The organism is Streptomyces niger (genome assembly GCF_000718305.1).
Lineage (GTDB): Bacteria > Actinomycetota > Actinomycetes > Streptomycetales > Streptomycetaceae > Streptomyces > Streptomyces niger.
Genome location: NZ_JOFQ01000011.1, coordinates 115,344 through 230,686, shown reverse-complemented (window position 1 = coordinate 230,686; position 115,343 = coordinate 115,344). Strand labels below are relative to the sequence as shown.

General features: G+C 72.3%; 91 protein-coding genes, 1 tRNA gene and 2 pseudogenes (2 of these 94 cut by a window edge). 50 read left to right on the top strand and 44 right to left on the bottom strand.

The window, feature by feature from the left end:
- Both recD2 and IF20_RS21970 read left to right on the top strand, forming a co-directional pair.
- Nucleotides 1–2,043: the 3' portion of an SF1B family DNA helicase RecD2 gene (gene recD2, locus IF20_RS21975; RefSeq protein WP_052866974.1), read on the top strand. 201 nt of this gene lie to the left of the window's left edge; the window shows 2,043 of its 2,244 coding nt (coding positions 202–2,244); its start codon lies beyond the left edge, outside the window; its stop codon occupies nt 2,041–2,043.
- A 177-nt stretch (nt 2,044–2,220) separates the two neighbouring features.
- Entirely contained in the window at nt 2,221–3,510 is a 1,290-nt protein-coding gene (locus IF20_RS21970; RefSeq protein ID WP_052866973.1) for a citrate synthase, read from the top strand.
- A gap of 881 nt (nt 3,511–4,391) precedes the next feature.
- On the opposite strand, the gene IF20_RS21965 is transcribed toward IF20_RS21970, so the two are convergent.
- Both IF20_RS21965 and IF20_RS21960 read right to left on the bottom strand, forming a co-directional pair.
- Nucleotides 4,392–6,833: a heavy metal translocating P-type ATPase gene (locus tag IF20_RS21965; RefSeq protein ID WP_052866972.1), complete on the bottom strand. Its 2,442-nt coding sequence runs from the start codon at nt 6,831–6,833 to the stop codon at nt 4,392–4,394.
- A 4-nt stretch (nt 6,834–6,837) separates the two neighbouring features.
- Nucleotides 6,838–7,071: a heavy-metal-associated domain-containing protein gene (locus tag IF20_RS21960; protein ID WP_052866971.1), complete on the bottom strand. Its 234-nt coding sequence runs from the start codon at nt 7,069–7,071 to the stop codon at nt 6,838–6,840.
- Nucleotides 7,072–7,479: 408 nt separating this feature from the next.
- On the opposite strand from IF20_RS21960, the gene IF20_RS40920 reads away from it, so the two are divergent.
- Nucleotides 7,480–8,175, top strand: a complete 696-nt coding sequence (locus IF20_RS40920) for a DedA family protein (RefSeq protein WP_407702535.1) — start codon at nt 7,480–7,482, stop codon at nt 8,173–8,175.
- Here IF20_RS40920 and IF20_RS21950 read toward each other — a convergent pair.
- A pseudogene (locus IF20_RS21950) lies at nt 8,104–8,484 on the bottom strand (TSUP family transporter); the annotation flags it as partial. The gene IF20_RS40920 and the pseudogene IF20_RS21950 sit on opposite strands and share 72 nt — an antisense overlap.
- 167 nt (nt 8,485–8,651) lie before the next feature.
- Complete coding sequence (locus IF20_RS21945; protein ID WP_052866969.1) at nt 8,652–9,653, bottom strand: Gfo/Idh/MocA family protein; 1,002 nt, start codon at nt 9,651–9,653, stop codon at nt 8,652–8,654.
- A 343-nt stretch (nt 9,654–9,996) separates the two neighbouring features.
- On the opposite strand from IF20_RS21945, the gene IF20_RS21940 reads away from it, so the two are divergent.
- Entirely contained in the window at nt 9,997–11,100 is a 1,104-nt protein-coding gene (locus tag IF20_RS21940; RefSeq protein WP_110944416.1) for a LacI family DNA-binding transcriptional regulator, read from the top strand.
- A gap of 118 nt (nt 11,101–11,218) precedes the next feature.
- On the opposite strand, the gene IF20_RS21935 is transcribed toward IF20_RS21940, so the two are convergent.
- From IF20_RS21935 to IF20_RS21915, 5 genes are all read right to left on the bottom strand, one after another.
- Complete coding sequence (locus IF20_RS21935) at nt 11,219–11,422, bottom strand: helix-turn-helix transcriptional regulator (protein WP_052866968.1); 204 nt, start codon at nt 11,420–11,422, stop codon at nt 11,219–11,221.
- A 411-nt stretch (nt 11,423–11,833) separates the two neighbouring features.
- Entirely contained in the window at nt 11,834–13,252 is a 1,419-nt protein-coding gene (locus IF20_RS21930; protein ID WP_110944415.1) for a sugar porter family MFS transporter, read from the bottom strand.
- A 4-nt stretch (nt 13,253–13,256) separates the two neighbouring features.
- Nucleotides 13,257–14,117, bottom strand: a complete 861-nt coding sequence (locus IF20_RS21925) for a sugar phosphate isomerase/epimerase family protein (protein ID WP_052866967.1) — start codon at nt 14,115–14,117, stop codon at nt 13,257–13,259.
- Between the two features lie 288 nt (nt 14,118–14,405).
- Nucleotides 14,406–15,425: a Gfo/Idh/MocA family protein gene (locus IF20_RS21920; RefSeq protein WP_052866966.1), complete on the bottom strand. Its 1,020-nt coding sequence runs from the start codon at nt 15,423–15,425 to the stop codon at nt 14,406–14,408.
- A gap of 532 nt (nt 15,426–15,957) precedes the next feature.
- Nucleotides 15,958–16,878, bottom strand: coding sequence for a sugar phosphate isomerase/epimerase family protein (locus tag IF20_RS21915; RefSeq protein WP_052866965.1), 921 nt, complete (start codon nt 16,876–16,878; stop codon nt 15,958–15,960).
- Nucleotides 16,879–17,277: 399 nt separating this feature from the next.
- Between IF20_RS21915 and iolC the strand changes: the two genes are divergently transcribed.
- From iolC to IF20_RS21890, 5 genes are read left to right on the top strand one after another with little or no spacing between them, the layout of a single operon-like run.
- Complete coding sequence (iolC, locus tag IF20_RS21910; RefSeq protein WP_052866964.1) at nt 17,278–18,285, top strand: 5-dehydro-2-deoxygluconokinase; 1,008 nt, start codon at nt 17,278–17,280, stop codon at nt 18,283–18,285.
- A gap of 59 nt (nt 18,286–18,344) precedes the next feature.
- Nucleotides 18,345–19,226: a Cgl0159 family (beta/alpha)8-fold protein gene (locus IF20_RS21905; RefSeq protein WP_052866963.1), complete on the top strand. Its 882-nt coding sequence runs from the start codon at nt 18,345–18,347 to the stop codon at nt 19,224–19,226.
- Nucleotides 19,227–19,282: 56 nt separating this feature from the next.
- A complete protein-coding gene (gene iolB, locus IF20_RS21900; protein WP_052866962.1) occupies nt 19,283–20,221 on the top strand; it encodes a 5-deoxy-glucuronate isomerase in 939 nt (312 codons plus the stop codon).
- Nucleotides 20,218–22,137, top strand: a complete 1,920-nt coding sequence (gene iolD / locus IF20_RS21895; protein WP_052866961.1) for a 3D-(3,5/4)-trihydroxycyclohexane-1,2-dione acylhydrolase (decyclizing) — start codon at nt 20,218–20,220, stop codon at nt 22,135–22,137. The genes iolB and iolD overlap by 4 nt, the downstream gene beginning before the upstream one ends.
- A gap of 38 nt (nt 22,138–22,175) precedes the next feature.
- Nucleotides 22,176–23,669, top strand: a complete 1,494-nt coding sequence (locus IF20_RS21890) for a CoA-acylating methylmalonate-semialdehyde dehydrogenase (protein ID WP_052866960.1) — start codon at nt 22,176–22,178, stop codon at nt 23,667–23,669.
- Nucleotides 23,670–23,919: 250 nt separating this feature from the next.
- Here the strand turns inward: IF20_RS21890 and IF20_RS21885 are convergent, their stop codons facing one another.
- Nucleotides 23,920–25,152, bottom strand: coding sequence for a styrene monooxygenase/indole monooxygenase family protein (locus IF20_RS21885; protein WP_052866959.1), 1,233 nt, complete (start codon nt 25,150–25,152; stop codon nt 23,920–23,922).
- A 187-nt stretch (nt 25,153–25,339) separates the two neighbouring features.
- On the opposite strand from IF20_RS21885, the gene IF20_RS21880 reads away from it, so the two are divergent.
- The 3 genes from IF20_RS21880 (at nt 25,340) to IF20_RS21870 (ending at nt 30,303) form a co-directional block, all read left to right on the top strand.
- Nucleotides 25,340–26,647, top strand: a complete 1,308-nt coding sequence (locus IF20_RS21880) for a hypothetical protein (RefSeq protein WP_052866958.1) — start codon at nt 25,340–25,342, stop codon at nt 26,645–26,647.
- 78 nt (nt 26,648–26,725) lie between these two features.
- Complete coding sequence (locus IF20_RS21875) at nt 26,726–29,431, top strand: CocE/NonD family hydrolase (RefSeq protein WP_110944450.1); 2,706 nt, start codon at nt 26,726–26,728, stop codon at nt 29,429–29,431.
- A complete protein-coding gene (locus IF20_RS21870; protein ID WP_052866957.1) occupies nt 29,428–30,303 on the top strand; it encodes an ABC transporter permease in 876 nt (291 codons plus the stop codon). Before IF20_RS21875 ends, IF20_RS21870 begins: the two co-directional genes overlap by 4 nt.
- A gap of 178 nt (nt 30,304–30,481) precedes the next feature.
- On the opposite strand, the gene IF20_RS21865 is transcribed toward IF20_RS21870, so the two are convergent.
- Both IF20_RS21865 and IF20_RS21860 read right to left on the bottom strand, forming a co-directional pair.
- Nucleotides 30,482–31,213, bottom strand: a complete 732-nt coding sequence (locus tag IF20_RS21865) for a YqeB family protein (protein ID WP_199896702.1) — start codon at nt 31,211–31,213, stop codon at nt 30,482–30,484.
- On the bottom strand, nt 31,213–31,833 hold the full coding sequence (locus tag IF20_RS21860) for a TetR/AcrR family transcriptional regulator (RefSeq protein WP_052866956.1): 621 nt from the start codon (nt 31,831–31,833) through the stop codon (nt 31,213–31,215). The genes IF20_RS21865 and IF20_RS21860 overlap by 1 nt, the downstream gene beginning before the upstream one ends.
- Nucleotides 31,834–32,078: 245 nt before the next feature.
- Between IF20_RS21860 and IF20_RS21855 the strand changes: the two genes are divergently transcribed.
- From IF20_RS21855 to IF20_RS21820, 8 genes are all read left to right on the top strand, one after another.
- Nucleotides 32,079–32,540, top strand: a complete 462-nt coding sequence (locus IF20_RS21855) for a hypothetical protein (protein WP_052866955.1) — start codon at nt 32,079–32,081, stop codon at nt 32,538–32,540.
- 148 nt (nt 32,541–32,688) lie between these two features.
- Nucleotides 32,689–34,758 (top strand): FUSC family protein, encoded by a 2,070-nt coding sequence (locus IF20_RS21850; RefSeq protein WP_052866954.1) that lies wholly within the window; start codon nt 32,689–32,691, stop codon nt 34,756–34,758.
- Nucleotides 34,759–34,951: 193 nt separating this feature from the next.
- Entirely contained in the window at nt 34,952–36,136 is a 1,185-nt protein-coding gene (gene mreB / locus IF20_RS21845) for a rod shape-determining protein (protein WP_052866953.1), read from the top strand.
- Nucleotides 36,137–36,452: 316 nt separating this feature from the next.
- Complete coding sequence (locus IF20_RS21840) at nt 36,453–38,036, top strand: sensor histidine kinase (protein WP_052867153.1); 1,584 nt, start codon at nt 36,453–36,455, stop codon at nt 38,034–38,036.
- Nucleotides 38,033–38,440, top strand: coding sequence for a roadblock/LC7 domain-containing protein (locus IF20_RS21835; protein ID WP_052866952.1), 408 nt, complete (start codon nt 38,033–38,035; stop codon nt 38,438–38,440). Before IF20_RS21840 ends, IF20_RS21835 begins: the two co-directional genes overlap by 4 nt.
- Nucleotides 38,437–38,796, top strand: a complete 360-nt coding sequence (locus IF20_RS21830; protein ID WP_052866951.1) for a DUF742 domain-containing protein — start codon at nt 38,437–38,439, stop codon at nt 38,794–38,796. Before IF20_RS21835 ends, IF20_RS21830 begins: the two co-directional genes overlap by 4 nt.
- Entirely contained in the window at nt 38,777–39,451 is a 675-nt protein-coding gene (locus tag IF20_RS21825; protein WP_234426763.1) for a GTP-binding protein, read from the top strand. The genes IF20_RS21830 and IF20_RS21825 overlap by 20 nt, the downstream gene beginning before the upstream one ends.
- 341 nt (nt 39,452–39,792) lie before the next feature.
- Nucleotides 39,793–40,317 carry a hypothetical protein gene (locus tag IF20_RS21820; protein ID WP_234426762.1) on the top strand — a complete coding sequence of 175 codons (525 nt, stop codon included), beginning with the start codon at nt 39,793–39,795 and terminating at the stop codon, nt 40,315–40,317.
- Nucleotides 40,318–40,661: 344 nt separating this feature from the next.
- On the opposite strand, the pseudogene IF20_RS21815 reads toward IF20_RS21820, so the two are convergent.
- From IF20_RS21815 to IF20_RS21795, 5 genes and pseudogenes are all read right to left on the bottom strand, one after another.
- Nucleotides 40,662–41,438 (bottom strand): annotated as a pseudogene (locus tag IF20_RS21815) (ribonuclease BN); the annotation flags it as partial.
- 357 nt (nt 41,439–41,795) lie between these two features.
- Nucleotides 41,796–42,848, bottom strand: coding sequence for a glucose 1-dehydrogenase (locus IF20_RS21810; RefSeq protein WP_052866950.1), 1,053 nt, complete (start codon nt 42,846–42,848; stop codon nt 41,796–41,798).
- A 530-nt stretch (nt 42,849–43,378) separates the two neighbouring features.
- Nucleotides 43,379–44,260 (bottom strand): fructosamine kinase family protein, encoded by an 882-nt coding sequence (locus IF20_RS21805; protein ID WP_052866949.1) that lies wholly within the window; start codon nt 44,258–44,260, stop codon nt 43,379–43,381.
- Nucleotides 44,257–44,751, bottom strand: a complete 495-nt coding sequence (locus IF20_RS21800) for a low molecular weight protein-tyrosine-phosphatase (RefSeq protein ID WP_052866948.1) — start codon at nt 44,749–44,751, stop codon at nt 44,257–44,259. The genes IF20_RS21805 and IF20_RS21800 overlap by 4 nt, the downstream gene beginning before the upstream one ends.
- A 793-nt stretch (nt 44,752–45,544) precedes the next feature.
- Nucleotides 45,545–45,617: transfer RNA gene (locus IF20_RS21795), tRNA-Arg, on the bottom strand.
- Between the two features lie 311 nt (nt 45,618–45,928).
- Between IF20_RS21795 and IF20_RS21790 the strand changes: the two genes are divergently transcribed.
- The 7 genes from IF20_RS21790 to IF20_RS21765 all read left to right on the top strand — a co-directional run bounded on the left by IF20_RS21790 (nt 45,929) and on the right by IF20_RS21765 (nt 56,726).
- Nucleotides 45,929–47,803, top strand: a complete 1,875-nt coding sequence (locus IF20_RS21790) for a GTPase domain-containing protein (RefSeq protein WP_052867150.1) — start codon at nt 45,929–45,931, stop codon at nt 47,801–47,803.
- 601 nt (nt 47,804–48,404) lie between these two features.
- On the top strand, nt 48,405–50,375 hold the full coding sequence (locus IF20_RS21785; RefSeq protein ID WP_052866947.1) for a GTPase: 1,971 nt from the start codon (nt 48,405–48,407) through the stop codon (nt 50,373–50,375).
- Between the two features lie 455 nt (nt 50,376–50,830).
- Nucleotides 50,831–51,625, top strand: a complete 795-nt coding sequence (locus IF20_RS40915; protein ID WP_110944413.1) for a single-stranded DNA-binding protein — start codon at nt 50,831–50,833, stop codon at nt 51,623–51,625.
- Between the two features lie 255 nt (nt 51,626–51,880).
- Nucleotides 51,881–53,290, top strand: coding sequence for an LAETG motif-containing sortase-dependent surface protein (locus tag IF20_RS21780; RefSeq protein ID WP_052866946.1), 1,410 nt, complete (start codon nt 51,881–51,883; stop codon nt 53,288–53,290).
- Between the two features lie 583 nt (nt 53,291–53,873).
- Entirely contained in the window at nt 53,874–55,538 is a 1,665-nt protein-coding gene (ettA, locus tag IF20_RS21775) for an energy-dependent translational throttle protein EttA (RefSeq protein WP_052866945.1), read from the top strand.
- A 10-nt stretch (nt 55,539–55,548) separates the two neighbouring features.
- Nucleotides 55,549–56,019 carry an acyl-CoA thioesterase gene (locus IF20_RS21770; RefSeq protein ID WP_110944412.1) on the top strand — a complete coding sequence of 157 codons (471 nt, stop codon included), beginning with the start codon at nt 55,549–55,551 and terminating at the stop codon, nt 56,017–56,019.
- Nucleotides 56,016–56,726: a hypothetical protein gene (locus IF20_RS21765; RefSeq protein ID WP_052866944.1), complete on the top strand. Its 711-nt coding sequence runs from the start codon at nt 56,016–56,018 to the stop codon at nt 56,724–56,726. Before IF20_RS21770 ends, IF20_RS21765 begins: the two co-directional genes overlap by 4 nt.
- Before the next feature lie 109 nt (nt 56,727–56,835).
- Here IF20_RS21765 and IF20_RS21760 read toward each other — a convergent pair whose 3' ends face one another.
- Complete coding sequence (locus IF20_RS21760) at nt 56,836–57,240, bottom strand: globin (RefSeq protein WP_052866943.1); 405 nt, start codon at nt 57,238–57,240, stop codon at nt 56,836–56,838.
- A gap of 97 nt (nt 57,241–57,337) precedes the next feature.
- Between IF20_RS21760 and IF20_RS21755 the strand changes: the two genes are divergently transcribed.
- On the top strand, nt 57,338–58,375 hold the full coding sequence (locus tag IF20_RS21755) for a methyltransferase domain-containing protein (protein ID WP_052866942.1): 1,038 nt from the start codon (nt 57,338–57,340) through the stop codon (nt 58,373–58,375).
- 152 nt (nt 58,376–58,527) lie between these two features.
- Here IF20_RS21755 and IF20_RS21750 read toward each other — a convergent pair whose 3' ends face one another.
- The 7 genes from IF20_RS21750 to IF20_RS21720 form a co-directional block, all read right to left on the bottom strand.
- Complete coding sequence (locus IF20_RS21750; RefSeq protein ID WP_052866941.1) at nt 58,528–60,024, bottom strand: FHA domain-containing protein; 1,497 nt, start codon at nt 60,022–60,024, stop codon at nt 58,528–58,530.
- 62 nt (nt 60,025–60,086) lie between these two features.
- Nucleotides 60,087–61,439: a vWA domain-containing protein gene (locus IF20_RS21745; RefSeq protein WP_052866940.1), complete on the bottom strand. Its 1,353-nt coding sequence runs from the start codon at nt 61,437–61,439 to the stop codon at nt 60,087–60,089.
- Between the two features lie 169 nt (nt 61,440–61,608).
- Nucleotides 61,609–62,844, bottom strand: a complete 1,236-nt coding sequence (locus IF20_RS21740) for a PP2C family serine/threonine-protein phosphatase (protein WP_052866939.1) — start codon at nt 62,842–62,844, stop codon at nt 61,609–61,611.
- A gap of 1 nt (nt 62,845) precedes the next feature.
- Nucleotides 62,846–65,509 carry a serine/threonine-protein kinase gene (locus IF20_RS21735; protein ID WP_052866938.1) on the bottom strand — a complete coding sequence of 888 codons (2,664 nt, stop codon included), beginning with the start codon at nt 65,507–65,509 and terminating at the stop codon, nt 62,846–62,848.
- On the bottom strand, nt 65,506–66,762 hold the full coding sequence (locus IF20_RS21730; RefSeq protein ID WP_052866937.1) for a hypothetical protein: 1,257 nt from the start codon (nt 66,760–66,762) through the stop codon (nt 65,506–65,508). The genes IF20_RS21735 and IF20_RS21730 overlap by 4 nt, the downstream gene beginning before the upstream one ends.
- A 97-nt stretch (nt 66,763–66,859) precedes the next feature.
- Complete coding sequence (locus IF20_RS21725) at nt 66,860–67,849, bottom strand: glutamate ABC transporter substrate-binding protein (RefSeq protein ID WP_234426761.1); 990 nt, start codon at nt 67,847–67,849, stop codon at nt 66,860–66,862.
- Nucleotides 67,850–67,866: 17 nt separating this feature from the next.
- On the bottom strand, nt 67,867–69,312 hold the full coding sequence (locus IF20_RS21720; protein ID WP_052866936.1) for a hypothetical protein: 1,446 nt from the start codon (nt 69,310–69,312) through the stop codon (nt 67,867–67,869).
- Nucleotides 69,313–69,646: 334 nt separating this feature from the next.
- On the opposite strand from IF20_RS21720, the gene IF20_RS21715 reads away from it, so the two are divergent.
- Nucleotides 69,647–70,333 carry a FadR/GntR family transcriptional regulator gene (locus IF20_RS21715; protein WP_052866935.1) on the top strand — a complete coding sequence of 229 codons (687 nt, stop codon included), beginning with the start codon at nt 69,647–69,649 and terminating at the stop codon, nt 70,331–70,333.
- A gap of 21 nt (nt 70,334–70,354) precedes the next feature.
- On the opposite strand, the gene IF20_RS21710 is transcribed toward IF20_RS21715, so the two are convergent.
- The 7 genes from IF20_RS21710 to IF20_RS21680 all read right to left on the bottom strand — a co-directional run bounded on the left by IF20_RS21710 (nt 70,355) and on the right by IF20_RS21680 (nt 77,724).
- On the bottom strand, nt 70,355–71,362 hold the full coding sequence (locus IF20_RS21710) for an N-acetylglucosamine kinase (protein WP_052866934.1): 1,008 nt from the start codon (nt 71,360–71,362) through the stop codon (nt 70,355–70,357).
- Nucleotides 71,353–72,606 (bottom strand): 6-phospho-beta-glucosidase, encoded by a 1,254-nt coding sequence (locus IF20_RS21705; protein WP_052867147.1) that lies wholly within the window; start codon nt 72,604–72,606, stop codon nt 71,353–71,355. Before IF20_RS21705 ends, IF20_RS21710 begins: the two co-directional genes overlap by 10 nt.
- A 16-nt stretch (nt 72,607–72,622) precedes the next feature.
- Nucleotides 72,623–73,525, bottom strand: coding sequence for a carbohydrate ABC transporter permease (locus tag IF20_RS21700; protein ID WP_052866933.1), 903 nt, complete (start codon nt 73,523–73,525; stop codon nt 72,623–72,625).
- A 3-nt stretch (nt 73,526–73,528) separates the two neighbouring features.
- Nucleotides 73,529–74,482, bottom strand: a complete 954-nt coding sequence (locus IF20_RS21695) for a carbohydrate ABC transporter permease (RefSeq protein WP_052866932.1) — start codon at nt 74,480–74,482, stop codon at nt 73,529–73,531.
- Nucleotides 74,483–74,493: 11 nt separating this feature from the next.
- Entirely contained in the window at nt 74,494–75,831 is a 1,338-nt protein-coding gene (locus IF20_RS21690; RefSeq protein ID WP_052866931.1) for an ABC transporter substrate-binding protein, read from the bottom strand.
- An 80-nt stretch (nt 75,832–75,911) separates the two neighbouring features.
- Nucleotides 75,912–77,192 carry an ROK family transcriptional regulator gene (locus IF20_RS21685; protein WP_052866930.1) on the bottom strand — a complete coding sequence of 427 codons (1,281 nt, stop codon included), beginning with the start codon at nt 77,190–77,192 and terminating at the stop codon, nt 75,912–75,914.
- A 100-nt stretch (nt 77,193–77,292) separates the two neighbouring features.
- Nucleotides 77,293–77,724: an ATP-binding protein gene (locus IF20_RS21680; RefSeq protein ID WP_052866929.1), complete on the bottom strand. Its 432-nt coding sequence runs from the start codon at nt 77,722–77,724 to the stop codon at nt 77,293–77,295.
- Nucleotides 77,725–78,040: 316 nt separating this feature from the next.
- Between IF20_RS21680 and IF20_RS21675 the strand changes: the two genes are divergently transcribed.
- The 3 genes from IF20_RS21675 to IF20_RS21670 are packed head-to-tail and all read left to right on the top strand — an operon-like array spanning nt 78,041 to nt 79,419.
- Nucleotides 78,041–78,958, top strand: coding sequence for a helix-turn-helix domain-containing protein (locus tag IF20_RS21675; protein WP_052866928.1), 918 nt, complete (start codon nt 78,041–78,043; stop codon nt 78,956–78,958).
- Nucleotides 78,864–79,079 carry a DUF397 domain-containing protein gene (locus IF20_RS38035; RefSeq protein ID WP_110944410.1) on the top strand — a complete coding sequence of 72 codons (216 nt, stop codon included), beginning with the start codon at nt 78,864–78,866 and terminating at the stop codon, nt 79,077–79,079. The genes IF20_RS21675 and IF20_RS38035 overlap by 95 nt, the downstream gene beginning before the upstream one ends.
- Complete coding sequence (locus tag IF20_RS21670; RefSeq protein WP_052867146.1) at nt 79,072–79,419, top strand: DUF397 domain-containing protein; 348 nt, start codon at nt 79,072–79,074, stop codon at nt 79,417–79,419. The genes IF20_RS38035 and IF20_RS21670 overlap by 8 nt, the downstream gene beginning before the upstream one ends.
- A 72-nt stretch (nt 79,420–79,491) precedes the next feature.
- Here the strand turns inward: IF20_RS21670 and IF20_RS21665 are convergent, their stop codons facing one another.
- Entirely contained in the window at nt 79,492–80,556 is a 1,065-nt protein-coding gene (locus IF20_RS21665; RefSeq protein ID WP_052866927.1) for a mechanosensitive ion channel family protein, read from the bottom strand.
- 266 nt (nt 80,557–80,822) lie between these two features.
- Between IF20_RS21665 and IF20_RS21660 the strand changes: the two genes are divergently transcribed.
- Complete coding sequence (locus tag IF20_RS21660; protein ID WP_052866926.1) at nt 80,823–81,359, top strand: HNH endonuclease; 537 nt, start codon at nt 80,823–80,825, stop codon at nt 81,357–81,359.
- A gap of 131 nt (nt 81,360–81,490) precedes the next feature.
- Here IF20_RS21660 and IF20_RS21655 read toward each other — a convergent pair whose 3' ends face one another.
- Complete coding sequence (locus IF20_RS21655; protein ID WP_110944445.1) at nt 81,491–84,724, bottom strand: beta-N-acetylglucosaminidase domain-containing protein; 3,234 nt, start codon at nt 84,722–84,724, stop codon at nt 81,491–81,493.
- A 434-nt stretch (nt 84,725–85,158) separates the two neighbouring features.
- Here IF20_RS21655 and IF20_RS21650 point away from each other — a divergent pair, with 434 nt between their 5' ends.
- From IF20_RS21650 to alc, 7 genes are all read left to right on the top strand, one after another.
- The gene (locus IF20_RS21650; protein WP_052866925.1) at nt 85,159–85,413 is read left to right on the top strand and encodes a hypothetical protein; all 255 of its coding nucleotides are present in this window, start codon (nt 85,159–85,161) and stop codon (nt 85,411–85,413) included.
- Nucleotides 85,413–87,509: a 4-alpha-glucanotransferase gene (gene malQ, locus IF20_RS21645; RefSeq protein ID WP_052866924.1), complete on the top strand. Its 2,097-nt coding sequence runs from the start codon at nt 85,413–85,415 to the stop codon at nt 87,507–87,509. The genes IF20_RS21650 and malQ overlap by 1 nt, the downstream gene beginning before the upstream one ends.
- 48 nt (nt 87,510–87,557) lie before the next feature.
- Nucleotides 87,558–87,800, top strand: coding sequence for a hypothetical protein (locus tag IF20_RS21640; protein ID WP_052866923.1), 243 nt, complete (start codon nt 87,558–87,560; stop codon nt 87,798–87,800).
- A 212-nt stretch (nt 87,801–88,012) separates the two neighbouring features.
- Nucleotides 88,013–88,990, top strand: a complete 978-nt coding sequence (locus IF20_RS21635; RefSeq protein WP_052866922.1) for an acyl-ACP desaturase — start codon at nt 88,013–88,015, stop codon at nt 88,988–88,990.
- A gap of 102 nt (nt 88,991–89,092) precedes the next feature.
- Complete coding sequence (locus tag IF20_RS21630; RefSeq protein ID WP_234426760.1) at nt 89,093–90,082, top strand: DMT family transporter; 990 nt, start codon at nt 89,093–89,095, stop codon at nt 90,080–90,082.
- Between the two features lie 17 nt (nt 90,083–90,099).
- Complete coding sequence (locus tag IF20_RS21625; RefSeq protein ID WP_052866921.1) at nt 90,100–91,017, top strand: LysR family transcriptional regulator; 918 nt, start codon at nt 90,100–90,102, stop codon at nt 91,015–91,017.
- 164 nt (nt 91,018–91,181) lie between these two features.
- Entirely contained in the window at nt 91,182–92,327 is a 1,146-nt protein-coding gene (alc, locus tag IF20_RS21620; RefSeq protein WP_052866920.1) for an allantoicase, read from the top strand.
- Nucleotides 92,328–92,571: 244 nt separating this feature from the next.
- Here alc and pepN (IF20_RS21615) read toward each other — a convergent pair whose 3' ends face one another.
- On the bottom strand, nt 92,572–95,142 hold the full coding sequence (gene pepN / locus IF20_RS21615; protein WP_052866919.1) for an aminopeptidase N: 2,571 nt from the start codon (nt 95,140–95,142) through the stop codon (nt 92,572–92,574).
- Nucleotides 95,143–95,255: 113 nt separating this feature from the next.
- Between pepN (IF20_RS21615) and IF20_RS21610 the strand changes: the two genes are divergently transcribed.
- Both IF20_RS21610 and IF20_RS21605 read left to right on the top strand, forming a co-directional pair.
- The gene (locus IF20_RS21610) at nt 95,256–95,486 is read left to right on the top strand and encodes a ribbon-helix-helix domain-containing protein (RefSeq protein ID WP_030614895.1); all 231 of its coding nucleotides are present in this window, start codon (nt 95,256–95,258) and stop codon (nt 95,484–95,486) included.
- Nucleotides 95,473–95,820, top strand: a complete 348-nt coding sequence (locus IF20_RS21605; RefSeq protein ID WP_052866918.1) for a type II toxin-antitoxin system PemK/MazF family toxin — start codon at nt 95,473–95,475, stop codon at nt 95,818–95,820. Before IF20_RS21610 ends, IF20_RS21605 begins: the two co-directional genes overlap by 14 nt.
- A 75-nt stretch (nt 95,821–95,895) precedes the next feature.
- Here the strand turns inward: IF20_RS21605 and IF20_RS21600 are convergent, their stop codons facing one another.
- Nucleotides 95,896–96,927, bottom strand: coding sequence for an aspartate-semialdehyde dehydrogenase (locus IF20_RS21600; protein ID WP_052866917.1), 1,032 nt, complete (start codon nt 96,925–96,927; stop codon nt 95,896–95,898).
- Nucleotides 96,928–97,206: 279 nt separating this feature from the next.
- Between IF20_RS21600 and IF20_RS21595 the strand changes: the two genes are divergently transcribed.
- The 3 genes from IF20_RS21595 (at nt 97,207) to IF20_RS21585 (ending at nt 101,053) form a co-directional block, all read left to right on the top strand.
- Nucleotides 97,207–97,767: an HPP family protein gene (locus IF20_RS21595; protein WP_052866916.1), complete on the top strand. Its 561-nt coding sequence runs from the start codon at nt 97,207–97,209 to the stop codon at nt 97,765–97,767.
- 284 nt (nt 97,768–98,051) lie between these two features.
- Nucleotides 98,052–99,785, top strand: coding sequence for a TIGR03767 family metallophosphoesterase (locus IF20_RS21590; RefSeq protein ID WP_052866915.1), 1,734 nt, complete (start codon nt 98,052–98,054; stop codon nt 99,783–99,785).
- A gap of 113 nt (nt 99,786–99,898) precedes the next feature.
- Nucleotides 99,899–101,053, top strand: coding sequence for a serine hydrolase domain-containing protein (locus IF20_RS21585; RefSeq protein ID WP_052866914.1), 1,155 nt, complete (start codon nt 99,899–99,901; stop codon nt 101,051–101,053).
- 83 nt (nt 101,054–101,136) lie between these two features.
- Here the strand turns inward: IF20_RS21585 and IF20_RS21580 are convergent, their stop codons facing one another.
- Together IF20_RS21580 and pepN (IF20_RS21575) are read right to left on the bottom strand one after the other, a co-directional pair.
- Complete coding sequence (locus tag IF20_RS21580; RefSeq protein ID WP_052866913.1) at nt 101,137–102,252, bottom strand: hypothetical protein; 1,116 nt, start codon at nt 102,250–102,252, stop codon at nt 101,137–101,139.
- Nucleotides 102,253–102,377: 125 nt separating this feature from the next.
- Nucleotides 102,378–104,984 carry an aminopeptidase N gene (gene pepN / locus IF20_RS21575; protein ID WP_052866912.1) on the bottom strand — a complete coding sequence of 869 codons (2,607 nt, stop codon included), beginning with the start codon at nt 104,982–104,984 and terminating at the stop codon, nt 102,378–102,380.
- Between the two features lie 103 nt (nt 104,985–105,087).
- Here pepN (IF20_RS21575) and IF20_RS21570 point away from each other — a divergent pair, with 103 nt between their 5' ends.
- Nucleotides 105,088–105,726: a mycothiol-dependent nitroreductase Rv2466c family protein gene (locus tag IF20_RS21570; protein WP_052866911.1), complete on the top strand. Its 639-nt coding sequence runs from the start codon at nt 105,088–105,090 to the stop codon at nt 105,724–105,726.
- 36 nt (nt 105,727–105,762) lie between these two features.
- Here IF20_RS21570 and IF20_RS21565 read toward each other — a convergent pair whose 3' ends face one another.
- The 4 genes from IF20_RS21565 to IF20_RS21550 form a co-directional block, all read right to left on the bottom strand.
- On the bottom strand, nt 105,763–105,960 hold the full coding sequence (locus IF20_RS21565) for a hypothetical protein (RefSeq protein WP_052866910.1): 198 nt from the start codon (nt 105,958–105,960) through the stop codon (nt 105,763–105,765).
- Nucleotides 105,961–106,127: 167 nt separating this feature from the next.
- Nucleotides 106,128–106,724 (bottom strand): superoxide dismutase, encoded by a 597-nt coding sequence (locus IF20_RS21560; protein WP_052866909.1) that lies wholly within the window; start codon nt 106,722–106,724, stop codon nt 106,128–106,130.
- A gap of 82 nt (nt 106,725–106,806) precedes the next feature.
- The gene (locus IF20_RS21555) at nt 106,807–108,231 is read right to left on the bottom strand and encodes an amino acid permease (protein WP_052866908.1); all 1,425 of its coding nucleotides are present in this window, start codon (nt 108,229–108,231) and stop codon (nt 106,807–106,809) included.
- 179 nt (nt 108,232–108,410) lie between these two features.
- A complete protein-coding gene (locus IF20_RS21550) occupies nt 108,411–109,832 on the bottom strand; it encodes an amino acid permease (protein ID WP_052866907.1) in 1,422 nt (473 codons plus the stop codon).
- Nucleotides 109,833–110,109: 277 nt separating this feature from the next.
- Between IF20_RS21550 and IF20_RS21545 the strand changes: the two genes are divergently transcribed.
- A complete protein-coding gene (locus IF20_RS21545) occupies nt 110,110–110,709 on the top strand; it encodes a biotin transporter BioY (protein WP_052866906.1) in 600 nt (199 codons plus the stop codon).
- A gap of 159 nt (nt 110,710–110,868) precedes the next feature.
- Here IF20_RS21545 and IF20_RS21540 read toward each other — a convergent pair whose 3' ends face one another.
- A complete protein-coding gene (locus IF20_RS21540) occupies nt 110,869–112,377 on the bottom strand; it encodes an amino acid permease (protein ID WP_110944406.1) in 1,509 nt (502 codons plus the stop codon).
- Between the two features lie 215 nt (nt 112,378–112,592).
- Here IF20_RS21540 and IF20_RS21535 point away from each other — a divergent pair, with 215 nt between their 5' ends.
- Both IF20_RS21535 and IF20_RS21530 read left to right on the top strand, forming a co-directional pair.
- Nucleotides 112,593–113,081 (top strand): ribose-5-phosphate isomerase, encoded by a 489-nt coding sequence (locus IF20_RS21535; protein WP_052866905.1) that lies wholly within the window; start codon nt 112,593–112,595, stop codon nt 113,079–113,081.
- A 35-nt stretch (nt 113,082–113,116) separates the two neighbouring features.
- A complete protein-coding gene (locus tag IF20_RS21530) occupies nt 113,117–113,926 on the top strand; it encodes an Fpg/Nei family DNA glycosylase (RefSeq protein WP_052866904.1) in 810 nt (269 codons plus the stop codon).
- A gap of 34 nt (nt 113,927–113,960) precedes the next feature.
- On the opposite strand, the gene IF20_RS21525 is transcribed toward IF20_RS21530, so the two are convergent.
- Nucleotides 113,961–115,190 (bottom strand): GNAT family N-acetyltransferase, encoded by a 1,230-nt coding sequence (locus tag IF20_RS21525; protein WP_052866903.1) that lies wholly within the window; start codon nt 115,188–115,190, stop codon nt 113,961–113,963.
- A 127-nt stretch (nt 115,191–115,317) separates the two neighbouring features.
- On the opposite strand from IF20_RS21525, the gene IF20_RS21520 reads away from it, so the two are divergent.
- Nucleotides 115,318–115,343: the beginning of a PP2C family protein-serine/threonine phosphatase gene (locus IF20_RS21520; RefSeq protein ID WP_052866902.1), read on the top strand. The gene runs 1,117 nt beyond the window's last position; only the first 26 of its 1,143 coding nucleotides appear in the window; it begins with the start codon at nt 115,318–115,320; its stop codon lies beyond the right edge, outside the window.

The window sequence follows — 115,343 nt, the reverse complement described above, 5'->3', positions numbered from 1 at the left end:
GGCCGCTGGGGCTCCCACCCCCAGTACGGCCGCCAATTCACCGTCGAGAACTACCGCACGGTCCTGCCCGCCACCGTCCAGGGCATCCGCCGCTACCTCGGCTCCGGCCTGATCAAGGGCATCGGCCCGCGCATCGCCGACCGCATCACCGAGCACTTCGGCACGGACACCCTCGACGTCATCGAGCAGGACCCGAAGCGCCTCATCGAGGTGCCCGGGCTCGGCCCGAAGCGGACCAAGATGATCGGCGCGGCCTGGGAGGAGCAGAAGGCCATCAAGGAGGTCATGGTCTTCCTCCAGGGCGTCGGGGTGTCCACCTCCATCGCGGTGCGCATCTACAAGAAGTACGGCGACGCCTCCATCTCCGTCGTCCGCAACCAGCCGTACCGCCTCGCCGCCGACGTCTGGGGCATCGGCTTCCTGACCGCCGACCGCATCGCCCAGTCGGTCGGCATCCCGCACGACAGCCCGGACCGGGTGAAGGCCGGCCTGCAGTACGCGCTGTCCCAGTCCACCGACCAGGGGCACTGCTTCCTGCCCGAGGAGCAGCTGATCGCCGACTCCGTGAAGCTGCTCCAGGTCGACACCGGGCTGGTGATCGAGTGCCTGGCGGAGCTGGCGGCGGATCCGGAGGGCGTCGTACGGGAGACGGTGCCGGCGCCGGACGGCGGGGACCCCGTGACGGCCGTCTTCCTGGTGCCCTTCCACCGCGCGGAGCTGTCCCTGGCAGGGCGGCTGCGGCGACTGCTGCGTGCCGAGGAGGACCGGATGCCGGCCTTCCGCGACGTGGCCTGGGACAAGGCCCTGGCGTGGCTCGCGGACCGTACGGGAGCCCAGCTCGCGCCCGAGCAGGAGGCGGCCGTGAGGCTGGCGCTGACCGAGAAGGTCGCGGTGCTCACCGGCGGCCCCGGCTGCGGCAAGTCCTTCACGGTCCGGTCGGTGGTGGAGCTGGCCCGCGCCAAGAAGGCGAAGGTGGTGCTGGCGGCGCCGACCGGGCGGGCCGCCAAGCGGCTGTCCGAGCTGACCGGCGCGGAGGCCGCCACGGTGCACCGGCTGCTGGAGCTGAAGCCCGGCGGGGACGCCGCGTACGACCAGGACCGCCCGCTGGATGCCGACCTGGTGGTGGTCGACGAGGCGTCGATGCTGGACCTCCTGCTCGCGAACAAGCTGGTCAAGGCCGTGCCGCCGGGCGCCCATCTGCTCCTTGTGGGCGATGTGGACCAGCTCCCGTCCGTGGGCGCCGGCGAGGTCCTGCGGGACCTGCTCGCGGACGGCGGCCCGGTACCGGCCGTACGGCTGACCCGGATCTTCCGGCAGGCGCAGCATTCGGGTGTGGTGACCAACGCGCACCGCATCAACGCCGGGAAGCCGCCGGTCACCACCGGGCTGACGGACTTCTTCCTGTTCCCCGAGGAGGACACCGAGGAGGCCGGGCGGCTGACGGTCGACGTGGCGGCCCGGCGGATCCCGGCGAAGTTCGGCCTGGACCCCCGGCGGGACGTGCAGGTGCTGGCCCCGATGCACCGCGGCCCGGCCGGCGCCGGGGCGCTGAACGGCCTCCTGCAGCAGGCGGTGACCCCCGCCCGCCCCGATCTTCCCGAGCGTCGTTTCGGTGGCCGGGTTTTCCGCGTGGGCGACAAGGTCACCCAGATACGGAACAACTACGAGAAGGGCCGCAACGGCGTCTTCAACGGCACGGTGGGAGTGGTCACGTCCCTGAGCGTCGAGGAGCAGCGGCTGACGGTCCGCACCGACGAGGACGAGGAGGTGCCGTACGACTTCGACGAGCTGGACGAATTGGCCCACGCGTATGCGGTGACGATCCACCGTTCGCAGGGAAGTGAGTATCCGGCAGTGGTGATTCCCGTCACGACAGGGGCGTGGATGATGCTGCAGCGCAATCTTCTCTATACGGCCGTTACCCGGGCAAAGCGATTGGTGGTGCTGGTGGGGTCCCGCAAGGCCCTGGGCCAAGCGGTGCGGACGATATCGGCGGGTCGCAGGCACACCGCGCTGGATCACCGGCTTGGCGGCACGATGTGAGGTGGCACCCCTTTCCCCTTTGGGGCGAAGGGGAGCAAGATGGGGCAGCTGGGCGGCACTGAGTGCCGCGATAAGGCCCTATGGCCGACCCCGAGTGCACAGGCAAGGTCCAAATGGGGGAAGGTATAGGCAGTCAGGGCACCTCGAAGAAGAGGCACAACGTCGGTGAGGGATGACGTGAGCGACAACTCTGTAGTACTGCGTTACGGGGACGGCGAATACAGCTACCCGGTCGTCGACAGCAGCGTCGGCGACAAGGGCTTCGACATCTCGAAGCTGCGCGCACAGACCGGTCTGGTGACCCTGGATTCCGGTTACGGCAACACTGCTGCGTATAAATCCGCGATCACCTATCTCGATGGTGAAGCGGGCATTCTCCGGTACCGCGGTTACCCGATCGAGCAGCTCGCAGAGCGCAGCACGTTCATCGAGACCGCCTACCTGCTCATCAACGGCGAGCTGCCGACCGTCGATGAGCTGACCTCGTTCAAGCAGGACATCACGTACCACACCCTGCTCCACGAGGACGTCAAGCGCTTCTACGACGGCTTCCCGCGGGACGCCCACCCGATGGCCATGCTGTCCTCGGTCGTCAGCGCGCTGTCCACCTTCTACCAGGACAGCCACAACCCGTTCGACGAGCAGCAGCGCTACCTGTCCAGCATCCGCCTGCTGGCCAAGCTGCCGACGATCGCGGCGTACGCGTACAAGAAGTCGGTCGGCCACCCGGTCACCTACCCGCGCAACGACCTCGGCTACGTCGAGAACTTCCTGCGCATGACCTTCTCGGTGCCCGCCGCCGAGTACGACCTGGACCCGGTCGTCACCAGCGCCCTGGACAAGCTGCTGATCCTGCACGCCGACCACGAGCAGAACTGCTCGACGTCGACCGTGCGCCTGGTCGGCTCCTCGCAGGCGAACCTCTTCGCCTCGATCTCGGCCGGCATCAACGCGCTGTGGGGCCCGCTGCACGGCGGCGCCAACCAGTCCGTGCTGGAGATGCTGGAGGGCATCCAGCGCGACGGCGGCGACGTCGACACCTTCATCCGCAAGGTGAAGAACAAGGAAGACGGCGTGAAGCTCATGGGCTTCGGGCACCGCGTCTACAAGAACTTCGACCCCCGGGCGAAGATCATCAAGGCGGCGGCGCACGACGTCCTCTCCGCGCTCGGCAAGTCCGACGAGCTGCTGGACATCGCGCTGAAGCTGGAAGAGCACGCGCTGGCCGACGACTACTTCGTCGAGCGCAAGCTCTACCCGAACGTGGACTTCTACACCGGTCTGATCTACCGGGCCATGGGCTTCCCGACCGAGATGTTCACCGTGCTCTTCGCGCTCGGCCGGCTCCCCGGCTGGATCGCCCAGTGGCACGAGATGATCAAGGAGCCGGGCTCCCGCATCGGCCGTCCGCGCCAGATCTACACCGGCGTGGTCGAGCGCGACTTCGTCCCGGTCGAGCAGCGCTGACACCGGACGGGTCGCTGACACCGGACGGCCGCTGACACCGGGCCCTCGTAGGCCGGCTCGCTCCAGCGGGCCGGTCCTTGCGTGCGGCGGCCGCGGAGTGGCTGTCGGGGTGTGGTGGCCGGGGGCCGGTCGTGGTCCATGATGGCCACGCACCGGCCGTGGGCTGCGATGATCGCGGATCGGTCGAAGTCTGTGGTGGCCGTGGGCCGGTCGAGGCTCGTGAGGATCAGGACCCGGCCGCTGGCCGTCGGCCCTGCGCCACGGTGAAGGTGTCCGCGTCATGGCGAAGAGCCCCGCGTCACGGCGAAGGGCCCCGCGTCACGGGATTCGCGCCGCGATGAAGGGTCGCGACACGGTGAAGGCTCCGCGGCACAAAAGCGGAAAGCGCCCCTCGCTCCAGATCCCCCCACGGGTCCGGAGCGGGGGGCGCTTCCCTTTCCCGGTTCGGATTCCCCCCACGGGATCCGTCCGGGCGTCCATTGAGGGCACCCTGCTCTACTGCCTTACGCGATCTGCCGGGACGCGCACGTACGGGAGGGCCGCTCAAAGCTCCCCGGGCACGTCGCCCCGGCTACGCGTAACCGGACGAAGTCCCCCAAGACCGGTCCGGTTGTCGAGTACAAGCCCCGCCGGGGTGCTTGTACTGCACGGTTAGACTCACGACCCCCTCGAATGGTTACGTCCGAACCTCTGTGATCTGGGTCTCTTGCCATATCGGGCGAATACGGTCAAGGGCCCCGGTCAGGAGATCGGGGCCCCAGTGTATGGGTACGGTGCGGGTTGTGAGAACTGTGTGAAGGTCCCCAATCAGTGAAGAACCCCACCCCATTTCCGGGCGGGAAAGGGGAACTTCGCACCCCCGTGGGGCGTACCCCCGGGCGCTACCGGAAGGACCGCAGCCGCAGGCTGTTCGTCACCACGAAGACCGAGGAGAACGCCATCGCCGCCCCCGCGATCATCGGGTCCAGCAGCCCGGCCACCGCGAGCGGGATCGCCGCGATGTTGTAGCCGAACGCCCAGAACAGATTGCCCTTGATGGTGCCGAGCGTACGCCGCGCGAGCCGGATGGCGTCGGCAGCGACGCGCAGATCCCCGCGGACGAGCGTGAGGTCGCCGGCCTCGATGGCCGCGTCCGTACCGGTGCCGATGGCCAGCCCCAGGTCGGCCTGGGCGAGCGCGGCGGCGTCGTTCACGCCGTCCCCGACCATGGCCACCGTCCGGCCCTCCTCCTGGAGCCGCCGGACGACCGCCACCTTCTCCTCCGGCATGACCTCGGCGAACACCTGATCCGTTGCGATGCCCACCTCGCGAGCGACGCTCGACGCGACGGCCTCGTTGTCGCCCGTGAGCAGCACCGGCGTCAGGCCGAGCGCCCGCAGCCGCGCGATCGCCTCCGCACTGCCGTCCTTCACGGTGTCGGCGACGGACAGTACGCCGCGCGCTCGCCCGTCCCAGGCGACGAGTACGGCCGTACGCCCCGCGGCCTCGGCGCGGTCCCGGGCGGCGACGAGCTCGGCCGGGAGGCCGGTGCCTTCGGGGTCCTCGGCGGGGAGGGCGGTGCCTTCGGGGCCCCCGCCGCGGAGGTCGGCGCTTTCGAGGCCCTTGGCGGGGAGATCGGTGCCGGTGCCTTCGGGGCCCTCGGCGGGGAGGCCCGTGGCGGCCTTCTCCAGGCTCTCGGTGAACAGCCGTGCGCGCCCCACCACGACCTCGTGGCCGTCCACCGCGCCGCGCACGCCCAGGCCCGGTACGTTCTCGAAGCGCTCGACCGCGGGAAGCTCTCCCACGCGCTTCTGTGCGCCCTCCGCGATGGCGCGGGCCACCGGATGCTCGGAGGCGTGCTCCAGGGCGCCTGCGAGCCGCAGCAGCGTCTCCTCGTCCGCGTCCGCCGCCGGGACCGCCTCGTACAGGCTCATCCGCCCGGTGGTGACCGTGCCGGTCTTGTCCAGGACGACCGTGTCGACCCGCCGGGTGGACTCCAGCACCTCGGGCCCCTTGATCAGGATGCCCAGCTGCGCACCCCGGCCCGTTCCCACCATCAGCGCGGTCGGCGTGGCCAGCCCCAGCGCGCACGGACAGGCGATGATCAGGACCGCCACCGCCGCCGTGAACGAGGCGGTGGCATCGCCCGTCACCAGCAGCCGCACGACGAGCGTCGCCAGGGCGATCACCAGTACCACCGGCACGAAGACGGCGGAGATCCGGTCCGCGAGCCGCTGCGCCTCGGCCTTGCCGCTCTGCGCGTCCTCCACCAGCTGCGCCATCCGCGCGAGCCGGGTGTCGGAGCCGATGCGGGTGGCCTCGACGACGAGCCGGCCGGCGGTGTTCACCGTCGCGCCGGTCACCGCGTCACCCGGGCCCACGTCGACCGGTACGGACTCGCCGGTAAGCATCGAGGCGTCCACGGCCGACGCGCCCTGCAGCACCGTGCCGTCGGTGGCGATCTTCTCCCCGGGGCGTACGACGAACCGGTCGCCGACCGCCAGCCGGTCCACCGGCTCCCGTACCTCCCGGCCGTCCCTGAGTACCGTCACGTCCTTGGCGCCCAGATCCATCAGGGCACGCAGCGCCGCGCCCGCCTTTCGCTTGGAACGGGCCTCCAGATAGCGCCCGAGCAGCAGGAACGCCGTGACGCCGGCCGCCGCCTCCAGGTAGATCGCCGAGGAGCCGTCCCCGCCGCGGGCCGTCAGGTCGAAGCCGTGCCGCATTCCCGGCATCCCGGCGTGCCCGAAGAACAGGGCCCACAGGGACCAGCCGAACGCGGCCAGCGTCCCGAGGGAGACCAGGGTGTCCATCGTGGCGGCGCCGTGCCGCAAGTTCGTCCAGGCCGCCCGGTGGAACGGGTACGCGCCCCAGACGACGACCGGCGCGGCCAGCGTCAGGCAGAGCCACTGCCAGTTGTCGAACTGCAGCACCGGGATCATCGAGAGCGCGACGACGGGCGCGGCCAGTACCGCCGAGACGACCAGCCGCTGCCGCAGCGCCGCGAGCGCCTGGTCCGGGCCGCTCTGAGGGACGGCCGGGGGCTCGTCGTGTGCGCCCGAAGCGGGAGCGGGAGCGGGAGTGGAAGCGGGAGTGAGGGCGGGCGCGGGTGGCTCGGGCTCCGGCTCGCGCGCCGTGTAACCGGTCCGCTCCACGGTGGCGATGAGATCGGCGATCTCCACACCCGGGTCGTAGGCGACCTTCGCCTTCTCCGTCGCGTAGTTGACGGTGGCGGTCACGCCCTCCATCCGGTTGAGCTTCTTCTCCACGCGCGCGGCGCACGAGGCGCAGGTCATGCCGCCGATGGCCAGCTCGACCTGCGCCTGCGACGTGGTGTCCGACATGGGATCAGGCCTGGCCCACGAGCTCGTAGCCGGCCTCGTCGACGGCGGCGCGGACCGCTTCCTCGTCGAGCGGGGCCTGCGAGACAACGGTAACGAGGCCGGTCGCGGCGGCGGCCTCGACCGAGCTGACGCCGGCGATCTCGGAAATCTCCTCCTTCACCGCGCCCTCGCAGTGACCGCAGGTCATGCCGGTGACCTTGTAGGTGGTGGTGACGGGCTGGTCGGCCGGTGCAGTCATGGAACTCTCCTTGTGCCGGGTGACTGTGGATGTCGGGTGACTTCGGATGGTGACTATGGATCCGGGTGACTCTCTGGATCCGGGTGACTCCGGATGTTCCGTGGTTCCGATGCCCACTGTATACCCCTAGGGGGTATTAAGCGCAAAACCCTTACGCCGCGCCGCGAACATTCGGAAACATTGCCGTCCGGCAGCCCCGGTACGAGCCTGGAAGGACAGGAAAGAGCCGGGAGGTACAGAAAGGAGCCGGGAAGGTCAGGAAGGGGCCGAGAAGGTCAGGAAGGAGCTGGAAAGGGAGAGAAACGGCGAGAAAGGACCGGGTAGGACAGGAAAAGATCGGGAGGTAGGGAACCGGACGGGACCGGAAGCCACGGGGGAGGGACGCCAGATCAAGGAGGCGGGGCCACCGTGAACACGCTTGCCGTCTACGGACTGCTGGCGCTGACCACCGCGCCACCCCTCGTACCCAACGCCGCCCTGCTCGCCTGGGCCGGCGTCCTCGCCGCCGACGGCGACCTCCACCTGGCCCTCGTCCTCCCCGTCGTCGCCGGCAGCGCGCTCCTGGGCGACCTCCTGCTCCACCTGGCCGCGCGCCGGTTCGGCCGCCCTGCACGCGCCTGGATGGGCCGCCGCGCCCGACGCCGCGCATTCCTGGAGCGGACATCCCTGCTGGTCGACCGGTACGGCGTGCCCTTCGTGGCGGGCGTCCGCTTCCTCCCGGCAGGGCGGGTCGCCGCGGCCCTCGTCACCGGCGTCGTCCGGTACCCCGTGCGCCGCTACCTCCTCGGCTGCGCGATCGCCGAGACGCTCTGGGCGTCGTACTCGGTCGGCGTCGGCTACCTCGGCACCACGGCCACCCACTCCTTCGTCCCCGCCCTGGCACTGAGCATCGGCCTCTCCGCGCTCGTCTGCGGCGCGACGGCTCTCGTGCAGCACGTGGCGCTGCGACACCTGGCGGTCCGGTCAGCGCAGCAGGTTGAGGCTGGAGAGGGTGGTGAGGACAAGGGAGAGACAGGTGAAGAGGGGGCGGTCGAGGCGGTGGATGCAGCGGCGGCCGAGGTAGGCGCCCAGCAGGACGGCGGGCAGGAGAACGGCGTCCAGTAGGAGGACGTCCGGAGTGAGCAGGTCCAAGCCGATACTGAAGGGCAGCTTGAAGGCGTTCACCAGGAAGAAGAACCACGCCGCCGTACCGAGGAAGCCGAGCATGCCGAGACCTGAGGCGAGCAGGTACAGCGACATCGCCGGGCCGCCCGCATTGGCGACCATCGTGGCGAAGCCGGCGGTGAGGCCGTAGAGGACGGTACGGAGCCAGCTGCTGCGCGCCTCGTGGGGGGGAGGAGGGGCAGAGGGAGGCGGGGCAGCAGGGCGCCGGTGGACTCCTTGGCGGGGGGGTACGGCGGCGAACAGGGCCACGCCTACGGCGGCCACGCCGCTGAGGGCGGTCTTGGAGAAGCCCGCCAGCAGCGCGGCCACCACCAGGGTGAGCAGCGGGAGAAGCCCCAGGTCGAGCCGGTCGAATGGGCCGAACGGGCCGAACGGGTCGAACAGGTTGAGCCGGTCGAGCACGGTGACGGCGTCGCTCAGGCGCGGACGTCGGCGATCGCGACCGGCGCGCCGGTACGGCGCGAGCGCTCGCACGCCTCAGCGATGTAAAGCGCTTCGAGGGCGTCGGAGACCGGGCAGGGGTTCGCCGCGCGGCCCGCCACCACCTCCGTGAAGGCCGTCAGTTCGGTGACGTACGCGTCGTGGAAGCGCTCCATGAACGTCGCGTACGGGGTGGACTGCTGCCAGGACAGCCGGGCCTCGGCGGTGGGCATCGGGGCGCGGTCGTCCAGACCGACGAAACGGGCACCCTTGGAGCCACAGGCCTCCAGACGCACGTCGTGGCCCGCGCCGTTGTAACGGGTCGCGGTGACGGTGGCCAGGGTGTCGTCGTCGAAGCGGAGCAGTGCGGCGCAGGTGTCGACGTCGTCGCCGTCGGCGAAGAACGGCTCGCCCCTGTTGGCCCCCTGGGCGAAGACGGAGACGACCTCACGTCCGGTCAGCCAGCGCAGGATGTCGAAGTCGTGGATGGAGCAGTCGCGGAAGAGGCCACCGGAGGTGGGGATGTACGCGGCGGGCGGTGGCGTCTGGTCCGAGGTACAGGCGCGCAGGGTGTGCAGCCAGCCCAGTTCGCCGGCGCGGAGCGCGTCGCGGGTGGCGTTGTAACCCGCGTCGAAACGGCGCTGGAAGCCAATCTGTACGGGGGCGGGGCTGTGGGCCGCGCGCTCGACGACGCTGAGGGTGCCGGGGACGTCCAGCGCCACCGGCTTCTCGCAGAAGATCGGGACGCCGTGGTCCAGGGCCTGGTGGATGAGGGTGGCGTGGGCGCTGGTGGCAGCGGTGATCACCACGCCGTCCACGCCGTCCGCGTACAGGTCCTCGATACCGGCCGCCGCCGTGACGCCGAGCTTGTCCGCCAACTGCCGGGCGCGCGCGGTGTCCGCGTCCGCAACGACGATCCCTTGCACGCCGGGCACGGTCTTCAGGGTCTCGGCGTGGAACGCACCGATGCGACCGGTGCCGATGAGGCCGAGCTTCATAGCTGCCACTCCCTCGTGATGGGGCACGGCGGCCGCGTCGGGCGGCCGCTTTGGAACGGTCCACTCAACGCTCTGGAGCGGTCCAACTGTCTACCCGTGAACCCTGCATGTCCTTACATAGTCGTGTCAACCCCGGGAGGGACCCTTGCAGTCGCCAATGGTCAGACGTCATCCACCGGTCGCCCGTTGCCCACCGCCTGTTGTTCCTTGCCCGTTGTTCCTTGCCCGTTGCCCGTTGCCCGTCGCCGATCACCCGTCACCCGTCACTCCTCACCCGTTGTCCGTCGTCCGTTGTTCGCCTTTCGTTGACGGGGTGCGCGGACAAATGGAAGGATCCCGGCCCATGGAACGGTCCAAAAAGTCCGCCGAGAAGCCGGTCGGACGGGCACGACAGGCGGGGCAGGAGAGGGAGGCGGGGCGGCCGGCCGACGGTGCCGCCAACCGGCCGCCGACGATCCGCAGTGTCGCCGAACGCGCGGGGGTCTCCAAGTCGCTGGTCTCCCTCGTGCTGCGGGACTCACCGCAGGTGAGCGACGCCAAGCGGGCCGCCGTCCTGGACGCGATCCGGGAGCTGGACTACCGACCCAACGCCGCCGCGCGCAGCCTCGTGGCACGCCGTACGCACACCGTGGGCGTACTGCTCAACGACATGCGCAACCCCTGGTTCGTGGATCTGCTGGACGGCCTGAACTCCGTGCTGCACGAACACGGCCTGCGCATGCTCATGGCCGACGGGCGGCTCAGCCGGCGGACGGGCGAGGACTTCACCCGCGCCTTCGCCGAGCTGCGGGTGGACGGTCTGGTCGCGGTGGGCACGCTGCCCGACACCGGCGCCCTTGAGGAGGTCGCCGGACGGCTGCCGACCGTCGTCGCCGGTACCCACGACCCGAAGTTGCCCCGGGTCGACACCGTCGCCAACGACGACGAGCAGGGCGCACGGTTGGCCACCGAGCACCTCATCTCCCTCGGGCATCGCCGGATCGCGCACATCATGGGCCAGGGCAGCGTCGGTGTGCTGCGGCGCCGCGGCTACGAAGCGGCGATGCGCGAGCACGGCCTCGAAGGCGGCATCGTGATGGCGCCCAGTGACGCGACGGAGGAAGGCGGCTACCGTGCCGCCGTACGACTGCTCGGCGGCACGGGCAGCGGCGAACGGCCCACCGCCGTCTTCGCGTACAACGACATCGCGGCCGTCGGGGTCCTCTCCGCCGCGCAGGAGTTGGGACTCGACGTACCTCGCGACCTCTCCCTCGTCGGCTGCGACAACACCTACCTCGCCCGGATCCGGCATTTGTGGCTGACGACGGTGGACAACGCCAGCCACGAAGTGGGGCGGCGGGCGGCGCGGTGCCTCCTGGAGCGGATGGCCCACCCGTCCCGCCCCGCCGAACGCCAACTGGTCGAACCCGCCCTCGAAATCAGAGGCACGGCCACGTCCCCACACTGAGGCGCAGCAGTCCAGCCAGCACGCTGAACGGTCCCGCGCCTTGAAGTGCGTTGAACGGCCCGTACGCTGAACGGCCCCGCACCGGGCGATGCGGGGCCTGTGGGCGGATGCCGGGCGCTCAGTTCTGGGCGCGCCTGCCGCGGTGGCCCGGCCGGCGGGCCACCCACTCCCGTACGGTGTCGGCGAACCAGTACGGCCTTCCGCCCTCCACGAGGTCCGGTGGTGGCAGCAGCCCGTGCTTCCGGTAGGAGCGCACCGTGTCCGGCTGGACCCGGATGTGTGCGGCGATCTCCTTGTACGACCAGAGCCTCCGGTCGGTCATGTTCTGCGCACCTCCCTCGGCCGTACGCAGGGCGGCCCGAAAGAGCCCGCGGGGGAACTGCGCACAGCTTGGCGATCACTCAGCCTGTGCCTGGTGCAACGAGGTCCTTGAGCGACGGGGACAGCCTGTCGAAGGCCTGTGACGGAAGACCCGCGTAATGGTGACGACCGTGACGCACCCCGGACGGCCGTTGCCGTACGGAGAAAACCGCACCACCACCCGGGGAGGACGCTTACGTACGACGAAGGCGACGGGCTGTGTACGGCAAAGGGGCCGGTCACGTGTACGGAGAAGGGGCCGGGTAACTGCCGCGCCCGGCCCGTCGCCACTCCCTCGCCGCTCCCTTCTCGCCCTCGTCTCGCCCCCTTCCCGCCCCTCGCGCCCTCTTCTCTCACCCTTCGGTATGCCCGGTCACGCGTGCGCCGCCGCCTTGCGCAGCTCGTGCTCTAGGTCCTCCAGGGCCATGCCCTTGGTCTCGGGCGCGTACCGCTTGCAGAAGACCAGCGACAGTACGCACGCCGCTCCGAAGAGCCAGAACGTGACCGCGGCGCCGGCCGCGTCCAGCAGAACCGGGAAGAGCAGCGCGACCGCGAAGTTGACCAGCCACATCACGAACACCGCGGCGCCCATGGCCAGCCCCCGAACCTTCAGCGGGAACATCTCGGCGAGCAGCAGCCACACACCGGTGTTCAACGTGGCCTGCATGAAGGCCATGTAGAGCACCATCAGGCCCAGCACGAGGAAGCTGACCCCGACGGACTGCGGGAGGTGGAACGAGGCGCCCAGCAGGGCCAGGGAGACGGTCATCCCTGACAGACCCCAGATCAGCATGGGACGGCGGCCCACCTTGTCGATCAGCGACATACCGATCGCGGTGGCGACGACCGAGATCGCGCCGACCGCGATGGTGGCGGTGATCGCGGCGTTGGTGCCCAGGCCGGTGGTCAGCAGGATCTTCGGCGCGAAGTAGATGACCGCGTTGACGCCGGTGATCTGCTGGACGATCGACAGGCCGATGCCGACCAGCAGGAGCCGCCGCACCCAGGGTGTTCGCAGCTCCTGCCAGGCGCCGCGCTGGGCGTTCGTCTCCAGGGCCCGGGCCTGCTCGATGCGGGCCAGTTCGTCGTCCACTTCAGCGGCCGGCAGAGTGCGCCGCAGGACGGCGCTCGCCTCCCCCGTACGCCCCTTGCTCATGTACCAGCGCGGGGTGTCCGGCAGGAAGAACAGGCCGATGAAGAGGGCGACGGCGGGCAGCGCGGCCAGGCCGAGCATCCAGCGCCACGCCTCCCAGTGCGCGAGCACCGCGTTGATGAGGTACGCCAGCAACTGGCCACTGACGATCATCAGCGAGTTGAAGGAGACGAGCCGGCCCCGAATGTGCGGCGGGGCGATCTCCGAGAGGTACAGCGGGGTGATGACGGACGCGCTGCCCACGGCGAGGCCGAGGGCGAAGCGCGCCGCCACCATGAAGGGGACCGAGGGCGCGAGCGCGACGGCGATCGCGCCCGCGATGAACACCGCACCCGACCAGAGCAGGGAATTGCGGCGGCCCAGCCGGTCGGACATCCGGCCGCCCGCGAGGGAGCCGAACGCCGCGCCGATCAACAGGGCGCTGGTGATGACGCCTTCCCCGAGGGAGGTGAGGCCGAAGTGCTCCTCCATGAAGGGGAGAGCCCCGGAGACGACTCCGGTGTCGTAGCCGAACAGGGCACCGCCGATGGCGGCGATGGCAGCGATGCCGACGATGAAGCGTTTGGCGCGGCCGGCCGTCACGACGGGGGCCTGGCCCCCGTGGACGGGCGCGTCCGATGCGGTCGGTGCGGCGACCATGGGCTCAGCTCCAGTGGCGGGTGACGTACTCGTCGATCTTGGCCCGCATGAAACGTGAGGACTCCTTCGCACGCTCCTCCCAGGCGAAGACCGAGGAGACCAGCGTGCCGTCGAAGCCGTTGGCGACCAGCTCCCGGAACAGCTCGTCGAAGTCCACCTCGCCCTGACCGATGTCCAGGTGCTGGTGTATGCGGACGGTCGAGCCGGGCGGGTTGACGATGTAGCGCAGCCCGGAGGAACCGGTGTGGTCGAAGGAGTCCGCCAGGTGGACGGCGGTGGTCAGGCCACCCGCGTGCTTCAGGATGCCCGGCGCGTCGTTGCCCTGGTGGAAGGTGTGCGGCGCGCAGTACAGGAAGGACACCAGCGGGTTGTTGATACCGCGGATCATGTCGACGGCGGCGTGGCCGTCCTCGATGAAGTCGTCCGGGTGCGGCTCCAGGGCGAGCGTGATGCCCTCCCGCTCGAAGATCGGCAGCAGCTCCTCCAGGGAGCGCCAGAACTGCCCCTCACTCGTGTCGGCCTTCTCCGGACGGCCGTTGAACTCCGAGTTCATCGCGGAGACACCGAGGTCGGCGGTGATCTGGATGGCCCGCTTCCAGTAGCGGACGGCGGCCTGCCGCTCGTCCTCGTCCGGGGAGGACCACTTGTACAGGGGCAGGACGGAGGAGATGCCCACGCCCGCCGCGCTCAGCTCCTTGCGGAACTTCTGCACGGTGCCGTCGTCCACGCGCGGGTGGAGGAAGAAGGGGTTGAAGTCCTCGCGCGGCGACATCTCGATCCACTCGAAGCCCAGCTCGGCGACGAGGCCGGGAAGTTCGAGCAGCGGGACGTTCCGGAACATGTACGGGTCAAGGGCGATCTTCACGGAAGGGCAGCCTTTCGGAGTGATCAGACTGATCAAAACGATCAGGGAGATCCAAGCGATCAGGTAGATCCAAGCGATCAGAGCGATCAGAGCGACCAGGGTGGTCAGGGCGGTCAGAGCGATCGGAGTAAGGAGCTGAGCGCGGCAAGCGCGGGAGGGGGCCGGGGCCGGACCCGGCGGGCCCGGCCGCGACGAGCCGGGCACCGACGCCCGCCGAAACAAGGGCATGACGGCCGCCCCCACGAGGGGGCTTCATAGCCATCGCCGCGCCACGACGGTGCCCGACAATCACCGGTAAAGGGCCGGGCGTTCGATCAGCTCGACGGTGATGCGCTCGCCGGTCTCCTGAGCGCGGACGCCGGCCTCGCAGACCGCGGCGGCGGCGTAGCCGTCCCAGCAGCTCGGACCCTCGACCTCGCCGCGGCGGGTGGCGTCCACCCAGCGCTGTACCTGACGGTCGTAGGCGTCGACGAAGCGGTCCTCGAAGCCGGGATCGATGGCGCCGCCCCAGCCGTTGGCAGTATTGGAGAACACCCCGCGGTCGTCGCCGACGCGGGCGGTGCCGTCGGTGCAGACCGCCTCGCACTGCACCTGGTAACCGAAGCCGCAGTCGACGAACAGCTCGGTGTCGACGACCTGGCCGGCGGCGGTCTCGAAGAGGATGAGCTGCGGGTCGTTCAGACCCTCGGGTGCCTTGTCGGTGGGCTTCGGGAAGAGTACGCGGACGGCGGTGATCTCCTCATCCAGCAGCCAGCGGGTCACGTCGATCTCGTGCACCGCCGAGTCATTGATCATCATCGCGTTGGTGAAACCGGGCGGGGCCGCGGGGTTGCGGTGCTTGTTGTGCAGCATCAGCGGCCGACCGTAAGCGCCCTGTGCCAGCTGCGCCTTGAGCTTCATGTAGTCGGCGTCGTAGCGGCGCATGAAGCCGACCTGGACGCGGCGGTGGCCCAGCTTCTGCTCGGCCTCCAGCACGCGCAGCGCGGAGGCGGCATCCGGCGTGAGCGGCTTCTCGCAGAGCACCGGCAGATCCTGCTCGAAGGCGGCGAGCAGCGTGGCCTCGTGCGCCGGGCCGGGGGAGGCGATCAGTACGGCGTCGACCGCCGGGTCGTCCATCGCGGCGGCCGGGTCCGTGTAGGGCGTACAGCCCTCGATGCCGTCGGCGATGGTCTTCACGCGGTCGGCGTCGATGTCCACCACGGCGGCCACCCGCGCGCCGCTGATGACGTCGTTGATGCGGCGTACGTGGTCCGAGCCCATCCGGCCGGTACCGATGACCGCCACCCCGAGCGTTCCGTACGAAGTCATGTCGTCCCTCATCCTTACGAGTGGTAGATACGGACTGTGATGACTCCCGGGAGTAGAATCACTTTATGTAATCGTTGCCGGGAGTAAGAGGAGGCAGCGCGGCGGACAAGGGAACCGCTCACACGCGCCGCTGAATCGGGCCTGCGCACCGAGGTGGAGGGCTGTACGCCCTCCCTGCAGGGCCTGTCTGTGGGGCGGAGGGTTGCGCGCTCTGCTGGTGGGTGCGGCCGTCGCGGTTGCGACTAGGCGTATCCGGTCCGAAGGGCGTATTCGGTGCGGGGCGCAATCATGGCTTCGGCTCGTATCGGTAGTGTCGATCGTGTCGGCTCATGTCGCTCGGGTTCAGAACTCGTCGCTCGGGTTCAAGAATCGGGCTCGGGGGCGAAGTGTCGGGGACGAAGTGAACGCGGCCTTCGGCGCTCCGGATGCCCCAAGCGCTCCAGGCACCTCAGGCACCTCAGGCACCTCAGGCACCTCAGGAGCGTGGGAAGCGGCGTGTTCAGCCCCTGCAGGAGCGCGGGAAGCGGCGTGTTCAGGCCCCGCAGGAGCGTAGGAAGCGGCGTGTGCGCTCGGCGATCGGGAAGGGCTGGGTGGGCGGGCAGGGGTACATGTCCTGCTCGACGATGGCGAAGAGGTCCACGTCCAGCGCCTGTGCGGCTTCCAGGACGGGCGGCAGGGCCGGTACGCCGAGCGGCGGCTCGCACATGACGCCCTGCTTCACGGCGGGGCCGAAGGGGGTGCCGTTGGCCTGGACATCGGCCAGGATGTCGGGGTCGACCTGCTTGAGGTGGAGGTAGCCGATCCGCTCGCCGTACGTCTTGATCAGCTTGACGTTGTCGCCGCCGCAGTAGGCGTAGTGGCCGGTGTCCAGGCAGAGGTTGACCAGGTCGGAGTCGGTGCCGTCGAGGAAGCGCTCGACGTGCTCCTCGGTGTCGATGTGGGTGTCGGCGTGCGGGTGCACGACGATGTCCAGGCCGAACTCGTCGCGTACCTGCTTCGCCAGGCGCTCCATGCCGCCGGTGAGGTGCTTCCACTGCTCGGTGGTCAGCTCGCTCGGCTCGATGAGCTCGGCGGTCTTGTCGTCGCGCCAGAACGACGGGATCACGACAAGGTGCTTCGCGTCCATCGCCTTGGTCAGCGTGGCCACCTCGCTGACGTGCTGCCAGGTCGCGTCCCAGGCGTCGGGGCCGCGGTGCATCGAGGTGAAGATCGTGCCGGCCGACACCTTCAGGTCACGCTTGGCGATCTCGGTGTGGAGTACGGCAGGGTCGGTCGGCAGGTACCCGTAGGGGCCCAGCTCGATCCACTCGTATCCGGCTTCGCTGACCTCGTCCAGGAAGCGTTCCCAGGGGACCTGCTGGTCGTCCTCGGGGAACCAGACGCCCCAGGAGTCGGGTGCCGAGCCGACGCGGAGCCGGTCCAGACGGGGCGCGGCTGCGCTGGGTACGGGCATGGTGCGGCTCTCCTCTCACCGGTCGGCGGTGACCGGGGAAGGGACGGGATGGGGTTGTGGTGGGCTCAGCCTTCATCGGTGCGCGGAGCCTGTCAAGACTTCGTCCTGACATAAGGACTTAAGGACTTTGCGGTCCCAGGCGGTTCCGCCATCTTCTGGCCCAGGCGGATCCGCCGCCTTCTCACCCGGGCGGTTCCGCCGTCTTCTGGCCCAGGCGGTTTCGCCATCTTCCGTCGCGAGCTCCGGCCCTCTTTCGTTATCTCCGTCATCATTGCATCGCCGACGTCAGAATGTAAGGACAAACTGTTGACAGGGGTTGAGTCGTCCCGTTAGACCTGTGGTCGGAGCCGACCTGGCCGGGAGTCGACAGCCCGTGCCGGCCTACTCGAAGGGGCGCACATGACCGAGCCGACCGACACCGGCCGCTTTGACCTGATCACCATGGGCCGCATCGGGGTGGACATTTACCCGCTGCAGACCGGCGTCTCGCTGGCCGAGGTGGAGACGTTCGGAAAGTTCCTGGGCGGCTCGGCCACCAACGTCGCGGTCGCCGCGGCCCGTCAGGGCCGTCGGACCGCCGTGATCAGCCGTACCGGTGACGACCCGTTCGGCCGCTACATCCACCAGGCGCTGCGGGACTTCGACGTGGACGACCGCTGGGTGACCCCGGTCGCGCAGTACCCGACACCGGTCACCTTCTGCGAGATCTTCCCGCCGGACGACTTCCCGCTGTACTTCTACCGTCGGCCCAAGGCTCCCGACCTGGTCATCCGCCCCGAGGAGCTGGACCGGGACGCCATTCGGGCCGCCCGGGTCTTCTGGATCACCGGTACCGGCCTGTGCGAGGAGCCCAGCCGTTCCGCGACGCTCGCCGCCCTGGAAGCCCGCGCCGCATCCGGGACGACCGTCTTCGACCTGGACTGGCGGCCGATGTTCTGGGGCGGCCAAGGCGGTGCCTCCGGGGACGGCGGCGAGACCGGCCCCCAGGCCATGGCGAACGCGCGACCGTACTACGAAGCGGCGCTGGCGCACGCCACCGTCGCGGTCGGCAACGTCGACGAGGCCGAGGTCGCCACCGGCCTGCGCGACCCGAAGGCCTGCGCCCAGGCGCTCCTGGACATGGGCGTCGAGCTGGCCGTCATCAAGCAGGGCCCCAAGGGTGTGCTCGCCGTGCACCGCGACGGCCGCAGCGCCGAGGTGCCGCCCACCCCCGTCGAGGTCGTCAACGGCCTCGGCGCGGGCGACTCGTTCGGCGGCGCCCTCGTGCACGGCCTGCTCTCCGACTGGGATCTGGAGCGCATGATGCGGTACGCCAACGCCGCCGGCGCCATCGTCGCCGGCCGCCTGGCCTGCTCCTCGGCCATGCCCACCACCTCCGAGGTCGAAGCGTTCCTGGCGGAGCGCTGACCACACCGCCGCACTCGCCCGCGCGGACCGCGCGGGCGCTCAAGAAGGTGAGTTACGCCTTGACCACACCGCTCTCCGACATCGTGCGGCTGCGGGCCCGGCATCCCGAAGCCGTCGCGGAAGCCGCGGCCCGCCGCACCCGTCGCCCCCTCATCGGCGACAGCGGCCGGCTGATGATCGTCGCCGCCGACCACCCCGCGCGCGGCGCCCTGGCCGTCGGGGACCGCAAGCTGGCCATGGCGGACCGTTTCGACCTGCTGGAACGCCTGTCGCTCGCGCTGTCCCGGCCCGGCGTCGACGGGGTGCTGGCCACCGCCGACATCCTGGAGGACCTGCTCCTCATGGGTGCCCTGGAGGGCAAGGTCGTGATGGGCTCGATGAACCGCGGCGGCATCGCCGGCGCGTCCTTCGAGATGGACGACCGGTTCACCGGCCACCGTCCGCAGGACATCGCCCGGCTCCGCTTCGACTGCGGCAAGCTGCTGATGCGCATCGACTACGAGGACGCCGGGTCGCTGGACACCATGGAGTCCACCGCGCGCGCCATCGACGCCATGGCCGCGCTCGAACTGCCCACGTTCGTCGAGCCGTTCATTTCCCGCCGGATCGACGGGAAGGTGAAGAACGATCTCAGTGCCGAGGCCGTGACGAAGTCCGTCGCCATCGCCTCCGGACTCGGCGGGACCTCGGCGTACACCTGGCTCAAGCTGCCGGTCACCGAGGACCCCGAGGACATGGCACAGGTCTGCGAGACCTCCACGCTGCCGACGGTGCTGCTCGGTGGCGACATCTCGGCCGCCGACCAGGACACGACGTACGAGAAGTGGCGCAAGGCGCTCCATCTGCCCACCGTGCAGGGCCTGGTGGCCGGGCGCTCGTTGCTCTACCCCGTGGACGGGAATGTGGCAAGTGCTGTGGATACGGCCGTCGGGCTGCTGTAGCCGAAGTTGTCCACAGGCATCTGTCACCTTCAGTGATCAGTAGGAGACTTGACGTCATGAACGCCGAATCCCGCTTCCACCGCCCGGCCGGCACCGCCGCCGACGGCCCGTACGCCCTCGACATCCATCCCAAGAACGCCGGCTGGGGGTACTCCTCCCTCCGCGTCCTCGAACTCCCGCCCGGTGGCCACCATTCCTTCCCGACCGGCGACAGCGAGTGGATCGTGCTGCCGCTGTCCGGCGGGTGCACGGTGGCGGTCGATTCCGGCGAGGAGTTCGCGCTGACCGGCCGGGAGAGCGTCTTCAGCGGCGTCACGGACTTCGCCTACGTACCGCGCGACGCGCACGTGGGCATCACCAGCGAGTCCGGCGGCCGCTTCGCGCTCACCGGCGCCCGCTGCGAGCGCCGGCTCCCGGCCCGCTACGGCCCCGCATCGTCCGTCCCCGTCGAGCTGCGTGGCACGGGCAACTGCTCCCGCCAGGTCAACAACTTCGCAGCCGCGGCCCCCGCCGGAGGCGATGGTGACCACGGTTTCGAGTGCGACAAGCTCATCGCCGTCGAGGTCCTCACTCCCGGTGGCAACTGGTCCTCCTATCCGCCGCACAAGCACGACGAGTGCCGCCCGGGCGAGGAGTCCGAGCTGGAGGAGATCTACTACTTCGAGATCGCGGAGGTGGTCGGCGAGGACGGCACCGCCCGGCCCGGCCTCGGCTACCAGCGCGTGTCGCCCTCCGGCAACGGCCGGGACACCGACGTGCTCGCCGAGGTCCGCGGCGGCGACGTCGTCCTCATCCCCGACGGCTGGCACGGCCCCTCCATCGCGGCGCCCGGCCACGACATGTACTACCTCAACGTCATGGCGGGCCCCGGCGAGACCCGCGAGTGGCTCATCTGCGACCACCCGGACCACGGCTGGATCCGGGGCACCTGGCCCGAGCAGCCCGTCGACCCCCGCCTCCCCCTCTACAGCGCACCGGCAGGAGACCCCCGATGACCGCCCCGACGACGCGCCGCCTCACGGTCGCGCAGGCCCTGGTCGAGTTCCTCGCCCACCAGTACACCGAGCGGGACGGCGTACGGCACCGCCTGATCGCCGCCACCTGGGGCATCTTCGGTCACGGCAACGTCGCCGGGCTCGGCCAGGCGCTGCTGGAGTCCCAGCCCGCGGCCTACGAGCGGGGGGCCGGCTCCGAGTCCCCGGGGATGCCGTACCTCCAGGGCCGCAACGAGCAGGCCATGGTGCACGCCGCCGTCGGGTACGCCCGACAGTCCGACCGGCTCTCCGCGCAGGCCGTCACCACCTCCATCGGCCCCGGCGCCACCAACCTCGTCACCGGCGCGGCGCTGGCCACCGTCAACCGCCTGCCGGTCCTGCTGCTGCCCGGCGACACCTTCGCCACGCGCCCGGCCGAGCCCGTGCTCCAGCAGCTGGAGGTGACGTACGCGGGCGACGTCTCCGTCAACGACGCGCTGCGCCCCGTCTCCCGCTACTTCGACCGGATCAGCCGTCCCGAGGCGCTGATCCCGGCGGCCATGCAGGCCATGCGGGTGCTCGCCGACCCGGTCGAGACCGGTGCGGTCACCCTGGCCCTCCCGCAGGACGTGCAGGCCGAGGCGTTCGGCTGGCCCGAGGAGTTCTTCGCCGACCGGGTCTGGCACGTCACCCGGCCGCAGCCGGACGCCGGTGCGCTGGCGGAGGCCGTGCACGCCATCCGCTCCGCCGAGCGACCGCTGCTGATCGCGGGCGGCGGCATCCACCACTCCGAGGCCGAGGACGCCCTGCGCGCGTTCGCCGACGCCACCGGCGTCCCGGTCGCCTCCACCCAGGCCGGCAAGGGCTCGTTGCGGTACGACCACCCGGCCGACGTGGGCGGTATCGGGCACACCGGCACCGCGACCGCGGACGCGCTGGCCCGGGAGGCGGACCTGATCATCGGGGTCGGCACCCGCTACTCCGACTTCACCACCGCCTCCGCGACGCTCTTCGCCCGCCCCGGCGTGCGCTTCGTCAACCTCAACATCGCCTCCTTCGACTCCCACAAGCTCGGCGCGCACTCGCTGATCGCGGACGCCCGCGCGGGACTTGAGGCGCTGACCCGGGAGCTCGCCGGGCATCGGGTGGAGCGGGCGTACGAAGAGGCGTACGGCGCGGCCAAGGCCGAATGGGAGCAGTTGGTCGACACCGCGTACCTGACCGGGCCGGAGGATGCGCGGCCCAGCCAGACGCAGGTGCTCGGACTGCTGGACGCGACCGTCGGCGACGACGACGTGATCATCAATGCGGCCGGCTCGCTCCCCGGCGACCTGCACAAGCTGTGGCGCGCCCGGTCCCGTCGTCAGTACCACCTGGAGTACGGCTACTCCTGCATGGGGTACGAGATCCCGGCCGCGATCGGCGTGCGGATGGCTGCCCCGGACCGTCCGGTGTGGGCGCTGGTCGGCGACGGCACGTACCTGATGATGCCCACCGAGATCGTCACGGCGGTCCAGGAGGGCATCAACATCAACCTCGTCCTCGTCCAGAACCACGGCTACGCCTCCATCGGCGGCCTGTCGGAGGAGACCGGCGCCGAGCGGTTCGGCACGGCGTACCGCTTCCGGGCCAAGGACGGGACCTACACCGGCGAGCCGCTGCCGGTGGACCTGGCCGCCAACGCCGCGTCGCTGGGCATGGACGTGATCCGCGCGGCGACCGTGGCCGAACTGCGGTCCGCGCTGGCGGCCGCGCGCGCCTCGGACCGGCCCACATGTGTCTATGTCGAGACCGAAACGGCTGACACAGTGCCGGGCGCGCCCGCCGCCCAGGCCTGGTGGGATGTTCCCGTTGCCGAGACCGCGACGCGCGAGGCGGCGCTGCTCGCCCGCGAGGAGTACGACCGCCAGGCGGCCGGACGCCGCCGCCACCTCTGACCTCCGCTGACGCTTTCGTCCCCAGAAAGGCCCCGCACATGAAGACCCTCAGCCACTGGATCGGCGGCAAGCCCGTCGAGGGCATCTCCGGCAACTTCGGTCCGGTCTACAACCCGGCCACCGGCGCGCAGGAGAAGCAGGTCCCGTTCGCCTCGGTCGACGAGGTGGACTCCGCCGTCGCCGCGGCCAAGGCGGCGCACGCGACCTGGGGCACCAGCTCGCTCGCCAAGCGCACCTCGATCCTGTTCAAGTACCGCGAGCTGGTCGACGCGCACCGCGAGGAGATCGCGCAGCTGATCACCGCGGAGCACGGCAAGGTGCACTCCGACGCGCTCGGCGAGGTGGCCCGCGGCCTGGAGATCGTCGAGCTGGCCTGCGGCATCTCCGAGAAGCTCAAGGGCGAGCTGTCCACGCAGGTCTCCACCCGTGTGGACGTCGCCTCCCTCCGCCAGTCGCTCGGCGTCGTCGCGGGCATCACGCCGTTCAACTTCCCCGCGATGGTGCCGATGTGGATGTTCCCCATCGCCGTCGCCTGCGGCAACACCTTCGTCCTCAAGCCGAGCGAGAAGGTGCCCTCGGCCGCGTTCAAGCTGGCCGAGCTGGCCGCCGAGGCGGGGCTGCCGGACGGCGTGCTGAACGTCGTCAACGGTGACAAGACCGCCGTGGACCGCATCCTGGAGCACCCGGACATCGCCGCGGTCTCCTTCGTCGGCTCCACCCCGATCGCCAAGTACATCCACACCACCGGCACCGCCAACGGCAAGCGCGTGCAGGCGCTGGGCGGCGCGAAGAACCACATGCTGGTCCTGCCGGACGCCGACCTGGACCTGGCGGCGGACGCCGCGATCAACGCCGCGTACGGCTCGGCCGGCGAGCGCTGCATGGCCATCTCCGTCGTGGTGGCGGTGGGCGACACCGCCGACCCGCTGATCGAGAAGGTCAAGGAGCGGGCCGCGAAGCTGCGCATCGGCCCCGGCGACGACCCGGCCTCCGAGATGGGCCCGCTGATCACCAAGGCGCACCGGGACAAGGTCGCCTCGTACGTGTCCGGCGCCGGCGCCCAGGGCGCGACCGTCGCGATCGACGGCACCGGCTTCACCGTCGAGGGCCACGAGGACGGCCACTGGATCGGCGTCTCGCTGCTGGACAACGTCACGCCCGAGATGGACTGCTACCGCGACGAGATCTTCGGCCCGGTGCTCTCCGTCGTCCGCGTCGACACCTACGACGAGGCCATCACCCTGATGAACAACTCGCCGTGGGGCAACGGCACCGCGATCTTCACGCGGGACGGTGGCGCGGCCCGCCGCTTCCAGCTGGAGGTCGAGGCCGGCATGGTCGGCGTGAACGTGCCGATCCCGGTGCCGGTGGGCTACCACTCCTTCGGCGGCTGGAAGGACTCGCTCTTCGGCGACCATCACATCTACGGCAACGACGGCGTGCACTTCTACACCCGCGGCAAGGTCGTCACCACCCGCTGGCCGGACCCCTCCGACGGCGGCATCAACCTGGGCTTCCCCAGCAACAGCTGACGTCCTGACGAGAGCCGACGCCGGAGGAGGGACGGTGGCTGACGAGAACCGACGCCTGACGAGAGCCGACGCCGGACGAGAGCCGACGCCGGACGAGAGCCGACGCCGGACGAGCTGACGGGCCCCGCCGGTGCGAACCGGCAGGCCCGCCCCCCTTCGCCGACCGCCAGGGCCCGCCCCCCTTCGCCGACCGCCAGGCCCGCCACCGTTCGTCGACCGGCTCGTCGACCGGTGTCCTCGCGGGCGTCGGTCACGGGGCGCGGATCTCCGCCAGGTAGGACGCCGCGGCGTCCGGGTCGGTGAGCCAGTGGCGGAAGTCGGCGGGGTCGGCGTAGCCGTTGACGAAGCGGTGGGCGACGGCCGGGCAGTGGGCGGCGGCCGCCAGCAGCCGTCGTACGTGGTCCGGGGGCGGCTGGAGCATGGCGTTGGTGAACTCCGTGGCGTACTGCGCGTGGTCCCAGAAGGTCTCGAAGGTGCGCTCCATCCAGGGCCGGTCGAAGGGGGCGTCGCCGCGCTCCTTGATGGCGCGGAGGTAGCGGGCGGCGCAGCGGGCCGCGTTGTTCGACCCCTGGCCGGTGACCGGGTCGTTGACGACGACCGTGTCCGCCATGCCCAGGACGTGGCGGCCCGGCGCGGCCTCGACGACCGGGTGGCGCACCGTCGGCGTGACCGCGCCGTAGAGGGTGCAGCGGGCGTCGGTCGGCTCGGCGTTGCGGCACAGCTCGTACTCCACGGGCGCGTACCGGCGCAGCAGGCCCAGCGTGCGCGTCAGGCAGCCGTCCGGGTCCGGGCGGTCCTGCCAGCAGTCGAAGGGGCCGCCCGGCAGCCCTTCGAAGAACACGATGTCGCACAGCCCGCCCGTGGTGAGGGCGGGGATCACGAACAACTCCCCGGCCTCGGACGTGAGGTGGGAGCGGGCCTGCGGTGCCGGGTACTCCGGCGGATGGCCGACGCCGTACAGGTAGATGCAGGCCAGGGAGCGTTGCGGCCGGTCGTAGGGGGAGCGGGCCGGGTTCCGGGGGAAGAGCCGGGCGAGGTCGCCGCGGCCCGCGGCCACCAGCGTCAGGTCGTGCGAGGCGGCCAGGGCGGCCAGCCGCCGGGCGTCGGCCGCGCCGTACTCCACCCGGCCGCCGCGCGCCTCGTACAGGTCGAGCCAGTCCGCCATCTTCACCCGCTGGTCGACGGATTGCGCTTCGTCGTCGAAGCGGCCGGTGAAGCGCAGTGCGGGCGTGCCCGGTGGTTCCCAGACGGTGGCCTGCAGCGCGGTGATGCCGGGGGCCTTGCCGTCCCAGGCGTTGAGGCCCGCGGCCCGTTCGAGGCCCAGCGCCGGGCCGAACATGATCTGTGTCGACATCACCCGGCCGGAGCGGATCTGCTCCGGCGTGCGGCCCGAGACCACGGTGACGTCGTACCCTTCGGCGAGCAGACCGTGGGCCAGCTGCAGCCCGGCCTGCCCTGCCCCGACAATGGCGATGGAACGCATGGAGCCTCCCCCGCGGCCCGGATGCGGCGCCGGACCCCTCTTTCAGTTGTACTTGCGGGGCACACAGGGTGTACAGATCCGCTACGGTGCGCGAGCGCCGCGGCGGGCGGTCCGGCATCGCTCGCGGGGGACGCAGCACACGGCACACGGCACGACATGCACGACATGAAGGAAAGACGGGGGCGAGATGCCGCACAGTACGGTCCTCAGCAAGGGGGCGCGGATCACCGCGGGGGTGTTCTGCACGCTCTTCTTGCTGAACAGCGCCACATGGATGGCGATCGACGTCGGTGAGCACGGGCTCGACGGGCTCTGGAACGCCTGGACGGGCGTCGGGTCGCGGGGCACGATCATGGCGACCGACCTCTACACGTTCATGCTCGCGATCGTGCAGACCGCCGCGGTCTGGGCGGCGTTCACCGGGGCGCGGGCGGCGGGCGGCCTCCTGGCCACGGCGACGACGCTGACGTTCACCTCCTCGCTCCAGGTCTTCGTCAGCACCGGCCAGCACACCGGCGACAACCGCTGGTTCCTCGGCGAAGTGGACACCAGCAGCGGCCTCTTCGAAGGCGTCTTCGTCACCAGCGCCTTCGTCCTCCTGTTCGCCCTCGCATGCGGCGTGGTGCTGCTCTCCGGTATGCGGCGCTGGCCCACCCGCACGCCCAGCGATCCGCCGATGCGCCCGGCGAAGGCCGCGGCGGTGACCGGGGCCGTGGTGCTCGGCGTCAGCGCGCTGTGCTCCGCGACCTGGAACGTCTACGCGCTCACGCAGTACCGGCCCGTCATGCTGGAGGTGCTCTACCTCGGGCACGGCAGCCTGCCCGCGCTGATGAGCGTGTCGTCGGGCTGGAACTCCGTGGTCCTGCTCGTGCTGGCCGCGCTCGGCGCGGTGCTGTGCCTCACGCGCGCGGTGTCCGCGCGCGGCCTGGCGCTGGGGATGGCGTGCGTACTGCTGCCCCTCACGCTCCTCACGGCCATCGCCCTGCTGCGGTACGGCATCTTCTTCACAGTCCAGCAGGGCCCGGCCTTCCCGGTGCTGCTGAGCCACACCCAGATCGTGCTCGAATTCGCCGGGTCGGTCGCGCTGCTGGTCGTGATGGGCCGGCGCGGCCTGCCCGTCGCCGACGAGTGGTATCCGCCCGCGCAGCCGGGCATGCCGGGGGCGGCGCCCTTCGGGATGCCGGGCGGGCAGCCGTACGGCGCGCCGGGCCACCCGCAGCCCGGACACCCGCAGCCGGGCTACGCACAGCCCGCCCACCCGCAGCCCCAGCCCGGATACGCACCGCCGGCACAGCCGCAGCCCGGCTACGGTCCGCCCGCTGCCCCGGCCCCCGGTTTCGGCCCGCCCGCCATGCCCCCGCAGGCCCCGCCGGTGCAGGCCCCGCAGGCCCCTCCGGCACCGCCGCAGGCGCCGCAGGCGCCGTACGGTGCGCCGCCGGCGCCGCCCGTTCCGCCCGCTCCGCCGGGCGGCGGTTTCGGTCCGCCGCAGGGGTGACCTGGCGGTTCACAGAGCTGAGCGCCAGGTCACAGGGCTGACCCGGAGATCATGGGGCACCCCCGTAGGGTGAACGACATGGCTCTGAAGGTTCCCCGGCCGCGTGGCCGGCGACTGGTCGCGCTCGTGGCCGTGCTGGGCGCCCTGCTCGGCGGCGGCTCGTGGGCGGCCGTCGCCGCGTCCGACGACGCGGCCCCCGCGGTGCACCGCGAGGACCACGTCCTGACGCTGCCGGAGAAGCCCGGCAGCAAGTCCACCGTCCGGATCGACACCTCCTACTTCACCAGCACGGCGACCTCAGGGCGCCGGCCCGCCGTGCTGGTCGGCCACGGCTTCGGCGCGAGCAAGGCCGCGGCCGCCGGCCAGGCCCGGCAGCTCGCGCGGGCCGGGTACGCCGTCCTCACCTGGTCGGCGCGCGGCTTCGGGCACTCCACCGGCAAGATCGGCCTGAACGACCCGAAGGGCGAGGTCGCCGACGTCAGCCACCTCATCGACTGGCTGGCGAAACGTCCCGAGGTGCAGCTGGACAAGCCCGGCGACCCGCGCGTCGGGATGACCGGCGCCTCGTACGGCGGCGCCATCGCGCTGCTCACGGCCGGCCACGACCACCGCGTGGACGCCATCGCGCCCCAGATCACGTACTGGAACCTCGCCGACGCGCTGTTCCCCGACGGGGTGTTCAAGAAGCTGTGGGCCGGTTACTTCTTCACCACCGGCTCGGCGCCCGTCACCACCACCGTGCCCAATCCGGCGCGCGGCGTGGCCTGCCACCGTTTCGAGGCGCAGCTGTGCCGGATGTACGAGCGGGTCGCGGTCTCCGGCCGCCCGGACGCGGCGGCCCGGAAGATGCTGGAGAGCCGCAGCCCGAAGGCGATCGCCGACGAGATCAAGGTGCCTACCCTGATCTCCCAGGGCCAGTCCGACTCGCTCTTCCCGCTCGGCCAGGCCGACGAGATGGCACGGGCGCTGAAGAAGAACGGCGCGCCGGTCGCGGTGGACTGGATCGAGGGCGGCCACGACGGCGGCAACCGCGAGGAGTCCCGGGTCCTGACGCGTACGGAGGACTGGTTCGCCCGCTACCTGAAGAAGGAGCGCGCCACCGACACCGGCCCGGCGTTCCGGATCAGCCGCGCCGGGGGCGTGAACGCCGCCGACGGCGCCGCGCGGCTGCGCGGCGCGAGCGGCGACAGCTACCCGGGGCTGCGCGGCGACCCGCGGTCCGTGCCGCTCGCCGGCCGCGAGCAGACCCTCGCCAACCCCGCGGGCGGCGACCCGCCCGCCATCTCCTCCGTACCCGGCATCGGCGCGGCCCTCGGCAGCCTCAGCGCGCTGGGCAACGGCCCGGCGCTGGACTTCCCCGGCCAGTACGCCCGGTTCGAGTCCGCGGCGCTGAAGAGCGCCGTGCAGGTCACCGGCTCGCCCACGGCGAAGATCCGGGTGCGCAGCGACCACGACGAGGCCGTGCTGTTCGCCAAGGTCTACGACGTCGGTCCGGACGGGCGGACCCAGTTGCTGCCGCATCAGCTCGTCACGCCGCTGCGGGTGACGGGCGCGAAGGACGGCCGTACGGTCTCCGTCCGGCTGCCGGCCGTCGACCACGAGTTCGCCGCCGGACACCGGATGCGGCTGGTGGTGTCCGCCACCGACATGGCGTACGCCTCGCCCGCCGAGCCGGCCGTGTACCAGGTCGGGCTCGCCGGCGAGAACGCGCTGAGCGTGCCGACCGCGCCCGGCGTGCACACCGCCCCGACCTCGCTGCCCTGGTGGGTGTGGGGCCTGCCGCTCGCGGCCGTACTGATCGCCGCCGCGCTGCTGCTCACCGGGCGCCGCCGCACCACGCCGCCCGCGCCCGACCCCGACCTGGCGGACGTGCCGCTGCGGATCACGGGCCTGACGAAGAAGTACGCGGGTGCCGAGGACCGGTACGCCGTACAGGACCTGACCTTCGGCGTGGAGCGCGGTCAGGTGCTCGGGCTGCTCGGGCCGAACGGTGCGGGCAAGACCACCACGCTGCGGATGCTGATGGGGCTGATCACGCCGGACGAGGGCGAGATCCGGGTGTTCGGGCACGCGGTGCGGCCGGGCGCGCCGGTCCTCTCCCGGGTCGGCGCGTTCGTCGAGGGCGCGGGTTTCCTGCCGCATCTGACGGGCCGGGAGAACCTGGACCTGTACTGGCGGGCCACCGGCCGCCCGGCCGAGGACGCGCACATCGAGGAGGCGCTGCGGATCGCCGGACTGGGCGAGGCGCTGCAGCGCGCGGTGCGTACGTACTCGCAGGGCATGCGGCAGCGGCTCGCCATCGCGCAGGCGATGCTCGGCCTGCCGGACCTGCTCATCCTGGACGAGCCGACCAACGGGCTGGACCCGCCGCAGATCCGCGAGATGCGGGACGTGATGATCCGCTACGCGGCGGAGGGCCGCACCGTGATCGTCTCCAGTCACCTGCTGGCCGAGGTCGAGCAGACCTGTACGGATCTGGTCGTGATGGACCGCGGCCGGCTGGTGCAGGCGGGCCCGGTCGCCGAGATCGTCGGGAGCGGCGACACGCTGCTGATCGGCACGGCGGAGCCGGTGCCCGCGGGGGTGGTGGAGAAGGTGGTGGCGCTGCCGTTCGTCGCTTCGGCCGCCGCGGGCGACGACGGGCTGCTGGTCCGCCTCGACGGCACGGCCGGCACCCCGGAACTGCTCGCCGAACTCCTGCGGCTGGACGTACGGGTGGAGCGCGTCGGGCCGCACCGCCGCCTGGAGGACGCCTTCCTCACCCTGATCGGAGGGGACCGATGAGTACCGCCGCACATCCGACGGCACACCCGGCCGGGCCTGCGGCCGGCTACCGCGCGGGCCGCACCCTGCCGCTGCGCGTCGAGGCGCTGCGGCAGCTGAAGCGGCGCCGCACGCTGGTGGTCGGCCTGGTGCTGACCGCGCTGCCGTTCGTGCTGGCCGCCGCCTTCGCCATCGGCGGCGATCCGGCCGGGCGTAACGGCCGGGTCAACCTGATGGACACCGCGACCGCCTCGGGCGCCAACTTCGCGGCCACCGCCCTGTTCGTCTCGGCGGGCTTTCTGCTGGTGGTGCCCGTCGCGCTGTTCTGCGGCGACACGGTCGCCTCGGAGGCGAGCTGGTCCTCGCTGCGGTACCTGCTGGCCGCGCCCGTGCCGCGGACCCGGCTGCTGCTGAGCAAGCTGACCGTGGCGCTGGCATTCAGCGCGGCGGCGATGGTGCTGCTGCCGCTGGTCGCGCTGGCCGTGGGCGCGTACGCGTACGGTTGGGACGCGCTGCGGCTGCCGGGCGGCGGGGTGCTGCCGGCCGGGGACGCGGTGCCACGGCTGGCGCTGGTGGTGGCGTACCTCTTCGTGTCGCAGCTGGTGACCGCGGCGCTGGCGTTCTGGCTGTCGACGGTGACGGACGCGCCGCTGGGCGCGGTCGGCGGCGCGGTCGGCCTCACCATCGTCGGCAACGTCCTGGACCAGGTCACCGCGCTCGGCAACTGGCGCGATGTGCTGCCGGCCCACTGGCAGTTCGCGTGGGTGGACGCGCTCCAGCCCCGGCTGGAGATGACGGACATGCTGCAGGGCGCCGCGGTCTCGGTGTCCTACGCGCTGGTCCTCTTCGCGCTGGCCTTCCGCGGCTTCCGCACGAAGGACGTGGTGTCGTGAGGACGGACGGGGTGTCGTGAGGACGGACGGGGTGTCGTGAGGACGGACGGGGTGTCGTGAGGATGGACGGGGTGTCGTGAGGATGGACGGGGTGTCGTGAGGAGGGATGTGGTGTCGTGAGGACGGACGGGGTGCCGTAGCGGCCCCAGGGCCCAGGTCGGCCGGACGCGGGCGGCGCTCAGGCCTCCGGTTCGGCCGCCGGGAGGTCCTGGGTGCGGCGGAAGAACTGCTGCTTCTTCTCCTCGCGGACGACGATGCCCAGCGCGGCCAGTTCCTCGCGCAGCTGGGCGGCGTCGTCCGCGCGGTTCTTCTCCAGCGCGTGCGCACGGGCCTTGAGCAGGGTGTGCGCGGCGGCGTCGAGGTCGGGCAGCCCGGCCACCCAGCGGCGGTACTCCCCGGCGTGCGGGTCGGTGTCCTGCCAGGGGTAGCCGTGCGCCCGGAACGCGGCGGCGAACGCTCCGGTGTCGAAGTCGCCCTTGAGGCGCAGCAGTTCCTCGGTGCGGTGGCCGAGGGCGACGAGGCGCTTGCCGTCCGGGAAGACGGCCGCGACGTTCGCGCGGTGCAGTATGTGGTGCCGGCCCCCGCGGGTGAGGGTGGCCCGCGCGGGGCCGACGGCGGCGTGCACGTAGTCGTGTTCGGCGAGCAGCGCGAGCAGCAGGCCGGCCACCAGGCCGAGGAGCGCGGCGCCGATCGTGGCCTGCGGTTCGGGGAACGAGTCGATGAGCCGGAACGGTCCCTGGAACGGCGCCCACGGCAGCGCGGCCACCCAGCCCGCCACCGCGTCCAGCAGCCACCCCAGTGCGGCGCCCAGGACCGGAAAGCCCGCCCAGACCAGGGCCCGGGAGCCGGTGGCCGGCGCGATCCGTGTCGTTGGCGGCGCTGTCTTTCCGGCGGCGTCCTCGGCAGACATCACGTGTGCCCTTCCGCTCGGGCCGGGGCCGGGCTGCGGCCCACCAGCCAGTCGATGATCCGGCGCAGTTCGGCGGCCTGTTCCGCGGCGTCGAACCCGTCCTCGCCCGCGCTCAGGTAGCTGGCGTCGACCATCCGCTGGATCCATCCGGCGACGCGCGCCGGCGGGAACGCGAGCGGCCGGCCCGCGTCCGCGAGCCGCTCCGCCAGCGTGACGAGCGTGGCGCGGATCCGGGCGTCGTCGGCGACGATCATGCCGGCGAACTCCTCGTCCCGGTTGGCCTGGAGGAAGGCCGCGGCCGCGAGGCCGGGGACGAGTGGATCGGGCAGGTCGGCGAGCAGGTGGTCCACCAGCCCGTCGAGGCCGTCGTCGGGCCGCTCGGCGGCCAGTGCCCGGTCGCAGGCCGCGGCGTGGCGCGGCACGTCGTCGGCGAACAGCGCGTGGAAGATGTCGCGCTTGGTCGCGAAGTAGTGGAAGAGGGTGCCGGAGCCGATGCCGGCGCGCCGGCAGATGGCCGCGGTGGAGGTGCCGTCCACGCCGTGGGCGGCGAACTCCGCGGCGGCGGCCTGCAGGATCCCGGCCCGCTTGCGGGCGTGCCGGGCGGGGTCGACGGTACGCATCGAGCCAATAGTAGAGCACGCACTCTATTAATGGCGGCCTGCTCGCCGCGGACGTGCGCGGGCGCCCGTTGGGTCGGGTGCCCGTTGGGTCGGGTACCCGTTGGGCCGGGTGCCCGTTGGGGCGGGCGTCCGTTGGGCCGGGCGGGTGCTTGCGCCGTGGGTCGTGCAACCCTCACACGGCGCGCCGAGTCTGCTCGGGTGAGGTCCGCATATTGCGGATGAATTCCGGCAGAAGAGGACATTCGATGATCCGTAAGGCTCCGCGAGCTGTCACCGTCTCCGCGCTCTGCGCCGCCCTGCTCGGCGGCGGCCTGACCCTCGCCGCCTCCGCGCCCGCCGCGACCCCGGCCCCGGCCCCGAAGAAGGCTGCGGCCCGCTACGGCGCCGAGCAGGTCCACCACTTCCTGGAGGGCTTCTACGGCAACCACGGGCCCCGCCGGTGGGAGCGGCGGCACATGGTCGGCGACGCGCTGAAGAAGCGCGTCCAGCAGAACAAGAAGTACGACGTGCTGCTCTGCGCGCAGAACGCGCCGCGCGACATCGCCATCGGCCGGGTGACCACCGCGCAGTCCGCCGGCGTCGGCTGGGCGACGGTGACCACCAGCTGGACGCGCGGCAAGGACCAGCACTTCACCGCCTACGTCGGCCTGGACGCCACCAAGCCGATCAAGCTCGTCCAGATCGACTGCAGCCCGAGCCGCCACTGACGGCCGCCCCTCCTCCGTACCGGCCGCGATCCGAGGGGCGGCCGGTACGGAGGTGCCGCGCGTCGTGGGCCGCCCGTTTGCTATGTATTCGACTGTATTCGAATTTATTCAGCCGTATTAGACCGTATTCAGCACGTATTCTCTCGCTATGACCTGGACGAGCGCGCTGAAGCAGACCGCCCGCTCCGGGCTGACGGTCGAACGGGCCAAGCTCACCCCGCTCATTGCGGTCCGCGGCGCGGTGGGCGTGGCGCTCATCGTCGGGGGCTGCCTGTGGCTGGGCTCCCCGGTGCTCGCCGTGTCCGCCGCCTTCGGGGCCTTCTCCTCCGCCATCGCCACCTTCCAGCGCAGCTGGCGGCCGCGCCCGCTGCTGGCCCTGGTCGTCGCGGGCGGGCTCTCGGTCTCCACCTTCCTCGGCTATCTCGCCGCCTCGCACACCGTGCTCTTCGTCGTGCTGCTCGGCGCCTGGACCCTGCTCGCGGGGCTGTGCTGGGCGGTCGGACCGGTCTCCGGCCTGATCGGCACCCAGACGGTCGCGGTGATGCTGGTGACCGTCACACTGCCGACCTCCGTCCTGGGCGCGCTGGCACACGCCGCGCTCATCGCGACCGGCGGCTGCGTCCAGGCCGCGCTCATCGTGCTCTTTCCGATCCGGCGCTGGGGACGGCAGCGGGACGCCCTGGCCGACGCGCTCGCCGCCGAGGCCGACTACGCCCGCCGGCTCCGCCACGACCCGGTGGCGCCCTTCGACCCGCAGCCCCTGATGGACGCCCGACTCGCCTCCCGGGTCAGCCCCCGTCAGGCCCGTCGGCGCCCCGCCCAGCTGCACGGCCCGCGCACCCTCGCCGAGCAGGTCCGCCCGGTGCTCGCCTCGCTCGCCGACCCGGTCGTCGGCGCCCCGATGGAGGGCCCCGAACGGGACCGCGTCCGCGAACTCCTCGGCGCCGCCGCGACCGTGCTGGACGCGGTGGCCACCGCCATCCGGCACGCCCGACCGGTCCGCCTGCCCTCCGACGTCATGGACGTCCTGGAGGTGCCGGTCACCGGCAACATGCTGACCGGACCCGCGCGCCGCTCGGCTACCCGGCTGCTGAGCCTGCTGGCCGACGCCGTCGAAGCCGCCGACGAACCGGTCGAGCCGACCGGCCCCGACACCGACGGCGACCGCCCCCACCTGCTGCGCCCCGCCGTCCACCGGCAGGTCCCGGTGGTCCTGCGGGCCGTACGGCGGGAGCTGCGCTGGTCCTCCTTCGTACTGCGGCACGCGCTGCGCGTGGCGGCGGTCGCCGCGGTCGGCTACCTCGTGGGCACCGCGCTGCCCTTTGGACACGGTTACTGGGCGCCGCTCGCCTCCGTGATGATCATGCGACCGGACTTCGCGCAGACCTACCAGCGCGGCGTCGCCCGCTTCATCGGCACCCTCTTCGGCGTCGCCGTCGGCGGCGGCGTCATCGCCCTGTTCCATCCCGGGCAGTACGTCGACGCGGCGCTGGCCGTCGTCTGCGTCTTCCTGATGTACCTGCTGCTGCGCACCGGTGTCGCGGTCACCTCCGCCTGCGTCGCCGCGTACGTCGTCTTCCTGCTCGGCATCGCGGGTGCCGGCTGGGAGCAGACCGTCCAGGAGCGGGTCGTCCTGACCCTGCTCGGCGGGGTGCTGGCCACCCTCTCGTACGCCGCCTTCCCGGCCTGGGAGACCTCGCGGCTGCGCGACCGGCTGGCGGAGTGGCTCGCGGCCGGCGGCAGGTACGCCACCGCCGTCCTGGACATCCACGCCCGGCCCGCCGAGCGCCGGCCGCGCCGGGTGCGCGAGGCCCTGCTCGACCTGCGCGCGGCGCGCGTCGCCTGGGTGAAGAGCGGGGAGCGCGCCGGAAAGGAGCCGGTGCGGCACCGCGGGCTCTCCCCGGCCGCCGAGGAGGACGCCGAATCCGCCCTGAACACGATGGGCCGCGTCACCATGCTGATGGAGGCCCACCTGCCGGGCCCGGACGCCGAACCCTCGCCGGGCGCCGAGGCGTTCGCCGCCGAGCTGGGACCGGCGGTGGAGCGCGCGGCGCGGGCCGTCCGGGAGGGCGGCGACATGGACTGGGGCGGCCTGCACGACCAACTGGCGGCGTGGGAGGCCGGGGCCGAGGGCAGGGGAGTGGCGCTGCGCGCCGCCGGTCTGCTGGTGGACGCGCTGGACGAGCTCGCGCGGGCGCTGAACCGCACCCGGCGCTGAGCGCGTGTTCCGGTCCGGGCTCCATGTCCCCGTACCGGGCCGGGCGGCATGCACATATGCAACGCCGGTAGGGTGGGTAATCGCCCGTTATTGACGTCATTGCTGTCGTCTGGGGCGCGATGTCGGGGGGATCCGCACGCCGCGCCGCGGGCGTACCCGCAGTCCGAGCCGAAAGCGAGCGAGCGAACTCCTCATGGCCAGCACTTCCTCCGGCGGTACGTACGACATAGGCATCGACCTGGGCACCGCGAACACCCTGGTCTACGCGCGCGGCAAGGGCGTGGTGCTCGACGAGCCGTCCGTGGTCGCCGTCAACGCGGCGGGCGAGGTCATCGCGGTCGGCGCGGAGGCCAAGCGCACCATCGGCCGCACCCCCTCCGGCATCACCGCGATGCGGCCGCTCCAGGAAGGGGTGATCGCCGACTTCGACGCCGCGGAGCGGATGCTGCGGGGGCTGCTGAAGAAGGCGCTGCCCGGCCGCCGGTTCTCCCGCCCGCGCGTGGTGATCTGCGTGCCGTCGGGCATCACCGGCGTCGAGCGGCGCGCGGTCATCGACTCGGCCAAGCGCGCCGGCGCCCGCGAAGTGCAGCTGATCGAGGAGCCGATGGCGGCGGCCATCGGGGCCGGGCTGCCGGTCGCGGAGCCGGTGGGCTGCATGGTGGTGGACATCGGCGGCGGCACGACCGAGGTCGCGGTGGTCTCGATGGGCGGCCTGGTCACCGCCCAGTCGGTACGGGTCGCGGGCGACGCGATGGACGCGGCGATCCTGGCGTACGTCAAGAAGAAGCACGCGCTGGACATCGGGGAGCGCACCGCCGAGGACATCAAGATCGCCATCGGCTCGGCGCTCTGGACGCCGGCGGAGCCCCGCCTGCCGGAGCCGCCCGCCGAGAACGCCGACACGGACACCGACGCGGACGCTGCCGAGGACGCCGACACGGACACCGACGTGGACGCCGACGCCGACGCCGACGCGGAGACCACCGTGCCGGTACGCCTCGACTCCTTCACCGTTCGCGGCCGGGACCACGTCAACGGCCTGCCGCGGGTCCAGGAGATCACCGCGGAGGAGGTCCGGCAGGCGCTCGCCGAGCCCGTCGACGCGATCGTGCAGGCCGTCCGCCGCACCCTGGACGCCTGCCCGCCCGAGCTGTCCGGGGACGTCATCGAGCACGGCATCGCGCTCACCGGCGGCGGCGCGCTGCTGCGCGGCCTGGACCGGCTGCTCGCCCGCGAGACCGGCGTGCCCGTCGTGGTCGCCGAGGACCCGCTGAACTGCGTCGTGGCGGGCACCGGCCGGTGCGTGGACGAGTTCGCCGCCCTGCACGGACTGCTGGCGGACGCCAAGAACCTGCCGCGGCGGACCGTACGCCTCTGAGCGGGCCGGCCGGTTGAGCGACCGCGCGGTCAACTCCCTTGCCCGCGCGGCCGACCGGCGTGCCCGCATGCCGTACGGAGCGTGGCGGACGGGCCGCCGGAAGGTGTCCACCGATCGGACGGTTCCGCCCGCTCCACGGCCCGAATAGGCCTCTACCTGCGGCGACATGACCTGGCGTCAAGGAGTGATCAAGTCCGGTTATGCTGAGACCGGCTCAGCGTACTGGCAGTTACCACTGGTGATCTGTGTGCCGACGCTGCCCTCAGTGCTGCGCCCGAGGACTTCCCCGTATCTTTTTGATTGGTTGAAGGTGCTGATGGTTCGAGAAGGATCGTCGCCCGGCGGCCTGCGACCGGCTTCGGCGTTCGTGTGGATACTGCCGGCGGCGCTCACCGTGATCGCCGCCGTCGTCACCGCCGTGCTCGTCCCCTCCGACGCGCGGACGCCGGTCCTGTGGACCGGCGGGGTCGCCACCGTCGCCGTGGCGCTCCTCGCCGCCGAGACCGCCCGCCGCGGCCGGGCCCTGGACGAACTCCGCCGCAACTCCCGGACACAGGCCGAGGTGCTCGCCCGCCAGGAGGCCGTGACCGTACGGCTCGCCGAGGAGCTGCTGCCCGAGGTCGTCCACCGGCTCGGCCAGGCGGAGTTCCCCGAGGACGTCCTCGCCTCGATGACCGAGCGGCTGGCGCAGGAGGTCCGCGAGGCCGGGCTGACCCCCGAGTTCACCGCGGCCCACCAGGCGGTGCTGCGCTCCGTCCTGGAGGCGGTCGTCGCCGAGGAGGACCTGCGCGAGTCCGCCCAGCGCGCCTTCGTGAACATCGCCCGCCGCGTGCAGGCCATCGTCCACCAGCAGGCGCAGGAACTGCGCGACATGGAGGACCGGCACGGCCGGAACCACGAGGTCTTCGGCGACCTGCTGCGACTGGACCACGGCACCGCGCTGATCGGCCGACTGGCCGACTCCATCGCCGTACTGGGCGGCGCCCGCCCCGGCCGCCAGTGGAGCCGCGCCGTCCCGCTGTTCAGCGTGCTCCGCGGCGCGATGTCGCGGATCATCGACTACCAGCGCGTCGAACTGCACTCCGTCACCGAGGTCGCCGTCGTCGGCCAGGCCGTCGAGCCGCTCATCCACGCGCTCGCCGAGCTGCTGGACAACGCCACCCGCTACTCCCCGCCGCAGACCCGCGTCCACCTCACCGCGGTCGAGGTGCAGTCCGGCATCGCCGTCGAGATCGAGGACGGCGGCGTCAGCATGAGCGAGGAGGCCCGCAGCCGGGCCGAACGGATGCTCCAGCAGGCCCAGGAGGGCATCGACGTCAACGACCTGGGGGAGTCCCCGCGGCTCGGCCTCGCCGTCGTCGGCCGGCTGGCCCAGGCGTACGACTTCCAGGTGTCGCTGCGCCCCTCGGCGTACGGCGGCGTGCGCGCCGTCCTCATCGTGCCGCAGGACCTGATCACCACGGCGCCCGCCACCGGCCGCGCGCACGGCATCGGCGCCTCCTCCGGCCCGCTCGACGAGCGCACCGAGCACCCGACGCTCCCGCGGCAGCCCACCGGCCCCGTGCCTTCGGCGCCCGCTGCGCCCGCTGCGCCCGCTGCGCCCGCTGCGCTGCCCCGATCCGAGAACGTGCAGGAAGACGTACCCGTGGTGACCGAGCGGACCGCAAACGGGCTGCCGCAGCGGCGCCGCAAGTCCCGCGCCACCGCGCCGGCTCAGCCCGCGGCGCAGGCGCCCACCGCCCCCGACACCGCAGACCAACGGTCCTCCGCGTCGGACGCCGCCCCCGAGGTGCAGCCCGGCATGTGGCTGGCCGCCTTCCAGAGCGGCCTCTCCGGAGAACCGGGCGGGGCCGCCGGGCCGAAGAGTGACGAGTCGTCGGAAAAGAGTGAGTTGCCATGATTCAGCACCGGGCCAACATGGACTGGATGCTCAAGGACCTGGCGGAGAGCGTCCCGCAGACCCGCAACGTCGTCGTGCTGTCCTCGGACGGCCTGCGAATGGCCCAGTACGGCACGGACACCGACACCGCCGACCGGCTGGCCGCCGCCTGTGCCGGCCTGCAGTCCCTGGCCGGTGCCGTCTCCGCCGAGTTCCCGCACAGTGACGGCAAGATGCGCATGGTCGTCATCGAACTGGACGGCGGCTTCTTCTACTTGATGGCGGCCGGCGCGGGCGCCTACCTCGCGGTGCTGGCCGACGAAGGGGTGGACGCCGGACTGATCGGCATGAAGATGCGCGACCTGGTGGCACGGATCGGCGAGCACCTCAGCAGCCCGCCGCGCGGCGAGGGACCGGCCGCATGAGCGCAGCGGGCCAGGAGTGGGAGGACGAGAGCCCCGAGCGGCTCTATGTGATCACCGGCGGGCGCACCGGCGCCGCCGACACCTTCTCCCTCGACCTGGTCACGCTGATCGTGGCCAAGACCTCCCCGAGACCGGGCGCGCAGCCCGAGCACGCCGCGATCATGCGGCTGTGCCACTCCCCGCTGTCGGTGGCGGAACTCTCCGCCTACCTGAAGCTTCCGGTCAGCGTGGTCACCGTGCTCCTGGGTGACCTGCTGGCCGACGGGCGGGTGGTGGCGCGCGCGCCCGTACCGCCCGCAGAACTTCCGGACCGTTCCCTTATCGAGGCGGTGATCCATGGACTTCAACAGCTCTGAGCCGGCCGCCGGACAGGCGCTCGCCGAGCAGCCCGTGGCCGGTCAGACGTTCGCCGCGGAGCCGGTCGTCGGACCGCGCAGCGAGGACGAACTGCCGGACTCGGCCACGGCCGCGGTCAAGGTGGTGATCGTGGGCGGCTTCGGGGTCGGCAAGACGACCCTGGTCGGTGCCGTCAGCGAGATCCGTCCGCTGACCACTGAAGAAACGATGACCCAGGCCGGCGTCGGCGTCGACGACACCCTGGGCATCGAGCGCAAGACCTCCACGACCGTCGCGATGGATTTTGGGCGCATCAGCCTCAACAAGGAACTGGTGCTCTACCTCTTCGGCACGCCCGGCCAGCAGCGCTTCTGGTTCCTGTGGAACGGCCTGTTCGACGGCGCGCTCGGTGCGGTCGTCCTGGTCGACACCCGCCGCCTGGAGGTCAGCTTCGACGTCATCGGACGCCTGGAGGAGCGCGGCGTCCCCTTCGTCGTCGCCGTCAACTCCTTCCCCGACGCGCCGACGTACCCCGTCGAGGAGTTGCGCGGCGCCCTCGACCTGCCGCCGGAGGTCCCGATCGTGAACTGCGACGCCCGACTGCGCACCTCCAGCCGGGACGTCCTGATGACGCTCATGCACTACCTGCACGGCCTCGCCGCCGCGGGGACCTGAGTCCCCGTAACGCGGCGCGCCGCAAGGGCCCGGACCGGCATCACCGTCCGGGCCCTCGGTCGTGTTGCGGACGGGCGAGCAATGGGTCGTGCTGCTGGTTCTGGGTCGTGTTGCGGGCGGGTCGGCCCTCGGTCGTGCCGCGGGCGGGTGGCCCCGTCGCCCCGCCGTCGACGCCCGGCACCGGGTGAATCGGCCGGAGTGCCGACACTCGTGGACGCCATCCCGGGGAACCCCGAAAGACACACCGGGTCGAATACAACCCTTCCCAGGCATATGAGTGTCATATCTCGTGGACCCACTGACTCAGGGACCAAACGCTCATCCTGGGGGAAGGAAACACCATGCGTACCTCTCGTCCCGCGCGTCGCCGTACCGCCGTCATCGGCACGGCCGCTGCCGCACTCCTCACCGTCACCGCCGCCCTCCCGGCCTTCGGCGCCACCACCACGCCGCCGCCCGTCCGGCCGGCGGCGCAGACGGCGGCCCAGCCGGCGCGCGGCGGCAGCCCCGAATCGACCGTGGACCGGGTCGCGGACTTCTACGGCGCGTACATCGACGCCGTGTACGACGAGGACGGCACGCTCGCCAGTCAGTTGCGGACCCACTACCTCCGCGCCGACCTGCGCAAGCGCCTCGCGACCTGGGAGTCCAAGAACCACGCCGACGGCGTCCTGCGCGCGCAGAACGTCCCGGTCAAGTGGTCCGTCTCCTACGACGGTTCCGGCACCGGCAGCGCGTACACGATCGTCACCCTCACCTGGGACTCGGGCAGCCACCCGAGCACCTCCCGGGTAGCGGTCCGCAGCTCCCTGGAGACCCGCCAGATCACGGACATCAAGGAGGCCCCGGCGGCACCGGCGAGGTGACGTACGGGCCGGGACCGGACCGGTCCGGCCCTTCACGGGGAGTGCGGGGAGTGCGGGGGGCCGCCGGTGGGTGGCGGCGGGTCTCCGTCCTGCGTACGGTCGTCGGTTCGGTCCAGGTCCTGCGTACCGTCGTCGGTTCGGTCCGTGTCCCGCGTACGGTCGTCGGTTCGGTCCTCGTCCCGCGTGTGGTTGTTCGTGCGGTTCGTGCGGTTCGTGCAGTGCGTGCGGTTCGTGTCCCGGGTGGGCGGTGCCGGGCCCGCGCGCCGTTCGGACCGGGGCGCGGACCGGGGCACGGACCGGGCCACGGGCCGCAGGTGATGGACGTGGCGGACGTGCCCGGCCCGGCGTACCCGCGGGAACACATGACGCTCGGGATGGTCGTGGAAGTGCCGCCCCAGCAGCGCCCCGCCGAACACCACGAAGCCGACCCCGACCAGCCAGCACTCCACGATCAGTACGGTGCCCACCGCCCCGTAGCTGACCGCGTTGCTCACGATGAGCGGTGCGAACACCAGGTAGGAGAAGGCCCGCAGCCCGGTCAGGCCCGCCATGGTCGCGACCGCGCCCGGTAGCAGCGCCCGCCATGCGACCTGCTCACCGAGCAGGAAACGCTGGCCCCACCAGAAGAACAGCACGCCGGCGAGGAGGTTCAGCACGATCCGCAGCGGCTCAGGGAGGGCGCCGCGGGACTGCACCTCGGCGTAGAGGTAGGCCATCAGGACGATCAGCCAGACGGTCTGCCGCCAGGCCCGGTGCCACGGCCCGACCGACAGGCTCCAGGTCTTCTCGTACCCGGTCTGCACGCTGCCCGCGAAGCTCAGCCCGAAGACCGCGAGGGCGACCAGGCTGACCGCACTCGTGGTGGCGACTGCCTGCCGCGGCGCGGTGAAGACACTCTCCACCGCGTCCGCCGAGCGGCCGGACAGCGCCATGCCGTCGACCAGCCAGAGCGCGAACCCACGGTGTCGTACCGGATCGGCCGCGGCGACCACGATCAGCAGCGGTACGAGCGTCACCAGCCCCAGCGCGCCGAAGCCCATGGAACGGTGCAGCAGCTCCAGCTCGCTGCCGCGCTCCCGGAACCGCCCGATCTGCAGCCGATGCCGGACGCGCCGCACCATACGGAGGCGGTGCCGGTGCCGGGGCCGGGGCCGGCGCGGCTCCGGGGCGTCACCCGGCGCGACGGACTCGGGACCCACGGACCCAGGCCCCGCAGGTCCGATCGGCCCAGGGCCCGTGGGCTCAGGCCCCGCAGATCCGGTCGGCTCTGGGCCCGTGGGCTCAGACCCTGTGGCGTCCCGGCCCATGTGTTCGGAGCTCCTGTGCTCAGGCTCTGCGGACTCAAGGCCCGTGCACTCGGGACTCCTGCGCTCGGGTCCTGCCGGCTCAGGCCCCACGGACCCAGGCCCCGCAGGTCCGGTCGGCTCGGGACCCGTGGGCTCAGGACCCGCCGTCATGCGCCCCCACCACCGTCCCTCTCACTCCTCCATCGAGACCACGACCTTGATGTCGTCATCATGCGCCGAGAACGCCTCCTCCGCGCGGGCGAGCGGCACCCGCCGGGTGATCATGCGGGCCAGCCAGTCGTGGTCGGCGGCGGCGAGCGCGTCGGCCGCCTGCCGGTAGTGCCGCAGGTTGGCGTTGACCGAACCCACCACCGCGTCGTTCGCCAGCACCAGATCCCGGTTGACGGTGCCCGCGTCGATGGTGAGCTGCCGGCCGGCCGGGGAGACGCCCGTCAGACACACGATCCCGTACGCGGCCGTCCCCGCCATCGCGTCGAAGACCAGGTGACCGGCGCCCGTGGCCTCGATGACCACGTCCGGGCGGAGCTCCTCGGTGACCTGGTCGATGTCCTCACTGTGGTACGTCGCCCCCAGGTCACGGACCAGCTGCGGCTTGGGCCCGCCGATCACCCGGTCCAGTACGTGCACGTCGAGCCCCCGCTGTACACCGAGGAGCGCGGCCAGCAGCCCGATGGGCCCCGCGCCGGTCACCAGGGCCCGCCGGGGCTCGAACCACGAGCGGTTCCCGACGCGTTCCACCTGTTCCCACGCCTTGGCCACCACGGTGGTGGGCTCCATGAGCACCCCCACCCGACGCAGTCCGGGGTCGAGCCGCACCGCGTAGTCGGTCTCCACCGTCCACACCTCGCTCGCGTACCCGTCCCGCTCCTTGATCCCCCGTTCGGTGTAGCGCCCGTTCCGGCACATGTCGAACTCGTCCCGCGCGCACGCCCCGCACGGTTCGGGGTCGGGCCGGCGGACCACCCCCACCACCAGGTCACCGCGTGCGAACCCGCTCCCGGGTGGCGCCTCGCGCACCCGCCCGAGCGACTCGTGCCCGAGGACGAGCCGGTCCCGCCCCGGCGGCGGTGCCCCGTAGTCGCCGGACGCGATCTCCTTGTCGGTACCGCACACCCCGACGTCGAGGCCGTCCACCAACAGTTCGCCCGCCCCGGCCACCGGATCGGGCACCTCGCGCACCTCCAGCGACCCCGGCTGCAACGGTCGAATGGTCAGCGCACGCATGCTCAACGCCCTTTCGTCGTTCCGTCACGGTCCGCCCGGCGGCCGCTCCGCCGCCGGGCGGGCCCTGCCGAGTACCCGCCGCGCCGCACCCCCAGACCGGCATGGAGCACCCATCCCCTCATTCACCTCCGAACCGCCCGCGCCGTCACCCCCACACGCCGCCACCGCTCGACGAACCCACGGGAGGAGGGGCGGTGTCACTCGGGTGGGGGCGGGGACTCGCGGTGGAGGGTTTCGTGCGCGAGGGCAGGGGGCTTCGTCGGCCGGGGGCAGAGGGGGCTTCGCCGGCCGAGGCAGAGGGCGGCCGGGGCAGGGGGCGGCCGGGGCAGGCAGAGGGCGGTCGGCCAGGACAGAGGGCTTCGCCGGCCGACCAGGCAGGGGCAGGAAGCAGGTACGGGCGACAGGTACGGGCAGCAGGAGTACGGACAGCAGGGGTACGGGCCGCCGGAGTACGGACAGCCGGGGTACGGGCAGCCGGGGTACGGGCAGCCGGGGTACGGGCAGCAGAGGTACGGGCCGGCTTGCGGGCTCTACCCGGCCAGCGCCGACCGGGCGGCAGCGAGGGCCTGCTCGGCGTAGCCGCGGCCGAAGAGCACCGCGTGGACCAGCAGGGGGAACAACTGATGCAGGCCGATACGGTCGCCCCAACCGTCCGCCAGCGGCGCGGCTTCCTGGTAAGCGTCCAGAACCCGATCCAGATGAGGGCAGCCGAACAGGTGCAGCATGGCCAGGTCCGTCTCGCGATGGCCGCCGTGCGCGGCCGGATCGATCAACCAGACCCGGTCGTCGGCGCCCCACAGCACGTTGCCGTTCCACAGGTCACCGTGCAGCCGGGCGGGCGGCTCGGCCGGGCCCGCGAGCTCAGGGAGCCGGGCCGCGACCTCCTCGACCACGGCCGCCTCGGCGGGACGTACCGTCCCTTCGTCGACGGCGCGGCGCAGGTAGGGGAGGAGGCGGTGCTCGGCGTACCACTCGGGCCAGTCGGTACCGGGGACGTTACGCATCGGGGCGAGCCCGATGGCGGCGTCCCGCGGGCCGTCGGGCGGCGGAGCGCCGAACGCGGGTGCGCCGGCGGCGTGCAGGGCGGCCAACTCCCGGCCGAACCGGTCGGCGGCCGCCACGCTCGGCCGTCCGGACGCCACGCGGTCGATCACCAGCCAGCGCCCGTCCCGGCCGTGCACCGCAGGGACCCGGACGGTGTCGGCTCGGGCCAGCCACCGCAGCCCGGCCGCTTCGGCCGCCACCGCGCCGTCGCTGTCACCACGCTTGACGACCACCACGCGCCCGTCGTCGAGCGTGACCTCGGCAAGCGCCCCCGACAGCCGCGGCTCCCCACGGACCGCCCGCCCGGTGAGCCGGGCCGCCACCTCTCCCGGGCCTTCCCCGCCCGCGGCCGCCGTACCGCCGCTCACGCGCTGTCCAGCCGCTCGCGCACCCAGTCGAGCAGCCCGGGCACCGCAGCCTCGATCATGCCCAGCACCTCGTCGAACCCCTCCGGCCCGCCGTAATACGGATCGGGAACTTCCAGCCCGCTGCCCCTCTCGGCGGCCTGCGAGCCGCTGACCGCCCGCGGGTCGAAGGATCGCAGCAGTCGCACCCGCGATACATCCGCCACCTGCCGGCGCAACGCCTTCTCATGACCGTGGTCCATCGCCACGAACAGGTCGGCATCCCTGTGCTCGGCACCGATCTGCGCCGCGACGTGCCGGGTGGGATAACCGTGCCGAGCCAGCACCTCACCGGCCCGCTCGTCAATGGGCTCGCCGACATGCCACGGCCCGATGCCGACGCTGCTGACCCGCACTGCTGCATCCAGCCCGGCCCGCCGCAGATGCTCGCCGAAGACCAGCGCAGCCGACGGCGACCGGCAGATGTTCCCGCTACAAACGAAACAGATGTGCACACCCCCACCGTACGATCACCCCGCCCCCCACCGGCCGGCTACACCGCCCCACACCCCCACCCAACAAAAAAAGCCCTCCCCAAGGGAGGGCCTTCCGGAGCGCCCCCGGCAGGACTCGAACCTGCGGCCAAGTGCTTAGAAGGTGTTGGAGTCTTAGCGCTGTGCTCACCTGCATGCCTGCCGCTGCGCTGCCGCCGAGTGCGGAGCGGAGGAATATGCGAGACGATAAGCGCATCAAACGCTCCACTTGCGACAAAGAGGTGCATTATGCGCAGGAAAGTAGCTAAGTCCTCGCCTATTCCCCTGCTCGTGAGGGTGGGCGCATCCGCAGTCCTCCTCGGCGGGCTAGCTGCGACAGGCACGGCATCCACAGCCGCCGCCAGTCCTGCATACAAGCAGCCAGCAGCCGCGAGGTGCGACATTCCCTGCCCGCCTGGGACGGAGCCGACGTTCTTCGTATCGGCCGGCGAGGGAAAGGAATGTGTGTGTCTCTGATGCGTGTACTGCTGAGGCGGCCTGTCATTACAGGCAGGCCGCCTCGTCCGCTCAGTGAGGGAGCGGCGAACTCTCGACGCGCTGTGCGCCGCGTCTGATGCCAGGTCGCCTCTTCGGATGGCGATCTGCTGAGAACGTCACCGCGTATTCACCGTGTCCACCCGCAGAAACCCGGTGACAGTCGGACAGCATCGGACCCTCCCCGCGATCACCGAGGGAGGGTCCGATGCCCTTCTTCGGGCTGGTGCACGTACGCTGACCAGCAAAAAGACCCTCCCCAAGGGAGGGCCTTGCGGTGCGCCCCCGGCAGGACTCGAACCTGCGGCCAAGTGCTTAGAAGGCACCTGCTCTATCCACTGAGCTACGGGGGCCGGGCGTGAACGTGGATCACGGACCGCGGACCAGGATAGGGGGCCGCGTGCCTCGTCCCGGTTGCTTCACCTCCGTGGCACGTTGTGGAGGTTCGGTGAAGCGGTCCCGATAATCGCAGGCAGGTACGAATTCTGCACCGGTTTTGGCGCCTCACGGGACGGGTGTTGTGCACTCGTTATGCCTGAGCCCCTCCTGTCGCGGGCGCCCCACGCGTCACACGTACCGTTTTGCGTGGGTTCGCGCGGCGCGCACATGGGGCTATACGCTTCAAAAAGCCGTCGAAATTGGGCATTCTTCACATGTGGCGACCTTGGACGTAGGACCCCGGATCATCGACGCGCTCTCCGTGCTGCGTGACCGCGTCGCCGCCGCGCGCTTCCCGCTGCCGCTTCCAGGGGCCGCGCGCGCCCGCCGCGATCGCGCCGAACTCCTCGCTCATCTCGACGACTATGTGATGCCCCGATTGCACGCTCCTCAGGCACCGCTCCTGGCGGTCGTCGGCGGGTCCACCGGTGCCGGGAAGTCCACGCTCGTCAATTCCCTCGTCGGCCGCCACGTCACGGAAGCGGGCGTGCTGCGACCCACGACGCGTACGCCCGTCCTCGTGTGCCACCCCGACGACCGGCACTGGTTCACCGGCTCCCGTGTCCTGCCCGATCTCGTGCGCGTATGGATGCCCGAACAGGGCGGCACCGGGAACCACCCGTATGGGGAGGGGTCCTGCGCAAGCGATTTCTACGGGGACGAAGCGGGCGTGGGCGGCTGCGCATACGAGGGCGAGGAGGATGACGGCGGCGCCGCCTCGGAGGGCGACGGGCCCTCGCCGCTGCGTATCGAGACGGACCGGGGCGTCCCCCGAGGGCTCGCCCTCTTGGATGCTCCGGACATCGACTCCCTCGTGGCACGCAACCGCGAGCTCGCCGCCGAACTCATCTGCGCGGCGGACGTGTGGGTGCTGGTCACCACGGCCTCGCGGTACGCCGACGCCGTCCCCTGGCACCTGCTGCGCACCGCCAAGGAGTACGACGTCACGCTCGTCACCGTGCTCGACCGGGTCCCGCATCAGATCGCGCCGGACATCACGGACCGGTACGCCGCCCTGCTGAACCGCGCGGGCCTCGGTGACGTGCCGCGCTTCACCATCCCCGAGCTGCCCGAGTCGGCGGGCGGCGGCAGCGGTCTGCTGCCGGCCACCGCCGTCGCCGCGCTGCGCGCCTGGCTGGAGCGGCACGCCGAGGACCCGGTGGCCCGGGAGGCGGCGGCCGCCCGCTCCGTGACGGGGGCGATCGCCTCGCTGCGTGGCCGGCTGCCCGCGCTGGCGGGCGCCTCCGCCGCCCAGCACGCCGCTGCGGTCCGGCTGGCCGACCGGGTCGACGAGGCGTACGAGAAGGCCTCCGGGCGGGTACGGGACGCCGTGGCCGGCGGTGACGTCCTCTCCGGCGACGCCCGCGCCGACTGGCGTGACCATGCCCTCGGCGGCCGCCCCGACGAACTCCTGGACTCCCTCACCCGCGGCCTCGCCTCCCTCTTGTGCTGCGCGGTCGAGGAGGCGGACGAGCGGACGGTGGAGGCCTGGCGCCGCGATCCGGCGGCGGCCGGGCTCGGCGTATCGGGGCAGGGCGCCTCGGTACACGAGGGAGCACCCGGGCGCAGCGCCTCAGAGGAGGCGAGTACCGCCGGGCGGCTGGACATTCTTGCGCGGCGTTGGCGCCGCTGCCTGGAGGAACTGGCGGAGGAAGAGGCGCGCGAGGCACGGGCTGCACGGGAAGCGGCCGGAGACGCCCGCGGACTGCTCGGCGGCGTACGAGGGCTGTCACGGGAGGCGCGCGGCGTACCCGGAGAGCCGCGCGGCCCGGAGCGTACGGGGGCCACGGTCTCCGAAGAGGCAGCGGCGCTGCTGGCCACCTCCTTGCTGGGCGGCCGCCGGGCCCGTACGGCGGGCGAGAACCTCGCCGAACTGCTCGGCGCCCACGGAGCGCTGCGGCTGCGCGACAAGGGGGGCGCGTTGCTCGACACATATCTGGAGCGGGCACTGGCCGCCGAACGCGAGCGCCGGCTGGCCCCACTGGACGAACTGACCGTGCCGCCGGACCAGCAGGCCGGGCTGATCGCCGCGCTGTCGGTCCTGCGCACGGCCCTGGCCGCCGAACGCGGCCCGGTGCCGGAGGGGGCGATGGCGGGATGACGGGGTGACGGGACGCTTCGGCCGGTAGCGATTCGGAAGCGAAGACGTCTGGGGCGACGCTGGTCACAACGGCCGTCGGTGAGGTTGAAGACTCTGCTGGTGCGTACGGAAAGGGCTTCTGGTGAGCGGTGAGCACGAGGGCGCGGACGGCGGCGCTACACGAAGGAGCGGCTGGGACGACGGACTCATCGCACGCCGGGCCGGCGAGGAACGGAGCGGGGGGCCGACCGCTCGACGGGCGGTGGAGGAACGGAGTGGCGAGGGCATCGGTGGGGGTGGCGTCAGTGCCGGTGTCGATGATGGCGGTGATGTCGGTAGTGCCGGGCCTGTGCGTCATGCCGGCGCGGCGGAGGGATACCGTGCCGTGTCGGAGAGCGATCGCGTCGTACCGGAGGTCGCCCCTGCGGCACCGCCGCCCGCCCCTGCGGTACCGGGGCCCGCCCCTGTCGCTGCACGGCTCGCCTCGGGTGGGGGAGTGGTGGGGCCGACCACTGAGGAGACGCGGGATGCCGCCCCCTCCTACGAGCCTTACGAGTCCCGCGAGCCCTACAAGTCCAACGAGTCCCACGGACCGCATGGGTCCTACGGGCACGTTTCGTCCGTGCGGCGCACCGTCGAGGACGAGCTGCAGCCCCGTATCGATGCGCTGCGTGAGCTGATCGGGTTGTCCCGGACGCGGCTGGACGGGCGGACGCTGGACGAGGCCGGGCAGGTGCTGGACGCGGCGGACGAGCGGGGCCGGCTGTCGGGCGAGCACACGGTCGTGGCGATCGCCGGGGCGACCGGCAGCGGCAAGTCTTCGCTGTTCAACGCGCTCGCCGGCGCCCCGTGTTCGAAAGTGGCCGCGCGTCGGCCGACCACGTCGCAGCCCGTGGCCTGCGTGTGGCCGGGCGACCGGGCGGGAGCCGAGGCCCTGCTGCACCGGCTGGAGATCCCCGTATCGCGGCGGTTCATCCCCGGCGCGGCGGTCGGGCCGGACGCCGGTCAGGGCGCAGGGTCGGGGGTGGCCCTGGACACCGGGCAGGGCGGCGGCCCCGCGGCCGACCACGACCTGCGCGGACTCGTACTGCTCGACCTGCCGGACCACGACTCGGCTGCCGTCGGGCACCGCGCCCAGGTCGACCGGCTGCTGAAGATCGTGGACGCAGTCATCTGGGTCGTGGATCCCGAGAAGTACGCGGATGCGGTGCTGCACGAGCGGTACCTGCGCCCGTTGGCGGGCTACGCCGAGGTGACGTTCGTAGTGCTCAACCAGGTGGACCGGCTGCCCGGCGACGCCGCTGACCAGGTGGTCGACGATCTACGGCGGCTGCTCGACGAGGACGGGCTGGCGCTCAGCGAACACGGCGAGCCGGGCGCCACGGTGCTCGCGCTGTCCGCGGCGACCGGAGAAGGGGTCGGGGAACTACGGGACATGCTGCGGGAGTTCGTCGGGGAGCGGGGCGCGGCGGTGCGCCGCCTGGCCGCGGACGTGGACGCGGCGGCGGAACGGCTGCAGCCCGTATACGTGGCGGACGGTCAGGTCGGCCTGACCGAACAGGCCCGTGAGGACTTCGAGGAACGACTCGCCGAGGCCGTGGGCTCCGCGGCGACCGGGCGCGCCGCGGAACGTGACTGGCTGCGCCACGCGGAACGCGCCTGCGCCACCCCGTGGGTACGCCTCCGGAACTGGCGCGCGGACGCCGCGAGACGCAAGGAAGCCGCTGCCGTTGGGCCGCGCGGCCCGCTCACGGGAGAGGCGACGGGCGCACGCGCATACGGGCAGGCCCGCGTGAGCGGACAGGCCCATGTGAGCGGGCAGGCCCACGTGTACGGGCAAGCTCATGTGTACGGGCAAGCGCATGTGTACGGGCCGGCCGCTGCGTCGCCGAGGACCTCCAGCCCGTGCGATGCCTCCAATGCCAATGCCAATGCCTCTAATACCTCCAATGTCTCCAGAGCACCCGTGCCGTCCGTGCCGTCCGTGCCGTCCGTGCCTTCCGCGCGCTCCGCGCCGGTCGCGGCAGTTGTACCGGTCGGCTCCGGCGCGCAGACTTCGCGGCCCCTTACGGAGCAGGCCGTGCGGGCCATGGCGAGCGAGGCGGCGCGGGGACTGCCCGTGCCGTGGGCGCAGGCTGTACGGGAGGCGGCTGACAAGGGAGCGCTCGGGCTGCCGGAAGCGCTGGACCGGGCGGCGGAGGCGGCCGACGAGGCGCTGCAGGCCGGGCCGCCGGCGAAACCGCGGTGGTGGACCGTGGCCGCCGCGGGACAGGGACTGCTCGTCGGACTCCAGGTGCTGGGCGTGCTGTGGTTGATCGGCCTGCTGTGCGGGGTGGACCGGGCGCCCGGCGGGGCAGGCTGGCTGCCGGCACTGACGCTGCTCACGGTCGGTACGGTCGGCGGGCCCGCGTTGTCCTGGCTGTGCGGGGTGGCCGCACGTGGTCCGGCGCGGCGGTACGGACAGGACGCCGAGCGGGAGTTGCGGGCCGCGGCTGCCGGGGCCGGGCGGGCCCGGGTGCTGGAGCCGGTCGCGGCCGAACTGCTGCGGTACCGGGAGGTGCGTGAGCAGTACGCGGTGGCGGCGGGCGCGTGAGCGCGTGAGCGCGTGAGCGCGTGAGCGCGTGACCGACGGGGTGATCGTCGGGGGACGCTGGAAGCGAGCGGCTGACACCCGCGCCCCCGACACCCGGCACCGGACACCTACCCCCCCCGACACCCGGCACCGGACACCCGCGCCCCCGACACTCGGTCCCCACACCCGCCCGCGAAATCGGCCGCGAAACCGGCCGCTCGGACCACAGCCCGTGGCTCCGCTCGGGCTGCTGCTCACCCATACGAGTGACGGACTTTTCCCCATGACCCCCGTTCGCCCCCGTTCAGCCTCCGGCGGGCGTCCTGTCCCGTGTCCCGTTCGCTGGTTGTCCACAGCCCCCGACGCGTTTTCGCGAATCCGTGCAGCATGGATTTCACGACGCGGCCGATGGCGGGCTCGGAGCTCGCCGAGGTGAACGGAACGGCCGCGACAGAACGGCAACGGGGGAATTGACGATGACCGACACGATGGTGACGTTGACGGGGAATGCGGCGACGGCGGTGGAGCACCGCTATACGAAGGACGGCGCGGCAGCGGCGAGGTTCCGGATGGCGTGCACGCCGCGCCGGTTCGACAGGGAGCAGGGCCGCTGGACGGACGGCCCCACGAGTTTCTACACCGTGCGGGCCTGGCGCGCCCTCGCCGACAACCTCGCGGCCTCGGTGGCCGTCGGCGAACCACTCCTCGTACGGGGGAGGTTGACGGTGCGCGAGGGGGAGAATCCACCGGAGCGCGGTGGCGGTCGTTGGTTCGCGGCGGAGGTCGATGCCGTATCGATCGGACACGATCTCACCCGCGGCACCGCCGCCTTCCGCCGCGCCGCCCGGGCGACGGCCTTCTCTGGCATGGACGTCGACGCGGCCACCTCCGCCTCGACACCCACACTCACGCCGACACCCGCATCCGACCCCAAGTCCACACCCGCATCCGACCTCAGGCCCACACCCGCATCCGATCCCAAGCCCACACCCGCATCCGACCGCAGGCCCACACCCACATCCGACCCCGAGCCCACACCCGCATCCGGTCTCAAGCCCACACCCGCGTCCCCAGGCACAGCCGCATTCGGAAGTTCCGCCGCAGAGACCGGCGATGAGGCGCGGGCCATGACAACTGGCGGCCACCGCCCGGAAAGTGGTGTCTTCACGAGCGGAACTGGGCGCTCCGGAGAGGGAAATGACGAATCACTGGCCGGAATCGATGCTTCCGCGGTGGGAAGTGATTCGCCGGAGAAGGTGTCAGTGTCCTGAATTATCCCCGGGGATTTGTCGATAATCCCAGGTCAGCGGCGCCTTGTTCGGTAACGATTGCGATTCGGATCGCTTGTCTCACGGCATCACTGGGGACGCTGTTGCGCTCGCTCTCTAGGATCCACGAGTGACTCACGGGGGCTGATCATCACGAGTGACTCACGGGGGCTGTTCGTTCCGTTCAGCTGTTGAGTTCTCGGTTCTTTCCGGCGAGGCCACCTCCCAATCGACCTGCCTCGCCCAGAGGGGAATTTCATGATTTCTGTGAAGAGGCGCGGTGCGGCCCGCCTTGCCGCCGCGGTCCTGGCCTCGGGCCTTGCCGCGGCGGGCGCGATAGCCACCGCGGGGCCTGCTGTCGCGGATGACGCGCCCCCGGCGCACAGCGGCGTCACCGCCACGCTCGGCGGCCTGAAGGTCTACGACCAGGCCGTCATCCACGACAACGGCCGGAACCAGAAGATCGGTGCCGGGCTCTTCGAGATGGCTGTCGACAAGGGCGGTGCGCTCCAGACGTACTGCATCGACATCCACAACCCGACGCAGAACCAGGCCAAGTACCAGGAAGTGCCCTGGAGCCAGTCGTCGCTGCACAACAACAGCGACGCCGGCAAGATCCGCTGGATCCTGCAGAACTCCTACCCGCAGGTGAACGACCTGGCCGCGCTCGCGCAGAAGGCCGGTGCCGGGACGCTCACCGAGAAGACCGCGGCGGCCGGTACGCAGGTCGCGATCTGGCGCTTCTCCGACCACGTCAAGGTCGACGCGGTCGACCCGGCGGCGGAGAAGCTGGCGGACTACCTGGAGAAGAGCGCGCAGAACCTGGAGGAGCCGACCGCCTCCCTGACGCTCGACCCGCCGGCCGTCTCCGGCAAGTCCGGCAGCAAGCTCGGCCCGGTCACGGTGCACACCAACGCGCAGAGCGCGACGGTCACCCCGGCGGCGGACGTCCCGTCCGGCGTGAAGGTCGTCGACAAGAGCGGCAAGCCGGTCACCAGCGCGCCGAACGGCTCGCAGCTGTTCTTCGACGTGCCGGCCGGCGCGGAAGACGGTTCCACCTCGCTGACCGTCCAGGCCGCCACGAAGGTGCCGGTCGGTCGCGCGTTCACCGGCGTCGGTGAGCACGCCAAGAGCCAGACGCAGATCCTCGCGGGCTCCAGCGAGTCCACCGTCTCCGCCGTGGCCACCGCTTCCTGGGCGAAGCAGGGCGCGGTTCCGGCCGTGACGGCGGAGAAGGACTGCGCGAAGGGCGGCGTCGACGTCACCGCCAGCAACAAGGGTGACGAGGCATTCCACTTCCAGCTCGGCGGCAAGGACTACGAGGTCGCGCCCGGCAAGTCCGAGACGGTGACCGTGCCGGTCGCCGAGGACCAGTCGTACGAGATCACGGTCAAGGGTGACAACGGCTTCTCGAAGAAGTTCACCGGCGTCCTGGACTGCAAGACCGCCGGCAACGGTGGCAGCACCCCGGCCCCGTCCGCGCACCCGAGCCCGGCGTCGGCCGGCGGCACGGGTGGCGACTCGGCCGGTGACACCGGTGGTGACCTGGCCGAGACCGGTTCCAGCAGCGCCACGCCGATGATCGCGGGCGTCGCGGTCGCGCTGGTCGTGATCGGTGGTGCGGCGGTGTTCTTCCTCCGCAAGAAGAAGGCCGGCGTCACGCAGTGACAACGGTGTGACCCGCGGTGAGTAGCCCTCATCGCGAGCAGTAGGCAGTAGCGCAGTAGGCCCGGCCCCGGAGCGCCCCAGGCGCCCGGGGCCGTCGCCTACCCGTAGCCCATCGGCCCGGGCTGCCGCACCCTCGGGGCTCGGGCCGAGGCCGCCCGCGCTTCACGCCGCGCGCCCCAGCGCCTACCCCTCCTCCCCCTCCCCGCGACTCGCCGCTGCCCCGTCCCTGCCCCCGCCCGAGCGAAGCTTCCCGACGATCCTGGCGCTCCCCGACGTCCCCCGACGCCCCTCCGCGCTCCCCAGCGCCACCCCGACCTTTCCCGACCCCCGGGCGCTCTCCGACCCCACGGGCGCTCCCCGACGCCCCTCCGCGTTCCCCAGCGCCACCCCGACCTTTCCCGACGCCCACGGGCGCTCCCCGACGCCCCTCCGCGCTCCCCGGCGTCCCCCGGGCCTCCCTCAGGGGGCCCGAGCGTCCGTGCTCTTCGGTGTGGGGCCGTTACTCGTTTTCGTCGGGGGACCGGCGTACGGCAAGATGGGTAGTACTGCCCACTTCCAGATCCAGACTGCCGGACGGTTTCTCTTGGCTGAGTTCATTTACACCATGCGCAAGGCGCGCAAGGCGCACGGCGACAAGGTGATCCTCGACGACGTCACCCTGAGCATGTACCCGGGCGCCAAGATCGGTGTCGTGGGCCCCAACGGTGCCGGTAAGTCCACGGTTCTGAAGATCATGGCGGGCCTGGAGCAGCCGTCCAACGGCGACGCGTTCCTGTCGCCGGGTTACACCGTCGGGATGCTCCAGCAGGAGCCGCCGCTGGACGAGTCCAAGACGGTGCTGGAGAACGTCCAGGACGGCGCCCGCGAGATCATGGACAAGCTCAAGCGCTTCAACGAGGTCGCCGAGCTCATGGCGACCGACTACAGCGACGCGCTCATGGACGAGATGGGCAAGCTCCAGGAGGACCTGGACCACGCCAACGCCTGGGACCTGGACACTCAGCTGGAGCAGGCCATGGACGCGCTGGGCTGCCCGCCCGGCGACTGGGGCGTCACCAACCTCTCCGGTGGTGAGAAGCGCCGCGTCGCGCTCTGCAAGCTCCTCCTGGAGGCCCCCGACCTGCTGCTCCTCGACGAGCCCACCAACCACCTGGACGCCGAGTCCGTGCAGTGGCTGGAGCAGCACCTCGCGCAGTACGCCGGCACCGTCGTCGCCGTCACCCACGACCGGTACTTCCTCGACAACGTGGCCGAGTGGATCCTGGAGCTGGACCGTGGCCGCGCCCACCCGTACGAGGGCAACTACTCCACCTACCTGGACAAGAAGGCCGCGCGCCTGAAGGTCGAGGGCCAGAAGGACGCCAAGCGGGCGAAGCGCCTGAAGGACGAGCTGGACTGGGTGCGCTCCAACGCCAAGGGCCGGCAGGCCAAGTCCAAGGCGCGCCTGACCCGGTACGAGGAGATGGCGGCCGAGGCGGAGAAGACCCGGAAGCTGGACTTCGAGGAGATCCAGATCCCGCCGGGCCCGCGCCTGGGCAACATCGTCGTCGAGGTCGAGCACCTCTCGAAGGCGTTCGGGGACAAGGTCCTCATCGACGACCTGTCGTTCACGCTGCCGCGCAACGGCATCGTCGGCGTCATCGGCCCGAACGGTGCCGGTAAGACCACGCTGTTCAAGATGATCCAGGGGCTGGAGTCCGCGGACTCCGGTTCGATCAAGGTCGGCGACACGGTCAAGATCTCGTACGTGGACCAGAACCGGTCCAACATCGACCCCAAGAAGACCCTGTGGGCCGTGGTGTCGGACGAGCTGGACTACATCAACGTGGGCCAGGTCGAGATGCCGTCCCGCGCGTACGTCTCCGCGTTCGGCTTCAAGGGCCCGGACCAGCAGAAGCCGGCCGGCGTGCTGTCGGGTGGTGAGCGCAACCGCCTCAACCTGGCGCTGACGCTCAAGCAGGGCGGCAACCTGCTGCTCCTCGACGAGCCGACCAACGACCTCGACGTCGAGACCCTGTCCTCGCTGGAGAACGCGCTGCTGGAGTTCCCCGGCTGCGCCGTGGTCGTCTCCCACGACCGCTGGTTCCTGGACCGCGTCGCCACGCACATCCTGGCGTACGAGGGCGAGTCCAAGTGGTTCTGGTTCGAGGGCAACTTCGAGTCCTACGAGAAGAACAAGATCGAGCGGCTCGGCCCGGACGCCGCCCGTCCGCACCGCGCCACCTACAAGAAGCTGACCCGAGGCTGAGGCTGATCGCGTGCGACACGTCTACTCCTGCCCGCTGCGCTGGGCGGACATGGATGCGTTCGGCCACGTCAACAACGTGGTCTTCCTGCGCTACCTCGAAGAGGCGCGGATCGACTTCATGTTCCGGCTGGCACCGGGGGACGGCAGCCCGTCGTTCTCCGGCGGGTCCGTCGTGGCCCGGCACGAGATCGACTACGTGCGCCCGCTGGTCCACCGGCACGCGCCGGTGACCATCGAGTCCTGGGTGACCCGGATCAGCGCGGCGTCGCTGACCATCCAGTACGAAATCAAGGACCCCGCCGGCCCGGACCAGGAAGAAACGGTGTACGTACGGGCCTCGACCATCGTGGTGCCGTACGACCTCGAAGCGGGGCGCCCGCGGCGCATCAGCGCCGAGGAGAAGGCGTTCCTGCAGCAGTACACGGACGACGCCGACGGCGGGAACGACGGCGCCGACCGCTCGGAGGCCGTCGCCGCATGACGGTCCTGCGCCTGGCCGACGACGGGGAGGCGGCGGACCTCGCCGCCTTCCTGTCCCGGCTGCTGCACTACGACCGGGCCGCGGCGGTGCGCCTGCAGGCAGCACCCGCCGGCGGGTCCGGTGACGGCGGCGTGCTCGCCGTCTTCGGCCGGCCGCCGTCCTTCGAGGTACTGGCCATCCGTACGGCGCGCCTCGCGGAGCCGGTACGGCTGGACGTCACCGTCTCGGCCGGCGAACTGCTCGACGGCATCGAGGAGCCGGCGGGCAAGCTCACCGTCCCCGCCGCGGTCACCGGCCCGCCGTGGGCCGGGGTGCTGCCGCCGCAGGGCGGCTGGCGCCGGGTGCCGGGGCTGCCCGCGCCCGACGCGCTGGGCCGGATGCTCGCGGCCTCGGTCGCCGAGTTCCGGGCCCGGGACGGGGAGCTGCCGCCCGAGCGGCGCACCCGTACGGAGCGGGACCGCATCGGCCGGGAGATCTGGTCGCGGTCGGTCGGCGACACCCACCTGCCGCTGCGCGCCGTGCACGCCGCGCAGTCGCTGGGCTTCCTGCGTCCGGCGCGCGCCGTGGTCGGCGCCGCGGGCGCCAGGCCCCTGCCGGAGCCGTACACGCTGCTCGCCGCGGGCGGCTGGCTCCGGTTCCGTACGCCGCACGGCTCGGTGGCCGTCCGCACGGGCGGTCTCCAGGGCCTGTCGGTCACCCCGGCCTGACGGCAGCGGACGACGCCACGAACGGCAGCGGCAGCGGACGACGCCACGAACGGCAGCGGCCGGGTCCCTGAGAAGGGGCCCGGCCGCTGCCGTGTGTCGGGGGTGGGCGTCAGCCGTCCGTGTTGATCATCGTGGCGGCCGCGTACGTGAGGTAGTTCCACAGCTGGGTCTCGTGCTCGGGCGCCAGCTCCAGGGAGTCCACCGCGTCCCGCATGTGCCGCAGCCAGGCGTCGTGCGCCGCGCGGTCGACGGTGAAGGGCATGTGCCGCATCCGCAGCCGGGGGTGGCCGCGGCCCTCGCTGTACGTACGCGGGCCGCCCCAGTACTGCATGAGGAACAGCGCGAGGCGCTCCTCGGCCGGGCCGAGGTCCTCCTCCGGGTACATGGGCCGGAGCAGCGGGTCCTCCGCAACGCCCTGGTAGAAGCGGTGCACCAGACGCCGGAAGGTTTCCTCGCCACCGACCTGCTCGTAGAAGGTCTGGTCCTGAAGCGTGCCGCGCGGAATCTCGTTCACCCCTCCATGGTCTCAGACGCACCGGCCGAGTACGGGAGTCGTAGGACCGGAGAAACCGGTGAAGGCGGCACCGGCGGGTGCGTAGCACAGTGGAGGTATGAGCGGTGACGGTACGGGACCACAGAGCGATCCGTACGCCGCCGGGGCCGCGACGGCCCGGGCCGGGCTGGTACGGCTGATCACGCGGGGCGGCGGGCTCACGGACCCGCGCTGGCGGGCGGCGTTCGCCGAGGTGCCCCGGCATCTGTTCGTCCCCGTCTACTACGTGGGCGTGGTCGGCGGGTACGAGCGGCGGGCCGCCGACCATCCCGACCCGGAGCGCCGCGAGGAGTGGCTGCGCGGGGCGTACGCGGACAGCGCGCTGGCCACGCACGTGCGCGACGGGGAGCCGGTCTCCTCCAGCAGCCAGCCGTCGCTGATGGCCACGATGCTGGACGAGCTGCGGGTCGAGGACGGGCACGAGGTGCTGGAGGTCGGCGCGGGCACGGGCTACAACGCGGCGCTGCTCTCGCACCGGCTCGGCGACGCGCGGGTCACCACCGTGGACCTCGACGAGGACATCACCGGGCCCGCCCGGGAGCACCTGGCGGCGGCCGGGTACCGGCCCCGGGTGATCACCGGGGACGGCGCGCGGGGCTGTCCGGAGCGGGCGCCGTTCGACCGGATCATGGCGACCTGCCGGCTGCCGTCCGTGCCGCCGGCGTGGGTCGCGCAGTGCCGGACCGGCGGGCTGATCCTCACGCCGCTGGCCACCGGGCTGGTCCTGCTGCGGGTGACCGGGCCGGAGCACGCGGAGGGCCGGTTCCTGTCCACTCCGGCGTACTTCCTGCGGCTGCGCGGCGCGGTCGAGGGCTCAGCGGACCGGCCCCGCGGCGCGCGGGCGGACGACGGGCACGACCGGGCGCAGGCCGCGACCGCCGCGCTGCCGACGGAGGCGCTGCGCGACGAGCGCTTCCACTTCCTGCGCACGCTGAGCGCCGGAACGCTGGACCCGGAGGCGGCATACGAGCTGTGGCGCGTGGCGCACCGGCCGCACCGGGAGCGGTTCGGGGTGACGGTGGCGGGTGACCGGCAGTGGGCGTGGCTGGACGCGCCGGACGGCCCGCACCGCTGGCCGCTGTCCGGCCCCGGCTGACGGGGCCGGACGAGCGGCACGGGACCGTCCGGGCACGGAGCCCTCAGCCCCGTGGACCTCAGCCGCGATGGATCAGCCGCGGTGGATCTCAGCCGCGCGGACCGTGATCGTCGACCAGGCTCAGCCGCGCGGACCGTGATCGTCGTCCACGCTCAGCCGCGGCGGACCGTGATCGTCGTCCAGGCGCCGACGTGCACCCGGTCGCCCTCCTGGAGCGGGATCGGGACGTACGGCTGGATCGGGTCCTCGCCGCCGTTGATGGTCGTGCCGTTGGTGGAGTTCTGGTCCACCACGGCCCAGCCGCCGTCCGGCTGCTGGACCAGCATCGCGTGCTGGTGCGAGACGCCCGGGTCCTCCGGCGACCGCGCCAGGTCGATGTCCGGCGACTCGCCCGTGCTGTGTCGACGGCGGCCGATGGTGACCTGCTGGCCGGAGAGCGGCAGCTGCTGCTCGGGGGAGTAGGCGGGCAGGTTCAGGCCGGCGGCCTCCGGGCCGCTGCGACCCATCATCGCCGTGAAGTACTCACGGTCCGGGGCGATCACCGCGACCCAGCCGGCGCCGGTCGCCGCGGGGCCGGGAGCGCCGCCGCCCGGGGGCCACGGCTGCTCACCGGTCCCGGCCTGCTGCTGGCCCGGCTGACCCTGCTGGCCCGGCTGGTCGTACGGCGGCGGCTGCTGCTGGGGGAACGGCTGCTGCTGCTCGTACGGGCCGGACTGCTGCGAGTCGTACGGACCGGGCGGCGCCGGGGGCGCGGACTGCCCGTACGGCGGAGGCGGCGGAGCGGGCTGCTCGAAGGGCCCCTGCGGCCCCGGCCCGTGCGGGCCCGGCCCCTGCGTACCGGGACCCTGCGTACCGGGCCCCTGGGGCGGGAAGCCCTGCGGCCCCGGCTGCCCGTACGGGCCGGGCTGACCAGGGGCGGCCTGACCAGGGCCCGGCTGACCGGGACCGGGCTGGCCGGGCGGGCTCTGCTGCGGCACGCCCTGCGGCGCGCCGGGGGCCTGCGAACCGCCGGGCGGCGGCAGCAGCCAGTCGTCGCCGCCCTGGGACGGCGCCTGCGGCTGCGGGCCCTGCGGCTGGGGCGGCGGACCCGCGTCACCGTAGGGCGGGGGTGTCGCGTCGCCGAACGGCGGCTGCGGCGGGCCGGCGGGGCCCGACTGCTGCCCGGGGCCGAGCGGCTCGGCGGGCCGGTTCATCTGCGAGGGGCGCGAGCCCTGGTACTCGTACTGGTCCGGTCCGCCGGGCTGGGGCGGGAAGCCGGGCGGCGGCGCGGACTGCTGCTGCGGCGCCGGGTACGAGGCGGAGGTCGAGGAGTGCGTCAGGAAGTTGTACCGGCACTCCTCGCAGAACGGCGCCATGGCCTCGCGCGGCGTACCGCACTGCGGGCACAGCTCGGCCTGGCCGGTGCCGGGCCCGGGGGCCTGACCGGAGCCGGGCGGCGGCGGGAAGCCGTAGCCGCCCGGCGGAGGCGCTGACCCGGGCGGGGGCGGCGGGAAGCCGTACCCGCCCTGCTGAGGCGCGGGGGCGGCCGGGGCGCCGGGGAAGCCGGGGGGCGGAGGAGGCGGTGAAGCGACAGGGCCCGCCATGCGGTGGCCGCACACCTCGCACCAGTCTTCGGCCACTGACTGGTGGCCGTTCGGGCAGGTCGGCATGTCGGTATGTCCCCCTCCGTACCGTCTTCCGACGGCGTTACGTCTCACTCGTCACTCGGGTGTCACTTTTTGACGCGAACAGTCTTGGTTGAGCGTGTTTCGAGTGTCATCTCGTCCGCTTCCGCGACCTTCGCCTTCAGCCGCACAGTACCGGTCGTGGCATCGACGACGTCCACCACCTTCGCAAGCAGTTTCGCAGTGTCCTCGTTGCCGGAGGCGCTCGCGAGCTGTACGGCACGGCCGAGCCGGGCGGTCGCTCCATCCATATCTCCGGACTTACGCGCATCCAGCCCCTGCTGGATGGCCCGTGCCAGTTCCGCCTGGCCCGTGTAGTGCGCCACCTGTGGGTTGATCTGCGTCGATGCGGCCAGGTCCGACGTCCACACCGCCCGTACCAGGCCTTGCGCGAGCGTCCGGGGCGCCTCGCCGCTCGGCACAGGGAGCACCAGTGCCACCCGCGCGGCCAGCATCTCCCGGCCGACGCCGGCGTCCGGGACCCGTACGCACACGTGGTAGTCGCGGGACTCGTCGCCCCAGGAGCCGGTGGGGTAGTCGCCGGCCCGCGGCCCGGCGTCGGTGCGCCGGCCGGTGAGGTCCTCGACCGTCGGCGCGACCTGCTTCACGAACTGGACCTCGGCGCCCTGCGGCGTCCACACCCGCAGCCCGACGTCCGCGACCTCCTTGCCCATCGCGGTCTCCATCATCCGCGTGAAGTCGGCCGCCAGCCCGGCCGGATCGGCGACGATGTCGGCGCTGCCCAGCAGGGCCGAGGCGATGCCGGTGACCTCCGCGACCTCCCAGTCCGTGCCCACCCCGCGCGCGTCGCAGGTGAACCGCCCGGCGCAGGCGTCCAGCGTGGCCCGCAGGTCCTCGGACGACTCGTGCTCGTTGCGGCCGTCGGTGAGCAGGATGCCGTGCCGGATCGCCGCGTCGGAGGAGGCCAGCAGCCGGTCGGCCAGCCGCAGCCAGGTGCCGATCGCCGTGCCGCCGCCGGACCGCAGCCGCCGCAGCGCCTCCTTGGCCTGGCCGCGGGTGGCGGGTGAGGCCACCGCGAGGCGGCCGCCGCCGGGGTAGACCTCGGCGGCCTGGTGGGTGCCGGCCACCACCGCGAAGGCCACCCCGTCCCGCAGGGTGTCGATCGCCGCGGCGGTCGCCTCCCGCGCGTTGCGCATCTTGGCCGGCGGGTACTCCATCGAGCCCGAACAGTCGACCATGACGACCACGGCGGCGTCCGGCGCACCCCGCGCGGCGGACGGCTGCCCGGCGTCGGCGAGCGGCCGGCCGCCCGACGTGCCGCCGCCGGTGGCGGTGACCGTGACGATGGCGTTCACCTCGCGGCCACCCTCGGGGAGGTACTCGTTCTGGTACACCTCCACGGAGAACTGCGGCACCGTGGATTTCGAGAAGTTGGCCATCTGTTCCGCTCCTTGGCGCTCCGTCGTACCTCGTCGGCATGCGGGCGGGCGGAAGTACCCCAGGCCGTCCCCCCGTCGGCACCTCCCCAGGTGCCGGACCATTTGTTGCTCGTTGCTCGTTGCTCGTTGTTCGTACCGCGTTGCTGTGCCGCGGCGTCGCCGCGGTGGCTCAGGCCGATCCTGCCCCGCGTACGGGGGCCGGGAACGGCACCACGGCCACTGTTACGTTGTCGTGGCCCCCGCTGTCCAGAGCGTGGTGCACCAGCGTTCGGGCGCCGTCCAGCGGGCGTTCGCCCGCGTCCAGGGGCAGCACGGCGGCCAGTTCGTCCGCGGCCTCGGTGTAGTTCCACAGGCCGTCGGTGCACACCACGACCACGCCCGGGCGGTCCGGCCGGAAGGCCTTGGTGTGCGGCTGGAGTTCGTACGCGTCGGCGCCGAGCCAGCCGGTGATGGCGTGGGCCCGTTCGTCGGCGTACGCCTCCGCCTCCGTCATCAGGTTGTTCGCCACCATCTGCGCGGCCCAGGAGTCGTCCTCGGTGAGCCGGGCGCCGGGCGCCGTGCGGTCGTCGGGGATCCAGTACACCCGGCTGTCGCCGATCCAGCCGACGGTCAGCACCCCGCCCGCCGCGACGGCCGCGACGAGCGTGCAGGCCGGCGCGTTCTGGCGGCGGTACGGGTCGTGTTCCTGCGGCCCGTCGGGCGCGGCCGCGAGCGCGTCGACGGCCTTGGCGGCGGCCACGATCGCGTCGTGCATGGCCTGTTGCGGCTGCGGCTCCCGGGGGAGGGCCGTCACCAGCGCCTCGGCGGCCGTCTCGGCCGCGGCCCGGGACGCGTCGTCGGGCCGGGTCGCGGAGGAGACGCCGTCGCAGACCACGGCGAGCACGGCCGGGGAGCCGTCGACGAGCGTCGTGTCCGCGACGGCGAAGAAGTCCTCGTTGCGGTGGTGGCGATAGCCGCGGTCGCTGACCGCCGCGACGCGCGTCAGCGCCCGCTCGAAGTGGTCGCGCTCGCGGGGCTGGGCGTGGCCGCAGCGCTCGCAGTAGCCGTCCTGGTCGACGGCGCCGGTCCGGCAGGCCACGCAGGTCGGGACGGCGAGGGTCTCGCGGGGGTCGGCGGGGACGCCGGCGTCCGGCAGCCGGGTCTCCGGCGCGGGCGGGGGCGCCGCCCGGTACGCCTCGTCGGGCAGCCCGGCCCCGGGCCCGCCGTACGCGCCGCCGGGCACCCCGTCACCGGGCGCCGTCCGAGGGGCGCCCTGCGGGGTCAGCGCGAGCGTCGGGTGGTCCCCGGCCGCGGCGTTCCCGTCCGCCGTGCCGGAGAGGTCGGCTCCGCACACGCCGCAGAAGTTGTCCCCCGACTCCAGCGGCTCGCCACAGCCCGGGCACCGGGAAGGACCTGTCACTGCCATCTCACACCCACGTCCTGGGGCGGAAGCGGTTGGCCCGCTCCACCAGTTCGATCCTCTCATCACCGCGCTGGGCCAGCCTGGCGAGCAGCCGGTAGGACCGCTCCAGGCCGAAGCGCAGTCCGCGCTCGTCCAGCGCACAGCCGAGCAGCGCCGGGCGGCCGTCCGCCGGCCGCTCCGCCTCCGGCGTGCCGGGCACCCGCTCCCCGGTACGCCCGGACAGCACCCAGTCCAGGGCGCAGCCCAGCACTTCCGTGGTCAGCGTCTCGCGGCGCTGCGCGTCCAGGCCGAAGTCCGCCAGCCGCTCGATCTCCCGGGCCGCGGCCCGGAGGTCGGCCAGCAGCGGTTCGCCGGCCGGGCGCTGCCGCAGCCGGGCCCGTACCGCGGCGATGCGGGCCGCGGTGAAGTGGATCGAGGACTCGGGAACGGCCTCCAGCGCACGCACCGCGCCCGCCCGGTCACCGGCCGCGAGCCGCACCCGGGCCAGCCCGAACGCCGCGCTCACGTAGCTGTGGTCGGTGGTCCACACCAGGTGGTAGTACTCGGCGGCGTTGTCCAGCTGGCCCAGCACCTCGGCGCAGACGCCCAGCGCCAGCTTGGGCGCGGGCTCGCCGGGGAACGCGTCGTACACCGCGTCGAAGGACAGCGCCGCCGTTTCCTTGTCGCCGGCGGCCAGGGCCACCAGGCCGCGGTTCCAGACCACCCGCCAGTCCGACGCCCACTCGGCCAGCGGGTCCGTCTCGATCTCCCGCAGCACCCGCCGGGCCTCGGGCCCGTCGCCCATCTCCAGCCGGGCCCGCAGGTCGCGCAGCCGGACCTCCAGCGAATCGGCGGGCGCCGAGCGGAGTGCGGCGACCAGTTCGGCGGGCGCCGCGGCCAGCAGGCCGGCGAGGAAGCCGGCGTTCGGGTCGCCGGGGTCCACCCGCGGCGCGGGCAGCGCCAGCACGGTGGCCGACGTGTCCAGGGCGCGCAGCACGGGCGGGCTCCCGTGGCCGGGCAGCGGGGAGACCTCGTACGACACCTGCGCCGGGATCGACGGCGTGGCCGGAGCGGCGCCCACGAGCCCCGCCGAAGGGCCCCGGCCCGGGAGCGCAGCGGCCTGCTGCCGGCGCCGGAACCGGCGGCGGGGCGGGGTGGCCCGGCCGCCCAGCAGCGAGGTGTCGCCCTCCACGACCGGCATCAGCTCGGTGTCCACGACGCGCAGTTCGGGGCCGAACAGCTGGGACAGCGCGGGCCGCTGCTCGCCGCTCTGCAGCGCCACGACCTCCCGCAGTACGCCCGTCAGCTGCTCGGCCATCTCCTCGGCGGAGGCGAACCGGCGGGCCGGGTCGGGGTCGGTGGCCCGGACGAGCAGCCGGTAGAAGGACTCGTACCGGCGGAAGACCTCGATGTGCTCGGGGTCCGGCAGGGAGTCCGCGAAGACGTTGGTGTAGCCCTGGAAGTCGAAGGTGAGGACGGCGAGGGTGCGCGCGACGGTGTAGAGGTCGGAGGCGACGGACGGGCCGACCTCGGCGACCTCGGGTGCCTGGTAGCCGACCGTGCCGTAGATCGCGCTCTCGTGGTCGTCCATCCGGCGCACCGCGCCCATGTCGATCAGCTTGAGCTGGTCGTCCTGCTGGATGGCGTTGTCGACCTTGAAGTCGCAGTACAGCAGGTTGCGGCTGTGCAGGTGGCCCAGCGCCGCCAGTGCCTCGATGCCGTACGCGCAGGCCTGCTCGACCGGGAGCGGGTCGCGCCGGCCCTGGGGCGTGCGCCGCTCGTTGGCGATCTCCTTGAGGGACTTGCCGCCGACGTACTCCATGACGATGTAGCCGTCGAGGCTGCCCGTCGCCTGGTCGAGGTGTTCGACGAAGTTGTAGATCCGCACGATGTTGGAGTGCTCGATCTCGGCGAGGAAGCGGCGCTCGGAGACCGCGACCGCGAGCGCCTCCTCGTCGCCGGTGTCCAGCAGGCCCTTGAGCACCACCCACCGGTCGGCGACCGCCCGGTCCACCGCGAGGTAGATCCAGCCCAGGCCGCCGTGCGCCAGGCAGCCGGCGACCTCGTACTGGCCGTGCACCACGTCACCGGCGCGCAGCTTCGGCACGAAGCTGTACGGGTGGCCGCACTTGGTGCAGAACCCCTCCGTACGGCCGGGGCGTCCGCTGCGTGCCCGGCCCACCGGCGCCCCGCAGTCGCTCCGGCTGCAGAACCGCTTGCGCTCGGGGACCTCGGGGTTCTCCAGCACCACCGCGCGGGGGTCGGGCCGCGGCACGTCCGGCACCGCCACCAGCCCGGCGCCGAGCCGCCCGCGCCCCGCGCCGGAGCCGGATCCGGAGCCGGACGACGAGCCCTGCCCCGAGCTTCCGCTGCGTACGGACACCAGCTGGGTCGACGGCCCGGACAGGGAGCGCGAGAGGCGCCCGGAGACCGAGCGCCGGGAGCCGGAAGAGCCGGAGGAGCGGGCGGAGGGCGCGGAGCCGGTACTGCCGGAGCCCCGCGCGGAACCGGACCCGGCCGAGGAGCGGGCCGCGCCCGCGACACCGGTCGGCGGCGAGGCCACCATGCCGGTCGGCGAGACGACCGGCGCCATGCCGCAGGTGTCGCAGTACAGTTCGCCGCCGCCGACGTCCTCGTACACGCCCCCGCACTCCTGCCGCTGGCAGGCGGTGGCCGGCGCGGTGGTCATGACTCCCCCTCGTGGTCCTGCTGTCCGGCGGCCAGCGCCTCGGCCACCGCGTGCTGGTAGCGCAGTACGGCGTGTTCGGCGGCGCGCAGGTCGCAGGGCGCGCTCCACAGCATCCGGCGGGCGATGTCGTACCGCTCGACCAGCAGCAGGTCCTCGGCCAGGCCGTGCCGCGCCACCTTGGCCTTGTACGCGTCGAGCCGGCCGCGCAGCTCGGCGCGGACGGCCAGTGGCGCGGTCACCGCGGTCAGCGACTCGCGGGCGCGCAGCAGCTCCTCCTCGGCGCGCTCCTCCAGGCTCTCCAGCAGCGGCGACAGCAGGTGCCACCGGGCGCGTCTGCGGTACTCGGCGGCGGTGGCGAGCTGTTCGTGCAGCGTGGTGGACGGGCCGGAGACGGCCGGCACCTCGGATGCGGCGATCTTCGCCAGCACCTCGCCGCGCGCCTGCCGCGCCTCGGTGAGCGTACGGTCGGCGCGCGAGAGCAGGTCGCGCACCTGCATCAGCCGCCGCTCGGCGTCCTGTCGCACGGCGAGGACCGCCTCGATCTCGCGCCGGACGTCCTCCAGGGCGCGCGCGGCACGGTCGTACCGGTCGGTGTCGGGGCGGCCGCCACCGGGCGCGGCGCTGGCGTCGGTGGCGGGCACCCAGAAGGCGAGCGGGTCGGTGAGCACTTCGGCGCGCAGCCGGTCCAGTTCGCCGGTGATGTCCTCCAGGTCGTCGCCGGAGGGGTGTTCGCCGGGGCGGACGCCGACGGAGTGCGCGAGGGAGCGGGTGCGGCGCAGTTCGGCGGCGAGCAGGTCGATGCGGGCGGGCAGCGCGGTCCATACGGAGTCGGCGCTGACGATGACGTCCAGGGCGCGCGCGTACAGCCCGTTCATCCGGTCGACCAGCGTCTCCAGGCTGAGCTGTTCGCTGAGCCGGCCGGGGCTGCCGGCGGCCGATCCGCCGGAGACGGTGACGCCGTTGCCGCGCAGCATGTCGGTGAGGGTGGCCAGGTCGTCCTGGGAGAGCCAGCGGCGGCGGGCGCGCAGCTCGCGGGCGGCCTCCAGCGCCGCGGTGTACGCCTCGAAGTGCGCCCAGAGCACGGTGATCTGCCGCTCGGCCGTCGCCCAGCGGTCCTTGGTGACCCCGGTCAGTTCGGCGCCTTCCAGGAGGCGGCGGCCCGCGTGGTCCTGCAGTGCCAGCAGGGAGGTCTCGATCGCCTCGTGCTCGGCGCCGAGCCTGCCGAGGGCGCGGTCCACCTCGTCGCGGCTCATGGCCGGGGCGGGTCCAGGGACCCCCATCGATCACCTCTCCAAAGTGCGTGCGGTGCGCTGCGGACGGCCGGACGCGGGGCGTGTCCGGCCGGGCCGGTCAGTCGCTGTACTGCGGGGCCGGCGGGCCGGAGACACCCGGCAGGTCGGCCTTGAGCCACTTGTCGTACGCGTGCGTCCAGGGGCTGTCGGCGCCGCCTTCGCGGTACTCCTCCAGCACCTTGTTCACCCGCCGCACCAGGTCCTCGTCCTCCTTGTTCATCGCCACGCCGTACATGTCCGTGCTGAACGGCTCGCCCTTGAGCTCGACGGTCGGGTCCTGCGCGGCCTGGCCGGCGGCCAGCGCGCTGTCCGTCACGACGGCGTCGGCCTCGCCCAGCTGGAGCCGCACCAGGCAGTCGAGCTGGTTCGGCACGGTCATGACCGCCGCGCCGTGGTCCTCCCGTTTCAACTGCTGCTCGCCCGTCGATCCCCTCGCCGTGCAGATCTTCTTTCCCCGCAGCGAGTCGTCGAACGCGTCGATCGACGACCTCTTCGGCGCGAGCACCTGCTGGCCGGCCTTGAAGTAGGAGGTGGAGAAGGCGACCTGCGCCTTGCGCTCGCAGTTGATCGTCATCGTGCGCACCACCATGTCCACCCTGCGCTGCCGTACGGCGTCGATGCGCTGGTTGGTGGGGATGGCGCGGTACACGATGTGCGGGTGCGGTCCGAGGATGTCCTTGGCGATGGCCTTCGCCAGGTCGATGTCGAAGCCGATGAGGTTCCGGGGGTTGTCGGGGTCGCGGTAGCCCCAGCGGTAGCTGTTCTGGTCGACGCCGACGACCAGCCGGCCCGCCTTCTTGATCCGCTGCACCGCGTCGCCGTCGGCGTCGGAGGGGCGCAGGCTCTCCGCGGCGTTCTCCTCCGTGCAGCCGGTGGCGGCGGGCGCGGCCACGGCGGTACGGGGCGGCTCCGGGACGTGCGGCCGGGGCGGTATGGCGGGGGCGCCGCTGAGCACCGGCACCAGTACCGCCGCCGCGGCCGCCATCACCCCCATGCCCGCGGCCACCGGAGCCAGCGCGGAGCCGAGGTCCGCCATTCGCGCGCGCATGCCCATCCCCGCTCCCGTCACCGGTACTCCGACAGCCTGCGGCCGATGCCCAGCACCGCGCCGGCGGCGGCCAGTACGGCCAGCACGGCGGCGCCCCCGGCCAGCCCGGTCAGCGCGCGCCGGCCGCCCTCCGCCGCGTCCCGGAACTGGGCCTGCTCGTGCCGGAGCGCCTGCTGCAGCGCCGCCTCCACCTTGTCGAAGGACTCCTTCGTGGGCCGGTCGGTGCCGATGACCTTCGCCAGCGCGCCCTGGTAGTCGCCGCGGTCGTTCTCCGCACGGGCCTCGGCGTGCCGGGACTGCCACTCCCGTACGTTCTTCAGGGCGTCCCGCACCGGCGCGCGGCCGGCCTCGTCGTCCGCGAGGGCCAGCGCCTCCCGCAGCTTGCCGCCCACCGCCGCGTCGCTGCCCTGCCCCGTACCGGCCAGGTCCCGCATGCCCGCGGCGTACTCCACCTCGTAGAAGTCCCGCTGGTCGGGGCCGGTGACCTTGCCGCCGCGCGCCACCAGCGTCAGGTTCTCGTCGCCGCGCGCCTGCAGCGTCGCGATGCGCGCCTCGTTCAGCACCCGCAGCGACCTGGCGCCGTGCTCGATGGAGTCGTCCAGGCCCGCGCGGGCGACCGCGTGCCCGCCCACCGTCCACAGCAGCGCCACCGCGGACGCGGCCGTGGCGATCAGCAGCCCGCGGTTGAACACCCGGTTCGTCCGCAGATAGGTGCGGCGCTGCGCCCAGCCGAGCCCGCCGACGGCCAGCACCCCGGCGGCCAGCGCCACCCAGGGCCAGGCGGTGGCGTCGTCGTGGTCGGCGTCGAGCCGGCCGGTCTCGGTGACGTAGAGCCGGCGCGCCGCCGGCAGCAGTTGGGTGCGCATCCGGTCGTTGGCGTACTGGAGGTAGGCGCCGCCCACCGGCAGGCCCTGGCGGTTGTACATCCGTGCGGTCTCCACCAGGCCCGTGTACCGCGGCAGGCCGTTGTTCAGCCGCTCGATCTCTTCGCGGGCCGTCGCCGAGCCCTGCGAGTTGGCGGACGCGCGGACCAGCAGCCGGGCTGCGGTGGCGATGTCGTCGGTGTAGCGCTTGCGGGACGCCGCGCTCTCCCGGTCGCCGGCCAGGAAGCCGCCGGCGGCCGTGGTGTCGGCGTCCGCCAGCGAGCGGTAGATGTCGGCCGCGTCCCGGCTCAGCGGCTGGCTGCTCTCCAGGACGTCGCTCGCGGCGGCCGACCGGTCCGTGACCTGCCAGGCGGTCAGCGCGCCGAACAGCACGACCAGCGCGGCGAGTACGGCGCCGATGATGCGCAGCCGGCCCGGCTCGGTGGTCGCCGCGGCGCGCAGCCGGCGCAGCCCTTCGGCCCATACGGCGCGTTCGCCGGACGGCGGCGGGGGCTCGGCGCCGGGCGTGCCGGTCGCCGCCGGCTCCGGGGCCGGCGGCGGAGCGGGCGGTGCCGCGCTGCCGGTCGGCGGATAGGACACGGAACCTCCCCCTCGGTCGCTGGACGTGCACCTCGCGGACCTCTTCGTGGACAGGGGTGCACGGCCAGCAGTATGGCCGCAGGGACCGGTCACCACACCGGTATTGCCACGATCTTGTTCGGATCGCGATCTCGTTCGGGTCCGGTCGCCCGGCACTGCGCACCCGGGTCCCGACGCCTCCCCTTGTGCCCCTCTGGACGCATTCGCACGGTGTTCGGTTCCCGCCAGGGGCAGCCGCCGGCGCCCGGTCTGACTAGAGTTGCCTGACGTCAGGTGACCTGTGAACCGCGGGCGGCGGACGCCGGGGGACGAACCGGCGGAAGGGGAGGGTGTCGTGCGGACGGTGCGCAGGGTGTCGCTGGTGGAGACGGCGACCGACGAGATCCGGGAGCAGATCCTGAAAGGGGTCTGGCCGGTGGGCAGCCGTATTCCGCCCGAAAGTGCCCTGTCCGAGACGCTCCAGGTGAGCCGGGCCTCCGTACGGGAGGCGATCCGCGCCCTGGTGCACGCCGGGCTGCTGGAGACCCGGCAGGGCGACGGCACGTTCGTGATCTCCGACGACGACAGCGCGGTGGCGCTCCGCCGCCGCCTGGAGCGGGCCGAGCTGACCCATGTCACCCAGGTCCGGCAGGGCCTGGACGTGATCGCCGCGCGGCAGGCGGCGCGGCACCGCACGGACGCCCAGCTCGCCGCCATCGAGGCCGCGCTGGCCCGCCGTCGGGAAGCGCTCGCGGCCCACGAGGACGAGGCGTTCACCGCCGCCGACGCCGACTTCCACGTCCTGGTCGCCGAGGCGAGCGCCAACCCCGTCCTCGCCGACATCTACCGCTCGCTGAGTACGGCGCTGCGCGCGGAACTGCGCCGCGCCGCCTGCCTGGACACCGCCACGGCGGCCCCCACCGACCCGCACCACCTCCTCGTCGAGGCGATCCGGGCGCAGGACCAGGGAGCCGCGGTGGACGCCGCGGTCGAGCTGCTCGCCGGGCACGTACGGGACCTCGCGCTGCCGCTGGACGACTAGCCGCCGCCGGACGGCCGGCGGCTACCGCCCGCCCGGCGCGTAGTGCCTGCGCAGTCGGTCGTACGCGTTCGGCGCCGCGCCTGTCGTGTCCAGCGCCAGCAGTGCGGCGCCCAGCACCGGGGGAGCGGTGACCACCTGCGGCACCGCCTTCGGGGCGCGCTCGGCCAGCAGCGTGACCACCGCCTCGTGCAGGACCGGGTGCCGGGCGGCCAGCACGCCGCCGCCCAGCACCACCGGGACCGGCTCGTCCAGCAGGTCCAGGCGGCGCAGCGCGACCGTGGCCATGACGACGATCTCCTCGGCCTGGCGCGTGACGATCGCCCGCGCCACCGCGTCCCCTTCGGCGGCCACCGCGAACAGCACCGGCACCAGCTCATGGCGCCGCTCGGCCGCCACCTCCCGCAGGTGCAGCGCCTCGATGAGCTGCGGCATCGACGCCAGCCCGAAGTGGCCGGGCAGCCGGTCCGCGAGGGCGCTGGGCGCGCCCCGGCCGTCGTCGGCGCGCGCCGCCCACCACAGCGCCTCCTCGGCGAGGTGCCCGCCGCCGCCCCAGTCCCCGGAGATCCGCCCGATGGCCGGGAAGCGCGCGGTACGGCCGCCGGGGCCGAGCCCGGAGCAGTTGATGCCGGCGCCGCAGACCACGGCGACGCCGGTGTGCGGCCCCTCGTCCGGCAGCCCGGCCCGCAGCAGCGCGAAGGTGTCGTTGGCGACGGTCACGGTGTCCGACCGGCCGCGCGCCGTCAGCAGCTCGGTCAGCCGCTCCTCCTCCACCGGCAGGTCGGCGTTGGCCAGGCACGCGGACAGGTGCCCGACCCGGGAGGTGCCCGCCTGCGCCAGCGCCGCGTCGACGAGCGACGCGAGCCCGGCCACCGCCCGCGCGGCGCCCACCACCGGGGGCTGGAAGCCGCCGCCGCGCACGGCGCTCAGTACGCTGCCGTCCGCGCCGACCACCGCCACGTCGGTCTTGCTGTTCCCGGCGTCGACCGCCAGGGCCGCGGGCCGGTCGGCCCCGTTCCCGGTCAGGCCCACGCCAGGTGCTCCCGGTTGTGTGCGAGCAGCTCGTCGGTCAGCCGGTCCGCGTACGCGATCTGACCGATGAGGGGGTGGGCGAGCAGCGCCTCGAAGACCCGGTCCCGGCCGCCCTTCAAAGCCGCCTCCAGCGCGAGGTGTTCGTAGGCGGTGACGTTCGCGATGAGCCCGGCGTACAGCGGCTCCAGCGGGCGTACGGGCACCGGCACCGCGCCCCGGGCGCCCACCGTGGCCGGCACCTCGATCACCGCGTCGTCCGGCAGGAACGGCAGCGTGCCGTTGTTCAGCGCGTTCACCACCTGCACGTCGCCGGTGTCCCGCAGCAGCGAGGAGGTGAGCGCGACGGCCGCCTCCGAGTAGAAGGCGCCGCCCCGCTTGCCCAGCAGCTCCGGCTTCTCGTCCAGCGCCGGGTCGCCGTACATCCGCAGCAGTTCCTTCTCCATCGCCGCGACCTCGGCGGCCCGCGACGGCTTGGTGCGCAGCTCCCGGACGACCTCGTCGTGCTGGTAGTAGTAGCGCAGGTAGTACGAGGGGACCACGCCGAGGCGCTCGACCAGCGTGCGCGGCATGTGCAGGTCGGCCGCGAGCGCGTCGCCGTGCTCGGCGAGCAGCTTCGGCAGCACGTCCTCGCCGCCGACGCGCACGGCCCGCTCCCAGGTCAGGTGGTTCAGCCCGACGTGTTCGAGCTGGATGTCGTCCGGCGCCACGTCCAGCAGCCGGGCGAACTTCCGCTGGAAGCCGATCGCCACGTTGCACAGCCCGACGGCCTTGTGCCCCGCGGTGAGCAGCGCCCGCGTGACGATGCCGACCGGGTTGGTGAAGTCCACGATCCAGGCGTCCGGGTTGCGGTGGCGCACCCGCTCGGCGATGTCCAGCACCACCGGCACCGTGCGCAGCGCCTTGGCGAGCCCGCCCGCGCCGGTGGTCTCCTGGCCCACGCAGCCGCACTCCAGCGGCCAGGTCTCGTCCTGGTTGCGGGCCGCCTGCCCGCCGATCCGCAGTTGGAGCAGGACGGCGTCGGCGCCGTCCACCCCGGCGTCCAGGTCCCCGGTCCAGCTGATCCGGCCCGGGTGCCCCTGCCGGGCGAAGATGCGCCGGGCCAGCCCGCCCACCAGCTCCAGCCGGTCGGCGGCCGGATCGATCAGGACCAGCTCGGCCACCGGCAGCACGTCCCGCAACCGCGCGAAACCGTCGATGAGTTCGGGGGTGTAGGTCGACCCGCCGCCGACCACTGCAAGCTTGATACCTGTCATACGTGCTTCAGCCCTTGACCCCTGTGAGAGTGACGCCTTCGACGAAGGCCTTCTGTGCGAAGAAGAAAACGACGATCACCGGAGCCATGACCAGCAGCGTCGCCGCCATGGTGAGGTTCCAGTTGACCATGTGGGCGCTCTTGAACGTCTCCAGCCCGTAGGACAGCGTCCAGGCGCCCGGGTTCTGCGCGGTGTAGATCTGCGGCCCGAAGTAGTCGTTCCAGCAGTAGAAGAACTGGAAGAGGGCGACGGCCGCAATGCCGGGCTTCGCCATCGGCACCACGATCCGCAGCAGCGTCCGCAGCTCCCCGCAGCCGTCCACCCGCGCCGACTCCAGGTATTCCTGGGGGATGGTCAGCAGGAACTGGCGCAGCAGGAAGATGGAGTACGCGTCCCCGAAGGCCATCGGGATGATCAGCGGCCACAGCGAGCCGGTCAGGTGGAGCTGTTGGGCCCACACCAGGTACATCGGGACCACGATGACCTGCGGAGGCAGCATCATCGTGGAGATCACCAGCAGCATCGCGGTGCGCCGCCCCCGGAAGCGGAACTTGGCCAGCGCGTACGCGACCGGGACGGACGAGCACACCGTGAAGACCGTGCCCAGCACCGCGTACAGCAGCGAGTTGCGCCACCAGTCCAGGAACCCCGGGGTGCGGAAGACCTGCGCGTAGTTCTCCCAGTGCCACGCGCGGGGCCACAGCTCGCCGCTCATCGCCTGCCCGTCGCTCATCACCGAGGTCAGGAAGACGAACACGAAGGGCAGGACGAAGAAGAGCGCGGCGGCGAGCGCGAGGGAGTGCAGCGCGATCCAGTGCAGCACCCGCTTGCGCCGCACCGCCCGGACGGCCGGACCGCCGCTGCTCCCGGTACGGACGTCCGTCGCCGCTCTCGGTGCCGTAGTGGTCATCGGTCAGTCCTCCGCCGTGAGCAGTCCGGCGCGCTTACGCATCAGCAAAGATGTGACGGCCATCGCGATCGCGAAGAGCACGAGCGAGAGCACGCACGCGGCGCCGGTGTTGAAGTTCTGGAAGCCCAGCGAGTACACGAGCTGCCCCACCGTGAGCGTGGAATGGTCCGGGTAGCCGGGCTGGATGACGGTGCCGGGGCCCACCGAGATGCCGGAGGCGAGCTTCCCGGCGACCAGCGCCTGGGTGTAGTACTGCATCGTCTGTACGACCCCGGTCACCACCGCGAACATCACGATCGGGGTGATCGACGGCCAGGTGACGTACCGGAACCGGGCCCACGCGCCGGCCCCGTCCAGCTCCGCCGCCTCGTACTGCTCCTTCGGCACGTCCAGCAGCGCGGCCATGAAGATGACCATCAGGTCGCCGATGCCCCACAGGGACAGCATCACCAGCGACGGCTTGGCCCACGCCGGATCGTTGAACCAGGTGGGCGGCGAGTCGATCCCGACCGCCGACAGGATCTCGTTGACCGGCCCGCTGCCCGGACTGAGGAGGAAGACGAAGGCGACGGTCGCGGCGACCGGCGGGGCCAGGTACGGGATGTAGAACGCGGTACGGAAGAGCCCGACACCGCTCTTGACCTTCGTGACCAGCAGCCCGATGCCGAGCCCGAAGACCACCCGCAGCGCGACCATCACCACGACCAGCCACAGCGTGTTCCACAGCGCCGGCCCGAAAAGCGGCATCTGCGTCAGCACGTACGTCCAGTTCCGCAGCCCGACGAAGGTGGGCTCCTTGATCTGGTTGTAGTGCATGAAGGAGAAATAGACGGTCGCGAGCAGCGGATACGCGAAGAAGACCGAGAAGCCGACCAGCCACGGCGAGAGGAAACCGAGCGTACGGAGCCGGTTACGGCGGTGCTTGCGCCGCAGTTCGGGCGCGACGGAGAGAGCCATGGCAGTCGTCCTCAGCTCTTGGACTGGAGGGTGTCGGCGTCTATCTGGGCATCGAGCGCGCGCAGCCCGGCCCGCAGGTCGGGCACTTTCCCCGCCTCCACGTTGTAGGCGAAGTCCCGCAGCGAGACGAGGTAACTCCCGCCGTTGGTGGAGGGTGGCAGCGCCGTGCTGTAGGGATTGCGCGCGATGTCGAGGAAGGTGCGGAAGGAACGGTCCGCGTCCAGCCCCGGCGACTTCAGCGCGGCATTCGTCGACGGCACGTTGTGAATGGCATTGGCGAACCGCACCACCTGCTTGGTGTCGGCGGTCAGGAATTTCACCAGTTCCCAGGCCGCGTTCTGGTGCCGACTGCTGTGCGCGATCCCCACGACCGTGCCGGTCAGGAAGCCGCGCCCGTACGTCTCCGGCCGGTCGTCCGGCACCGGCAGCGGCGCCGTGCCCCACCGGAACTTCGCCTTCGCCTCGTCCAGCATCAGCCCGCGCCACTCGCCGTCCATGTGCATGGCGAGCTTCCCGGTCAGAAAGGCGTTCTGCGAGGACATCTCGTCCCCGAACGTCGTCCGGAACTTCTCCAGCGGGGCATAACCGCCCTGGGCTTTCATGAGGGCGTCGGTGGTCCGGAAGAACTCGGGAACCGTCTTCTCCGCCGCCAGCCGGGATTTGCCCTTGCCGTCGAAATACGTGGGCCCCCACTGTGCGAGCAGTCGGTCCGGACTGTTCTGGTACATCCGGAAGTTGGGCATGAACCCGACCCGTTCGTACCCGCCGTCGGCCTTCCGCTTCGTCAACTTCTTCGCGTCCCGCACCAACTCCGACATGGTGCGGGGCGGCCGAGCGATACCGGCCTCCTCGAACGCGTCCTTGTTGTAGTACATCCCGTACGCGTCGGCGAGCAGTGGCAGCGCACACTGCTTCCCCTCGTAACTGCTGTATTCCAGCAGCGTTTTCGGGAACACCTTGTGCTTGTCCAGTCCGGTCTTCTGCATGAACGGATCCAGATCCGTCCACATCCCCGAGTCGCAGTACTGCCCCACGTTGTTGGTGGTGAAGGAGGACACCACGTCGGGTGCGTCCTCGCCGCCGGCCCGCAGCGCCTGATTGGTCGTCTCGTCGGAGACGTTCCCGATCGCCTTGACATGGATGTTGGGGTGCAGCTCCTCGAAGCGGCGGATCGAATCATCGATCGCCTTCACCTCGCCCGTCGCCGACCAGCCGTGCCAGAACCGCAGCGTGACCGGCTTCGTCGGATCGTCCCGGTCGCTGCCGACGCCGGGGTTGGCGCAGCCGGCGGCCAGGAGAAGGGCGAGGGCCGCCGCGATGCCGCCCCCGGCTCTTTTTGGTGAGAACATGACAGGACCCTTCTCAAGGGAGGCGACTCGGCGGACTCGGGGGAGGAGGGGCACGCGGCGCCGCCGCGCACGACGACTGCTCAGGCCGTGTCGAAGACGACGTCCCGCGCCTGGACGAGGGCCGTCCGCAGGGCACCCGTCAGGATCGGGTCGCCCTCGATGTCACTGATCCGCAGCTGCGGTCGGGGGAGCACGAGCCCGGTCAGCTCCTCCTCGACCCTTACCCGCAGCCGCTCGCCGCCGGCCTGCGCGACGAGCCCTGACAACACCACCAGCTCCGGATCGACCACGGCGACCACGGCCGCCAGCCCCGTCGCGAGCCGCCGTGCGACCTCGTCCACGACGCCCTGGTCCGCTAGCGCATCGGCCGCATCGGCCGGGTCCAGCCCCAGGTCACGGGCGATGGTGAGGATGGCGGGCTGCCCCACCAGACTCTGGAAACCGCCGCCCGCGTCCGGCGCGGCCGCCGCGTCCGGGCCGCCCCGCGCGAGCGGCGCGCCCGGCAGCGGCATGTACCCGATCTCGCCGGCGCCGCCGGTGGCACCGCGCAGCAGCGTGCCCCCGAGGACGATCGCCGCGCCGACCCCCTCGTCGACCCACACCAGCACGAAGTCGTCGTGGTCCTGCGCCGATCCCTCGTACTGCTCGGCCAGCGCGGCCAGGTTCACGTCGTTCTCCACCACGACGGGCACGCCCAGCGCGTCCCCCAACTCCCCGAGCAGCGCACGCGAGTGCCAGCCGGGCAGGTGCGGGGCGTACCGCAGCTCGCCGGTGCGCGGGTCCAGCGCGCCGGGCGTCCCGATGACGACACGGTGCAGGTCGCCCCGGGCCAGCCCGGCCTTGGCCAGCGCCCCGTCCACGGCGGCGGTGACCACCCGGGCGGTCGCGCTCCCGGCGTCCTGCCCACCGGTGGGCCGGCAGTCCTGCCCATCGGTGCGCCGGGAGCCCTCCCCATCGGTGGGCCGGGAGCCCTGCCCATCGGTGGGCCGGGTGTCCTGTCCGTCGGCCGCGGCCCGCTCCTCGCCCACGACCCGCCCGGTGATGTCGGCGACCACGGCCGTCACGCCACCCGGATCCACCGAGAGCGCGGCCACGTACGCCGCCTCCGGATTCACCTCGTACAGCTGCGCGCTGGGGCCGGGGCGCCCGGTCACGTTCCCCGTCGTCCGCACCAGCCCGGCCGCCTCCAGTCGCCCCAGCAGCTGCGAGGCGGTGGGCTTGGACAGGCCGGTCAGCTCGCCGATCCGGGTACGGGTCAACGGGCCCTGCGACACGAGCAGTTCCAGCGCGGCCCGGTCGTTCATCGCCCGCAGCACGCTCGGCGTGCCTGGTACGCCGCCCGTGCCGTCCGTTCCGCGCATCCCGCACCCCGCCACAACTGATCTGTTAGGAAACTTTCCGATCAACAACTCCCAGGAAGGTAAGTCCCCACTCACGGGCCGTCAATGGGTTCTGCGCGACTCATCCGAGGACTTCCGCCCAGACGACCTTGCCGGGCCCGGGGCGCGCGTGACAGCCCCACCGCTCGGCGAGCGCGGCCACCAGCACGAGGCCGCGCCCGTACTCGACATCCGGACCCGGCGCGCGGAGGCGCGGCTGCGCGTACGCCGCGTCGTGCACCTCGAGACGGACGCCGCCGGGCGCACCCGATGGCGCGACGGTGCGGAGCGGACGGATGCGGGTCTGGATGTGGCGGTCGCGCGGTACGTGGGCGTGCCGGACCGCATTGGTCAGCAACTCGGTGAGCACGAGGGCCGCCCGGTCCTCCAGCGCGGACAGCCCCCACTCGGCCAGAGCCTTCCGCAACGCGGCGCGGGCGCGCGGCACGGACCGCGGACTCCGCGGCCAGCGCCCCACCACGGCGTCGCGCCGGTACGGCGGCGCGGCGCTCACCGGACGCCTTCCGCGCCGTACACGTAGGGCCGCACAAGGCGGCTCCCCTCGCCGCGCAGGGGGACGGCGCACCGGCACCGGTACTGGCACCAGCACTGGCGCCAGTAGCGGCGCCGAGGCCGGTGTCGGTGCCGTCCCGCAGGCGGGAGGACGAGGCGCAGGAGCGGCGCGAGGGCGCGGGCAAGGGCGTGACGCATGACGGCGTGCTTCTTTCGGGCAAAGGGGTCGGTACTTCCACCCGCGAGCGTGGCGCAGCGTCCATACGATTACTAGGAGTGACGGTTTTCGGAACCGCAGAACGAAAACGGGGGCCACGATGCCCAGTCCCAAAAACCTCGACCCGACCGAGTCCCTGCCGGCCCTGTACGGCACGAAGCTGCGCAAGCTCCGTACGAAAGCGGGCTGGACCCAGCGCGAACTGGGCGCGAAGGTACCGATCGCGCACAGCCGCATCGCCCAGTTCGAACTGGGCAAGGAAACCCCACCGGAGGACGTCTCCGCCGCGCTGGACCGGCTCCTCGGCGCGGACGGCGATCTCACGGACCTGTGGCAACACGCAAGACGGGCCCCGTTCCCGGGGTGGGCTCGGAGGTATGTGGACGCCGAGTCGCGGGCCGACCGGATCCGCAAGTACCTCGCCCACACGGTTCCGGGTCTGCTGCAGACCGATGCCTACGCGAGGGCCTTGCTGACCGTTGCACGTCCTTGCGTGGGCGAGAAGCTCGAAGAAATGGTGGCGGCGAGAACGGCTCGGCGGGCTCTACTCCAGCAGCCGAGCCCGCCATCGTTGTGGGCCGTTCTCGACGAGGCTGTCCTGTGGCGTCACGTGGGCGGACTCGCGGTCATGCGTGAGCAACTGGAGTACCTGCTGCACCTACTGGGCCGGTTGGACCACGTCAGCGTGCAGATCCTGCCGTTCGAGCAGGGCGCACATCCGATGCTGGGCGGTTCACTCACGGTGCTCTCGTTCACGAGCGGGCCCGAGGTGGCGTATCTGGAGGGCTCGCACTCCGGAGAACTCGTCGAGAGGGCTGCAACGGTCAAGGAATACGCCCTAGCATTCGAGCACCTACAGGCGCAGGCCCTGCCGTGCGCGGCTTCGGCCGGCCTGATTCGGAGCGCGCTGGAGGGCACCTACCGTGACGTACGTATCCCGAGCCGGTCTCAACGCCGCCGAGTGGCGCAAGTCCAGTCACAGCAACACGCAAGGCGGGGATTGCGTAGAGGTCGCTGACGGGTTCCCCGGGCTCGTTCCGGTCCGGGACAGCAAGCGGCCGGAGGGGCCGGTGATCGTGTTCTCCGGCGATGCATGGCGGGCGTTCGTCGCCGGGTTGGGGGCGGGTCGCCATGACTGACGCCAGCGCCGCCGTCTGGCGAAAGTCCAGCTACAGCAACGCGCAGGGCGGCGAGTGCGTAGAGGTCGCTGACGGGTTCCCGGGGATTGTCCCGGTGCGGGACAGCAAGCGGTCCGGCGGGCCCGTGTTGGTCTTCGGCGCGGAGGCGTGGCGGTCCTTCATCAGCGCCGCCGTCTGGCACAAATCCAGTTACAGCAACAGCCAAGGCGGGGATTGCGTCGAGGTCGCTGACGGGTTCCCCGGGCTCGTTCCGGTCCGGGACAGCAAGCGGCCCGAGGGTCCCGTGCTGGTCTTCGGCGCGACGGCGTGGCAGGCGTTCGTCGCGCAACTTGCCGAGTAACGCATGTGCGTCGGCCCGCCCCTCCCGGACATCGGGAGGGGCGGGCCGACGTGTGCGAGGCCGTGCGGCCTGCTACTTGTTCAGGTTCGGTGGGGGCGTGACCGGGTTGCTGGCTACCGACTGGGGGGAGAGGGGGTTGGCGAAGGCGGAGGGGGCGGCTACGGAGGCCGACGGGTCGACCGGCTCCTCGTCCTCCGCCGGTAGCGGCGCGTTGCCGACGATGTGGATGCCGGCCTCGTCCAGTGCGCGCTTGATGCGCCAGCGCAGCTCGCGTTCGACCGCGAAGGACTTGCCCGGCATCGTCTTGGCGGCGACGGTGATCGTCATCGTGTCGAGCAGGACCTCGCTCAGGCCGAGCACCTCGACCGGCTCCCACAGGCGCTCGTTCCACGGCTCGGACTTGGCCATCGCCTCGCCCGCCTCGGTGAGGATCTCGCGCACCCGGTCCAGGTCCTCGGTCGCGCGCAGCTGCACGTCGACGGTGGCGGTGGCCCAGCCCTGGCTGAGGTTGCCGATCCGCTTGACCTCGCCGTTGCGTACGTACCAGATCTCGCCCTCGGCGCCGCGCAGCTTCGTGACCCGCAGTCCGACCTCGATGACTTCGCCGGAGGCGACGCCCGCGTCGATGGTGTCGCCGACGCCGTACTGGTCCTCCAGGATCATGAACACGCCGGAGAGGAAGTCCGTGACGAGGTTGCGCGCGCCGAAACCGATCGCGACGCCCGCCACGCCGGCGCTGGCCAGCAGCGGCGCGAGATTGATCTGCAGGACGGAGAGGACGGTGAGCGCGGCTGTGCCGAGGATCACGAAGGAAGCGACGCTGCGGAGCACCGAGCCGATGGCCTCGGAGCGCTGCCGGCGGCGCTCGGCGTTCACGAGGAAGCCGCCGAGTGCGCTGTTGCGCGACGCCCCGGCGTTGCGGTTCATGCGCGCTATCAGCTTGGTGATCGCGCGGCGCACCAGCGACCGCAGGACCACCGCGATGACCACGATCAGGATGATGCGCAGGCCGGCGTCGAGCCAGCTCTGCCAGTTCTCCTGCACCCAGCCGGCGGCGTCGGTGGCCTTCTCCGTGGCCTCGGATATGGAGGACGGGTCCGGTGCCGCAGCGGCGACCGGGGTGGCGGACCAGAACACAGCAAGGACCTTCCGTACGGGACAGCAGACCCGGGCGGCACGTAACCGCACATCGGGCAGACCAACCACACTAACGGGGCAACGCGGGCAGTCCGCGCCGTTGTTCGAGTAGAGCGAGCCCATTTGTTGGGCAATAAAGGAGTGTGGTCGAAAACACCTCCGACCCGTTACCTGGTCATGGTGGCGCTCCGACCAGGCACCGGGGGACACTGTGGGGAGATCGTCCCGGCGCGAGCCACGCGCCGCCGGCGTACAAGGAGGCACCCGTGCCGCATGTCCTGGTCCTCAACGCGTCGTACGAGCCGCTCGGCGTCGTACCGCTCCGCCGCGCGCTCATCCTCGTACTCAATGACAAGGCCGTCAGCCTTGAGGATTCCGGCGCCCTGATGCACAGTGCGACCCGTGCGCTCCCCGCTCCCAGCGTGGTACGCCTCAAGCGGTTCGTGCGTGTGCCCTTTCGTGGCCCTGTTCCCCTGACCCGCCGTGCGCTCTTCGCCCGTGACGGCGGCCGGTGCGCGTACTGCGGTGGCGTCGCAACCAGCGTCGACCACGTGATCCCGCGCAGCCGCGGTGGGCAGCACACCTGGGAGAACGTCGTGGCCGCATGCCGTCGCTGCAACCATGTCAAGGCCGACCGGCACGTCGCCGAGATCGGGTGGCGGCTGCGGCATCAGCCCGCGCCGCCGTCCGGGCTCGCGTGGCGGATCATCGGCACGGGACATAGGGATCCGCGCTGGCTGCCATACCTGCAGCCGTACGGCGCGGACGACGCAATGGCCCGAATCGACGCGGTTTCCGCGTAGAACCGGGCCATTCGCGTTCCCGGGAACGCGTGCGGGCCCCGCGCCCCTGAAGGGGCGCGGGGAACTGCGCGACCAGCTACGACGTGGCCGCACCGGCCACCGGGTGGGTCACCCCCGCGGCGGGTGGCGGGTCACCCTCGCGGCGGCCGGGCGTGTTCCGCGGGCCGGCCACGGGAGTCCGGCCGCCCCCGAGCGCTCTGCCGGCCGTGCTCGTCCGCGTGGCGGCCACCGTCCCCGCGCCCGCCATCGTCCCCGCGCCCGCCATCGTCCCGGCGACGGCCATCGTCCCGGTGCCCCTCGCCGCCCCCGCGGCGATCGTCGTCCCGCTGCCCGCGGTCGGAGACCGCATCGTCGGCGACCGCATACGCCTCCACGCTCCACAGTGAGTAGCCGAAGCGGGTGGCCCGCTTGTCGCCCTGGATGCGGACGAACTTCGCGTCGGGCGCGTCCATCCGTACGCTCTCGCGGCCGCCCTTGCTGTCGCGGACGGTGGTGGCCGTGCGCCAGTTGCGGCCGTCGGGGGAGGTCTGGACGCGGTAGCGCGCGGCGTGGGCGTCCTGCCAGTGGAGGACGAGCCGGCCGAGGCGGACCGGGCGGTCCAGCGCGAACTGCAGCCAGGCGCCGTCCTCGGCGGGGGAGGACCAGCGGGTCCTCGGGTCGCCGTCGGTGGCCGCCGAGGCGGGGAAGTCGGCCGTCTCGTCGCCGGAGGAGGTCGCCCGGGCCCCGCGCGCCAGGTCCTTCCCGCCCGCCGGCGGGAACGTGCGCACGGTCAGGGTCCGGTGCTCGTCCCCGAACGCGACCGGGATCTCGTACGCGCCGGAGCGGGCGTCCTTCGGTACGGAGATCCGCAGGCGGGCGGTCGCGGTGCCGCCGCGCGGCGCGGTGAGCCGGTCCGGGGCGTGCACGGTGAAGCCCTTGGGGGCCTTGACCCGGAGCCGGCCGTGGACGTCGGCGGGGCGGCGGGAGAAGACCAGCGCGTCGACGGAGACCGTGCCGCCGGTGTCGGCGTCCACCTCCCGCCGGGAGAGTTCGAGGCCGGCCGGTGCCGTGTCGTCGAACCAGGGGGTGAGGGACTTCACCGAGGGGGCCGGGTCGTCCTCGGCCCAGTGCAGCCGGATCGCGTCGGCGCGCAGGCCGTGCGCCGCCGCCTGGGTCCAGCCGGAGGCGGCGAGCCGGCCGAGGCGCCGCCAGCCCTTGCCCGGTACGCGGGCCTCCACCGTGGCGCGCGCGTCCCGGGACGGATCGGTGAGCGCGGTCACGGCGGAGAGCGTGCGGGGGCGCGCGAACGGCACGGTCAGGGAGGTGGCGTGGGCCGCCTCGTGCGGCGCCGGGGTGTCGGAGGCGGCGCCGGTCCAGGCGTCGGACTCGCGCAGGGCGCGGTCGAGGAAGGGGCCGAGGACGCCCTTGCCGACCGTCGCGGCGTGCTCGCCGATGTCCTTGCGCAGCCCCTCGGCCGCGCGCTGGGCCCGCCATGCGGCGGCCCCGTCGCCGCGGGCCTGGGCGCGCAGCATGTCGACGGCCTGCATCCCGGCCCGCCCGTACCGGGCCAGCTGCTCGGACCAGGGGCGCACCTCCTCGGCGAGGCCGCCGGTCAGGTGGTCGGGGACCTCGCTCATGGTGCGGAACGCCGAGCGGAGCGCGGCGGCGGCCTTGATGTACTGCGCGTCGTCGGCCTGGTCGCCGCCGTTGATGGAGGCGGCGCGGGTCGCCCAGAAGCGGTCGATGAGCGGGCGCAGGTAGCCCGACTCGCCGGTGTGCAGGACGGAGGAGGCGTCGTTGCCGGCGAGGGCGTGCAGCGCGGCGCGGGCACGGGTCCGGCGGTCCTCGGCGGCCGTGGAGCCCGCCCGCGCGGCCGGGACGCCGGCGGGGGCTTCGGCGCCGCCCGCCTGGTCGGCGGCGAGGTCGTCGATGGCGGCGCGCCAGGACTCCTGGGGGCGGTAGTCGCGGGGGTTCCAGGCGTAGTCGGCGGCGGTGAAGAGCGGGATGCGGGAGGCCGTGGGCCGGTCCATGGCGTTGGCCAGGAGGGCGGCGGAGCCGGTGGCGACGGCGGGCTCGCGCCCGGTGTAGGGGCCGAGGAAGATCCGGTCCTGCGCGTAGTCGTTGACCGGGTAGTTGTCCATCGTGATCAGGCGGTGCCCGAACGCGTCGCGGGTCCTTGCCAGTTCGCGGCCCGTGATGGTGCGGGGCACGACGCCGACGCCGGTCCAGGCCACGTCCACCCGGTCCGTGAGCGCGTCCGCCAGCGCCTCGCGGTACGCCGTCGCACCGTCCTGGTAGTACTCCGTGGGCATCAGGGACAGCGGCTCCGAGCCGGGGTGGCGCTCGGCGAGATGGTCGGCGAGCGCGTTCGCCACCTGCGCCTGGGCGCGGGCCGCGGCCTCGGGGCCGGAGCCGAAGGCGTCCTCGTCGGCGTCGCAGTGCCACTCGCTGTAGCTGACGTCCTGGAACTGGAGCTGGAAGGCGCGCACGCCCAGCGCCCACATGGCGTCGACCTTGCGCTGCAGTGCCCGTACGTCCTCCGCGGAGGACATGCACAGGGAGTGGCCGGGCGAGACGGCCCAGCCGAGGGTGACGTGGCGGGCGCGGGCCCGCTCGGCCAGCTCGCGGAAGTGGGCGCGCTGCGCGGCGGGGTACGGGTCGCGCCAGCGGGCCTGGCGGTACGGGTCGTCGCCGGCCGCGTAGAGGTAGCGGTTCTGTTTCGTACGGCCCATGAAGTCCAGCTGCGCGAGGCGCTCGGCCTGGGACCAGGGCTCGCCGAAGAAGCCCTCGGTGGTGCCGCGGACCGCGGTGCCCGGCCAGTCGCGCACGGCGACCGAGGCCAGCCGCCGGCCGCCGTCCGGGCCCGCCGTGACGAGCTGCCGCAGGGTCTGCACGGCGTGGAAGACCCCGTCCGGGCCGGTGCCCTCCATGGCGACGGTGGGGCGGCCCGCGACCTCGCCGACGGCCAGCCGGTAGCCGCCGGACGGCAGGTCCGTGCCACGTGCCGGGGCGTGCAGGGCCCGCAGCGCGTCGGCCGCCTGCCGCCCGCCGACGCGGATCAGCGGACCGTCGGCGGGGACCGGCGCACCGGGGCGCGCCTCGTGGACCGTGCGCACCCCCGCGCCCCGCAACAGCTTCAGGAGCGCCTCGACGGCGTACGGATCGGTGCCGTCGGCGGTGACGAGCGTGGCGGCGGTGCCCAGCGGCACGGCGGTGCCCAGGCTGCGCAGCGACTGGGGGCGGGGCCACACGGCGGGCGGTTCGCCCGCGTCGGCGGCCTGGTCAGGGGAGCCCACGGACGGTTCGTCGGGGGCGGCCTGGGCGGCCGGTACGCCGCCGAGCAGTCCCCCTATGACGGCGGCGGCCAGCGCAGTGGTGCCTGCCACCTTGGCGCCGGACCCGGCACCGTTCCGTTTCCTGGCGCCGACGCCACGGAATCGCACGGCCTCTCCTCGTCCCGTAGGTCTGCAGCCTCGCCGGCGGGCCGGCTCCGCGTGGTCGGGTTCGGCGGAGCGGCCGCCATGGGCTTGTGAGCCCACCACTCGGGGGTCGAGGTGTCAACGGCGGTAGCCGAAGTGCCCCCGTTTGCCCTGTGTGAACGTGGGGGCGCGCGGGAGTCGCGGTCCGGGGGAAATGCCGCAGAAGTTTCGCTAAGATGTCCATTAAGTCGGGATCTCCTGCGTGAGGGACCGGCCGCGCCGCCAAATCGTTCGCCGGGGCGGGGGTGTGAGGTGGAACACGTTTAGTGACCGGACACGTCTGCGGCGGCATGGATTGGGTAGGGCCCGGATGTCCTACTCTCGACGAACGGGAGGCCCTCGTGGCTCCGTCCGCTCAGCTTCTTCTCGACGCCCTCTCCAAACCGACCGAGCCGGATCTGCTGGCAGGGGTCTCCGACCCGGACTGCGGCTTGGACGGATGCGGCTCGCTCACCTTCTCCGAGCCTCCCTTGACCAGCGAGCCCCCGCTCGCCGACAGCACCCCCCTCACCAGCGAGACCCCGATCGCCGCCGAGCTGCCGCTCACCAGTGAGCCCGCCGCCGCCGGCTACGGCACGGAGTCCCTGGAGGTCTGATGGGCCGAGCGCGGCTCGCCCGGCTGCACGGCGTCACCACGTCCTACGAGCCAGCGCCGGGCCGCACCGTCCATGTTCCCGAGGACACGGTCGTCGCCGTACTCGCCGCGCTGGGTGTCGACGCCTCCACGCCGCAGGCCGTACGCGCCGCGCTGGACGCGTACGAGTACGGACCCGCCCGTGCCCTCCTCCCGCCCACCCTCGTCACCCGCGAAGGTCGCCCGCCGGACCTGGCCGGGCTGCCCGGCGGCACCACGCTGCGCGTGGACACCGAGGACGGGCGGACGCTGGACTGGGGCCTGGTGCCCGGCGGGCAGGCGGCTCCGCTGCCGCTCGGCGTGCACGTGCTGCGCGCCTACACCGCCGACGGCGCCGCCGCGCACTCCCACCTCGTCGTCGCACCCGACCGGATGCCCGCCGTGTCCGGTCGCGGGCACGGCTTCATGGTCCAGCTCTACTCCCTGCTCTCCCAGGCCTCCTGGGGCATGGGAGACCTCGGCGACCTGGCCCGGCTGGCCGACTGGTCGGGCCGGACCCTCGGCATGGACTTCGTCCAGCTCAACCCGCTGCACGCGGCCGTACCGGGACCGCCCACCGACCCCTCCCCGTACCGCCCCTCCTCGCGCCGCTTCCCCGACCCCGTGCACCTGCGGATCGCGGACGTCCCCGAGTTCGCGCGGCTGTCCGGCGCCGCCCGGCAGCGCGCCGACGAGCTGACCGGACGCGCCGCCGCGCTCCGCGACACCGTCCTGAAGAACGGCGCGCTGATCGACCGGGACGCCGTCTGGGAGCTGAAGAAGGAGGCCCTGGAGCTGCTGCGCACGGTGCCGCTGAGCACCGCACGGCAGGCCGCCTACGACGCCTTCCGCGCAGACCGGGGCCAGGACCTGGAGGACCACGCCACCTGGTACGCGCTGGCCGAGGCGCACGGCCCGGACTGGCGCGCCTGGCCCGAAGGGCTGCGCGACCCCCGCTCGGCCCGCACCGAGCGGATGCGGCGCGCGCTGGCCGACCGCATCGACTTCCACCGCAGGGCCGCCTGGCTCACCGACGAACAGCTCGCGGCCGCCCAGCGCGGGGCGCGGGCGGCGGGCATGCGCATCGGGCTGGTCCACGACCTGGCCGTCGGCGTGCACCCCAGCGGGGCCGACACCTGGGCCCGCCAGGACGCCTTCGCGGCCGGCATGTCCGTCGGCGCGCCGCCGGACGCCTTCAACTCCCGCGGCCAGGACTGGGGGCTGCCGCCCTGGCGCCCCGACACGCTCGCGGAAACCGGCTACGCGCCCTTCCGCGCGCTGCTGCGCGGCCTGCTCCGGCACGCGGGCGCGCTCCGCATCGACCACGTCATGGGCCTCTTCCGGCTGTGGTGGATCCCCGAGGGCCGGCCGCCCACGGAGGGCACGTACGTCCGGTACGACGCCGAGGCGATGCTCTCCGTGCTGGCGCTGGAGGCCGCCCGCGCCGACACCGCGGTCATCGGCGAGGACCTGGGGACGGTCGAGGACGGGGTGCGCGAGGCGCTGGAGGAGCGCGGCGTCCTCGGCACGTCCGTCCTGTGGTTCGAGCGCGCCTGGACCGCCGAGGGGCAGCCGCCGCTGCCGCCGGAGAGCTGGCGCGCCGACTGCCTGGCCACCGTCACCACGCACGACCTGCCCAGTACGGCGGGGCGGCTGACCGGCGAGCACACCGCGCTGCGGCACCGCATCGGCCTGCTGGACGGCACTCTCGAAGAGGAGCAGGCGGCCGACCGCGCCGAGGTCGCCACCTGGCTGGAGTGGCTCGGCCGGCTGGGGCTGCTGCCGGAGGGCACGGCGTCCGGGGACGCGGAGGCGGACGAGCGGGCCGCGGTCGCGGCGCTGCACCGCTTCCTGCTGCGCACCCCGGCCAGGATGGTCGGCGTCTGGCTGCCGGACGCGGTGGGCGACCGGCGGCCGCAGAACCTGCCCGGTACGTGGGACGAGTATCCGAACTGGCGGCTGCCGATCGCCGCGCCGGACGGCCGGCCGATGACGCTGGAGGAGATCGTGGAGTCGCCGCGGCTGCGGGCGCTGACGGCCGAGTTCGACGCGCGGCCGGGGGCGGGGCTCAGCCGTTAGGGCACCCCGAGCGCGCGGGTCGCTCGGGCGTCCGATACGTTGAGGTACGTGAGCAACAAGGTCAAGAACCACGCCCTGCGCGCCGGAACGATCACCGCCGGTACCGCGCTGCTGCTGCTGATGTCGTCCCCTGCTTTCGCGCTCACCCGCGACGACGGTGACGACCCGGGTCCGGGCCTGAGCGTTGTCCAGACGCTCGGTCTCTACGTCGCGACGCCCATCGTCCTCTTCCTGATCATCGCTGGTCTGGTCATGCTGGGCGACAAGTCCCGCAAGGCCAAGAAGAGCTGACACCCGGCCCTCCAGGCTCACTGGGCACCACATACTGCAAGGCGCCGAACGGTTCGCAGGAACCGTTCGGCGCCTTTTGCTGCACCATGAGCCCTTTTTGACCGGAAATGACCACTCGATCGGAACGGCGGGTTCTCTTGACGCGGTCCTAACCTACGATGTCGTAACCTACGGTGCCGTAAGGTTTTCTCCACGTCCCCAGGAGACCCCGCATGACCATCGCCCCCGCCCACCAAGACGGAGAGCGCGGCCAGACCGCCTGGAGTGACGCTCAACTCCTGTACGCCCTGGAAGAAGTCGTCGAGAAGGAGCTGAACCGGCATCTCGGCATAGCCAAGGAATGGATGCCGCACGAGTACGTGCCCTGGAGTGACGGGCGGAACTTCGACGGCGTCATGGGCGGCGAGCCCTGGGCGCCCGAGCAGTCCAAGGTCACCGACATCGGCCGGACGGCGCTGGTCGTGAACCTGCTGACCGAGGACAACCTGCCCAGCTACCACCACGAGATCGCCACCCTCTTCGGGCGGGACGGCGCGTGGGGCACGTGGGTGCACCGCTGGACGGCCGAGGAGGGCCGGCACGGCATCGTCATGCGCGACTACCTGCTGACCAGCCGGGCCGTCGACCCCGTGCAACTGGAGCGCTTCCGCATGGCGCACATGTCGGAGGGGTTCGAGTCCGACAACAACCACAGCATGCTGCACTCCGTGGCGTACGTGGCCTTCCAGGAGCTGGCCACCCGCATCTCGCACCGGAACACCGGGCGCCACTCCGGCGACCCGGTCTGCGACCGGATGCTCGCCCGGATCGCCACGGACGAGAACCTGCACATGCTCTTCTACCGCAACCTTCTCGCCGCGGCCTTCGAGATGGCCCCCGACCAGACCATGGGCGCCGTACGCGACGTGGTGGTGAACTTCCGGATGCCGGGCCACGGCATGCCCGGCTTCGAGCGGGCCGCGGCCCGGATGGCGATCGGCGGCATCTACAACCTCCGCATCCACCACGACGACGTCATCCAGCCCGTGCTGCGCTTCCTGAAGGTCATGGAGATCGGCGGGCTGGGCCCTGCGGGTCTGCGGGCACAGGAGGAGCTGGGCCTCTTCATGGGCGGTCTCGACGACCAGGCGCGCAAGTTCGACGAGCGGCTCGCGGCCCGGGAAGCCCGCAAGGCAGCCCGTCAGGGCTGAGCACCTTTCAGCTGTGCTGAAAAGAATGCTCAAAAACCTTCGGTGGACCTGAGAGGTCCGGGCCTGCCACGGTAAATGCCTCCGCACCGACGAGAGGAAGCCGTGACAGTCCTGGACCAGCAGAACGCCGTACGGACCGGGGGCGCACCCCGGTCCGACCGGCCCGCCGCCACCCGCACCGCCACCGCCCGCCCCGCCGTCCTCACCGGCCTCGCGCTCGCGCTGACCGCCACCGTCGCGTGGTCCGGCAGCTTCGTCGTGACCCGGGCGCTGCACGACAGCGTCCCGCCCGTACAGGCCGTGTTCTGGCGCTGGGTGATCGCGCTGGTCGCCGTGGCGCCGCTGACGCTGCGGCAGGTCTGGCGGCAGCGGGCACTGCTCCGCCGCCACCTGCGTTTCCTGCTCCTGGCCTCGCTGCTCGGCGTGGCCCTCTACAACACCCTGGTCCACCAGGCGGGGCTGACCACGCCCGCCGGCACCATGGGCATGTTCATGGCCGCGTCGCCGACGCTGATGGTGCTGTTCGGACGCTTCGGGCGCGGCGGCGAGCGGATCGGCGCGCGGCGCGCCGCCGGCATGCTCATCGCGACCGCGGGCGTGCTCACGCTGATCGGCAAGGGCGATCCGACGGCCCTGTTCCGGCTCGACCTCAACGCCGGCAGCCTGTGGATGCTCGCGGCCATGGCCTGCTTCGCCGGGTACAGCGCGCTGCTGCGCCACAAGCCGGCGGAGATCGCCGGCCCGGTCTTCCTGTGCGTGACATTCCTCCTCGGCGCGGCGATGCTGGCCCCCGCGTACGCCGTCAGCCTCACCGTGCAGGGCGGCTTCACGCCCGGCGCCGACACGGTCGGGCCGCTGCTCTACGTCGGCATCTTCTCCTCCGCGGTGGCCTTCTTCACCTGGAACAAGGCCATCGCTCTGGTCGGCGCGGCCCGCGCGGGCGCCGTCTACTACCTCCAGCCGGTCTGCGTCGCCCTGCTCGCCCACGTCCTGCTCGGCGAGCACACCGGACCGGTCCAGGTCCTCTGCATGGGACTCATCCTCGGCGGCGTGACGCTCGCTGCCGACGTGCGGCGAAGAGCCGCACGGTGACCGCATACGCTGCCCGCATGGCCGACTGGGACATCAAGAAGCTGCGGATCCTGCGCACCCTCGGCGAGCTGGGCACGGTGACCGCGACCGCCGAGGCGCTGCACATGACGCCCTCGGCGGTCTCGCAGCAGCTGACCGGGCTCGCCAAGCAGCTCGGGGTGACGCTCCTGCAGGCCCACGGCCGCCGGGTGCGGCTGACGGACGCGGCCCACCTCGTCCTCCGCCACGCCGACGCCGTCTTCGCGCAGCTGGAGCGGGCGGACGCGGAACTGCTCGGCTACCTCCAGGGCGAGGTCGGCGAGGTGCAGGTCGGCGCGTTCTCCACCGCGATCCCGGCGCTGGTGGTGCCCGCCGTCGAGCGGCTGCGCCGGACCCACCCCGGCCTGGTGGTCCGGGTACGGGAGGCCGAGGCGGCCGAGGCGTACGAGCTGCTGTCGGAGGGCAGCGTGGACCTCGCCCTCTCCCTCGCCGCGCACGCGCCCACGCCGCGCGACCCCAAGTACGCCCGCCTCTCGCTGCTCGCCGACCCGCTGGACGTGGCCCTGCCGGCCGGGCACCCGCTGGCCGCCGAGCCCGGACTGCGGCTGGCCGACCTCGCGGGCGAGCCGTGGATCTTCGGGCGGAGCGGGCCGTGGTCCGAGATCACCACCACGGTCTGCGAGAACGCCGGCTTCGTACCGGAGCAGGCGCACGCGGCGGCCGACTGGGCGGCGATCCTGTCGATGGTCGCGGCCGGCATGGGCGTGGCGCTCGTCCCGCGCATGGCGATGCGCCCGGAACGCGGCGGCGCCGGCGTCGCCGTCCGGGTCCTCCACGCCGACCAGCCCCGCCGCCACGTCGTCGCCGCCGTCCGCCGAGGCGCGGAGGACGCCCCCGGCATGTCCAGAGCCCTGACCGCCCTCCGCCAGGTGGCGGCGGAGCTGTCCGACCAGTAGGCGGACGCGCAGGCACCGCCGCGGTCGGACCTTTCAGGCCGGCTACACAACCACTGCAGAAACTTTCGATAGACCTGCCCGAACAACGCTGCGAAAGTCGTTGGTGTGAACACGCAGTACGCGCGGTGAGCACACGTCACCCCGGACGACGACGAAGGGCAGAGATGACCACCACCCCGGCCGCCTCCTCCACCGATCCGCACGCCAACGACGCCGCTCCGTACGGCGGTGGCGACCCCTACGCCGACTACCGCGGCGGCGACTTCGCCTTCACCTCGCTCGTCGACCTCGCCGACCGCCGCTTCGGCGCAGGCGTGATCGCCGCGAACGACGAGTTCTTCGCCGAGCGCGAGAACCTGCTGAAGCCGGAGCCCGCGGTCTTCGACCCGCACCACTTCGGGCACAAGGGCAAGATCATGGACGGCTGGGAGACCCGGCGCCGCCGCGGCGCCGACGGTGACCACCCCTTCCCGACCGACGAGGAGCACGACTGGGCGCTGATCCGCCTCGCCGTGCCCGGCGTGATCCGCGGCGTCGTCGTCGACACCGCCCACTTCCGCGGCAACTACCCGCAGCAGGTCACCGTCGAGGCCACCTCCGTACCGGGCAGCCCGAGCCCGGAGGAGCTGCTCGCCGACGACGTGAAGTGGGAGGAGATCGTCCCCCGCACGCCGGTACGCGGCCACGCCGCCAACGGCTTCGAGGTCACCGCCGAGCGCCGCTTCACCCATCTCCGCCTCAAGCAGCACCCCGACGGCGGCATCGCCCGCTTCCGCGTGTACGGCGAGGTCGTGGCCGACCCCGAGTGGCTGGACCTGCTCGGCACCGTCGACCTGGCCTCGGTCCTGAATGGCGGCGCGGTCGAGGACGCCTCGGACCGCTTCTACTCCTCGCCCACCCAGATCATCCAGCCCGACCTCTCCCGCAAGATGGACGACGGCTGGGAGAACCGCCGCCGCCGGGTCAAGGGCACCAACGACTGGGTCCGCTTCCGCCTCGCCGCGCAGGGCGAGATCCGTGCGATCGAGATCGACACGGCGTACCTCAAGGGCAACTCGGCCGGCTGGGCGGCGCTGTACGGCTGTGACGGCACGCCGGAGGACGAGTCCTCCTGGTTCGAGATCCTCCCGAAGACCAAGCTCCAGCCGGACACCCCGCACCGGTTCGCGCTGCCGGCCACGGTGACCGCCACCCACGTACGGCTCGATGTCTTCCCCGACGGCGGCCTGGCGCGGATGCGCGTACACGGCAGCCTCACCGAGGACGGCCGCGCCGCGCTGCGCCGCCGCTTCGATGAACTGAACGGCTGACGGGGCGGCCTACGGCCGCGACTCACCGACTCGTCCGGCGGACGGCAGCGACTCGCGCGCCGTCCGCCGGACGGTTCCACCACGCCGACGCCGGGGCGCCATCCGTTTCTGCGCGACCGTCCCGCCGTCTCGGTTGCTCGCGCAGTTCCCCGCGGGCCCCTTGAGGGGCGCGGGGAACTGCGCGCTCAGCCACAGCGCAGGGGGAGCCGAGCACCGAGGGCGCGGGGCACCCCCGTAAGTCGGCTCAGGCCGCGGCAGCGGCATCCGCCGCCTGGGCCTTCAGCGCCCGCTCCACGCCCGCCCGGTTCTCCGTCACCAGGCGACGCAAGGCCGCGCTCGGCTCGGCCGAGGCCAGCCAGGCGTCCGTCGCGTCCAGCGTCTCCTGCGAGACCTGCAGCGAGGGGTAGAGCCCCACCGCGATCTGCTGCGCCATCTCGTGGCTGCGCGCCTCCCACACGCCCTTCAGCGCGTCGAAGTACTGCGCGGTGTACGGGGCCAGCAGCTCGCGCTGGTCGGTCTGGACGAAGCCGCCGATGACGGCCTCCTGCACGGCGTTCGGCAGCTTGTCCGAGGCCACGACCGACGCCCACGCCTCGGCCTTGGCCTCCGCCGTCGGACGGGCCGCGCGGGCGGTCGCGGCGTACCGCTCGCCCGCCGAGGTCCGGTCCCGGTCCAGCTCGGCCGCGATCGCCTTCTCGTCCGCGCGGCCGGTGGCGGCCAGCCGCTGCAGGAGCGCCCAGCGCAGCTCGGTGTCCACGGCGAGGCCGGTGATCTCCTCCGTACCCTCGAGGAGGTTCTGGAGGAGGTCCAGCTGCGCGGTCGTACGGGCCGTCGCGGCGAACGCGCGGGCCCACGCGAGCTGGTGGTCGCTGCCGGACGCGGCGGCCCGCAGCTGCTTGAGGCAGGCGTCGGTCCACTTGGCGAGGCCGGTCTCGCGCCACTCCGGTGCCGCGTACAGCTCCAGCGCCAGCTTCACCTGCCGCTGCAGGGACTGGACCACGCCGATGTCGGACTCCTTGCCGATGTTGGCGAGCACCAGCTCCAGGTAGTCACGGGTGGCCAGCTCGCCGTCGCGGGTCATGTCCCAGGCCGAGGCCCAGCACAGCGCGCGCGGCAGCGACTCGGAGAAGTCCCCGAGGTGCGCGGTGACGGTCTTCAGGGACTCCTCGTCCAGCCGCACCTTGGCGTAGGAGAGGTCGTCCTCGTTGAGCAGGATGACGGCCGGGCGGGGGGTGTTCGCGGGGAACGGCACCTCGGTGCGCTCGCCGTCCACATCCAGCTCGATCCGGTCGGAGCGGACGAGCTTGCCGTCCTTGAGGTCGTAGCAGCCGACCGCGATGCGGTGCGGGCGCAGCACCGGCTCACCGGTCGCGCCCTCGGGCAGCGCGGGCGCCTCCTGCCGGATGGCGAGGGAGGTGACGTTGCCTGCCGCGTCGGTCTCGATCTCCGGGCGGAGGACGTTGATGCCGGCCGTCTGGAGCCACTTCTTCGACCAGGTCTTCAGGTCGCGGCCCGAGGTCTCCTCCAGCGCGCCCAGCAGGTCCGAGAGCCGGGTGTTGCCGTAGGCGTGGCGCTTGAAGTACGCCTGCACGCCGCGGAAGAACTCGTCCATGCCGACGTACGCCACGAGCTGCTTGAGCACGCTGGCGCCCTTGGCGTACGTGATGCCGTCGAAGTTGACGAGCACGTCGTCCAGGTCGCGGATCTCCGCCATGATCGGGTGCGTCGAGGGCAGCTGGTCCTGCCGGTACGCCCAGGTCTTCATGGAGTTGGCGAACGTGGTCCAGGAGTGCGGCCACTTGCTGCCCGGCGCGTACGCCTGGCACGCGATCGAGGTGTACGTGGCGAACGACTCGTTCAGCCAGAGGTCGTTCCACCACTCCATGGTCACCAGGTCGCCGAACCACATGTGGGCCAGCTCGTGGAGGATGGTCTCCGCGCGCACCTCGTACGCCGCGTCGGTCACCTTGGACCGGAAGACGTACTGGTCGCGGATGGTCACCGCGCCGGCGTTCTCCATGGCGCCGGCGTTGAACTCCGGCACGAAGAGCTGGTCGTACTTGGCGAACGGGTACGCGTAGTCGAACTTCTCCTGGAACCAGTCGAAGCCCTGCCGGGTGACCGCGAAGATCTCCTCGGCGTCCAGGAACTCGGCGAGCGAGGGCCGGCAGTAGATGCCCAGCGGCACCCGCTGCCCGTCCTTCTCGTAGGAGCTGTGCACGGAGTGGTACGGGCCCACGATCAGCGCGGTGATGTAGCTGGAGATCCGCGGCGTCGGCTCGAAGGACCAGATGTTGTCCTTCGGCTCCGGCGTCGGGGAGTTGGACACCACGGTCCAGCCCTCGGGGGCCTTCACGGTGAACTGGAAAGTGGCCTTGAGGTCCGGCTGCTCGAAGTTGGCGAACACCCGCCGCGCGTCCGGCACCTCGAACTGCGTGTAGAGGTACGCCTGCTGGTCCACCGGGTCGACGAAGCGGTGCAGGCCCTCGCCGGTGTTGGTGTACGCGCAGTCGGCCACGACCTTCAGTTCGTTGCGCCCGGAGCGCAGCCCCGCCAGCGCGATCCGCGAGTCCTGGAACACCGCGGCGGCGTCCAGCGCCGCGCCGTTGAGCACCACCTCGTGCACGGCGGGGGCGATCAGGTCGATGAACGAATCCGCCCCGTCCTCGGCCACGTCGAAACGCACCGTGGTCGCGGACCGGAAAACGCCCCCCTCCTGCGCGCCGCTCAGATCCAGGTCGATCTCGTAGGCGTCGACGGTCAGCAGGCGCGCCCGCTCCTGCGCCTCTTCGCGGGTCAGATTCGTGCCAGGCACGCGGTCATCTCCTTCGCATCGGACGTTTCGCCCATCCTTCCACGCCGCACCCCTTCGGCGGCGAGTGGTATTCCCGGTAGTAAGGATCTTCCTACCCGGGTAGGATCGAGAGCATGAAGATCAGTGTGAGCCTCCCGCAGGAAGACGTGGCCTTCGTCGACGAGTACGTCTCCCGGACGGAGGCGGAATCGCGGTCCGCGGTGATACACGCCGCCATCGAATGTCTACGGGCGGCCGATCTGGAGGCCGAGTACACGGAGGCGTTCGAGGAGTGGGACGCGAGCGAGGACGCCGCGCTGTGGGACCGGACTGCCGCGGACGGACTCTCCGATGCGTCGCGGTGACATCTACCTGGTCGACTTCGAGCCGGTCGGAGGCAGCGAGGTCAACAAGGCCCGCCCGGCGGTGATCGTGTCCAACAACGCGGCCAACGCGTCGGTGGAGCGCAACGGTCGGGGTGTGGTCACGGTGGTGCCCCTGACGTCGAACACCGCCCGAGTGCTCGCCTTCCAGGTGTTCCTGCCGGCCGGTGACTGCCGGCTCGCGAAGGACGCCAAGGCGCAGTGCGAACAGGTGCGCGCCGTCGCACCGGAACGGCTGCGGCAACGGATCGGCTCTGTGCCGCAACCGAGGATGGCCGAGCTCGACGCAGCCCTGCGACGGCATCTGGCGCTCTGAGGGCACCCCCGCAACGCGCCGGGGCCCGTACGGAAGGTTGTCCGTACGGGCCCCGCGGTGTTGCCGGGGTGGGCGTCAGCCCTTCAGTTCGGCGGCGACCAGCTCCGCGATCTGGACGGCGTTGAGCGCCGCGCCCTTGCGGAGGTTGTCGTTGGAGAGGAAGAGGGCCAGGCCGTTGTCGACGGTCTCGTCCTTGCGGATGCGGCCGACGTAGGACGGGTCCTGGCCGGCGGCCTGCAGCGGGGTGGGCACGTCGGAGAGGGCCACGCCCGGCGCCCCGCCCAGCAGCTCGGTCGCCCGCTCGGGGCTGATCGGGCGCTCGAAGCGCGCGTTGACCTGGAGGGAGTGGCCGGAGAAGACCGGGACGCGCACGCAGGTGCCGGAGACCTTCAGCTCGGGGATCTCCAGGATCTTGCGGCTCTCGTGGCGGAGCTTCTGCTCCTCGTCGGTCTCGTTCAGGCCGTCGTCCACGATCGAGCCCGCCATCGGCAGCACGTTGAAGGCGATCGGGCGGACGTACTTGTCCGGCTCGGGGAACTCCACCGCGGCACCGTCGTGCGTGAGCTTCGTCGCGTCCTGCTCGATGGCCTTGCGGGCCTGCTGGTCGAGCTCGGCCACGCCGGCCAGGCCGGAGCCGGAGACCGCCTGGTAGGTGGCGACGACCAGCGCGGTCAGCCCCGCCTCGTCGTGCAGCGGGCGCAGCACGGGCATGGCGGCCATCGTCGTGCAGTTCGGGTTGGCGATGATGCCCTTGGGGCGGTCCGCGACCGCGTGCGGGTTCACCTCGGAGACCACGAGGGGGACCTCGGGGTCACGTCGCCAGGCGGAGGAGTTGTCGATCACGACCGGGCCGGCCGCCGCGACCTTGGGCGCCAGTTCCTTGGAGGTCGCGCCGCCGGCGGAGAAGAGGACGATGTCCAGGCCCGAGTAGTCGGCCGTCGACGCGTCCTCGATCGTGATCTCGGTGTCCTGCCACGGGAGCGTACGACCGGCGGAACGGGCCGAGGCGAACAGGCGCAGCTGCTCCACGGGGAAGTTCCGCTCGGCGAGAATCCCTCGCATCACACCGCCGACCTGGCCGGTGGCTCCGACGATTCCGATCCTCATGGCACTCCTTCTAGGGAACTGGCGACGATTTCCGAAAGGAAACCCTGCTCAGAAGTCTCTCCATCATGCGTGTGACACCCGTCGCCCTGTCCAATCCGTTTCACGGACTGGAGCGGAAAACAAATCTTGCCATGCGGACAAGTGACTTCTGAGTCGCTGCTGACCTCCCATAATCTCCTACCCGAAGGACAGTGCGAAGGTCACGACGAGGTGCCGACGCGAAGACCGTGTGTTCCGGTACCGAATGGGGCGTACCGCCCCCAGAGAGGCCCTGCTCCTGTGACCGCCCCTGCCCCCGTCGTCGACGCCCCGGAGACCGCCGCTCCCGCCCTCCCCGACACCACCGCGCCCGTACGTGCCCTGCGGTCCGCGGCCCCGCCGCGCCCCCGGCTGATCGTCCTGCTGGCCGCCACCGCCGCGATCGCGCTCGCGCTGCTCCTGCTGGCGGGGACCGGCGCCGTCGTCCGGCACCCCGTGCTCATCCCGCCGCTCGCGGCCAGCGCCGCCCTGATCGCCGGCGCCCCGGCGCTGCCGCTCGCCCAGCCGCGGAGCGTCATCGGCGGCCATCTGCTGGCGGCCTGCGTCGGCTTCCTGGTGGTGGCCGTCGCGGGGCCCGGCATCTGGAGCGCGGTGGCGGCCGGCGCGCTGGCCTTCGGGGCGACGTCCCTGGCCCGCACGCCGCACTCGCCGGCCGTGGCCACGTCCGTGATCGTCGGCTTCCAGGCGCCCGACCCGCTGCCCTTCCTCGGCCTGCTGGCCGCGGCCACGGTGATCCTGTCCACCGTCGGGTTCTGCCTGCACCGGCTGGCCTCCCGGAAGTACCCGGCGTACTGGTGGTGACGTACGCCCCGGCGTACCCGTGAGGCAGCACACACCCCGCGTCCGCCCGTACGCGGTGCGCTACCCCGTGAAGTGAACGCCACATGACGTGCGTCCGCCCGGCCCGCGAGCGGTCCGTGGCCGGCGCGCCAATGCCCCGCCCGGCCGTGATCCCTGTGCAGAGATCGGCGGCCGCCGTTGTGGTCATGTTCACGCACAGTCCACTCCCGGTGCGAAACATCCCTGGTGAGGGGGCGGCCGGCCCGCCCCCGCCGCCACCGCGTCCGCACCCGGGGAGTTCGCGCATGTCCCGCATTCGGTCCGCCGCCACCCTCGACCGCCGTACCTTCCTCGCCGCCACCGGAGTGGCCGGCGCCGCCGCCGGGGCCGGACTCACCCTCGGACTGACCGACAGGACGGCGTCCGCCGTGCCGGCCCAGGCCGGACCCGCGCCCTTCGCGCCGGAGCCGGTCGCCGCGCCCGCCGTGCCGCCCGTCCCCTTCCGCCGCGGCACCACCCTCGACTCCGTCGCCACCCCGCGCGGCACCACCGGCTACCGCCGCCTCGGCGACGGCCCCGCCTGGTCCCGCGTCGTCCGTACCGAGCTGGCGTCGGCCCGCTCCGGGCGGGCCGAGCGGCGGACCACGCTGGCCTCCTTCGTCCAGTTCACCGACCTGCACCTGGTCGACGTGCAGAGCCCGCTGCGCTACGAGTACCTGCGCGCGCAGACCGCGAGCGCCTGGCGGCCGCAGGAGGCGCTGTCGGTGGCCGGGCTCGTCTCGCTCATCGAGCGGGTCAACGCGCTCAAGGGCGGCCCCGCCACCGGTGCGCCGCTCGCGTTCGCGATGACCACCGGCGACAACACCGACAACAACTCCAAGATCGAGCTGGACTGGTTCCTCGCCGCGATGAGCGGCGGCCGCATCATCCCCAACACCGGCGACCCCCGGCACTACGAAGGCGTCCAGGACAGCGACCTGAAGCTGTACTGGCAGCCGGACAGCGACCTGCGCGACGCCGACAAGCAGCTCGGCTTCCCGCGGCTGCCCGGCTTCCTGGACGCCGCGATCCGCACCGTGCACAGCCCCGGCCTGGACATCCCCTGGTACACCACCGTCGGCAACCACGACCAGCTGCCCGGCGGCTGCTACGCCCCCGGCGACTCGTACTGGACGGAGGTCGCGACCGGCGGCCGGAAGCTGGAGACGCTCCCGGCGGACCAGGCGAAGCAGGTCTGGTCGGCCGTGAAGAAGGGGCTGGACCCCACGGGCGCCGACTTCAAGGCCCTGATGAAGGCGAACCGCCGGCACACCCGGCAGGTGACGCCGGACCCGCGGCGGGCGCCCTTCACCCGCGCCGAGTACGTCCGGGCCCACCTCGACCCCGCCTACACCGGCAAGGGCCCGCATGGTCACGGCTTCACCGAGGCCAACGTCCACGACGACCGGCTGTACTACAGCTTCCAGGTGTCCGACGACGTGATCGGCATCAGCCTGGACACCACCGACCCCGGCGGCCACTACACCGGCTCCGTCGGCACCGGGCAGCTGCGCTGGCTGGAGCGGCAGCTGAAGGAGCACAAGGACTCCTACGTCCTGATTTTCAGCCATCACACCAGCAAGACCATGGACAACACCCGCCCCGACCCGGCCCGCCCGGACGAGGGGCGGCACGGCGGCGACGAGCTCGTGCGGCTGCTGTCCGGCCACCGCAACGTGCTGGCCTGGATCAACGGCCACAGCCACAAGAACGACATCACCGCGCACGACGGCTTCTGGGAGGTCTCCACCGCGTCCCACATCGACTTCCCGCAGCTCGCGCGGGTGATCGAGGTGGTGGACAACCACGACGGGACGGTCTCGCTCTTCACCACGCTCGTGGAGTCGGCGGCGCCGCACCGCACGGACTTCCACGACCTCTCCCAGACCGGCCTCGCCGCCCTCTACCGGGAGCTGTCCTTCAACGCACCGGAGGCCCGCACCGACCTGGCCGGGCAGTCCGGCGACCGCAACACCGAACTCCTCCTCAAGCGTGGCTGATTGACGCCCAACCCGGAGCCCCCGCTCAACCCCGCCCCCGGTTACCGGGTCTCCCTCGCCGACCACAGTCGTCATCAGGCGCCACGCCACCGGCGCCGCAGTGAGGGGGAACGATGAGAGCACGGAGCGCGCCGGCCGTTGCGCTGGCCGCCGCCGTCGCGGGCGCGGCACTGCTCAGCGCGCCCGCGGCCACCGCCGCCGGGCAGGGCCGCGACGACCACCGGCGCACCAGGGCGGCCATGGAAGCGGAGGTCGCCAAGGGCGTCCCCGGCGTGATCGGGCAGGTCGTCGAGGGCCGGAAGGTGTGGCGGGCGACCTCCGGCGTGGGGAACACCGACACCGGGCAGCCGCGCGGCGCCGACGACGTCTTCCGCGTCGGCAGCATCACCAAGACCTTTGTGGCCACCGTCACGCTCCAACTGGCGGCGAAGGGCCGGCTGCACCTGGACGACACCGTCGAGCGCTGGCTGCCCGGCGTCGTACGCGGCCACGGCCACGACGGCCGCCGCGTCACCCTGCGGCAGCTGCTCAACCACACGAGCGGCATCCGCGACGTCTTCGACGAGCCGGAGTTCACCGACAAGGCCACCGGCCCCGGATTCCTGACGCACCGCTACGACACCTGGACGCCGCGGCAACTCGTCGGCCTCGCCATGAAGGGCGCGCCCACCTTCGAACCCGGCACGTCCTGGAGCTACTCCAACACCAACTACATGCTCGCCGGCATGGTCATCGAGAAGGCCACCGGCCGGCCCTACGGGAAGGAGATCGAATACCGCATCATCGAGCCGCTCGGACTGCGCCACACCTCCGTGCCCGGCACGGACCCGCGGATACCGGGGCCGCACGGCATCGCGTACTCCAAGCTGATGGCGGAGAAGCCGGCGGCAGAGGTGTACGACGCCACCGAGTTCAACCCCTCGCTGGCGGGGGCGGCCGGCGAGATGCTCTCCACCACGGGCGACCTCAACCGGTTCTACCGGGCGGTGCTGCGCGGCCGGCTGTTCCCGCAGCGCCAGCTGAAGGAGATGCTCACCACCGTTCCCGCGGACGAGGAGGAGCCCGGCCTCCGGTACGGGCTCGGCCTGATGACGCAGGACCTGCCCTGCGGGATCCGGCTGTACGGCCACGGCGGCGGCATCCACGGCTCGTCCGCCGAGGCGGTCGCCACCCGCGACGGCCGGCACACCGCGGCATTCAACCTCAACGCCGACTGGACCGGTGACAGCGTGGACATCGTGGCGGCGGAGTTCTGCGGCGGGAAGTGACACCCGGCGGCCCGCGCGGGCCCTGACGCGCGCGGGGGCGGGTCCGCCACCGGACCCGCCCCTCCCGCCGCTGCCCGCCGGCCCTACTTGGGCAGCACCGCCACGTACGCGCTCGGCTCCCGGTCGGCCGCCGCCATCAGCGCCGTCCGCACCACCGCGGCCTGCTGCTCGGGCGCCTCCCGCAGCTTCTTCGGCGTCACCTGCACCACCGTGATGCCCAGCCGCTCCAGCCGCTCACGGGTGCGGGTGTGCTCCGGCCACAGCGTCTGGTCCGCGTACTTCGGGGACCGCGCGTCGATCGTCAGCGCCACCGCCTGCACCGGCCAGAAGGCGTCCACCCCGCCCAGGTAGGGGCCGCCCGGCAGCCGCAGGTCCACGTTCCACACCGGGTCCGGCAGCTGGTAGTCCCGCACCAGCGCGTACAGCATCCCCTCGGCGAGCGCCCTGCCCTCCGCCAGCAGGCCGTCCACCGCGTCCATCACCTGCGGCTTGCCCAGCAGCCGCGCCCGGCTCAACTCCCGCACCACCGTGGTCGGGTCGCAGTGCCCGCCGCGCACCGCCTCGCTCAGCAGCCGGCGGATGGCCGTCGGGCCGCCGACCGCCTCCAGCGCCGTCATCTCGCTCTCCCCGAACCCGGACCGGGTGGTCTGCGGGCCGGTCAGCCGGGCCACCGCGTCGGCCAGCGCCCTGGGGACCGGGGCCACCGGCAGGCCCGTGATCTCCACCGCGGGCGGCGGCGTCTGGGCCCGGACGATCCGTGCGAAGCCCGCCGAGCGCAGCCGCCGCGAGCGGGGCACCAGCACCTCGATGCGGTCCAGGGACAGCAGCGGGGGAGCGGAGGAGAAGCGGTGCAGGGCCAGCGCCGCCAACCCGGTGATCATCGCCTCGGGCTCGTGCCGGTCGGCGCCGCCCTGTGGTGGTACGGCGGGCTCCCCGTCCAGGCCGGCGGACGCCGCCGGGGTGCGCCGCGCCGTGTAGAGCAGGACGGCGTGCAGCCGCTCCTCACTGGTGGGCGGCCCGGGGTGGAGCAGGTGCACTCCCGGCAGGATCTGCTGCCACGGACCGCCGGGCCGGCACCGCTCGGCGAGGTCCGACGGCGCGATGCCGTGCTCGCGCAACTGCCGGGCGGTCAGGACGCGGTGCCGTACATCGGAGAGGTGGTGCAACGGGCGAGGGGAGAGCGGGGTGTTGTGGTTCATGTCACCGCCCTTTCCCTCGCCTGAGCCGCCGCCTAACCGCTGTTACCGATCCGTCGACGTTTACGCACAACCGCGTCCTAAAGTACGAGCGTTCGACGGCCGATAAGTGCTGGTCCCCTCCCGGGTTACGGCCTGTCGCCCACCTTTGCGTCACAAGCCTGTGCCCGCAGCGCCCGCGCGAGATCGTCCCGCGACTCCGACACCAGGCGGCGCAGCGCGGGAGCCGCTCCGGGGTGCGCGATGAGCCAGGCGTCCGCCGCGTCCAACGTCTCCGGGCTGCTCTGCAGCGCCGGGAAGAGGCCCCGGACGACGGCCATGCCGATCTCGATCGACCGCTCCTGCCAGACCTTCTGCACGGCGTCGAAGTACTTCGGCGCGTACGGCGCGAGCAGCTCCCGCTGGCCGGGCTGGTCGAAGCCCGAAATCGTGGCCTCCACCAGGGCGTTGGACAGCGCGTCGGACTCCACCACGTCCGCCCAGGCGCGGGCCTTGACGTCGGCGGACGGCCGGGCCGCCAGGCAGCGGACGTGGTGCCGCTTGCCCGACGCGGTGTCGTCCCGGGCCAGCTCGGCGTCGATCCGCCGCGCGTCGGCGGCGCCGTGCGCGGCCAGCGGCTCCAGGAACGCCCAGCGCAGCTCCTGGTCGACGTCCAGGCCGTCGATCTTCGCGGTGCCCTCCAGCAGACCGTTCAGCAGCTGGAGGTCGGCGTCGGTGGAGGCGACGGAGGCGAAGAAGCGGGCCCAGGTCAGCTGGTGGCCGCTGCCGGGCTCGGCGAGCCGCAGCTCGCGCAGCGCACCCTGGGCCAGCAGCTGCGCGCCGGCCTGCCGGCCGGCGGCGGCCGTGTAGTGGTGCAGTGCGGTGCGGGCCTGCGCGTGCAGGGTCTGCAGCACGCCGATGTCGGACTCCCGCCCGGCGAAGCGCAGCACGATGTCGAGGTAGTCGCGGGCCGGCATCAGCCCGTCGCGGGTCAGCCCCCACAGCGCGGACCAGCACAGGGCGCGCGCCATCGGGTCGGTGATCTCGCCGAGGTGGCCGCGCAGGGTGGCCAGCGACCGCTCGTCGAAGCGGATCTTGCAGTACGTCAGGTCCTCGTCGTTGACCAGGATCAGGTCGGGGCGCTCGGCCCCGGCCAGCTCCTCGACGACCGTACGCTGCCCGGCGACGTCCAGCTCGGCACGGGCGTACCGGACCAGCGAACCGTCGCCGCTTGCATCAAACGCAGTCTGCCGGCGGTACAGGCCGACCGCGACCCGGTGCGGCCGCAGCTCGGGTCGGGCGGGGGAGGCCTCCTGGAGGACGGACAGCTCGGTGATGCGGTCCTGCGCGTCGTAGGTGACCTGCGGGGTGAGCGCGTTGACGCCGGCCGTCTGCAGCCAGGAGCGGGACCAGGCGGCCAGGTCGCGGCCCGAGGTCTCCTCCAGCGCGGCCAGCAGGTCGGCCAGCGTGGTGTTGCCGTACGCGTGCCGCTTGAAGTACCGCCGCGCACCGTCCAGGAAGGCGTCCCGTCCCACGTACGCCACCAGCTGCTTCAGCACGGACGCGCCCTTGGCGTAGGTGATCCCGTCGAAGTTGAGCTTGGCGTCCTCCAGGTCCCGGATGTCGGCGGTGATCGGGTGGGTGGAGGGCAGCTGGTCGGCGCGGTACGCCCAGGCCTTGCGGCCGTTGGCGAAGGTGATCCAGCCGTCCGTGAAGCGGGTGGCCTCCGCCAGCGACAGCGCGCCCATGAAGTCCGCGAAGGACTCCTTCAGCCACAGGTCGTCCCACCACTCCATGGTGACCAGGTCGCCGAACCACATGTGCGCCATCTCGTGCAGGATGACGTTGGCCCGCCGCTCGTACGACGCCTGGGTGACCTTGCCGCGGAAGATGAACTCCTCGCGGAAGGTGACGCAGCCCGGGTTCTCCATGGCGCCGATGTTGTACTCGGGCACGAACGCCTGGTCGTACTTGCCGAAGGGGTACGGGTAGTCGAAGTGGTCGTGGAAGAAGTCCAGGCCCTGCTTGGTGACGGTGAAGACGTCGTCGGCGTCGAAGTGCCGGGCCAGCCCCTTGCGGCAGAGCGCGCCGAGCGGCACCGCCAGCTCGGTGCCGTCCTCGAACGTACGCCGGTAGGTGTCGGAGACGTAGTGGTACGGGCCCGCGACGACGGCGGTGATGTAGGTGGAGATGGGCTTCGTCGTGGCGAAGCGGTGCACCACCCCTCCCTCGGGGGCGCCCTCCTCGGCGCCGTTGCTGAGGACGACCCAGCCCTCGGGAGCGGTCACCTCGAAGGTGAACGGGGCCTTGAGGTCGGGCTGTTCGAAGTTCGCGAAGACCCGGCGGGCGTCGGCCGGCTCGTACTGCGTGTAGAGGTAGACCTCGCCGTCCTCGGGGTCGACGAAGCGGTGCAGGCCCTCGCCGGTGCGGCTGTAGGCGCACTGCGCGTCCACGACGAGGACGTTCTCCGCCGCCAGGTCGGGCAGGGCGATCCGGGCGCCGTCGAAGACGGCGGCGGGGTCCAGCTCGCGGCCGTTCAGGGTGACCGCGGTGACCGACGGCGCGACGAGGTCCGCGAAGGTGTCGGCGCCCGGCTCCGCGCAGCGGAAGCGGAGGGTCGTGCGGGAGCGGAACGTCCGGGAGGCGTCGCCCTGCTCCACGGCGGACCGCAGGTCCAGCGCCACTTCGTACCCGTCGACGGTCAGCAACCGGGCCCGTTCGCGGGCCTCGTCTCGGGACAGGTTTTCACCGGGCACGACGCGACTCCCTCGTCTGTGTCTCGAATATCGAACACTGGGAATCATGGCACGGCCCGTCGCGGTTGAACCGGCTACCGACCCGCTCGTAGAGGAGACTCTCGTGTCCGACACCGGTAAGACCCCAGCAGACTTCTGGTTCGACCCGCTGTGCCCCTGGGCATGGCTGACCTCCCGCTGGATGCTGGAGGTGGAGAAGGTTCGGCCGGTGGAGGTCCGCTGGCATGTGATGAGCCTCGCGGTACTGAACGAGGACAAGCTCGACGACCTGCCCGAGAACTACCAGGAGATGATGCGGACCGAGGCCTGGGGCCCGGTGCGCGTCTGCATCGCGGCCGAGGAGAAGTACGGCAGCGAGGTCCTGGCCCCGCTCTACACCGCGCTCGGCACCCGCTTCCACAACCAGGGTCTGCCGCGGAACCGCGAGACCATCCTCGCGGCGCTGGCGGAGGCGGGCCTGCCCGCCGAGCTGGCGGACGCGGCGGACACCGACGCGCACGACGAGCGGCTGCGCGCCTCCCACAAGGAGGGCATCGACCTGGTCGGCCAGGAAGTCGGCACGCCGGTCATCGCGGTGCCCGGTGCCGACGGCGAGCAGATCGCCTTCTTCGGCCCGGTCGTCACCCCGGCCCCCAAGGGCCAGGAGGCCGCCAAGCTCTGGGACGGCACCCTGATGGTCGCGTCCATCCCGGGCTTGTACGAGATCAAGCGCACCCGCACGGCGGCCCCCAGCTTCGAGTGAGCCCGGCGCGCGTGCGGGTGCGCGGCTGCCGCCGGTTCAGGAGGCCCGGATGTGGCCGTTCTCCGTAGCGCACGGTGTCCAGGTGGTGCGGACATGGCCGCAACCCGGGTTGGTGCAGATGACGTGGTCGTCCACGTTCTTCTTGTTGACACGGGGCCGCAGCGCCGCCTTTTCCTTCTTGGTCGGCTCGCGGTGCTCCTCGTAGGAGTGGCAGGTGTGGCAGTACAGATCCATCGAGTTCGCCCCCTCGACAGCTCAGGGAACGTCAGCGTAGGGCGCCACGAGCAGTGAGCAGAAGGCCCCCGCGAGTCATGTCCTCGCGAGGGCCTTCCGCATTTCCGCCTGCCGGGTGAACGGTGAGAAGACGATCACGAGGCAGGACGTACCGGAGTGCTACCGGCTCAGGGGGCCAGCAGCAGGTTGTTCGCGCGCTCCTTCGCGGCCGTGTACCGCTTGGCGACGTCCTGCCAGTTGACGACGTGCCACATGGCCTCGATGAAGTCGACCTTCTGGTTCTTGTACTGCAGGTAGAAGGCGTGCTCCCAGGCGTCGAAGACCAGGATCGGGACCGAGCCCTGGCCGACGTTGCCCTGGTGGTCGTAGATCTGCTCGACGATGAGGCGGCCGGTGACCGGCTCGTACGCGAGGACGCCCCAGCCGGAGCCCTGCGTCGTGGCCGACGCCTTGGTCAGCTGGGCCTTGAACTTCTCGAAGGAGCCGAAGCTCTCCGCGATCGCGTCGGCCAGCTCGCCCACGCCGTCCTTCTCCAGCGGCTCACCGCCGCCGTCGCCGGTCATGTTGTGCCAGTAGATGCTGTGCAGGATGTGGCCGGAGAGGTGGAAGGCCAGGTTCTTCTCCAGGCCGTTGATCGAGCCCCACTGGTCCTTGTCGCGGGCCTCGGCGAGCTGCTCCAGGGTGTCGTTGGCGCCCTTCACGTAGGCCGCGTGGTGCTTGTCGTGGTGCAGCTCGATGATCTCGGGGCTGATGACGGGCGCCAGCGGGGGGGGGGGGGGGGGGGGGGGGGGGGGGGGGGGGGCGGAGGGCGCCCCCCCCCCCCCGCCTCGTGGGGAACGGCCGCGCTCAGTCGCGGGCGGCCAGTGTCTGCCGGACGAGCCCGATCGCGGTCAGCACCAGCGCGAAGCCGCCCGTGAAGTACAGCTGGATGCGCTGGGCCTCGTCCCGCAGCATCAGCAGCAGCACCACCGCGACGCCGGCCAGCGCCACCCAGGTGAGGAAGGGGAACGCCCACATCCGCACGACCAGCCGCTCCGGCGCCTCCCGCTCCAGCCGACGGCGCATCCGCAGTTGCGCGGCGGCGATGAAGCCCCAGACCACCAGGACGGCCGCGCCGACCATGTTCAGCAGCCACTGGAAGACGGTGTCCGGCCACACGATGCTGAGCACCACGGTGAGGAAGCCGAAGACCGAGCAGAGCAGCACCGCGCGCCGCGGCACGCCGCCGCTCACCTTGGACAGGAAGCGTGGACCCTGGCCGCGGGCGGTGAGCGAGTACGCCATCCGGGAGGAGCCGTAGATGTTGGCGTTCATCGCGGAGAGCAGGGCGATCAGGATGACCACGTTCATGATCTGGCCGGCCGCGGGGATCTTCAGGTAGTCCAGCACCGCGACGTACGGGCCGGTCTTGGTGATCTCCGGCGCGCTCCACGGGATGACCGTCACGATGATCGCCATCGAGCCCACGTAGAAGAGGGCGATGCGCCACATCGCGGTGCGCACGGCGCTCGCCACGCCGCGCACCGGGTCCTTGGACTCGGCGGCCGCGATGGTCACCGTCTCCAGGCCGCCGTACGCGAAGACCGAGGCGAGCAGGCCGACCATCAGGCCGTCCACGCCCTTGGGGAGGAAGCCGCCGTCGCCGGTGAGGTGCGCGGCGCCGGGCGCGTCCGTGCCGGGCAGCACACCGAAGATGGCGAGCAGGCCGAGGACCAGGAAGATGCCGATCGCGGCGACCTTGAGGGTGGCGAACCAGAACTCGAACTCGCCGAAGTTGCCGACCGCGGCGAGGTTGGTGGCGCAGAAGACCACCATGAAGAGGAGGACCCACATCCACGGCTCGGTGCCGGGGAACCAGCCCACCATGATGTCGGCCGCGCCGAGCGCCTCGGCGGCGACGGCCACGCAGAGCAGTGCGGTGAACATCCAGCCCGCGGTGAAGCCGGCCCAGGGGCCGATCGACCGCTCGGCGTGCACGGAGAAGGAGCCGGAGGCCGGGTTGGCCGCGGCCATCTCGCCCAGCATGCGCATGACGAGCATGACCAGGCAGCCGGATATCGCGTACGCGATGACGATGGAGGGGCCGGCCGCGGCGATGCCCGCGCCGGAGCCGACGAAGAGGCCGGCGCCGATCACGCCGCCCAGCGCGATCATCGACAGATGGCGTTGCTTGAGCCCGTTGGACAGCGAGGTGGTGCCGTCCGATCCGGCGCCTGCGGCCTGGTCGGCCGGCTCGCGCTCGGGCGCGGTGGACGAAGGTGTCCGATTCATGGTCGTACCTGTCCCAAATGGTGAGAGCGGAGCTGAGGCTGATCCGAAATAAGCCCGCTCAGTTTGGGTGGGGCGTCCGCTGAGGACAACACTCGTGCACTTCTTGTTCGATATTCAGACTGAATCGTGACCGACCGCGCCCGAGGCGTGATGCACAGCGACGGAGGGTGACGGGCGTCTCACCCGCGGCGCCGGTCGCGGAGCTCGCGCCCGCCCGCGATCAGCAGCACCAGCGCGGTCGCCCCGGCCGACCACAGCAGCTGGGGGCGGGCCCCCGCATCGAAGAGCATCAGCACGATCACGGCCGCCATGGCGGCCAGCGCCACCCACGTCAGCCAGGGGAACCCCCACATACGGAGGGTGAGCTTTTCCGGCGCCTCGCGCTCCAGCCGGCGGCGCAGCCGCAGCTGCGAGACGGCGATCAGGCCCCAGACGAAGAGCAGTACCGCACCGACCGCGTTGAGCAAGTACAGGAAGACGGAATCCGGCCACTTCAGATTGAGCAGGACCGAGACGAAGCCGAAGGCGACCGAGGCCAGCACGGCCCGGCGCGGCACCCCGCCGCCCGACACCTTCAGCAGCCCGCGCGGCGCCTCACCCCGCTCGGCCAGCGAGAACACCATCCGCGAGGAGCCGTAGAGGTTGGCGTTCAGGGCCGACAGCAGCGCCACGAAGACGACCACATTCATGATCTGACCCGCGCCCGGCACCCCCAGCCGGTCCAGCACCGCGACGTACGGGCTCTTGCCCGGCTCGATCGAGGACCAGGGCAGCAGGGCCACGATGACCAGCATCGAGCCGACGTAGAAGAACAGGATCCGCCAGACCGCACTGCGCACCGCCCGGCCCACCGCGCGCGCCGGGTCGTCGGACTCGGCCGCCGCGATCGTCACGACCTCCAGGCCGCCGAACGCGAACACCACGGCCAGCACCCCGGAGACCACCCCGGACCAGCCGTTGGGCAGGAAGCCGCCGTCGCCGGTGAGGTGCGCCAGCCCCACCGGGTCCCCGTCGTACGTGCCGGAGGCGGGCAGCACCCCGAAGATCGCCAACAGGCCGAGCACGAGGAAGAGGACGATCGCCCCGACCTTGAGCGTGGCGAACCAGAACTCGAACTCGCCGAAGTTGCGGACCGCGGCGAGGTTGGCGCCGGTGAAGAAGAGCATGAAGATCAGCACCCAGCCCCACTGCGGGACCGCCGGCACCCAGCCGTTGGCGATCTGTGCCGCGCCGGTCGCCTCGACGGCGAGCACGACCACGAGCATGAACCAGTACAGCCAGCCCACGCTGAACCCCGCCCAGCGGCCCAGCGCCCGCTCCGCGTGCACCGAGAACGCGCCCGAGGCGGGCATCGCCGAGGACATCTCGCCCAGCATCCGCATGATCAGCATCGCCAGCGCGCCGGCGATCAGATACGACAGCGCGATGCCCGGGCCCGCCACCTTGATGCCGGCACCGGACCCCACGAACAGGCCCGCGCCGATCACACCCCCCAGGCCCAGCATCGTCAGATGGCGCTGCTTCAGTCCGCCGGACAGGGGTTCGCCGCTGTCCGCGCCACCGGTCGGGCCGGTGCCGGAAGCGGTCGGTGCGTCGTGCATGCGCTCGTTCTCTCACAGGAGACGTTGGGGGGACCCCACAGTGTCTCCGGCCGCGCCGCACTAGCACAAAATGCCCGCACGATCGGCCCAGTGACCGTGATGAGTATCACGTGACCTGGCGAAACGGCCGGTCGGTCGGCACCGGGGTGGACGTGCGCGGAGTGCGGAAGCATCCAAGTGCGGTGTGACGCGTTTGTCAGCGCCGGACGATGATCGCCCGGCCGTTGCTCGACTAAGTTCAATGCGTCCCTGTTCGATTCCCACCCGCGGAGTTCCGATGAGCCTTGCCGCCGCTTCCATCCGCCCGGGCGCCGTCCTCGCCGACCTGCTGCCCGCCGCCACCGCCCCGCGCGCCCGCGTCCGCGACGCCGCGCTGGTGCTCGGCGGCGCCGCGCTCACCGGCGTCGCCGCCCAGATCGCCGTACCGGTCCCGGGCTCCCCGGTCCCGGTGACCGGCCAGACCTTCGCCGCGCTGCTCATCGGTGCCTCGCTCGGCGCCGGCCGCGGCGTCCTGTCGATCGCCCTGTACGCGGTGGCCGGCGTGCTCGGCGTGCCGTGGTTCGCCGGCGCGCAGTCCGGCGCGGGCGGCGCCTCCTTCGGCTACGTGCTGGGCATGCTGCTCGCCGTGGCCGCCGTCGGCGCGCTGGCCCGCCGCGGTGGCGACCGCGGGGTGCTGCGCACCGCCGGCACGATGCTGGTCGGGGAGGCCCTGATCTACGCGGTCGGCGTGCCGTTCCTGGCGCTGTCCACCGGCATGTCGATGGGCCAGGCCGTCGCGGCCGGCCTGGTGCCGTTCCTGGTCGGCGACGCGCTGAAGGCCGTGCTCGCGATGGGCGCGCTGCCGGCCGCGTGGAAGCTGGCGGGCCGCCGGGGCTGATCCCTCGCTGTCTTCGCTGTCTTCGCTGTCCTCAGCTCTGCGCACGGCGCGGGCCCCGCACCCCGGAGAGGGGTGCGGGGCCCGCGCCGTTTCCGTGTGGCCGCCCAGGATCGTGTCGAGGCGGCCGCCCAGGACCGTTCCGGTGGGGATGCCCAAGACCTAGGACCGGGTCAGGTCGTCCGTCCGTGCGTCCTCGACGCCGGTGCCGGTGCCGGTGCCGGTGTCCGTGCCCGTGTCCTCGCCGGCCGCGGTCGTGCGGCCACGCCGCACGCGGTCCCGCACCAGGCCGACGACGAGCACCAGGGCGCCCACGGCCACCGACATGATCATCTGCTGGCGGCCCTCCGGGTTGTAGAACATGTAGCCGACGACGAAGAGGATCAGGGCGATCGTGGCGTACGTCAGGTACGGGTACAGCCACATCCGCACCGTCAGCCGCTCCGGCGTGTCCCGCTCGATCGTGCGGCGCATCCGCAGCTGCGAGAAGCAGATGACCAGCCACACGAAGAGCGCGACGGCGCCCGAGGAGTTCAGCAGGAACTGGAAGATCGTGTCCTTCGAGGTGTAGCTGAAGATCGTCGCGATGAAGCCGAACGCGACCGAGGCCCAGATGGAGACCGCGGGGACGCCGCCCTTGTTGACGCGGGTGAAGGACTTCGGCGCGTCCCCCCGCTCGCCGAGCGAGAAGGCCATCCGGGAGGCGGTGTAGAGGCCGGAGTTCAGGCAGGACAGGACGGCCGTGAGGACCACGACGTCCATCACCGTGCCCGCGTACGGGATGTCCAGCGACTGCAGCACGGCGACGTACGGGCTCTTCTCGACCCCCTTGTCGTCCCACGGCAGCAGGGAGACGATCACCGCGATGGAGCCGAGGTAGAAGATCGCGATCCGCCAGATGACGCTGTTGGTGGCCTTGCGGACGGCCTGGACCGGGTTGGGCGACTCGCTGGCGGCGAGGGTGACGATCTCGCTGCCCATGAAGGAGAAGACGACCAGCAGCATGCCGGAGAGGATCGCGCCGGGCCCGTGCGGCAGGAAGCCGCCGTGCCCCGTGAGGTTCGACAGGCCCACCGCCTCGTCGCCCGGCGGCAGCCCGAAGACGGCCAGTGCGCCTGCCACGATGAAGATCACGATCGCGGCCACCTTGATGCCGGCGAACCAGAACTCGAACTCGCCGAAGGAGCCGACGGATATCAGGTTCGTACCGGTCAGCACGATCATCACCAGCAGCGCCCAGGCCCACTGCGGGACGGCCGGGACCCAGTTGGTGAGGATCGCGGCCGCGGCGGTCGCCTCGACGGCCAGTACGACGGACCAGAAGAACCAGTACAGCCAGCCGATGGTGAAGCCGGCCCAGCGGCCCAGCGCCCGGTCCGCGTAGGTGGAGAAGGAGCCGGAGGTGGGGGAGGCGGCGGCCATCTCGCCGAGCATCCGCATCACGAGGACGACCAGCAGGCCGGTCAACGCGTAGGAGAGGAGGATGCCGGGGCCGGCCGCCGCGATGCCGGCGCCGGAGCCGACGAAGAGGCCGGCGCCGATCACCCCGCCGATGGCGATCATCGACAGATGGCGGTTCTTGAGTCCTGCCTGCAGGCCCTCCGGCGACCGGTCGGCACCGGGGTCACCGGTGGTCCGCCCGTCGGTCGTGGTCGGCGGGTGCGCGCCCATGTGCACCGTCCTTGTGTGGGTCGCTGATGTGTCGAGCCCCTGGATGAGATCTTCCGGGGCACAGGGAGGGGAAGCCCCCGAATCCGTATCGTTAACGAGTTCGTGCGTTTGTACGGCGAACTTGTGTACGACAAGTAACGACGATGTTTCCCTGTGTCGACTCGTAGGGAGACCCAACGGCACCTACCCCGACCCCGTCGTGTCACACTCGTCGCATGCGCGTGTACCTCGGCTCCGATCATGCCGGTTTCGAACTGAAGAACCACCTCGTCGAGTGGTTGAAGGCCAATGGCCACGAGCCCGTCGACTGCGGCCCGCACATCTACGACGCCCAGGACGACTACCCGCCGTTCTGCCTCCGGGCCGCGGAGAAGACCGCCGCAGACCCGGAAGCCCTCGGCATCGTGATCGGCGGCTCGGGCAACGGCGAGCAGATCGCCGCCAACAAGGTCAAGGGCGTCCGGGCCGTGCTGGCCTGGAGCGAGGAGACCGCCAAGCTCGGCCGGGAGCACAACAACGCCAACGTGATCTCCGTCGGCGGCCGGATGCACTCCCAGGACGAGGCCACCGCGTTCATCGCGGCCTTCCTCGCCACGCCGTACAGCAACGAGGAGCGGCACACCCGCCGGATCGAGATGCTCTCGCGGTACGAGACCACCGGCGAGCTGCCCGCCATCCCGGCCCACCACCCCCAGCAGGGCTGAGTCGCACAACGACCGCAGGACAGGACCGATCGCCGATGCCCGAGGGGCACACGATCCACCGGCTGGCCGCCGACCACTTCGAGAGGTTCGGCGGCCGGCCTGTGCGTGCGAGCAGCCCGCAGGGCAAGTTCGCCGACGGCGCCGCGCTGGTCGACGGCCAGGTGCTGGCGGCCACCGAGGCGCACGGCAAGCACCTCTTCCTGGGCTTCGAGGGGGCCGGCTGGGTCCACGTCCACCTCGGCCTCTTCGGCAAGCTCGGCTTCGGCCCGGTGCCGGCGCCGCCGCCCACCGACACGGTGCGGCTCCGGCTGGCCAACGAGGCGCACTACGCCGACCTGCGCGGGCCCACCGCCTGCGCGCTGCTCACCGACGCCGACAAGCAGGCGATACACGACCGGCTCGGGCCCGACCCGCTGCGTGCCGAGGACGACGGGGAGCGGGCCTGGCGGCGGATCTCGCGCAGCCGGACGAGCGTGGCCGCGCTGCTGATGGACCAGAAGGTCATCGCGGGCGTCGGCAACGTCTACCGCGCCGAGGTCCTCTTCCGGCACGGAATCGACCCGTACCGCATCGGTCGCGATCTGACGCGCTCCGAATGGGACGCGATCTGGTCGGACCTGGTCGTCCTCATGCGCGAGGGCGTCCGCAACAACCGCATCGACACCGTACGGCCCGAGCACGAGCCCGAGGCCATGGGCCGGCCGCCGCGCGTCGACGACCACGGCGGCGAGGTGTACGTCTACCGCCGCGCGCAACAGCCGTGTCACCTCTGCGGCACGGAGATCCGCACGGCGGACCTCGGCGGCCGCAACCTGTTCTGGTGTCCGGGCTGCCAGACGCGCTGACGCGCGGCAGGCCCCCGTGGACCCGCGCCCGGGATCAGAACCCGTGCGGCAACCACGGCGCCACATCGGAGCCGAAGGCTTCCGAGGCCTCGGCCAGCGCGCCGGGGCGTAGCTCCCGTACGCGGCCCGCTGCCGCCAGCGCGCTCAGCCGGGTGTCACCGAGGTACGCCGCCCCCAACTCCCGTACCGAGAGGGCCAGGTCGGGCCGGTCCGCCGTCCGCTCGCAGGAGGCCCCCTTCGCGTCACCGGACAGCCGCCACCGCCCCTCGTTCCACGGGCAGAAGGCGTCGCGGACGTCGAGGACCACGTCCACCGGGGCCGCGTACGTGCGCCCCGCGAGCGCCGCGCCCACCTCCACCGGGCGCAGGAACAGCCCCTCCCGCAGCCGCACCCCGCACCGGCGCACGTCGGACACCATGTGCAGCAACGGCTCGTCCACCGGGCGGTTGTGGCTCACCAGGGTGGAGGTCAGGTCGACGGAGAGCAGGTAGCGCCACAGCGCCGCACGGACGACCGGGTCCAGCGCCTCGATGTCCCGCAGCTGGACGGTGCCGTCCGGACCGCCGTCGCCCCACTCCGCCTTGACCGCGTACCGCGCGTACCCCCGTACCTCGCCGGCGACCTCTGCGAGCACGCAGAGCAGCTCCCCCGTGCCCGCCCGGTCGCCGGGCGGGTCCAGCACCGGCAGCCGCTCCCAGCCCGGCTGCCGGGCGAGCATCCCGGGCCGGCCGGTGACGAGCCGCGCGTACACCCGCTCGCACGCGGCCACCGCCTCGGCGGGCGGCACGATCCGCAGGCGTACGTCGTCCGTGCCGTCCGGGAGCGTCAGGGCGACCCGCTTCGTCTCCACCCGCAGCTGCGCCTGACGGGTGGCCACGCCGTATCCGAACCGTCCGTAAATCACCGGTTCGGACGCGGTCAATACGGCGAGCGGCTCCGCACGGCGGCGTACGTCCGTCAGCTGATGCCGCATCATCTGCGTCAGCAGTCCGCGCCGCCGGTGCGTCGACTGCACGCTGACCATCGTCACGCCGGCCGCGGGCAGCAGCGCCCCGCCCGGCACGGCCATCCGGAAGGTGAAAGCCCCGGCCGTGCCCACCACTTCGGACCCGTCCCACACGCCGAACGACCGGTCCATCTCGGTCAGGTCCCGATAGAGCCCGCGCTCCTCGGGAGACTCCGCAGCCCCGCCGAACGCCCGCTCCAACGTGGCGTACCAGCCGTCCCATTCGGCCGCCCGCAATGTCCGCACCTGTGTCGTCATACGCCATGCGTAGCAGCCGCCGGCTCGCGGACGCGACTGGATTTCGAACACGTTTTCCTGGCAATTGCCGCGGGCGGCGTGCCACGAATCGACGCGCCGCCAAAGGGGTGGATATGGTCACGGGGCAATGGCGAGCGGCGCGGCAGCGGAGAC

Excerpts from the sequence above, each read along its gene's own strand:
- IF20_RS21835 (WP_052866952.1), top strand. The coding sequence starts at position 38,033 with ATGATTCAGCACCGGGCCAACATGGACTGGATGCTCAAGGACCTGGCG.
- IF20_RS21750 (WP_052866941.1), bottom strand. The coding sequence starts at position 60,024 with ATGCCGACCTGCCCGAACGGCCACCAGTCAGTGGCCGAAGACTGGTGC.
- IF20_RS21550 (WP_052866907.1), bottom strand. The coding sequence starts at position 109,832 with ATGCACGACGCACCGACCGCTTCCGGCACCGGCCCGACCGGTGGCGCG.
- IF20_RS21880 (WP_052866958.1), top strand. The coding sequence starts at position 25,340 with ATGCCGCACAGTACGGTCCTCAGCAAGGGGGCGCGGATCACCGCGGGG.
- IF20_RS21590 (WP_052866915.1), top strand. The coding sequence starts at position 98,052 with ATGTCCCGCATTCGGTCCGCCGCCACCCTCGACCGCCGTACCTTCCTC.
- IF20_RS21940 (WP_110944416.1), top strand. The coding sequence starts at position 9,997 with ATGGAACGGTCCAAAAAGTCCGCCGAGAAGCCGGTCGGACGGGCACGA.
- IF20_RS21690 (WP_052866931.1), bottom strand. The coding sequence starts at position 75,831 with ATGTTCTCACCAAAAAGAGCCGGGGGCGGCATCGCGGCGGCCCTCGCC.
- IF20_RS21960 (WP_052866971.1), bottom strand. The coding sequence starts at position 7,071 with ATGACTGCACCGGCCGACCAGCCCGTCACCACCACCTACAAGGTCACC.
- IF20_RS21625 (WP_052866921.1), top strand. The coding sequence starts at position 90,100 with ATGGCCGACTGGGACATCAAGAAGCTGCGGATCCTGCGCACCCTCGGC.
- IF20_RS21915 (WP_052866965.1), bottom strand. The coding sequence starts at position 16,878 with ATGCCCGTACCCAGCGCAGCCGCGCCCCGTCTGGACCGGCTCCGCGTC.
- mreB (WP_052866953.1), top strand. The coding sequence starts at position 34,952 with ATGGCCAGCACTTCCTCCGGCGGTACGTACGACATAGGCATCGACCTG.
- IF20_RS21840 (WP_052867153.1), top strand. The coding sequence starts at position 36,453 with ATGGTTCGAGAAGGATCGTCGCCCGGCGGCCTGCGACCGGCTTCGGCG.
- malQ (WP_052866924.1), top strand. The coding sequence starts at position 85,413 with ATGGGCCGAGCGCGGCTCGCCCGGCTGCACGGCGTCACCACGTCCTAC.
- iolC (WP_052866964.1), top strand. The coding sequence starts at position 17,278 with ATGACCGAGCCGACCGACACCGGCCGCTTTGACCTGATCACCATGGGC.
- IF20_RS21865 (WP_199896702.1), bottom strand. The coding sequence starts at position 31,213 with ATGTCTGCCGAGGACGCCGCCGGAAAGACAGCGCCGCCAACGACACGG.
- IF20_RS21765 (WP_052866944.1), top strand. The coding sequence starts at position 56,016 with ATGACGGTCCTGCGCCTGGCCGACGACGGGGAGGCGGCGGACCTCGCC.
- iolD (WP_052866961.1), top strand. The coding sequence starts at position 20,218 with ATGACCGCCCCGACGACGCGCCGCCTCACGGTCGCGCAGGCCCTGGTC.
- IF20_RS21535 (WP_052866905.1), top strand. The coding sequence starts at position 112,593 with ATGCGCGTGTACCTCGGCTCCGATCATGCCGGTTTCGAACTGAAGAAC.
- IF20_RS21920 (WP_052866966.1), bottom strand. The coding sequence starts at position 15,425 with ATGACTTCGTACGGAACGCTCGGGGTGGCGGTCATCGGTACCGGCCGG.
- IF20_RS21890 (WP_052866960.1), top strand. The coding sequence starts at position 22,176 with ATGAAGACCCTCAGCCACTGGATCGGCGGCAAGCCCGTCGAGGGCATC.
- IF20_RS21675 (WP_052866928.1), top strand. The coding sequence starts at position 78,041 with ATGCCCAGTCCCAAAAACCTCGACCCGACCGAGTCCCTGCCGGCCCTG.
- IF20_RS21860 (WP_052866956.1), bottom strand. The coding sequence starts at position 31,833 with ATGCGTACCGTCGACCCCGCCCGGCACGCCCGCAAGCGGGCCGGGATC.
- IF20_RS21820 (WP_234426762.1), top strand. The coding sequence starts at position 39,793 with ATGCGTACCTCTCGTCCCGCGCGTCGCCGTACCGCCGTCATCGGCACG.
- IF20_RS21585 (WP_052866914.1), top strand. The coding sequence starts at position 99,899 with ATGAGAGCACGGAGCGCGCCGGCCGTTGCGCTGGCCGCCGCCGTCGCG.
- IF20_RS21780 (WP_052866946.1), top strand. The coding sequence starts at position 51,881 with ATGATTTCTGTGAAGAGGCGCGGTGCGGCCCGCCTTGCCGCCGCGGTC.
- IF20_RS21885 (WP_052866959.1), bottom strand. The coding sequence starts at position 25,152 with ATGCGTTCCATCGCCATTGTCGGGGCAGGGCAGGCCGGGCTGCAGCTG.
- IF20_RS21545 (WP_052866906.1), top strand. The coding sequence starts at position 110,110 with ATGAGCCTTGCCGCCGCTTCCATCCGCCCGGGCGCCGTCCTCGCCGAC.
- IF20_RS21540 (WP_110944406.1), bottom strand. The coding sequence starts at position 112,377 with ATGGGCGCGCACCCGCCGACCACGACCGACGGGCGGACCACCGGTGAC.
- IF20_RS21600 (WP_052866917.1), bottom strand. The coding sequence starts at position 96,927 with ATGAGGATCGGAATCGTCGGAGCCACCGGCCAGGTCGGCGGTGTGATG.
- IF20_RS21850 (WP_052866954.1), top strand. The coding sequence starts at position 32,689 with ATGACCTGGACGAGCGCGCTGAAGCAGACCGCCCGCTCCGGGCTGACG.
- IF20_RS21635 (WP_052866922.1), top strand. The coding sequence starts at position 88,013 with ATGACCATCGCCCCCGCCCACCAAGACGGAGAGCGCGGCCAGACCGCC.
- IF20_RS21685 (WP_052866930.1), bottom strand. The coding sequence starts at position 77,192 with ATGCGCGGAACGGACGGCACGGGCGGCGTACCAGGCACGCCGAGCGTG.
- IF20_RS21725 (WP_234426761.1), bottom strand. The coding sequence starts at position 67,849 with ATGCGCGCGCGAATGGCGGACCTCGGCTCCGCGCTGGCTCCGGTGGCC.
- IF20_RS21565 (WP_052866910.1), bottom strand. The coding sequence starts at position 105,960 with ATGGATCTGTACTGCCACACCTGCCACTCCTACGAGGAGCACCGCGAG.
- IF20_RS21810 (WP_052866950.1), bottom strand. The coding sequence starts at position 42,848 with ATGCGTGCGCTGACCATTCGACCGTTGCAGCCGGGGTCGCTGGAGGTG.
- IF20_RS21935 (WP_052866968.1), bottom strand. The coding sequence starts at position 11,422 with ATGACCGACCGGAGGCTCTGGTCGTACAAGGAGATCGCCGCACACATC.
- IF20_RS21870 (WP_052866957.1), top strand. The coding sequence starts at position 29,428 with ATGAGTACCGCCGCACATCCGACGGCACACCCGGCCGGGCCTGCGGCC.
- IF20_RS21740 (WP_052866939.1), bottom strand. The coding sequence starts at position 62,844 with ATGGCAGTGACAGGTCCTTCCCGGTGCCCGGGCTGTGGCGAGCCGCTG.
- IF20_RS21700 (WP_052866933.1), bottom strand. The coding sequence starts at position 73,525 with ATGACCACTACGGCACCGAGAGCGGCGACGGACGTCCGTACCGGGAGC.
- IF20_RS21875 (WP_110944450.1), top strand. The coding sequence starts at position 26,726 with ATGGCTCTGAAGGTTCCCCGGCCGCGTGGCCGGCGACTGGTCGCGCTC.
- IF20_RS21605 (WP_052866918.1), top strand. The coding sequence starts at position 95,473 with ATGCGTCGCGGTGACATCTACCTGGTCGACTTCGAGCCGGTCGGAGGC.
- IF20_RS40915 (WP_110944413.1), top strand. The coding sequence starts at position 50,831 with ATGACCGACACGATGGTGACGTTGACGGGGAATGCGGCGACGGCGGTG.
- iolB (WP_052866962.1), top strand. The coding sequence starts at position 19,283 with ATGAACGCCGAATCCCGCTTCCACCGCCCGGCCGGCACCGCCGCCGAC.
- IF20_RS21755 (WP_052866942.1), top strand. The coding sequence starts at position 57,338 with ATGAGCGGTGACGGTACGGGACCACAGAGCGATCCGTACGCCGCCGGG.
- IF20_RS21930 (WP_110944415.1), bottom strand. The coding sequence starts at position 13,252 with ATGGTCGCCGCACCGACCGCATCGGACGCGCCCGTCCACGGGGGCCAG.
- IF20_RS21555 (WP_052866908.1), bottom strand. The coding sequence starts at position 108,231 with ATGAATCGGACACCTTCGTCCACCGCGCCCGAGCGCGAGCCGGCCGAC.
- IF20_RS21735 (WP_052866938.1), bottom strand. The coding sequence starts at position 65,509 with ATGACCACCGCGCCGGCCACCGCCTGCCAGCGGCAGGAGTGCGGGGGC.
- IF20_RS21670 (WP_052867146.1), top strand. The coding sequence starts at position 79,072 with ATGACTGACGCCAGCGCCGCCGTCTGGCGAAAGTCCAGCTACAGCAAC.
- IF20_RS21965 (WP_052866972.1), bottom strand. The coding sequence starts at position 6,833 with ATGTCGGACACCACGTCGCAGGCGCAGGTCGAGCTGGCCATCGGCGGC.
- IF20_RS21530 (WP_052866904.1), top strand. The coding sequence starts at position 113,117 with ATGCCCGAGGGGCACACGATCCACCGGCTGGCCGCCGACCACTTCGAG.
- IF20_RS21580 (WP_052866913.1), bottom strand. The coding sequence starts at position 102,252 with ATGAACCACAACACCCCGCTCTCCCCTCGCCCGTTGCACCACCTCTCC.
- IF20_RS21855 (WP_052866955.1), top strand. The coding sequence starts at position 32,079 with ATGATCCGTAAGGCTCCGCGAGCTGTCACCGTCTCCGCGCTCTGCGCC.
- IF20_RS21945 (WP_052866969.1), bottom strand. The coding sequence starts at position 9,653 with ATGAAGCTCGGCCTCATCGGCACCGGTCGCATCGGTGCGTTCCACGCC.
- IF20_RS21610 (WP_030614895.1), top strand. The coding sequence starts at position 95,256 with ATGAAGATCAGTGTGAGCCTCCCGCAGGAAGACGTGGCCTTCGTCGAC.
- IF20_RS21695 (WP_052866932.1), bottom strand. The coding sequence starts at position 74,482 with ATGGCTCTCTCCGTCGCGCCCGAACTGCGGCGCAAGCACCGCCGTAAC.
- IF20_RS21825 (WP_234426763.1), top strand. The coding sequence starts at position 38,777 with ATGGACTTCAACAGCTCTGAGCCGGCCGCCGGACAGGCGCTCGCCGAG.
- alc (WP_052866920.1), top strand. The coding sequence starts at position 91,182 with ATGACCACCACCCCGGCCGCCTCCTCCACCGATCCGCACGCCAACGAC.
- IF20_RS21730 (WP_052866937.1), bottom strand. The coding sequence starts at position 66,762 with ATGAGCCGCGACGAGGTGGACCGCGCCCTCGGCAGGCTCGGCGCCGAG.
- IF20_RS21745 (WP_052866940.1), bottom strand. The coding sequence starts at position 61,439 with ATGGCCAACTTCTCGAAATCCACGGTGCCGCAGTTCTCCGTGGAGGTG.
- IF20_RS21525 (WP_052866903.1), bottom strand. The coding sequence starts at position 115,190 with ATGACGACACAGGTGCGGACATTGCGGGCGGCCGAATGGGACGGCTGG.
- IF20_RS21830 (WP_052866951.1), top strand. The coding sequence starts at position 38,437 with ATGAGCGCAGCGGGCCAGGAGTGGGAGGACGAGAGCCCCGAGCGGCTC.